Annotated in this window: 120 protein-coding genes, 1 tRNA gene and 1 other RNA gene (2 of these 122 only partly in view); 54 read left to right on the plus strand and 68 right to left on the minus strand. The window is 67.0% G+C overall.

Going from position 1 to position 107,216, the window contains the following annotated elements; genetic code table 11:
• Nucleotides 1-406: the 3' portion of a CBS domain-containing protein gene (locus H6G16_RS05960; RefSeq protein ID WP_190389738.1), read on the plus strand. The gene continues 32 nt to the left of window position 1, outside the view; 406 of the gene's 438 nt are visible here — the last part of the coding sequence; its start codon lies off the left edge, out of view; it ends in the stop codon at nt 404-406.
• A 16-nt stretch (nt 407-422) separates the two neighbouring features.
• On the opposite strand, the gene H6G16_RS05965 is transcribed toward H6G16_RS05960, so the two are convergent.
• The 4 genes from H6G16_RS05965 to H6G16_RS05980 form a co-directional block, all read right to left on the minus strand.
• A complete protein-coding gene (locus H6G16_RS05965; protein ID WP_242036261.1) occupies nt 423-1,802 on the minus strand; it encodes a hypothetical protein in 1,380 nt (459 codons plus the stop codon).
• 38 nt (nt 1,803-1,840) lie between these two features.
• Complete coding sequence (pdeM, locus tag H6G16_RS05970; protein ID WP_190389391.1) at nt 1,841-2,509, minus strand: ligase-associated DNA damage response endonuclease PdeM; 669 nt, start codon at nt 2,507-2,509, stop codon at nt 1,841-1,843.
• A complete protein-coding gene (locus tag H6G16_RS05975; protein WP_190389392.1) occupies nt 2,499-3,119 on the minus strand; it encodes a glutathione S-transferase family protein in 621 nt (206 codons plus the stop codon). The genes pdeM and H6G16_RS05975 overlap by 11 nt, the downstream gene beginning before the upstream one ends.
• Before the next feature lie 180 nt (nt 3,120-3,299).
• Nucleotides 3,300-3,491, minus strand: a complete 192-nt coding sequence (locus H6G16_RS05980) for a hypothetical protein (RefSeq protein WP_190389801.1) — start codon at nt 3,489-3,491, stop codon at nt 3,300-3,302.
• Between the two features lie 32 nt (nt 3,492-3,523).
• Here H6G16_RS05980 and H6G16_RS05985 point away from each other — a divergent pair, with 32 nt between their 5' ends.
• The gene (locus tag H6G16_RS05985; RefSeq protein ID WP_190389393.1) at nt 3,524-4,528 is read left to right on the plus strand and encodes a hypothetical protein; all 1,005 of its coding nucleotides are present in this window, start codon (nt 3,524-3,526) and stop codon (nt 4,526-4,528) included.
• Between the two features lie 22 nt (nt 4,529-4,550).
• Here the strand turns inward: H6G16_RS05985 and H6G16_RS05990 are convergent, their stop codons facing one another.
• From H6G16_RS05990 to H6G16_RS06045, 12 genes are all read right to left on the minus strand, one after another.
• Complete coding sequence (locus H6G16_RS05990) at nt 4,551-5,720, minus strand: adenylate/guanylate cyclase domain-containing protein (RefSeq protein WP_190389394.1); 1,170 nt, start codon at nt 5,718-5,720, stop codon at nt 4,551-4,553.
• Entirely contained in the window at nt 5,708-6,868 is a 1,161-nt protein-coding gene (locus tag H6G16_RS05995; protein ID WP_190389395.1) for an ATP-binding SpoIIE family protein phosphatase, read from the minus strand. Before H6G16_RS05995 ends, H6G16_RS05990 begins: the two co-directional genes overlap by 13 nt.
• Nucleotides 6,861-7,226: an STAS domain-containing protein gene (locus H6G16_RS06000; RefSeq protein ID WP_190389396.1), complete on the minus strand. Its 366-nt coding sequence runs from the start codon at nt 7,224-7,226 to the stop codon at nt 6,861-6,863. Before H6G16_RS06000 ends, H6G16_RS05995 begins: the two co-directional genes overlap by 8 nt.
• A gap of 11 nt (nt 7,227-7,237) precedes the next feature.
• Nucleotides 7,238-8,617 (minus strand): PAS domain S-box protein, encoded by a 1,380-nt coding sequence (locus H6G16_RS06005; protein ID WP_347238809.1) that lies wholly within the window; start codon nt 8,615-8,617, stop codon nt 7,238-7,240.
• Nucleotides 8,618-8,695: 78 nt separating this feature from the next.
• Complete coding sequence (locus H6G16_RS06010; protein WP_190389398.1) at nt 8,696-8,959, minus strand: hypothetical protein; 264 nt, start codon at nt 8,957-8,959, stop codon at nt 8,696-8,698.
• On the minus strand, nt 8,956-9,405 hold the full coding sequence (locus H6G16_RS06015; protein WP_190389399.1) for a gamma-glutamylcyclotransferase family protein: 450 nt from the start codon (nt 9,403-9,405) through the stop codon (nt 8,956-8,958). The genes H6G16_RS06010 and H6G16_RS06015 overlap by 4 nt, the downstream gene beginning before the upstream one ends.
• Complete coding sequence (locus H6G16_RS06020) at nt 9,398-11,944, minus strand: CHASE domain-containing protein (RefSeq protein WP_190389400.1); 2,547 nt, start codon at nt 11,942-11,944, stop codon at nt 9,398-9,400. Before H6G16_RS06020 ends, H6G16_RS06015 begins: the two co-directional genes overlap by 8 nt.
• Nucleotides 11,945-12,035: 91 nt before the next feature.
• Nucleotides 12,036-14,612: a ligase-associated DNA damage response DEXH box helicase gene (locus tag H6G16_RS06025; RefSeq protein ID WP_190389401.1), complete on the minus strand. Its 2,577-nt coding sequence runs from the start codon at nt 14,610-14,612 to the stop codon at nt 12,036-12,038.
• Entirely contained in the window at nt 14,609-15,493 is an 885-nt protein-coding gene (locus tag H6G16_RS06030) for a LysR substrate-binding domain-containing protein (protein WP_190389402.1), read from the minus strand. The genes H6G16_RS06025 and H6G16_RS06030 overlap by 4 nt, the downstream gene beginning before the upstream one ends.
• Complete coding sequence (locus tag H6G16_RS06035; protein ID WP_190389403.1) at nt 15,487-17,169, minus strand: ATP-dependent DNA ligase; 1,683 nt, start codon at nt 17,167-17,169, stop codon at nt 15,487-15,489. The genes H6G16_RS06030 and H6G16_RS06035 overlap by 7 nt, the downstream gene beginning before the upstream one ends.
• Nucleotides 17,170-17,174: 5 nt before the next feature.
• The gene (locus H6G16_RS06040) at nt 17,175-17,849 is read right to left on the minus strand and encodes a phytochelatin synthase family protein (RefSeq protein ID WP_347238810.1); all 675 of its coding nucleotides are present in this window, start codon (nt 17,847-17,849) and stop codon (nt 17,175-17,177) included.
• A 102-nt stretch (nt 17,850-17,951) separates the two neighbouring features.
• Nucleotides 17,952-18,950: a ligase-associated DNA damage response exonuclease gene (locus H6G16_RS06045; protein ID WP_190389405.1), complete on the minus strand. Its 999-nt coding sequence runs from the start codon at nt 18,948-18,950 to the stop codon at nt 17,952-17,954.
• A gap of 86 nt (nt 18,951-19,036) precedes the next feature.
• Here H6G16_RS06045 and H6G16_RS06050 point away from each other — a divergent pair, with 86 nt between their 5' ends.
• Nucleotides 19,037-20,119, plus strand: a complete 1,083-nt coding sequence (locus H6G16_RS06050) for a class I fructose-bisphosphate aldolase (protein WP_190389406.1) — start codon at nt 19,037-19,039, stop codon at nt 20,117-20,119.
• Nucleotides 20,120-20,133: 14 nt separating this feature from the next.
• On the opposite strand, the gene H6G16_RS06055 is transcribed toward H6G16_RS06050, so the two are convergent.
• On the minus strand, nt 20,134-20,661 hold the full coding sequence (locus H6G16_RS06055) for a hypothetical protein (protein ID WP_190389407.1): 528 nt from the start codon (nt 20,659-20,661) through the stop codon (nt 20,134-20,136).
• Entirely contained in the window at nt 20,565-21,479 is a 915-nt protein-coding gene (gene nadA / locus H6G16_RS06060; protein WP_242036265.1) for a quinolinate synthase NadA, read from the minus strand. Before nadA ends, H6G16_RS06055 begins: the two co-directional genes overlap by 97 nt.
• 86 nt (nt 21,480-21,565) lie before the next feature.
• On the opposite strand from nadA, the gene H6G16_RS06065 reads away from it, so the two are divergent.
• From H6G16_RS06065 to H6G16_RS06075, 3 genes are all read left to right on the plus strand, one after another.
• Nucleotides 21,566-22,456 carry a TIGR04168 family protein gene (locus H6G16_RS06065; protein WP_190389409.1) on the plus strand — a complete coding sequence of 297 codons (891 nt, stop codon included), beginning with the start codon at nt 21,566-21,568 and terminating at the stop codon, nt 22,454-22,456.
• Nucleotides 22,450-23,550 (plus strand): hypothetical protein, encoded by a 1,101-nt coding sequence (locus H6G16_RS06070; protein ID WP_190389410.1) that lies wholly within the window; start codon nt 22,450-22,452, stop codon nt 23,548-23,550. Before H6G16_RS06065 ends, H6G16_RS06070 begins: the two co-directional genes overlap by 7 nt.
• A gap of 220 nt (nt 23,551-23,770) precedes the next feature.
• On the plus strand, nt 23,771-24,526 hold the full coding sequence (locus tag H6G16_RS06075; protein ID WP_242036228.1) for a glycoside hydrolase family 104 protein: 756 nt from the start codon (nt 23,771-23,773) through the stop codon (nt 24,524-24,526).
• 18 nt (nt 24,527-24,544) lie between these two features.
• Here the strand turns inward: H6G16_RS06075 and H6G16_RS06080 are convergent, their stop codons facing one another.
• Complete coding sequence (locus H6G16_RS06080) at nt 24,545-25,366, minus strand: TPM domain-containing protein (protein WP_190389411.1); 822 nt, start codon at nt 25,364-25,366, stop codon at nt 24,545-24,547.
• 71 nt (nt 25,367-25,437) lie between these two features.
• On the opposite strand from H6G16_RS06080, the gene H6G16_RS06085 reads away from it, so the two are divergent.
• The gene (locus H6G16_RS06085) at nt 25,438-26,598 is read left to right on the plus strand and encodes an SAM-dependent methyltransferase (protein ID WP_347238811.1); all 1,161 of its coding nucleotides are present in this window, start codon (nt 25,438-25,440) and stop codon (nt 26,596-26,598) included.
• Here the strand turns inward: H6G16_RS06085 and H6G16_RS06090 are convergent.
• Nucleotides 26,564-27,256: an SDR family oxidoreductase gene (locus H6G16_RS06090; protein ID WP_190389741.1), complete on the minus strand. Its 693-nt coding sequence runs from the start codon at nt 27,254-27,256 to the stop codon at nt 26,564-26,566. The two genes, H6G16_RS06085 and H6G16_RS06090, sit on opposite strands and share 35 nt — an antisense overlap.
• 77 nt (nt 27,257-27,333) lie before the next feature.
• Between H6G16_RS06090 and H6G16_RS06095 the strand changes: the two genes are divergently transcribed.
• Together H6G16_RS06095 and H6G16_RS06100 are read left to right on the plus strand one after the other, a co-directional pair.
• Nucleotides 27,334-27,627, plus strand: a complete 294-nt coding sequence (locus H6G16_RS06095; RefSeq protein ID WP_190389412.1) for a DUF427 domain-containing protein — start codon at nt 27,334-27,336, stop codon at nt 27,625-27,627.
• A gap of 10 nt (nt 27,628-27,637) precedes the next feature.
• Entirely contained in the window at nt 27,638-28,618 is a 981-nt protein-coding gene (locus H6G16_RS06100; protein ID WP_347238812.1) for an ATP-binding cassette domain-containing protein, read from the plus strand.
• Between the two features lie 8 nt (nt 28,619-28,626).
• On the opposite strand, the gene H6G16_RS06105 is transcribed toward H6G16_RS06100, so the two are convergent.
• A complete protein-coding gene (locus H6G16_RS06105) occupies nt 28,627-29,262 on the minus strand; it encodes a hypothetical protein (protein WP_190389414.1) in 636 nt (211 codons plus the stop codon).
• A gap of 119 nt (nt 29,263-29,381) precedes the next feature.
• Between H6G16_RS06105 and H6G16_RS06110 the strand changes: the two genes are divergently transcribed.
• The 3 genes from H6G16_RS06110 to H6G16_RS06120 are packed head-to-tail and all read left to right on the plus strand — an operon-like array spanning nt 29,382 to nt 32,413.
• Nucleotides 29,382-30,179 (plus strand): ABC-2 family transporter protein, encoded by a 798-nt coding sequence (locus H6G16_RS06110; protein WP_242036229.1) that lies wholly within the window; start codon nt 29,382-29,384, stop codon nt 30,177-30,179.
• 27 nt (nt 30,180-30,206) lie between these two features.
• The gene (locus H6G16_RS06115; protein ID WP_190389744.1) at nt 30,207-31,010 is read left to right on the plus strand and encodes an ABC-2 family transporter protein; all 804 of its coding nucleotides are present in this window, start codon (nt 30,207-30,209) and stop codon (nt 31,008-31,010) included.
• Between the two features lie 47 nt (nt 31,011-31,057).
• Nucleotides 31,058-32,413 carry a Rieske 2Fe-2S domain-containing protein gene (locus H6G16_RS06120; protein WP_190389415.1) on the plus strand — a complete coding sequence of 452 codons (1,356 nt, stop codon included), beginning with the start codon at nt 31,058-31,060 and terminating at the stop codon, nt 32,411-32,413.
• Here the strand turns inward: H6G16_RS06120 and H6G16_RS06125 are convergent.
• Entirely contained in the window at nt 32,410-32,673 is a 264-nt protein-coding gene (locus H6G16_RS06125; protein ID WP_347238813.1) for a Nif11-like leader peptide family natural product precursor, read from the minus strand. The two genes, H6G16_RS06120 and H6G16_RS06125, sit on opposite strands and share 4 nt — an antisense overlap.
• A gap of 96 nt (nt 32,674-32,769) precedes the next feature.
• Between H6G16_RS06125 and H6G16_RS06130 the strand changes: the two genes are divergently transcribed.
• Complete coding sequence (locus tag H6G16_RS06130) at nt 32,770-33,114, plus strand: hypothetical protein (RefSeq protein ID WP_190389416.1); 345 nt, start codon at nt 32,770-32,772, stop codon at nt 33,112-33,114.
• On the opposite strand, the gene aroB is transcribed toward H6G16_RS06130, so the two are convergent.
• Nucleotides 33,099-34,211: a 3-dehydroquinate synthase gene (gene aroB / locus H6G16_RS06135; RefSeq protein WP_190389417.1), complete on the minus strand. Its 1,113-nt coding sequence runs from the start codon at nt 34,209-34,211 to the stop codon at nt 33,099-33,101. The genes H6G16_RS06130 and aroB overlap by 16 nt on opposite strands.
• 119 nt (nt 34,212-34,330) lie before the next feature.
• Here aroB and H6G16_RS06140 point away from each other — a divergent pair, with 119 nt between their 5' ends.
• The 4 genes from H6G16_RS06140 (at nt 34,331) to ssrS (ending at nt 38,079) form a co-directional block, all read left to right on the plus strand.
• The gene (locus H6G16_RS06140) at nt 34,331-35,215 is read left to right on the plus strand and encodes a sugar ABC transporter permease (protein WP_190389418.1); all 885 of its coding nucleotides are present in this window, start codon (nt 34,331-34,333) and stop codon (nt 35,213-35,215) included.
• A 125-nt stretch (nt 35,216-35,340) separates the two neighbouring features.
• Nucleotides 35,341-36,660 (plus strand): hypothetical protein, encoded by a 1,320-nt coding sequence (locus H6G16_RS06145; protein ID WP_190389419.1) that lies wholly within the window; start codon nt 35,341-35,343, stop codon nt 36,658-36,660.
• A 5-nt stretch (nt 36,661-36,665) separates the two neighbouring features.
• Nucleotides 36,666-37,889: a 5-(carboxyamino)imidazole ribonucleotide synthase gene (locus H6G16_RS06150; RefSeq protein ID WP_242036230.1), complete on the plus strand. Its 1,224-nt coding sequence runs from the start codon at nt 36,666-36,668 to the stop codon at nt 37,887-37,889.
• A 6-nt stretch (nt 37,890-37,895) separates the two neighbouring features.
• Nucleotides 37,896-38,079: non-coding RNA, 6S RNA (ssrS, locus tag H6G16_RS06155), on the plus strand.
• 283 nt (nt 38,080-38,362) lie between these two features.
• Here ssrS and H6G16_RS06160 read toward each other — a convergent pair.
• Nucleotides 38,363-39,010, minus strand: coding sequence for an NAD(P)H-dependent oxidoreductase (locus tag H6G16_RS06160; RefSeq protein WP_190389420.1), 648 nt, complete (start codon nt 39,008-39,010; stop codon nt 38,363-38,365).
• A gap of 80 nt (nt 39,011-39,090) precedes the next feature.
• Between H6G16_RS06160 and H6G16_RS06165 the strand changes: the two genes are divergently transcribed.
• Nucleotides 39,091-39,525 (plus strand): hypothetical protein, encoded by a 435-nt coding sequence (locus H6G16_RS06165; RefSeq protein WP_190389421.1) that lies wholly within the window; start codon nt 39,091-39,093, stop codon nt 39,523-39,525.
• Here the strand turns inward: H6G16_RS06165 and H6G16_RS06170 are convergent.
• Nucleotides 39,477-39,797, minus strand: coding sequence for a DUF2103 domain-containing protein (locus H6G16_RS06170; protein ID WP_190389422.1), 321 nt, complete (start codon nt 39,795-39,797; stop codon nt 39,477-39,479). The two genes, H6G16_RS06165 and H6G16_RS06170, sit on opposite strands and share 49 nt — an antisense overlap.
• A complete protein-coding gene (clpS, locus tag H6G16_RS06175) occupies nt 39,797-40,087 on the minus strand; it encodes an ATP-dependent Clp protease adapter ClpS (protein ID WP_190389747.1) in 291 nt (96 codons plus the stop codon). Before clpS ends, H6G16_RS06170 begins: the two co-directional genes overlap by 1 nt.
• A gap of 93 nt (nt 40,088-40,180) precedes the next feature.
• On the opposite strand from clpS, the gene petN reads away from it, so the two are divergent.
• The 3 genes from petN (at nt 40,181) to H6G16_RS06190 (ending at nt 43,060) form a co-directional block, all read left to right on the plus strand.
• Complete coding sequence (petN, locus tag H6G16_RS06180; RefSeq protein WP_190389423.1) at nt 40,181-40,282, plus strand: cytochrome b6-f complex subunit PetN; 102 nt, start codon at nt 40,181-40,183, stop codon at nt 40,280-40,282.
• A gap of 229 nt (nt 40,283-40,511) precedes the next feature.
• Nucleotides 40,512-41,726 carry a CofH family radical SAM protein gene (locus H6G16_RS06185; RefSeq protein ID WP_242036231.1) on the plus strand — a complete coding sequence of 405 codons (1,215 nt, stop codon included), beginning with the start codon at nt 40,512-40,514 and terminating at the stop codon, nt 41,724-41,726.
• The gene (locus H6G16_RS06190; RefSeq protein WP_190389424.1) at nt 41,717-43,060 is read left to right on the plus strand and encodes a hypothetical protein; all 1,344 of its coding nucleotides are present in this window, start codon (nt 41,717-41,719) and stop codon (nt 43,058-43,060) included. Before H6G16_RS06185 ends, H6G16_RS06190 begins: the two co-directional genes overlap by 10 nt.
• Here the strand turns inward: H6G16_RS06190 and psb29 are convergent.
• Nucleotides 43,008-43,727: a photosystem II biogenesis protein Psp29 gene (gene psb29, locus H6G16_RS06195; RefSeq protein WP_190389425.1), complete on the minus strand. Its 720-nt coding sequence runs from the start codon at nt 43,725-43,727 to the stop codon at nt 43,008-43,010. The two genes, H6G16_RS06190 and psb29, sit on opposite strands and share 53 nt — an antisense overlap.
• Before the next feature lie 76 nt (nt 43,728-43,803).
• Here psb29 and clpP point away from each other — a divergent pair, with 76 nt between their 5' ends.
• Together clpP and H6G16_RS06205 are read left to right on the plus strand one after the other, a co-directional pair.
• Entirely contained in the window at nt 43,804-44,394 is a 591-nt protein-coding gene (clpP, locus tag H6G16_RS06200; protein WP_190389426.1) for an ATP-dependent Clp endopeptidase proteolytic subunit ClpP, read from the plus strand.
• 104 nt (nt 44,395-44,498) lie between these two features.
• A complete protein-coding gene (locus tag H6G16_RS06205) occupies nt 44,499-44,804 on the plus strand; it encodes a hypothetical protein (RefSeq protein ID WP_190389427.1) in 306 nt (101 codons plus the stop codon).
• Here the strand turns inward: H6G16_RS06205 and ftsH are convergent, their stop codons facing one another.
• From ftsH to pyk, 4 genes are all read right to left on the minus strand, one after another.
• The gene (ftsH, locus tag H6G16_RS06210; RefSeq protein ID WP_190389428.1) at nt 44,805-46,730 is read right to left on the minus strand and encodes an ATP-dependent zinc metalloprotease FtsH; all 1,926 of its coding nucleotides are present in this window, start codon (nt 46,728-46,730) and stop codon (nt 44,805-44,807) included. It lies immediately after the preceding gene.
• 59 nt (nt 46,731-46,789) lie between these two features.
• Nucleotides 46,790-47,110 carry a DUF1830 domain-containing protein gene (locus H6G16_RS06215; RefSeq protein WP_190389429.1) on the minus strand — a complete coding sequence of 107 codons (321 nt, stop codon included), beginning with the start codon at nt 47,108-47,110 and terminating at the stop codon, nt 46,790-46,792.
• A gap of 113 nt (nt 47,111-47,223) precedes the next feature.
• Nucleotides 47,224-48,453: an ABC transporter permease gene (locus H6G16_RS06220; protein ID WP_190389430.1), complete on the minus strand. Its 1,230-nt coding sequence runs from the start codon at nt 48,451-48,453 to the stop codon at nt 47,224-47,226.
• A 20-nt stretch (nt 48,454-48,473) separates the two neighbouring features.
• Nucleotides 48,474-50,258: a pyruvate kinase gene (pyk, locus tag H6G16_RS06225; protein ID WP_190389431.1), complete on the minus strand. Its 1,785-nt coding sequence runs from the start codon at nt 50,256-50,258 to the stop codon at nt 48,474-48,476.
• A 57-nt stretch (nt 50,259-50,315) separates the two neighbouring features.
• Between pyk and H6G16_RS06230 the strand changes: the two genes are divergently transcribed.
• Nucleotides 50,316-50,645: a nucleoside triphosphate pyrophosphohydrolase family protein gene (locus tag H6G16_RS06230; RefSeq protein ID WP_190389432.1), complete on the plus strand. Its 330-nt coding sequence runs from the start codon at nt 50,316-50,318 to the stop codon at nt 50,643-50,645.
• A 2-nt stretch (nt 50,646-50,647) separates the two neighbouring features.
• Nucleotides 50,648-51,109: a hypothetical protein gene (locus tag H6G16_RS06235; protein ID WP_190389749.1), complete on the plus strand. Its 462-nt coding sequence runs from the start codon at nt 50,648-50,650 to the stop codon at nt 51,107-51,109.
• A 7-nt stretch (nt 51,110-51,116) separates the two neighbouring features.
• Here H6G16_RS06235 and H6G16_RS06240 read toward each other — a convergent pair whose 3' ends face one another.
• From H6G16_RS06240 to ilvA, 3 genes are read right to left on the minus strand one after another with little or no spacing between them, the layout of a single operon-like run.
• Nucleotides 51,117-51,404: a YggT family protein gene (locus H6G16_RS06240; protein ID WP_190389433.1), complete on the minus strand. Its 288-nt coding sequence runs from the start codon at nt 51,402-51,404 to the stop codon at nt 51,117-51,119.
• A gap of 38 nt (nt 51,405-51,442) precedes the next feature.
• Nucleotides 51,443-52,036, minus strand: coding sequence for an SMC-Scp complex subunit ScpB (gene scpB / locus H6G16_RS06245; RefSeq protein ID WP_190389434.1), 594 nt, complete (start codon nt 52,034-52,036; stop codon nt 51,443-51,445).
• A 28-nt stretch (nt 52,037-52,064) separates the two neighbouring features.
• Complete coding sequence (ilvA, locus tag H6G16_RS06250; protein ID WP_190389435.1) at nt 52,065-53,636, minus strand: threonine ammonia-lyase, biosynthetic; 1,572 nt, start codon at nt 53,634-53,636, stop codon at nt 52,065-52,067.
• Nucleotides 53,637-53,709: 73 nt separating this feature from the next.
• On the opposite strand from ilvA, the gene dxs reads away from it, so the two are divergent.
• Entirely contained in the window at nt 53,710-55,638 is a 1,929-nt protein-coding gene (gene dxs / locus H6G16_RS06255; protein WP_190389436.1) for a 1-deoxy-D-xylulose-5-phosphate synthase, read from the plus strand.
• Between the two features lie 17 nt (nt 55,639-55,655).
• On the plus strand, nt 55,656-56,834 hold the full coding sequence (locus H6G16_RS06260; protein WP_190389437.1) for an FAD-dependent monooxygenase: 1,179 nt from the start codon (nt 55,656-55,658) through the stop codon (nt 56,832-56,834).
• Between the two features lie 19 nt (nt 56,835-56,853).
• Here H6G16_RS06260 and psaK read toward each other — a convergent pair whose 3' ends face one another.
• Genes psaK through H6G16_RS06280 form a run of 4 tightly spaced genes read right to left on the minus strand, consistent with a single transcriptional unit; the run spans nt 56,854 to nt 58,898 of the window.
• The gene (gene psaK / locus H6G16_RS06265; RefSeq protein ID WP_190389438.1) at nt 56,854-57,111 is read right to left on the minus strand and encodes a photosystem I reaction center subunit PsaK; all 258 of its coding nucleotides are present in this window, start codon (nt 57,109-57,111) and stop codon (nt 56,854-56,856) included.
• 55 nt (nt 57,112-57,166) lie between these two features.
• The gene (locus tag H6G16_RS06270; RefSeq protein ID WP_190389439.1) at nt 57,167-58,267 is read right to left on the minus strand and encodes a transporter substrate-binding domain-containing protein; all 1,101 of its coding nucleotides are present in this window, start codon (nt 58,265-58,267) and stop codon (nt 57,167-57,169) included.
• On the minus strand, nt 58,267-58,596 hold the full coding sequence (locus H6G16_RS06275; RefSeq protein WP_190389440.1) for a DUF3593 domain-containing protein: 330 nt from the start codon (nt 58,594-58,596) through the stop codon (nt 58,267-58,269). The genes H6G16_RS06270 and H6G16_RS06275 overlap by 1 nt, the downstream gene beginning before the upstream one ends.
• A complete protein-coding gene (locus H6G16_RS06280; RefSeq protein WP_190389441.1) occupies nt 58,593-58,898 on the minus strand; it encodes a DUF2499 domain-containing protein in 306 nt (101 codons plus the stop codon). The genes H6G16_RS06275 and H6G16_RS06280 overlap by 4 nt, the downstream gene beginning before the upstream one ends.
• A gap of 50 nt (nt 58,899-58,948) precedes the next feature.
• On the opposite strand from H6G16_RS06280, the gene csaB reads away from it, so the two are divergent.
• Nucleotides 58,949-60,073 (plus strand): polysaccharide pyruvyl transferase CsaB, encoded by a 1,125-nt coding sequence (csaB, locus tag H6G16_RS06285; protein ID WP_190389442.1) that lies wholly within the window; start codon nt 58,949-58,951, stop codon nt 60,071-60,073.
• Between the two features lie 8 nt (nt 60,074-60,081).
• Nucleotides 60,082-60,657 (plus strand): hypothetical protein, encoded by a 576-nt coding sequence (locus H6G16_RS06290; RefSeq protein ID WP_190389443.1) that lies wholly within the window; start codon nt 60,082-60,084, stop codon nt 60,655-60,657.
• A 4-nt stretch (nt 60,658-60,661) separates the two neighbouring features.
• Here the strand turns inward: H6G16_RS06290 and H6G16_RS06295 are convergent, their stop codons facing one another.
• Both H6G16_RS06295 and rpmB read right to left on the minus strand, forming a co-directional pair.
• Entirely contained in the window at nt 60,662-61,243 is a 582-nt protein-coding gene (locus H6G16_RS06295) for a peroxiredoxin (protein WP_190389444.1), read from the minus strand.
• 7 nt (nt 61,244-61,250) lie between these two features.
• On the minus strand, nt 61,251-61,487 hold the full coding sequence (rpmB, locus tag H6G16_RS06300) for a 50S ribosomal protein L28 (protein ID WP_190389445.1): 237 nt from the start codon (nt 61,485-61,487) through the stop codon (nt 61,251-61,253).
• A gap of 205 nt (nt 61,488-61,692) precedes the next feature.
• Here rpmB and H6G16_RS06305 point away from each other — a divergent pair, with 205 nt between their 5' ends.
• Entirely contained in the window at nt 61,693-62,445 is a 753-nt protein-coding gene (locus tag H6G16_RS06305) for a cysteine peptidase family C39 domain-containing protein (protein ID WP_190389446.1), read from the plus strand.
• A gap of 9 nt (nt 62,446-62,454) precedes the next feature.
• On the opposite strand, the gene H6G16_RS06310 is transcribed toward H6G16_RS06305, so the two are convergent.
• On the minus strand, nt 62,455-64,386 hold the full coding sequence (locus tag H6G16_RS06310; RefSeq protein WP_190389447.1) for a PAS domain-containing protein: 1,932 nt from the start codon (nt 64,384-64,386) through the stop codon (nt 62,455-62,457).
• Nucleotides 64,383-64,979: a response regulator transcription factor gene (locus tag H6G16_RS06315; protein ID WP_190389448.1), complete on the minus strand. Its 597-nt coding sequence runs from the start codon at nt 64,977-64,979 to the stop codon at nt 64,383-64,385. The genes H6G16_RS06310 and H6G16_RS06315 overlap by 4 nt, the downstream gene beginning before the upstream one ends.
• Nucleotides 64,980-65,218: 239 nt before the next feature.
• Between H6G16_RS06315 and H6G16_RS06320 the strand changes: the two genes are divergently transcribed.
• From H6G16_RS06320 to H6G16_RS06330, 3 genes are all read left to right on the plus strand, one after another.
• Nucleotides 65,219-66,649 carry a cadherin repeat domain-containing protein gene (locus H6G16_RS06320; RefSeq protein WP_190389449.1) on the plus strand — a complete coding sequence of 477 codons (1,431 nt, stop codon included), beginning with the start codon at nt 65,219-65,221 and terminating at the stop codon, nt 66,647-66,649.
• Between the two features lie 151 nt (nt 66,650-66,800).
• Nucleotides 66,801-69,125 carry a tetratricopeptide repeat-containing sulfotransferase family protein gene (locus H6G16_RS06325; RefSeq protein WP_277874977.1) on the plus strand — a complete coding sequence of 775 codons (2,325 nt, stop codon included), beginning with the start codon at nt 66,801-66,803 and terminating at the stop codon, nt 69,123-69,125.
• The gene (locus H6G16_RS06330) at nt 69,122-69,841 is read left to right on the plus strand and encodes a peptidylprolyl isomerase (protein WP_190389451.1); all 720 of its coding nucleotides are present in this window, start codon (nt 69,122-69,124) and stop codon (nt 69,839-69,841) included. Before H6G16_RS06325 ends, H6G16_RS06330 begins: the two co-directional genes overlap by 4 nt.
• Nucleotides 69,842-69,930: 89 nt before the next feature.
• On the opposite strand, the gene H6G16_RS06335 is transcribed toward H6G16_RS06330, so the two are convergent.
• From H6G16_RS06335 to htpG, 5 genes are all read right to left on the minus strand, one after another.
• Entirely contained in the window at nt 69,931-70,251 is a 321-nt protein-coding gene (locus H6G16_RS06335; RefSeq protein ID WP_347238814.1) for a DUF5615 family PIN-like protein, read from the minus strand.
• Nucleotides 70,252-70,485 carry a DUF433 domain-containing protein gene (locus H6G16_RS06340; protein WP_190389452.1) on the minus strand — a complete coding sequence of 78 codons (234 nt, stop codon included), beginning with the start codon at nt 70,483-70,485 and terminating at the stop codon, nt 70,252-70,254.
• Nucleotides 70,486-70,569: 84 nt separating this feature from the next.
• Nucleotides 70,570-70,815 (minus strand): AbrB/MazE/SpoVT family DNA-binding domain-containing protein, encoded by a 246-nt coding sequence (locus tag H6G16_RS06345; RefSeq protein WP_190389453.1) that lies wholly within the window; start codon nt 70,813-70,815, stop codon nt 70,570-70,572.
• 285 nt (nt 70,816-71,100) lie between these two features.
• A complete protein-coding gene (locus H6G16_RS13205) occupies nt 71,101-71,274 on the minus strand; it encodes a type II toxin-antitoxin system PemK/MazF family toxin (RefSeq protein ID WP_347238832.1) in 174 nt (57 codons plus the stop codon).
• Between the two features lie 40 nt (nt 71,275-71,314).
• A complete protein-coding gene (htpG, locus tag H6G16_RS06355) occupies nt 71,315-73,222 on the minus strand; it encodes a molecular chaperone HtpG (RefSeq protein ID WP_190389750.1) in 1,908 nt (635 codons plus the stop codon).
• Between the two features lie 140 nt (nt 73,223-73,362).
• On the opposite strand from htpG, the gene H6G16_RS06360 reads away from it, so the two are divergent.
• Nucleotides 73,363-74,106 carry a DUF3598 family protein gene (locus tag H6G16_RS06360; protein ID WP_190389455.1) on the plus strand — a complete coding sequence of 248 codons (744 nt, stop codon included), beginning with the start codon at nt 73,363-73,365 and terminating at the stop codon, nt 74,104-74,106.
• A 9-nt stretch (nt 74,107-74,115) separates the two neighbouring features.
• Here H6G16_RS06360 and H6G16_RS06365 read toward each other — a convergent pair whose 3' ends face one another.
• The 4 genes from H6G16_RS06365 to H6G16_RS06380 are packed head-to-tail and all read right to left on the minus strand — an operon-like array spanning nt 74,116 to nt 76,859.
• Nucleotides 74,116-74,340 carry a ferredoxin family protein gene (locus tag H6G16_RS06365; protein WP_190389456.1) on the minus strand — a complete coding sequence of 75 codons (225 nt, stop codon included), beginning with the start codon at nt 74,338-74,340 and terminating at the stop codon, nt 74,116-74,118.
• A 25-nt stretch (nt 74,341-74,365) separates the two neighbouring features.
• Entirely contained in the window at nt 74,366-75,535 is a 1,170-nt protein-coding gene (locus H6G16_RS06370; protein ID WP_190389457.1) for an ATP phosphoribosyltransferase regulatory subunit, read from the minus strand.
• 35 nt (nt 75,536-75,570) lie between these two features.
• Entirely contained in the window at nt 75,571-76,479 is a 909-nt protein-coding gene (locus H6G16_RS06375) for an inositol monophosphatase family protein (RefSeq protein ID WP_190389458.1), read from the minus strand.
• Nucleotides 76,479-76,859 carry a 2Fe-2S iron-sulfur cluster-binding protein gene (locus tag H6G16_RS06380; RefSeq protein ID WP_190389459.1) on the minus strand — a complete coding sequence of 127 codons (381 nt, stop codon included), beginning with the start codon at nt 76,857-76,859 and terminating at the stop codon, nt 76,479-76,481. Before H6G16_RS06380 ends, H6G16_RS06375 begins: the two co-directional genes overlap by 1 nt.
• Nucleotides 76,860-76,897: 38 nt before the next feature.
• On the opposite strand from H6G16_RS06380, the gene H6G16_RS06385 reads away from it, so the two are divergent.
• Nucleotides 76,898-76,984, plus strand: a tRNA-Ser gene (locus H6G16_RS06385).
• Nucleotides 76,985-77,061: 77 nt separating this feature from the next.
• On the opposite strand, the gene pstB is transcribed toward H6G16_RS06385, so the two are convergent.
• The 3 genes from pstB to pstC are packed head-to-tail and all read right to left on the minus strand — an operon-like array spanning nt 77,062 to nt 79,815.
• A complete protein-coding gene (pstB, locus tag H6G16_RS06390) occupies nt 77,062-77,886 on the minus strand; it encodes a phosphate ABC transporter ATP-binding protein PstB (RefSeq protein ID WP_190389460.1) in 825 nt (274 codons plus the stop codon).
• A gap of 40 nt (nt 77,887-77,926) precedes the next feature.
• Nucleotides 77,927-78,841: a phosphate ABC transporter permease PstA gene (gene pstA, locus H6G16_RS06395; protein ID WP_190389461.1), complete on the minus strand. Its 915-nt coding sequence runs from the start codon at nt 78,839-78,841 to the stop codon at nt 77,927-77,929.
• Nucleotides 78,842-78,849: 8 nt separating this feature from the next.
• Nucleotides 78,850-79,815 (minus strand): phosphate ABC transporter permease subunit PstC, encoded by a 966-nt coding sequence (gene pstC, locus H6G16_RS06400; protein WP_190389462.1) that lies wholly within the window; start codon nt 79,813-79,815, stop codon nt 78,850-78,852.
• A gap of 200 nt (nt 79,816-80,015) precedes the next feature.
• Here pstC and dnaK point away from each other — a divergent pair, with 200 nt between their 5' ends.
• The 4 genes from dnaK to murQ are packed head-to-tail and all read left to right on the plus strand — an operon-like array spanning nt 80,016 to nt 84,512.
• The gene (gene dnaK / locus H6G16_RS06405; protein WP_190389463.1) at nt 80,016-82,121 is read left to right on the plus strand and encodes a molecular chaperone DnaK; all 2,106 of its coding nucleotides are present in this window, start codon (nt 80,016-80,018) and stop codon (nt 82,119-82,121) included.
• The gene (locus H6G16_RS06410; RefSeq protein ID WP_347238815.1) at nt 82,118-83,083 is read left to right on the plus strand and encodes a DnaJ domain-containing protein; all 966 of its coding nucleotides are present in this window, start codon (nt 82,118-82,120) and stop codon (nt 83,081-83,083) included. Before dnaK ends, H6G16_RS06410 begins: the two co-directional genes overlap by 4 nt.
• A gap of 56 nt (nt 83,084-83,139) precedes the next feature.
• On the plus strand, nt 83,140-83,556 hold the full coding sequence (locus H6G16_RS06415; RefSeq protein ID WP_190389464.1) for a DUF3110 domain-containing protein: 417 nt from the start codon (nt 83,140-83,142) through the stop codon (nt 83,554-83,556).
• Nucleotides 83,553-84,512: an N-acetylmuramic acid 6-phosphate etherase gene (gene murQ, locus H6G16_RS06420; protein WP_190389465.1), complete on the plus strand. Its 960-nt coding sequence runs from the start codon at nt 83,553-83,555 to the stop codon at nt 84,510-84,512. Before H6G16_RS06415 ends, murQ begins: the two co-directional genes overlap by 4 nt.
• Here the strand turns inward: murQ and mtnP are convergent.
• A complete protein-coding gene (gene mtnP / locus H6G16_RS06425; RefSeq protein WP_190389466.1) occupies nt 84,491-85,414 on the minus strand; it encodes an S-methyl-5'-thioadenosine phosphorylase in 924 nt (307 codons plus the stop codon). The genes murQ and mtnP overlap by 22 nt on opposite strands.
• 127 nt (nt 85,415-85,541) lie before the next feature.
• Here mtnP and H6G16_RS06430 point away from each other — a divergent pair, with 127 nt between their 5' ends.
• Nucleotides 85,542-85,982, plus strand: coding sequence for a peptidylprolyl isomerase (locus tag H6G16_RS06430; protein ID WP_190389467.1), 441 nt, complete (start codon nt 85,542-85,544; stop codon nt 85,980-85,982).
• Between the two features lie 31 nt (nt 85,983-86,013).
• Here the strand turns inward: H6G16_RS06430 and ribBA are convergent, their stop codons facing one another.
• The gene (gene ribBA / locus H6G16_RS06435) at nt 86,014-87,639 is read right to left on the minus strand and encodes a bifunctional 3,4-dihydroxy-2-butanone-4-phosphate synthase/GTP cyclohydrolase II (protein WP_347238833.1); all 1,626 of its coding nucleotides are present in this window, start codon (nt 87,637-87,639) and stop codon (nt 86,014-86,016) included.
• A gap of 124 nt (nt 87,640-87,763) precedes the next feature.
• Between ribBA and argC the strand changes: the two genes are divergently transcribed.
• Nucleotides 87,764-88,828, plus strand: coding sequence for an N-acetyl-gamma-glutamyl-phosphate reductase (argC, locus tag H6G16_RS06440; protein WP_190389469.1), 1,065 nt, complete (start codon nt 87,764-87,766; stop codon nt 88,826-88,828).
• A gap of 6 nt (nt 88,829-88,834) precedes the next feature.
• Here argC and purN read toward each other — a convergent pair whose 3' ends face one another.
• The gene (gene purN, locus H6G16_RS06445) at nt 88,835-89,398 is read right to left on the minus strand and encodes a phosphoribosylglycinamide formyltransferase (protein WP_347238816.1); all 564 of its coding nucleotides are present in this window, start codon (nt 89,396-89,398) and stop codon (nt 88,835-88,837) included.
• A 123-nt stretch (nt 89,399-89,521) separates the two neighbouring features.
• On the opposite strand from purN, the gene H6G16_RS06450 reads away from it, so the two are divergent.
• Genes H6G16_RS06450 through H6G16_RS06460 form a run of 3 tightly spaced genes read left to right on the plus strand, consistent with a single transcriptional unit; the run spans nt 89,522 to nt 92,512 of the window.
• Nucleotides 89,522-89,866 carry a DUF1257 domain-containing protein gene (locus H6G16_RS06450; protein ID WP_190389471.1) on the plus strand — a complete coding sequence of 115 codons (345 nt, stop codon included), beginning with the start codon at nt 89,522-89,524 and terminating at the stop codon, nt 89,864-89,866.
• Between the two features lie 25 nt (nt 89,867-89,891).
• Nucleotides 89,892-91,637, plus strand: a complete 1,746-nt coding sequence (locus tag H6G16_RS13285) for a M61 family metallopeptidase (protein ID WP_190389472.1) — start codon at nt 89,892-89,894, stop codon at nt 91,635-91,637.
• Nucleotides 91,634-92,512 (plus strand): peptidoglycan recognition family protein, encoded by an 879-nt coding sequence (locus tag H6G16_RS06460; RefSeq protein ID WP_190389473.1) that lies wholly within the window; start codon nt 91,634-91,636, stop codon nt 92,510-92,512. Before H6G16_RS13285 ends, H6G16_RS06460 begins: the two co-directional genes overlap by 4 nt.
• A gap of 6 nt (nt 92,513-92,518) precedes the next feature.
• Here the strand turns inward: H6G16_RS06460 and H6G16_RS06465 are convergent, their stop codons facing one another.
• The gene (locus H6G16_RS06465) at nt 92,519-93,214 is read right to left on the minus strand and encodes a helicase DnaB (RefSeq protein ID WP_242036272.1); all 696 of its coding nucleotides are present in this window, start codon (nt 93,212-93,214) and stop codon (nt 92,519-92,521) included.
• Between the two features lie 301 nt (nt 93,215-93,515).
• Here H6G16_RS06465 and H6G16_RS06470 point away from each other — a divergent pair, with 301 nt between their 5' ends.
• Nucleotides 93,516-95,111, plus strand: a complete 1,596-nt coding sequence (locus H6G16_RS06470; RefSeq protein WP_190389474.1) for a glucose-6-phosphate isomerase — start codon at nt 93,516-93,518, stop codon at nt 95,109-95,111.
• Nucleotides 95,108-96,976, plus strand: a complete 1,869-nt coding sequence (gene recQ, locus H6G16_RS06475; protein WP_190389753.1) for a DNA helicase RecQ — start codon at nt 95,108-95,110, stop codon at nt 96,974-96,976. The genes H6G16_RS06470 and recQ overlap by 4 nt, the downstream gene beginning before the upstream one ends.
• Here the strand turns inward: recQ and H6G16_RS06480 are convergent.
• Nucleotides 96,946-97,128, minus strand: coding sequence for a hypothetical protein (locus H6G16_RS06480; protein ID WP_190389475.1), 183 nt, complete (start codon nt 97,126-97,128; stop codon nt 96,946-96,948). The genes recQ and H6G16_RS06480 overlap by 31 nt on opposite strands.
• 170 nt (nt 97,129-97,298) lie before the next feature.
• Here H6G16_RS06480 and H6G16_RS06485 point away from each other — a divergent pair, with 170 nt between their 5' ends.
• The gene (locus H6G16_RS06485; protein WP_190389476.1) at nt 97,299-97,442 is read left to right on the plus strand and encodes a chlorophyll a/b-binding protein; all 144 of its coding nucleotides are present in this window, start codon (nt 97,299-97,301) and stop codon (nt 97,440-97,442) included.
• Nucleotides 97,443-97,451: 9 nt separating this feature from the next.
• Here the strand turns inward: H6G16_RS06485 and H6G16_RS06490 are convergent, their stop codons facing one another.
• Complete coding sequence (locus H6G16_RS06490) at nt 97,452-97,964, minus strand: TerB family tellurite resistance protein (RefSeq protein WP_190389477.1); 513 nt, start codon at nt 97,962-97,964, stop codon at nt 97,452-97,454.
• A gap of 172 nt (nt 97,965-98,136) precedes the next feature.
• Between H6G16_RS06490 and H6G16_RS06495 the strand changes: the two genes are divergently transcribed.
• Together H6G16_RS06495 and H6G16_RS06500 are read left to right on the plus strand one after the other, a co-directional pair.
• The gene (locus H6G16_RS06495; protein ID WP_190389478.1) at nt 98,137-98,340 is read left to right on the plus strand and encodes a hypothetical protein; all 204 of its coding nucleotides are present in this window, start codon (nt 98,137-98,139) and stop codon (nt 98,338-98,340) included.
• Nucleotides 98,322-98,537, plus strand: coding sequence for a Nif11-like leader peptide family natural product precursor (locus H6G16_RS06500; RefSeq protein ID WP_190389479.1), 216 nt, complete (start codon nt 98,322-98,324; stop codon nt 98,535-98,537). Before H6G16_RS06495 ends, H6G16_RS06500 begins: the two co-directional genes overlap by 19 nt.
• On the opposite strand, the gene H6G16_RS06505 is transcribed toward H6G16_RS06500, so the two are convergent.
• Entirely contained in the window at nt 98,534-98,755 is a 222-nt protein-coding gene (locus H6G16_RS06505; protein WP_190389480.1) for a DUF1830 domain-containing protein, read from the minus strand. The two genes, H6G16_RS06500 and H6G16_RS06505, sit on opposite strands and share 4 nt — an antisense overlap.
• A gap of 151 nt (nt 98,756-98,906) precedes the next feature.
• Between H6G16_RS06505 and H6G16_RS06510 the strand changes: the two genes are divergently transcribed.
• The 4 genes from H6G16_RS06510 (at nt 98,907) to H6G16_RS06525 (ending at nt 101,150) form a co-directional block, all read left to right on the plus strand.
• Complete coding sequence (locus tag H6G16_RS06510) at nt 98,907-99,146, plus strand: DUF3136 domain-containing protein (RefSeq protein WP_190389481.1); 240 nt, start codon at nt 98,907-98,909, stop codon at nt 99,144-99,146.
• 114 nt (nt 99,147-99,260) lie between these two features.
• Nucleotides 99,261-99,503, plus strand: a complete 243-nt coding sequence (locus H6G16_RS06515; protein ID WP_190389482.1) for a hypothetical protein — start codon at nt 99,261-99,263, stop codon at nt 99,501-99,503.
• 232 nt (nt 99,504-99,735) lie between these two features.
• A complete protein-coding gene (locus tag H6G16_RS13220) occupies nt 99,736-100,260 on the plus strand; it encodes a hypothetical protein (RefSeq protein WP_199289245.1) in 525 nt (174 codons plus the stop codon).
• Nucleotides 100,261-100,316: 56 nt separating this feature from the next.
• Nucleotides 100,317-101,150, plus strand: coding sequence for a GNAT family N-acetyltransferase (locus H6G16_RS06525; RefSeq protein WP_190389754.1), 834 nt, complete (start codon nt 100,317-100,319; stop codon nt 101,148-101,150).
• 47 nt (nt 101,151-101,197) lie between these two features.
• Here H6G16_RS06525 and H6G16_RS13290 read toward each other — a convergent pair whose 3' ends face one another.
• A complete protein-coding gene (locus H6G16_RS13290; RefSeq protein ID WP_199289246.1) occupies nt 101,198-102,328 on the minus strand; it encodes an HD-GYP domain-containing protein in 1,131 nt (376 codons plus the stop codon).
• Between the two features lie 54 nt (nt 102,329-102,382).
• On the opposite strand from H6G16_RS13290, the gene H6G16_RS06535 reads away from it, so the two are divergent.
• Complete coding sequence (locus H6G16_RS06535; RefSeq protein WP_190389484.1) at nt 102,383-102,829, plus strand: tryptophan-rich sensory protein; 447 nt, start codon at nt 102,383-102,385, stop codon at nt 102,827-102,829.
• On the opposite strand, the gene H6G16_RS06540 is transcribed toward H6G16_RS06535, so the two are convergent.
• The 6 genes in view from H6G16_RS06540 to H6G16_RS06565 are tightly spaced (at most 49 nt apart) and all read right to left on the minus strand, a layout consistent with a single transcriptional unit that may run on beyond the window.
• On the minus strand, nt 102,819-103,382 hold the full coding sequence (locus tag H6G16_RS06540; protein WP_190389756.1) for a rhomboid family intramembrane serine protease: 564 nt from the start codon (nt 103,380-103,382) through the stop codon (nt 102,819-102,821). The genes H6G16_RS06535 and H6G16_RS06540 overlap by 11 nt on opposite strands.
• A gap of 32 nt (nt 103,383-103,414) precedes the next feature.
• Nucleotides 103,415-103,981 carry a hypothetical protein gene (locus H6G16_RS06545; RefSeq protein ID WP_190389485.1) on the minus strand — a complete coding sequence of 189 codons (567 nt, stop codon included), beginning with the start codon at nt 103,979-103,981 and terminating at the stop codon, nt 103,415-103,417.
• Nucleotides 103,982-103,993: 12 nt separating this feature from the next.
• Nucleotides 103,994-104,572: a DUF296 domain-containing protein gene (locus H6G16_RS06550; protein ID WP_190389486.1), complete on the minus strand. Its 579-nt coding sequence runs from the start codon at nt 104,570-104,572 to the stop codon at nt 103,994-103,996.
• A gap of 45 nt (nt 104,573-104,617) precedes the next feature.
• Nucleotides 104,618-105,283, minus strand: a complete 666-nt coding sequence (locus H6G16_RS06555) for an SDR family oxidoreductase (protein ID WP_190389487.1) — start codon at nt 105,281-105,283, stop codon at nt 104,618-104,620.
• Nucleotides 105,284-105,332: 49 nt separating this feature from the next.
• Nucleotides 105,333-106,142, minus strand: a complete 810-nt coding sequence (locus tag H6G16_RS06560) for a prohibitin family protein (RefSeq protein WP_190389488.1) — start codon at nt 106,140-106,142, stop codon at nt 105,333-105,335.
• Between the two features lie 25 nt (nt 106,143-106,167).
• Nucleotides 106,168-107,216, minus strand: the 3' portion of a protein-coding gene (locus tag H6G16_RS06565; protein WP_190389489.1) for an alanine/ornithine racemase family PLP-dependent enzyme. It continues 34 nt past the right edge of the window; only the last 1,049 of its 1,083 coding nucleotides appear in the window; its start codon lies off the right edge, out of view; it ends in the stop codon at nt 106,168-106,170.

The raw sequence follows: 107,216 nt of genomic DNA on the forward strand, positions 1-107,216 counted from the left end.
CAGCCCCCTGCAGGAGGCCGTGAAGCTGATGAGCGACCACCACATCAGTGGCTTGCCGGTGCTGGATCAGGCGGGGGTGCTGGTGGGTGAACTCACCGAGCAGGACCTGATGGTGCGGGAGAGCGGTTTTCAGCCGGGCCCCTACGTGATGCTGCTCGATGCGGTGATCTACCTGCGCAACCCGCTCAACTGGGATAAGGAGGTGCATCAGGTGCTCGGCAGCACGGTGGCCGAGGTGATGAACACCAAGGTGCACACCTGCAGCGCCGGCCTGCCCCTGCCGGCGGCGGCTGGCCTGTTGCACGAGCGCAGCACCCAGCGTCTGTTCGTGCTGGATGACGCCAAGCGCCCCGTGGGGGTGCTCACCCGTGGCGATGTGGTGCGGGCCCTGGCGGCTGAGGGCTGAACCCCGGCATCGCTGATCAGGGCAGCGGCAGGGGCAGGGGCGGTGGCGCTCCGGGCAGGGGCAGGGGGCCCACCGCCGAATCCATCGCCTTATCCACCGGGGCTTCCGCCGGCTCGGCGGGCTCCAGTTCGGCGGCACCCGGGCCCATCGGATCGAAACCCGAGGGTTGCCGTGTCGCGGCGCCCTCCTCCGGCAGCATCTCCCCTTCCGGCAGCACCAGGGGCTGGGGTAGGTCGGATGGCAGGCCCAGGGTCTCCAGCTCCACGCCCGTGATTGCTGGGCTGGCGGCGGCCTGTTCCTGGCGAGTGCGCAGGGCCAGGGGGTCGGCACTGATCGGCGGCTCCCGTAGGGGGGCCTTGGCGCTGGCCCGCAGGGGATCCTTCGGCCCCCGCGGGGCCCAGATCAGCTGGGCGATCGGTTCCACGCCCTGCTCCATCAGCCGGTTGAAGCCGGCCAGGGCCCGATCCACCAGTTGGCCGCCCAGGGTCTGGCCACATTGGAAGGGGTTGCCGCAGCCCTCCGCCGCCGTGCGTCCCGCCAGGCCGGCCAGCAGCGAGCCCTGGAGGGGGGTGGGGCGCCGGCTCAGCCGCAGCAGGTAGGGCACGTGCACGAAGCTGGTGGCACCGCCGCTGATCCAATTGGCGTCGGCGGCGCTGAAGCCCTTTTCGCCGGGAATGATGAAGCGGCTCTTGGAGGCGTGGTCGGGCAGGTAGGCGGCCCGTAAGCCCCGCTGGCGTGCCAGGGAGCGAGTCTGCTCCAGGGTGAGGCCATCGCGGCTCATCAGCACCTCCAGCCGGCCGTCGGGGCGCAGGCCGATCACCATGCGAATCCGGGGCAGGAAGTAGCGGATCTGCTGGCCCATCGAGATGCTGTAGGCCCCCCGATAGGCGGCCGGGGGCCGTTCCAGGTCGTTGTAGACGCTGTGCAGCCCGCCGATGAAGCTGTCGTACTGGCGTGCCCGATCGGCCGTCAGCTCGCCGTAACCGAAGTCGACCCCACCGTCGCGGCGGATGCCCACAAAGGCCCGCTGGCGGGCGGCGGTGCGGTTGCGGCCGCGCCAGATCCGATCGCCAAGCTTGATGTCACCCAGGGGCACGGTGATTTCCCGTCCCCCCGCATCGACGTGGCGCTCATACATGGGCCCTGAAAAGAAGGCCAGGGCCTGGCGGTCGGCGTAGGCCTCCTGCTCCCGATCCCAGCCTTCGAACAGGTCGATCTGCACGGCTCGGGGATCGAAGTCGAGGGCATAGACCCTGTCGTCAGGGAGGTAGCGAAAGGGCTGGCCGTCGGCGCGGGTGAGCAGGGGCGCCCCTGCTCGGGGGCCAGAACCGGGCAGGGGCGGGGCAATGGCCACCAGGAAGGTGAGCACGCTCGCCGGCAGGGCCACCGTGAGCATCCGTTTGCGCCGCCAGAGCGGCCGTTTGGGTCGGGGGGTCAGGCGGCCCGGTCGCGGCTGGGTGGTGCTTGCGTCCAATCCACGACGGCGCCGTCCGCCACCAGCCAGATCCGATCACGTTGGGAGCAGGGATGGCCTCCCGTCAAGCGCCCGAAGGCCGGCAGGGCCAGCCGTTCGCTCCGTGCGCAGTAGCTGAAGCAGGGCAGCCGCAGGCGATCGGCACCCCCGCCCACCACCGCCACCGGATGGAGGTGGCCGCAGAGGTTCAGCAGGCCGTCCCGGGGGTCGGGCGCGTGGCTGAGCCACCAGGGCCCCACCGCCTGGGAGGGCTCCTGGGGCAGGCCCTCGATCCAGCTGCCCAGCTCGTGGTTGCCGCCGATCAGGCGCAGGGGGCAGCCCAGCAGCTCCGGTAGGGCCGCGAGTTTGGCGCGCAGCTCGCCGGTGAGCCCCAGCCGGCTGTGGATCAGGTCGCCCAGCACCAGCACCTGCTGGGGCCGCCAGCGGTGGGCCAGGGCCAGCAGGTCGTTGAGGGTGGCGCCATCGCCGTCGCTGGGCAGGGGAATGCCATGGGCCTGGAAGGTTTCGGCCTTGCCCAAGTGCAGATCGGCCACCAGCAGCAGGCGTCGCTGGGGATCCCATAGACCCTTGGCGCCGAGCAGCTCCAGCGGCTCGCCCCGCCAGTGGAAGCTGATCTGCTCAGCGGCCATCGAGCCCCATGCCGCGTCGGTAGGCCGGGCGGGTCTGGGTGGCAGCAATGGTGGCCTGCACGTTGGGCCAGGGGCTGAGGTCGATCTGGGGAAAGAAGATCGGCAGGTAGGCCAGATAGGCGTTCACTGCGCAGTCGGCCACCGTCCAGCTTGGGGTGCCCCAGGGGCCCGCCAGCAGGGAGCGCCCCCCTTCCAGCAGGCCATCGAGCACCCCCATCAGCCTGGGGAATTCCCGTTCCCGATTGGCTGGCACAAACAGGGCCACCGCCAGGGTGGCATTGGCAAACAGGATCCACTGGGTGGCCAGGGCCCGTTGGGCGGCCACCTCCGCTGGGGTGCCCTGGAAGTCGTGGCCGTGGTGATCGGCGAGATGCAGCAGGATCGCGCCGCTTTCAAACAGCTGCAGGGGCTCCCCGCCTGGCGCCCTCAGGCTGTCGTCCACCAGGGCGGGCACCTTGGCAAAGGGGTTGATCGCCGTGAAGGGGGGCTGCTGGTGCTCGCCAGCCTCCATGTCGAGCTGGATCCAGTCGTAGGCCAGCCCCTTCTCCTCCAGATACCAGCGGGGCATGGAGGCGCGGCTGCGGGCGCCGCCGTACAGCGTCAGGCCCATGGAGGTCTGTGGTGATGGGAGGTTTGTCAGTCTCGCTGGCCGCTGTGGGTTGGTCCAGTTACGGGTTTGCTGAACCGGCGTCACGTCGTCTGAACACACTTCTGATCCACCAGAGCTGAAGAGCGCCAACGACCAGGGCGACCAGACCCAAGTGGAGGTATCCAGAGTTCAGTTGCTCCATCACACCGCCTGCTGGTCCTTCTCCCAGATTCGCTCGAGCATCTGCCGCATCCGCTCCGTTCTGGAGGGGATCCCCAGGACGCGCTTGCGGAACAGGGAGGTCAGGCGCCAGAACTTGACCCCTGCCGCAAGGGCAAAGACCAGCCAGGGCACCAGCATCCAGAGGGGGTTGGGCATCACGCTGCTTTCCATGGGCTCCAGAGCAACGGCCCACTCCCCATCGTATGCAGAAACCGCATTGGCGTCTGCAATTCTTGATCTTAAGGCCGCTGAAATTCATTCTCCCGTTATGGTCAAAATTAATGGGACCCGTCTTTGCGATGGTTCACCCGGATACACTTGCCTTGTTTGACCACGTCCAGTGGTTGAGGACTGGCCAGCGCGCGTCTGAAAAATTGCAGCGACACCAGTCGACGATTAGTCGTGCTGCCACCAGATGTGAGCAGGTTTTTGATGTAAAATTGGTTAAGGAGTCGGCTGAGTGGATTGTGTCTGGTAACTCCGAACTGCTTGATGCAGAGCGCAGGGTGCACCAACGCTGGCGATGGCAAAAGGGTCACCCCCTACGGTTTGATTGCCAGCACTGGGTTCGCGATTTTTATTCCTCTCTGGTCCTTGGGGATTGGACCACGGGAAATATGAACTATCTAGAGTATGGGCGCCCGCGCTACCTGCTTCGATCCTCCATTATTGATGCCTGGCTGTGCTCCTTGCCTGATGCCCCTGATGATGCCGACCTGCATACTTTTGAATTGTGCTCAATGCCAACCCTGTTGGTGGCAAAGCAAAACCATCCCCTCTTTTTGCTCGGAGACTCGTTAACGATTGATGATGCAGTGCGGTTTCCGGTGCTTCCGTTGCCGGCTCAGGCATTTCCAGTGTTTCAGGATATTTTTTATGGCATGGGCTTTTCCCATAGCCGTGCATTACTCAGCCATGGGTTGTTGGGGGATGCCATGGACGCGGGGTTGCCCGTTGAGGATCTTTATTTGGGTGTTGCCTCACCGCTGACTCTTGGCACTTATGAGTCAGATTGGAAGCCGCTTCCTCTGGTGATTCCCATTGCCGTCGGCGATGCCTTGGTTGTGCGCTCTGACTATGCAACCCATCCCAGAACCAGGGATTTGGTCTCAAGACTCCTCTTCCACCTTGAGCTGAAGGCAGGCGGTGTCAAAGATGTTCGCATTGTCAGCATGCAGCCTTCGTTGTTCACGGCCCATGTTCCCTGATTTGTAGGTTCGATCTCCTTGTCTATGGTCCCATGGGCAAGCTGTGGCGGCGCTGCCAGCGGCGGCGTTCCAGCTGGGAGCTGGGTTGGTTGCCATCGGCTGAGCGGCCGCGTAGCAGAAAGGCTTCAATGGAACCGTGGCCTTTGAGGGCCACGTTGCCGCGGATGTCGCAGCGGAACCGCGGTGGTAGCAGTCGTCTGGTTTCCACCGAGATCTGAATTTCGCCAGGGATGCCGGTTGACTCCATCCGACTGGCCACGTTGACGCTGTCACCCCAGAGGTCGTAGGCGTATTTGCGATGGCCGATCACCCCGGCCACCACCGGTCCGGTATGGATGCCGATGCGGATGTCCATCGTCACGCCCTCCTCTTGCACCACCTTGTTGTGGGTGGCGAGCATGTCGAGGGCGAGGTCGGCAATCCGTTCGGCATGGTCTTCCGTGGCGAGGGGCACCCCGGCCGCCGCCATGTAGGAATCGCCAATGGTTTTGATTTTCTCGACGCCCCGCTGATCACAGAGTTCATCAAAGCAGCGGAAGATATGGTCGATCAGGGACACCACCCTGTGGGCATCCATGTGGCTGGCAATCTCCGTGAAGCCCACCATGTCGCTGAACAGGATGGTGGCGGAGGGGTGGTAGTCGTAAATCGTTCCCTCCTCACCTTTGATGCGCTCGACGATCACATCGGGCAGCATGTTGTGGAGCAGGGCTTCGGCCTTGGCCTTTTCATCCTTGAGGGCGTCAAACAGTTCATCGCGGCTGAGTTCGGTGAAGATCGCGCCGATCTGCTGCACCTGGTTGTCGGTGGGCGTCTGCCAGAGCTTGATGGGAATGATGTAGTCATGCCGATTGGCGCGGTTCTGACTGCTCACCCCGATGGAGTCGCGCACGATCACCTGCTGGAGATGGGGCGGCAGGGGGTAATCCACCCCATCGGCGATGAGGCGCACCAGCAGTTGGGCGGTTTGGGCTGCGGACGCTTCGGGGGCTTGCAGGTAGAGCTCGATCGCCGCCTCCGCCTGCCAGTGCAGAAACCAGCGCAGGGCATCGGAAATCAAGGCTAGGCAGGGAATGAGCTGGGTTTCCCGGGCCTCCAGCATCCCCAGGATGCGCAGCATCTTGTGGCGGGTCTCCTCCAGGGAGGCGTCCCGCTGCATGTCCACCCGACCAAGCGCAATTAGTGTTGACATCGCATCACCAGCACACTGGCGTCGTCACTGCGCGAGGCCTGGCTCATCAGCAGATCGGCGAGGGCCGCCAGCGGCAGGAGGGGGTCGGTGTGTTGTCGAAGCTGGCGCACCTGGGATTCCCGCAGGCCGTCGGAACATTGCACCACGGTGTCGGTGTCGTGCAGGGGAAAGTGCTGCACCATCGGCGTTGGGAATCGATCGCCCAGTTGGCCATCCCGGCTCACGCCGGTCCATCCCCGGGGCTTGAACTGCAGGATGCGCGTGTTGCCGATGCCGCTGAACCACAGGTCCCGCCGCTGCCCATCCACCAGGGAGAGTCCGATGGCCGCGCCGCGGCTGCCACAGGCCCGCTCGTGGGCGGTGCGCAACAGGTCGGTCAACCACTCCTCTGCCGGACACGCGGGTGCAAGGGGTGGGCCCGACCCAGATCCCGCAGCACTGGTCAGGGTCGTAAAGCGCTGCTGCAACGCTTCCACCACGGCACAGGCCACCGCATGGGCGTCGGGTCCATGGCCGCAGCCATCCACCACACCCAGCAACCACAGGTCCCCCTGCTGGAGGGCCAGCACCTGGTCGCCGCTGACACGCTCCGGATAGCAGGCCCGGATCCGTTGTTCGAGTTTCAGCTGGCAGGGCGCGTGGACCACCGAGGTTTCGGGGAGGGGCTCTGGATTGGGTTCGAGCCGGGGCCCAGCTGAGGGGAGAATCGTGGTGCGTCGGCTGCCTGTCTGGGGGGGCTCCTGCCGCACCCAGCGCAGGGCGCGCACCTCGGTGCCTTCGCCAGGGCCGGTGATGATGCCCAGCTCATCGGTCATCCGCTTCACCGCCGGCAGCCCGAGCCCGAGGGTGTTGCCGGTGGTGTAGTGCTCCTGCAGGGCCCGGTCCAGGTCGGGAATGCCGGGGCCCTGGTCGGCGGCCTCCACCAGGATGCCAACGCGATGGCCATCTTCCACCTGGCTGACCCGGATGCTGCCCTGCTGGCCGTACTTGAGGATGTTGGTGCCCAGTTCGGCGATCACCGTGCCCAGGGCGGTCCGGTCGAGGGCACTGAGGCCGGGGTAGTAATCCTCCCGCTGCAGCGACACTGCTGCGATCTGCACGTCGGAACGCCGCTGGATTCGGTACTGGCGGGTGTTGACGTTATCCATCGCATGCCTCCAGGGCGCTCGCCATGTCGACCCGGAAGATGAGGTCGTCGATGGTGATCGGCATCTGGCAGAGATAGGCGGCGATGCCCGGGCGGATCCCCATCAGCACCGTGGGCACACCGAGCACCTCATTGGTCTGCACCAGGTGGCGCAGCACCTGGAACTCGGCCAGGTCCAGCAGGGTGACGGTGCTGAGGTTGAGGATCACCCCCCGGATGCTGTCTTCCGTCACCCGCTGAGTTACATCGGCCACGATCCGGTTCAGCACCGCATCGGAGAGTTCGCCTGGCAGCGACACCACCAGCAGGCCATCCACCGCCGCCATGGAGGTTCGGATATCGATGGCGGGGCTGGCCATGATTGCCCCCTCTATCGATAGGTGCGTTGCCGGTGCAAGGTGGGTTGCTGGGAGCGGAAGGGCATCCGTCCCCGCTGGAGATCCAGCACGCCCATTTCGGCCAGGCAGGTGGAGAAGGCATCCTTCAAGGTGGCGGTCGTGCGCAGCTCGCTGATGTCCACGCCCAGTTCCACAATGGTGTGGGCAATGGAAGAGGACACCCCGGAGACCAGGGTTTCGCAGCCCATGATTCGGGTGGCCTTGGTGATCTTGATCAGTTGATTGGCCACGGCGGTGTCCACCGTGGGCACTCCGCTGATGTCGAGAATGAACATCTTGGAGCCGGTCTGACTGATGCGGTCGAGGGTCTTGCGCATCACGTCGTCGGTGCGGGTGGAATCCACGATTCCCACCAGCGGGAGGAGCAGGATTTCATCCCAGATCGGGGTCACTGGGGTTGACATCTCCTGCAGGGTGCGATCCAGCTCTAGGCGCACCCGCTCGGCTTCCCGGGACTCCTCCAGGGCCGATTCCAGTTGGGCCGATTTCGCTCCCATCAGTGCCGCGGCCTGGTTGAACTGGGCGGTGATGTCGTAGGCGAACTTCACCACCCGCACCAACGTGCCGCTGGCATCAACAATGGGGTTGTAGGACGCCTCCAACCACACTGGCTCACCGGATTTGGTGATCCGTTGGAATTGTCCCCGCTGGCTCTCGCCGCGGGAGAGGGCTGTCCAAAACTGTTTGTAGGCCGGGGAGGACGCCTCCTCCTTGGTGACGAACAGGCGATGGTGCTGGCCACTGATCTCCTCTTCGCCGTAACCCAACACCTGCAGCATGATGGGGTTGGCCCGCAGGATGGTGCCATCGGGAGCAAATTCGATCACCGCCATTGAGCGCTCAATGGCCGCAATGGTGCTGGCATCGATGGCACTTCTGTTCTTGGTTTCGGTGATGTCGGTGGCCAGCCCGATCACGCTCTCGGGCTTGCCGTTGCTGGTCAACACCGGGCTGAAGCTGGTCTGGAGCCACACCTCCTGGCCGTCCTTGTTGCGGTGCAGGAACTCGCCCCCTTGGGAGTTTCCCTTGGCGAGGCTGGCCCACAGCTGTTTCCATTTCGCAGAGCGCGTTTCCTCCGGATCGAGGACCAGGCTGTAGGGCTGGCCGATCACGTCGGCTTCGCTGGAGCCGATCAACGCCAGAAAGTTGGCGTTGGCACTTAACACCGTGCCCTGGAGATCAAATTCGGCCACGGCGTTGGAGCGATCGAGAGCTGTCCAGAGCGCCAGGGCCCGGCCGTTGTCGATCGTGGTCGGTGATTTGGGTGTTGGGGTTTTGGTTGTGGATGTCTTCGCTGTGGATGTCTTGCTTGTGGATGTCTTGGCTGTCGATCGCTTGCCTGTCGTTGTCACGCGCCCATCGTCCGGAATCTGACTGTGTTCTGGAACCGCAGGCGACGCTTCAGGCAAACCGCTTGGTTCTCTTAAGGCTCAGGGGGTGCGGCAGAGGCGGCGCAGATCGGCGCTGCGATACAGGCTGTGCGTATCACCGGGCTGGGCTTCGGCGAACCGTTGGTTTTTGGTGAGGCCATTGCCGGCACCCAGGCGGTTGGCGAGGGTGGCCTTCTCCGCCCCGTGGGCCCCTTGCCAGCGGGCGCAGAGCTCCAGGTTTCCCGGCGGAAGGGCTGCTCCGGGCCGGGCCAGGGCAAGTCCAAACCCCAGTGCAAGGAACGCCAGCTTGGCGGCGGGGCTCATCGCAGCGATTCCGAGCGCTGCCAGCGGGGGTGGCGCGGACCGCACCAGTGGCCATCGGCAATCCGGGGCGCGTGGCGCACCTGGGTTGGCCGTCCCAGGTAAACCCAGGCGTCCTGTCCGTCCCTCAGGCGCAGCCAGTGGCGCTCGAACAGGCGCGGGGTGCCTTCGAGGCGATCCAACTGGCTCAGGCTGGCCTGGGGGATCCGGTAGAGCTCCCCCTGCAGCGCCGGCCACCCCGGGGAGGAGGGTTCCCCGGCATGGCGAACGGCCATCGGGAAAGGCCCCAGGTCGAACAGCTGCACCCCCTCGAGTTGGCCCTCGCCCACCCTGGTGGCCCCCGCCAGCCAGTGGTGGTTGGGCTGGCCCCGCTTGAGGCTGCCGTAGACAAACACCGTGGTTGTGCCTTGGCCGGTGATAATCGTTGTTGATGCTTCCGTTTCAGCCATGACCATTGCCCTGCTCATCGCCCTGGCTGGCTCCCTGGTGCTGATGGCGGTGATCGTCAAGCGGCTCGAGCAGGCCTGAGGCAGGCTCCGGCATGGTTTGGTTGCCGTTGCAGAGCTGTACGGCGTTGCCTTTGTCGCGCTTTGCGGCATACATGGCGTTGTCGGCAGCGGTCAACAGCTCGGCGCTGCTGTTGCCATGCTCGGGGTACCGGGCGATGCCCACGCTGGCCGAGATGGCGATGGCTGGATCGAGCGTGTTGTAGGCAGCCCGGCTGGCCTCCACCAGTTTCCATCCCATCTTGAGCAGCTCGTCGGTGCTGCCCGCTTCCGGCACCAGCACCACGAATTCATCGCCGCCCTGGCGGCAGAGCAGGTCGCCGTCGCGGATCACCTGGCGAAACCGCTGCGCCACGATCTGCAGCACCTGATCCCCCACGTGGTGGCCGAAGCGGTCGTTGACGGGCTTGAAGCCATCGAGATCGAGGTAGATCAGGGCCACCCCATGGCCATGGCGTTTGGCCAGGGCCAGCTGGCGCTCCAGCTGCTCCATGAGCATGGCGCGGTTGGCCAGGCCCGTGAGGGTGTCGTGCTGGGCCATGAAGCGCACCGCCTCCTCGGCCTGATGGCGCTCAGTCACGTCCTGCAGCATGCCCACGTAGTAGCGGGGTTGGAGATTTTCATCCCGCACCGTGGTGATGCTGAGGTGATGGCGACGGACCTCACCACTGCGCAGCCGATTCCAGATGTCGCCTTCCCAGAAGCCCTTCTGCAGCAGTCCATCCCACATCGCCTTGTAGAAGGCAGCGTCGTGGCGGCCGGATTTGAGCAGGTTGGTGCGCTGCCCTTTGATTTCTGAAATCCGGTAGCCGGTGAGCTGGCTGAAGGAACTGTTGGCCTGCACGATGCGGCCCTCAGGATTGCTCACCACGATGGCCTGGCCGCTCTCTTCAAACACGGTCGAGGCCAGGGCCCGTTCCCGGCCTGCCTTTTCGCTGACGGCCAGGGCCTCCTTGGTGGCCAGATGGTTGCTGACCAGAATTCGGGTGACTAGGGCGGCGATGGCGCTGCCACTGACGCCGAGCAGGAGGTTGAGCCAGAACGCCGGACTGATTCCGTTTGGCCCCACAAGCTGGGGTGAGAGCTGTACCCCCACAAGCCAGGTGCGGCCGGCGATGTTGAGGCGCTCGTAGGACGGGTGCCGCACCTCATTCCGGCGCACGAGGTTCTTGTCATCGAAGAGGAGGTTTGGGGTGAGGGGCTGGTCGCCGTCGAACACCAGCACTCCGGTGCCATCCAGATCGGCGTTGTCCACCGTGTCCAAGGCACTCTTCACCAGATCCTTGAGGCGCAGGGGTGAATAGGTCCATCCCACCAGATGGCGCTTGTTGGCTTGCGTTGCCGCTCCCTTTTCGGCATACACCGGGAGATAGATCAAGGCTCCGCGCTGCAGGTCTTCGTCGGTTTCCTGAACCAGACGCACCTTGCCGCTCAGGGCAGCGCGGCCTGATTCCGCTGCCCGCTGCATCGCTTCACGACGGATCGGCTCGGAGTACATGTCGAATCCAAAAGCTCTCTGGTTGCGCCAATCAAAGGGCTCGAGAAACTCAATGGCGCCGTAACCCTGGCGTGGGCCTGGAGGGCGCACGGAAAAGGCTGGGAACCCTTCGGATCGAATTCTGCGTTCAAAGCGGGTCAGTTCCGTGGCTGGAATCCAGCGGGCAAAACCAATTCCCTGGACCCCTTTCAATTCCCGCGTGTTGAGAATGACGGTTTCGTAAAAGGTGTTGAACTCATCGCGGTTGACTTCATTGGAGGCATTGAACAGGCCTGCCAGGGCGCCGAGAACTGAAATATCGATCTCCAGCTTGTTCTGAATGGCGTCTGTTACAGCCTCGAGAAGATTGCTTTCGATGCGGAGGTGCTCTTGGGCGCCGAAGCGGCGTGTCTGTTCGCTAATGGCTGCCGTGATCAGCAGTCCGCCTACCAAAACGATCCAGGGCAGCGCTGTGATTTTGGCGATCTTTTTCCAAGTCTTTCTGCAGGCATTGAGCCAGGATCTTCGTCGGTTGACGAGGTGTCGACGATCGGAAAGAAATTCATTTGTTGTTTGCCAATTCTGTTCGGCCTGGTCGATTTTTTTCTGAAGTTCTTCCAGTGAGATGCGGGTGCTGATGTCGCGGAAGACAAACAGGAAAGGATTCGGCTCTTCGGTGGGGATCGGCCGCCACTCCACTTCGAGGGCGCGGATCGGATCCCGGCTCAGGATTGCGGTGATGCGTCCGGTTTTGGTGATCCCGCCGCGGGTTTGCTCGATGGTGAGGATCGGTGCCCCAACGATGTCCAGCGGAAGAAGACTGTGCAGATCGTGTCCAAGGCTGGCCAGTCTCGCTCTGCCCACCAGGGCATCGAAGGGGGCGTTGCACCACTGCACCTCCCCAGCCTCATTGACCAGGACGAGCCCTTCGTCGATCTCGCCGAGGGCCGTGTCCAGGCGACCCATGGTGCGGCGCAATTCCGCGACCAAGGTGCCCGTGTCCATCAGAGCCATGGTGAGGAGGGCTGGTGGGTCACCTTCGGGAGTGTTGGGGCCGCCGAGCCATACTGGCCTGATTCCAGTGAATTGGCTGTTGTTAGGCCCATTCCGCCTTGCGAGCTTCAGCGATCAGCCGCTGCAGGCGCTCCAGCAGGGATTCATTGCTCATGCGGTTGTTGAGGCGCTCTGCCAGCAGGGGAAAGGCCAGGGGGCCGGGCCGGGGGGTGGCCTCCAGCTGCAGGCTGCAGCGTTGGAGGCGCTCGAGGGCGCCGGTAATTCGGGGGAGGTCCAGTTGGTCGCCCAGCACCTCAGATCGGGCCTGGGCCAGTAAGAGATTGGTGGGCTCGTGGCGGCTGAACACATCAAAGAGGAGGGCGGCGCTGATCTGCAATTGCCCTCCCGACTTGGCCTGGCCGGGATAGCCATTGCGCACCAATCCACTGATCTGGGCAATGGCCCGGAAGCGGCGGCGGCAGAGCTCTGAGAGGTTCACCGCCTGCTGGAGATCGTCCTCCAGGTTGGCGCCGTCGAGCAGGGCGTCGCTGTGTTGGGCGAACAAGTCTTCGAAGGGGTAGCCCTTGGGGGCCAACAGCTCAAAGCCGTAGTCGTTCACCGACACGGTGATCGTGCTGGGCTGCTGGCGGGCCAGACGCCAGGCCCAGAGGAAGCCCAGGCCCTCATGCACGAAGCGGCCCTCAAAGGGATAGGCGTAGAGGTGGCTGCCCTCCCGGCTGCGGCACACCTCCACTAGAAACTCGTCGTTGCGGGGGAGCCGCGAGAGCTGGGCCTGGCGCTGCAGCAGGGGCTCCAGGGCCTGCAGTTCCGGGCTGTCGAGGCGCGTCTCCCCCGCCAGGGCCCGGGCGCAGCGGTCGACCTCGGCCCGCAGGTGCTGGCTGAGCAGATCGGAGAGGGCCATCTGGCCGCCGGCCCAGGCGGGCACGGTGGAGCTCTTTTTGGTGGTGGCCTTCACCTGGGCGGTCATCTCCCGTAGCCGCACAAACTCCAGTTGCCGGCCGGCAAAGAAGAACACATCCCCGGCTTTGAGCCGGCCGATGAAGGCCTCCTCCACGTGGCCGAGCACGGCGCCGCGCACAAAGCGCACGGTGACGGCGCGGTCGGCGGTGATGGTGCCGATGTGGAGCCGGTGCAGCCGGGCGATGGTCTTGTCCTTCACCCGGTAGCGAAAGGACTTGCTGGTGCCGGGGCTGATGGGCTCGCGCTCGAGCTTGCGGTAGCGGGGATAGGCACCGAGGCAGTCGCCGCCGTGTTCGAGAAAGCGCAGGCACCACTGCCAGTCGGCGTCGCTGAGCTGGCGGTAGCTCCAGGCCGTGCGCACCGCCGCCAGGGCCTGGGCCGGTTCGAATCCAGGGCCGCAGGCCAGGCTGGTGAGGTGCTGCAGCAGCACGTCGATGGGAGCGACCGGCGGCCGGCGCTGCTCCACCAAGCCCCCGGCCAGGCCCCGCCGCAGGGCACTCAGCTCCAGCAGCTCCAGGGCGTGGGTGGGCATGAACAGCACCTGGGAGGTGCCGCCGGGGCTGTGGGCGCTGCGGCCGGCCCGCTGCAGCAGCCGCGCCACGTTCTTGGCCGAGCCGATCTGCACCACCCGCTCCACCGGTTGAAAATCCACGCCCAGATCGAGGGAGCTGGTGGCCACCACCCAGCGCAAGGCCCCGCTCTTGACCCCAGCCTCGATCGCCTCCCGCTCCGCCCGGTCGATGGCGCTGTGGTGGAGGGCCAGGGCTCCCTCCATTTCGGGGCAGGCGTAGCGCAGGCACTGGTGCCAGCGCTCGGCCTGGTTGCGGGTGTTGGTGAACAGCAGGGTGCTCACCCCCGGCTCCAGCGCCGCCACCAGCTCCTCGTACATGCGCAGGCCCAGGTGGCCGGCCCAGGGGAAGCCATCGATGCTTTCGGGCAGCAGGCTGCGGATCGCCGTGGGGCGTTGGATATCGGCGGTGATAAGACGTGGTTCGCGGCTGACGGCCTCCCCCATGCCGACGCCCACCGCTGCCCGGGCCGCTTCCTCCAGGTTGCCGATCGTGGCGCTGATTGCCCAGGTACGCAGATTTGGCCGCAGCGACCGCAGCCAGCTGAGGCAGAGCTCGGCCTGCACGCCGCGCTTGCTGCCCATCAGCTCATGCCATTCATCCAGCACCACCGCCTGCAGGCCCCCGAACAGGTCGGGGGCCTTGGGATTAGCCAGCAGCAGGCTGAGGGATTCCGGCGTGGTGATCAGGATTTGGGGTGGGGTGCGCAGTTGGCGGGTGCGCTCGCTGCTGGGGGTGTCGCCGTTGCGGATCGCGACGCGCAGCGGCCAGCCCATCGCATCGATCGGCGCCTGGATGGCCAGGGCCAAGTCGCGGCTGAGGGCCCGCAGGGGCGTGAGGTAGAGCAGGCGCAGGCCGCTAACGGTGGCTCGTTGTTGCGAGCGTGTGGCGTTCTGTACAAGCTGTACAGAATCCAAGACACTGGCCCGGTCACCCCACTGGCCAGCGTCCTGGTGCAGCATCTCGGCGATTGGGCCCATCACCGCCGCATAGGTTTTGCCGGAGCCGGTGGGCACCTGGATCAGGCCGCTCTCCCCCGCCAGGTAGGCCTGCCAACACGCGCGCTGGAAGGGAAGCGGCGTCCAGCCCTGCTCAGAAAACCAGGCTTCGATCGGCGCCAGCAGAGTCATGGCGCTGGGGGCAGTGGCAACAGGGTGAGCTCGGGCGCCGCCGCGGCGAAGGCCTCCAGGCGCCGGTGCAGTTCAGCCGCCAGGGCCAGGGTGTGGGGGTGGGGGCCAAACTCCCGCCGCACCACCAGGGACTCGCCGCTGGTGAGCGGCAGATCGAGAGGCAGCCGTACCAGGCTGCCGGCCACCCGCTCACTGAGCACGGTGGCGTAGCCGATGGTGAGGTCGGCCTCGGTCTGGCCTTCCCAGCGCTCCCGCCGATAGCGCCGCATCCGCACCGGGGCGTTCCACAATCCCAAGTGCTTCAGGCAGGCCTCCACCTTGGGATAGGTGCCCGGCGGGAGGGCCAGGCTGGGGAAGGCGGCCACGTCGTCCCAGCTGATGGGCCCCTGGTTCAGCAGGGGATGGTTGGGGCCCACCACCAGGTGCACCGGATAGCGGCACAACGGCAGGGCCACCAGCTCGGGGTCGTCGGGGTCGGGCCAGTCGGGCCCAGCGGCGATCCAGCCGTCGATCACCCGCTGGCGCAGCAGGGCCATCGGGAGCCCCACCCCCACGATGTCGCAGGTCCCGAGCAGCCAGCCCGCGGGCGCTGGCGTGGCCAGCAGGGGCCCGGACCAATAGGTGGCCTCCAAACGCAACGGGGCCAGGTCTTGCCAGCGGGCCAGCTGGTGCACCCGCCGTTCCAGCTGGAGCAGGGCAGCATCACCCTGCAGGCTCCACTCCTGGTCCTGTTTGACCAGCTCCAGGCCGAACAGCTCGAGGGCCTGATTGCATTTGCGGCTCACGGACGACTGGTTGAGGCCCAGGCGCTGACCGGCGGCCTGCCCGGAGCGGAGCCATAGGGACAGATCCAGGCTGGCCAGGCACTCCAGTGTCAGCACGGGCCACGCTCGAGCAGCGCCAGGGCGGTGGCCAGGGTGTCGGCCTCCTGGGCCGGCTTGTCGTGGCGCCAGCGGCGAATGCGGGGAAAGCGCACGGCCAGGCCGCTTTTGTGGCGGGGCGATTGTTGCAGGCCCTCGAAGGCCAGCTCAAACACCTGCAGGGGCTCCACGGCCCGCACCGGACCAAAGCGCTCGGTGGTGTGCTGGCGGATCCAGCGGTCCAGGGCCGTGATCTCGCCGTCGTCCAGGCCGGAGTAGGCCTTGGCGAAGGTCACCAACCGGCCGTCACCATCCCAGAGGCCGAAGCTGTAGTCGGTGAAGAGGTTGGCGCGCCGTCCACTGCCCGCCTGGGCGTAGAGCAGCACCGCATCCAGGGTGTAGGGGTCGCGCTTGTGCTTCCACCAGGCCCCCCGCCGCCGGCCCGCCCGGTAGGGGGAGTCGAGGTCCTTGAGCATCAGCCCTTCGGCCGCCGCCGCCGCGGCCTGTTGGCGCAGGGGCTCCAGCTGGTCCCAGGCCGTTAGGGGCAGGCGGGGGGAGAGGCGCAGGAGCCCGGCTGCGGGGGTGGGTGTCGCCTGCTGGAGCTCCGAGATCAGCGACTCCAGGGCGGCCCGGCGTTGGCGCAGGGGCCGCTGGCGCCAGTCGTCGCCCTGCCACTCGAGCAGGTCGTAGGCCACGAACGCGGCTGGACAGGCCGCCAACAGGGCCCGGCCCGGGGCCTTGCGCCCCAGGCGCCGTTGCAGCTGGCCAAAGGGGGCCGGGCGGTCACTCCCCTGGGGCCACACGAGCACCTCGCCGTCCAGCACGGTGCCCTCCGGCAGGCAGGCCGCTGCCGCGATCAACTCGGGAAAGGCGCCGTTGATCAGCTCCTCGCCCCGGCTCCAGAGGAACGCCTGGCCGGCGCGGCGGATCAGCTGGCCGCGGATGCCATCGAACTTCCACTCCGCCAGCCAGTCCTCGGCAGCGCCGGGCGGCAGATCTTCGAGTGGGGAGGCCAGGAAGAACGGATAGGGGCGGCTCGGCACCGCCTCGGTTTGGTTGGCGGGGGCCAGCAGGTGCCGGTAGGCCTGGGGGCTGGGGCTGAAGCCGCCCATCAGCCGGTGCTGCAGCAGGGCCGTCTCCAGGCCGCTGAGCTGGGCCAGGGCCCGCAGCACCAGTCCCGGTCCAACGCCCACCCGCAGGCCGCCGGTGAGCAACTTGTTGGCCACCAGCAACTCGTTGGCGCTGAGCCCCAGCCAGAGCTCTCGCACCGCCTCAGCCTGGGCCTCGCCCTCGAGGGCGGCGGCGGCGGGCAGCAGCTCCTCCAGCCAGCGGTGGAGTGGTTCGGCGGCCAACGTCTCCTGCCGTTCGCCGTTGCCGTGACCATCGCGCCCTCCTGGTGCTGCCGGTGCCTCCGGTTGGAGCTGGCGCCAGAGCAGGGCGATGGTTTCGGCGGAATCGCCCACCTGGGCGTAGCAGTCGTCAAACAGCCACTCCGGCAGTGACGAGTCGGCCAGGCAGATCTCGCGCAGGCGCCGTCCGGTGATCAGGCGTTTGCCCTGTTTGCCCAGCAGCACGTGCAGGGCCCAGGCCGCATCGGCGGCATCGGTGTCGTCGAAATAGGCCGCCAGGGCGCCCACCTTGGCCGTGGTGCCGCTGGAGGCATCCAGCGCGCTGTACAGCGCGGCAAAACGGCGCATCGCAGTCAGGGGCGCTTCACCACCACCACCCCGCGGCTGCGGCCGGAGCTGCTGTCGGTCGTGCGGATGGCCCGCCAGAGATCGGCCAGGGGCACCCACACCGAGGGATAGCGATAGCGGGCCACATCGAGGATCAGCACCCGATCCGTGGCGGCGTGGTACGCGGCCACCGGTGAGATGTGACCGCCACCGGCCTGCCCCAGGGCCTGACGGTCGTAGTTCACCAGCAGTCGATCCGAAGGATCACTGAGGTTGCTGCGCAACAGCAGGCGGAACTGGGCCTGGCTGAGCTGGTCGCCGTGGACGGCCCTGGCCTGGACCCCATGGCTGGCCAGTAGCGCCCGCAATTGGTCCAGGGTCATGCCCTGGCGGGCCACCACCTCGGGGCCGAGCACCGCCCGGGTGCTGGCGGATTCGAACACGTTCTGCTGGGTCCAGAAGCGGTAGTTGCCGTAACCTGCCGCCGCCGGGGCCGGCACCGCCAGGCTGTTGAGCACCATCACCATGCTGGCGACGCCGCAGTAGGCCAGGTTGGCCTGGGTGAGGAACTGCTCGGCGAGGGGGCCGTAGTCGGCGCGATCCACGCTCTGCAGCAACAGGGTCTGACCCTCACGCTCCGGCAGGGGAATGGTTTTGCCTGGCTGGGCCAGGGCGACGGGGCCCGGGGCCAGCAGGGTCACCCAAGCCAAGCCAAGGGCGCCGCAGAGATGGAGAGTTCGCCCCCTGGTGGTTGGTGTTTCGGGTTGGGGCAGCACGGTTGGCGATTGGGCGCTCGCCCCAGATCATGGTCCCCCTTGCCCCGCCAACGGCGCGGCGCTGAGGCCTTCCACCTCCCGCAGGTAGCGGGCCAGCCCATCGCTGTTGCCGTGGGTCACGTACACCTGGCGGGCGCCGCTCTGCTTCACGCTCCGGATCAGGCCAGGCCAGTCGGCATGGTCGCTGAGCACAAAGCCCCGTTCATACCCCCGGCGGCGGCGGGCACCGCGCACGGCCATCCAGCCGCTCACGAAGGCCGTCTGGGGCTGCTTGAAGCGCTTCATCCACACCGACCGGTGGGCCGAAGGGGGCGCGATCACCAGGCGGCCCGCCAGGGACTCCCCCTTGGCGAGCGCGCTCACCGCTCTGGTGGGCGGCAGCACCACGCCGGCTTCCCGGTAGGCGGGCATCAGCGCCTCCACGGCGCCGTGCAGCAACACCTCCTCGGCGACGCCGATGGCGGCCAATTCGGCCAGTAACCGCTGGGCCTTGCCAAAGGCGTAGGCAAACAGCAGCGAGGGCCGCTCCGGCGCCGCTTGCCACCAGCTCAGGATCTCGCCGGCCACCGTGGCGCCGCTCTGCCAGCGGTAGATCGGTAGGCCGAAGGTGGCCTCAGTGATGAACACATCTGCCGTTACGGGGGCAAAGGGGGTGCAGCTGGGGTCGGCGCAGCGCTTGTAGTCGCCGCTCACCAACCAGCTCTCGCCGCCAGCCTCCAGCCGGATCTGGGCGCTGCCGAGCACGTGGCCGGCGCTGTGGAACGACACCCGGGCGTCACCGATGCGGTGCAGCGCTCCGTAGTCGACGGGGATCAGGTTGATCGTGGCGCCGAGCCGTTGGCGCAGGATCGTCTCACTGGCGCCGATCGCCCAGTACTCGCCGCAGCCCGGCCGGGCGTGGTCGGCGTGGGCATGGGTGATCAGGGCGCGGGGTACCGGCTGCTGGGGATCGATCCAGGCGCCCGCCGCCGGGCAGTAAAGCCCCTGGGGGGTGAGCTCGAGCAGGCTGCCGGCGGGAAGGGCCATCGGCCGATTGTGGCGAGGGAGGCACGCCACCGTTGACGGCGGCGCGGGGCCCACCTAGGCCGGGGGGGCACGGCAGGCCCCACCCCATGGCTCTGGACACCTTTCGCGACGAGCTGGCGGCCACGGCGGCGGCCCTGGCCGCTCCGGGCACGGGCCTGCTGGCCGCCGATGAATCCACCGGCACGATCGGCAAGCGCTTCGACGCCATCGGACTCGAGAACAGCGAAGCCAACCGCCGTGCCTACCGCACCCTGCTGGCCACCACCGATGGTCTGGGCGCGTCGATCTCCGGCGTGATCCTCTACGAGGAAACCCTGTTTCAGACCAGCGGTGCCGAGGCGGGGGGCGCCCCGATCGTGGACCTGTTCCAGCACCAGGGCATCGTGCCCGGCATCAAGGTGGATCTGGGGGTGGAACCCCTGCCGGGGGGACTGGAGGGGGAGTCGTGGTGCACCGGCCTGCGCGGCCTGGCCGAACGGGCTGCCCGCTACTACGCCCAGGGGGCCCGATTCGCCAAGTGGCGCGCCGTGTTGCGCATCTCCGCCGCAGGCTGCCCTTCGGAGCTGGCGGTGCGGGAGAACGCCTGGGGCCTGGCCCGCTACGCCCGCACCGTGCAGGAGCAGGGCCTGGTGCCGATCGTGGAGCCCGAGATCCTGATGGATGGTGACCATGACATCGCCACCACCGCCGCCGTGCAGGAGTGGGTGCTGCGCAGCGTCTACGAGGCGCTGGCGGTGCACGGGGTGTTTCTGGAAGGCAGTTTGCTCAAGCCCTCCATGACCACCGCTGGGGCCGACTGCCCGGAGCGTCCTTCGCCCGAGCAGGTGGGCGACTTCACCCTGCGCACCCTGAGCCGCACCGTGCCGGCGGCGGTGCCGGCCATCCTGTTTCTCAGTGGCGGCCTGAGTGAAGAAGACGCCAGCCTCTGCCTCAACGCCATCAATGCCGCCGCCGCCGACACGGGAGCGCCCTGGCACCTGGGGTTCTCCTTTGGCCGGGCCCTCCAACACAGCTGCCTCCAGCACTGGGGTGGCCAGGATCGGCCCGCCGGCCAGGCGGCCCTGCTGGCCCGGGCCCGGGCCAATGGCGCCGCCAGCCGCGGTCGCTATGTGGCGGGGTCCGAGCCCTCGGATGACGCCACCCTGTTTGTGGCCAACTACAGCTACTGACGGGATTCAGGGGATCAGGACCAGCGCAGCCGGCCGTAGACCTGGCGCTGGAACCCGCTGGGTCCGTTGCTGTATTTCACCAGCTCCTGGGCTTCCACCCGGTAAAAGATGCGGCACTGATAGGTGTAGGCCGTGGGCGGATCCCCCGGTTCGGGCCCGGCGCCCATCACCGTGCAGGGCCGGGCTTCGGTGATCCTGAGGTCGAGCTGGCGGTCCACCTGGCAGACCCCCTGCTCCAGCAGGATGCGGGTGGCGGTGGTCTGTTCGTTGGGCACCAGCCAGCGGGCCGTACGGCCGCTCCCCTCGGCGAACTGGGCGGCTTCCCAGAGGTCGAAGCAGTGGGGTGTGCCGGGTGGTTCCTCCTGGGCCTGAACCCCCGCGAGCGGCGGGGCCGCCAGGCCCAGGGCGGCGAGCAGGGTGATGCAGCGATGGCGACGCAGGCGGCTCAGCGGCTCATCTCCAGCATTTTCTGGATGGGAGCGAGGGCCCTCAGCCGGATGGTCTCGTCGAGTTCGATGGCCGGGGCCATCGTGTCGAGACAACGCCACACCTTCTCCAGGGTGTTGAGCCGCATGTAGGGACAGGCGTTGCAGCTGCAGCCATCCGAGCCAGGCACCGCATAGAAAGCTTTGTGGGGCACCGCCTTGCCCATCTGGTGCAGGATCCCCGGCTCGGTGAGCACGATGAAGCTTTCGGCCGGGCTGGCTTCGGCCCGGTGGAGGAGCTTGCTGGTGGAGCCGATGAAATCGGCCAGATCGAGCAGATGTTGCTGGCATTCCGGGTGGGCCAGCACCTCGGCGTCGGGGTGCTCCAGCTTGAGCTGCAGGAGGGCCTGCTCACTGAAGGTTTCGTGCACGATGCAGCTGCCGGGCCAGAGGGTGAGGGCGCGCCCGCTCTGGCGCTGCACCCAGCGGCCCAGGTTTTGATCGGGGGCGAACAGGATCGGCCGATCGGCGGGCAGTTGGTTCACCAGATCCACCGCATTGCTGCTGGTGCAGATCAGGTCGCTGAGGGCCTTCACCGCCGCCGAGCAATTGATGTAACTCACGGCGATGTGGTCGGGGTGCTCGGCGCGGAAGGCGGCGAAGGCCTCGGCGGGGCAGGCGTCAGCCAGGGAGCAGCCCGCCTCCAGATCGGGCAGTAACACCGTTTTCTGTGGGCTGAGGATCTTGGCGGTCTCCGCCATGAAGTGCACGCCGCAGAACACGATCACCTCGGCATCGGTGGCGGCGGCCTGGCGGGAGAGCTCGAGGGAATCGCCGATGAAGTCGGCGACGTCCTGGATCTCAGGCTCCTGGTAGTAGTGCGCCAGGATCACGGCCTTGCGCTGGTGCTTCAGCGCCGCAATAGCCCCGGGCAAATCGGCGGCTGGTGGGTTCTGGATGGCGGCGAAAACCAACCGGGGGCCTCAGCTGATGCAGGATGGCATGAGCCTAAGCATCAGAGATGGTGGTAACCAGCGGAGGGAAAACGCTCCGCATTGCCATCGCCGGAGACCTTCACGGGGCTTGGGACCACAGCGATCACGCGCTGCTGCAAACCGTGGCGCCCGATGCCCTGCTGGTGGTGGGGGACCTCAGCGATGGCCAGCAGCGCATCCCGGCCCTGCTGCGCCAGCTGCCCTTGCCCGTGGCCTGCATTCTCGGCAACCACGACGCGGGTAAGGATGCCTCGGGCCGCACCCTGCAGCGCCAGATCGACCTGCTGGGGGAGGTGCATTGCGGCTGGAAGTTGCGCGCCTTGAGCCCACCGGGGCTGGCGGTGGTGGGGGGACGGCCCGGAACCGCCGGCGGGGGCTTTCACCTCTCCCGAGCCGTGCAGGCGGCCTTCGGCCCGGTGACCCTGCAGGAATCGGCAGATCGCATTACGGCCGCCGCTGCTGCCGCCCCCGACGACTGGCCCCTGGTGCTGCTGGGCCACAGCGGTCCCTCCGGGCTCGGCAGTGACGCCGCCTCTCCCTGTGGCCGCGACTGGAAGCCCCCGGCCTGCGATTGGGGTGACCTCGACCTGGCCCTGGCCATTCAGCAGATCCGCCGCCGTCGCCCCGTACCGCTGGTGGTGTTCGGCCACATGCACCACGCCCTCAAACGGGGCCAGGGCCATCGTCAGAGCTTCTGCCGGGATCGGGCCGGCACGGGCTATCTCAATACGGCCTGCGTGCCCCGCCATGGCACCGACGGCGCCGGTCAGGCCCTGCGCCATCTGAGCTGGGTGGAGTTGGTGGGTCAGGAGCTGCGCAGTGCCAGCCATCGCTGGTATGGCCTCGGCGGGGAGCTGCTCTACGAAGAGCGGCTCTGGACGGCCCCCACCCCCTCGCCAGAGCTCGCGCCGTGCTGATCTACGCGTGTGTGAGTGCCCATGGCTTCGGCCATGGCTCCCGCACCGCCGCCGTGCTCACCGCCCTGCATGGGCTGCATCCCGATTGGCGCCTGGTGGTGTCCACGGCCCTGCCGGTCAGTTTTCTGCGCACGGCCCTGGGTCCGGTGCCCTTCGAACACTGCTCCTGCCGCTGGGATGTGGGGGTGGTGCAGGCCGATGCCCTCGGGGCCGACGCCGCGGCCACCCTGGAGGCCTTGACGGCCCTGGAGACCCAGCTGCCGCAGCAGTGGGAGCGGGAGCAGGCCTGGCTGGAGGCCCAGGGCCAGCCGCTGTTGGTGCTGGGGGATGTGCCACCGGCCGCCGCCGAGCTGGCCCGGCGTGTGGGGGCCCCGTTGGTCTGGCTGGCCAGCTTCGGCTGGGAGGCCATTTACGACCCGATGGGCCCAGCCTTCGCTGGCTGGGCTGGTCGCGCCCTGGCGGCCTACCGCGAGGGCGATCTGCTCCTGCACTGCCCGTTGGCGATGCCCATGGCCTGGGGAATCCCCGAGGTGGCGATCGGCCTCACCGTTGGTCAGCCCCGGCTCGATCCCGCCGATTTGGCCGAGCAGATGGGCCTGCCGCCCGAACGGCACCGCTGCGTGCTGATCAGTTTTGGCGGTCTGGGCCTCGGGCTGGCCCCGGAACTCCTGCAGCGCTGGCCCGAGCACGTGTTCATCACAGCGGATCCCCAGCTGGCTGCAGCTCCCAATGCCCGCCTGTTGCCTGCCGGGGTGCGCCCCCTGGAGGTGATGGGGCTCTGCGACCGTCTGCTCACCAAGCCCGGCTACAGCTCCTTCTGCGAGGCCCTGGTGGCCGGGGTGGGGGTGCATCTGGTGCACCGGGAGGGCTTTGCCGAGGCCCCCGTGCTGGAGGCGGCCCTGGTGCGCCATGGCTGGCACCGACTGCTCAGCCAGGAGCAAGCCCTCCAGGGGGACTGGCAACTCGATCAGCCCCTTTTGGCGCCCCTGGGCCCGGCTCTCGAGGCCGATGGCAGCACCCAGGCCGCCCTGGCCATCGACGCTTTGCTTGGCTCCCAGGCCGGCCTGGGACCATTGACTGATCGGAATTCGTGATCATTGCGCCCTAAGAGGTGCATTTTATGGCGCAGATTGGGCGCAGCACAGTGATCTGAACCATTAACGGTGATTGTTGATACTGGTGGACACCTGTGTGATTGGCACTATCACCATCGTGTTTCGGTGAATTGATAGGCAAATTGGCGCGATCGAATCTTTTCTTCCTTTTTCCAGATTCGGCCGCCTGCAGGCGGTCTGCCGTTTGATCCGCTCCGGTATGACCCCGCCCCGCATCCGTTTCCGATCCGGTTTGGCCCTCTCCTTGGGCGTTGCCGCTCTGGCTTGGCAGGCTCCGTCCGCCCAGGCCCAAGCCCTCGAGCTGGTGGGCTCGGGCGGCCATCCCCACACGGCGATGGCCCTGCCCCTGCCGCCGCCCCCCCCGCGGATCTTCGCCATCACCCCCGAGCGCCGGGCCCTGCTCAACACGATCCGCTACGCCGAGGGCACCTGGGCGGGCGGCGATGACATCGGTTACCGCATCATGTTTGGCGGTGGCCTGATGCCCTCCCTGGAGCGCCACCCCGACCGGGTGGTTCGCACGGCGCGCTATGCCAGCGCCGCCGCCGGGGCCTACCAGTTCATGCCCTTCACCTGGAATCTGGTAACGCGCTCCCTGGGGATTGCCGAGTTTGGCCCCCAGGTGCAAGACCAGGGCGCCATCTTCCTGATTCAGCGACGCGGGGCCCTCGCCCTGGCCGATCAGGGCAGCTTCACGCGCCAGCTCGCGGCCAAGCTCGCTCCCGAGTGGGCCAGCTTTCCCACCCTGGCGGGCCACAGCTACTACGGCCAGCCGGTGAAGCGCTTCCACGATCTCAAGCGCTTCTACGACGACAACCTGGCCCGCCTGCGCGGCCAGCTTCCGGTGGCCGCCGCTGAACCGGCGAAACCGGCCTGCACCCCGGCCACCTCCCTGCGCTGTCAGCTCGAGAACCTGGAGCGGCTGGGGCCGAAATCCCGCACCAGTTCCCTCTAGGGCGAGAGAGGCTTGCCCTCAGCCCGTGCCGTCCTGGTCCCGGAGTCGCGCTTTCCCCACGGTGGCTCCGGCCACCAGGTAGGCGGCCAGGGCTGCTCCCAGGAAGGCCAGGCTGTTGCGGACCACCGGCAGCAGGTCACTGGTGCGGGTCAGAACCGGCCCGAGACCCAGGGCCCCGAACAGGATCAGCCACAGGGGTGAGAGCAGCAGCACCCAGGCCCACTCCACCTTGCGCCCCTCCTTGCGGGGATAGGCGGCAAAGCCCACCACCAGCCCCCCCAGCACGGAGGTGGAGAGGGTGAGCAGCCACTGCTCCTGGGGCAGCCCGGGAACCACCTGGCAGCCGCCGATCACCAGGCAGCCCTTGGCGGCATGGAGGGCGTCGAGGATGGCCGCATCCTCCCCGTTGTCGCGCACGTAGTACTGGTTGCCGTAGCGGGTTTGCAGCTCCACCCAGTAGGTGCGCGGCATCAGGGCAAACAGGGCCTCACCCACGTTGAAGTTGAGCAGGTTGCCGCCCCGCTCATCGGCGATCAGCAGCAGCGAGCGCTCATCCAGGTTCCAGAAGTCCTTCACCGCCAGGCCGGGGGTGCGGTCGTACTGGGTGAGCACCCGCAGCTTCCAGCCGCTGGTGTGCTCAAACTCCTCCAGCTCGGCCTCCAGCGCTTGCCGCTGGCTGTCGGTGAGGGCCTTGGCCAGGTCGATCACCGGCGTGGGGTGGTCGGGCAGCAGGTCGGGGTTGTCGTAGGCCAGGGCAGGGGCCGCGCCTCCACCCAGCCAGCAGCCCAACACCAGGACCATGGCCGCCATGGCCATCACGGCCTTTTGCACGCGACCCATTCACCTGCCTCAGGGAAGATGCATTCTCCCTGAACAGCCATCCGAGCGTGAATCCGTGCCCCCGTGGCCCCGTGCCCGCCTGGCTGCTGCAGCGCCTTGAAGCCGCCGGCGGCACCGTGCCGTTCCGCACCTACATGGAGTGGGTGCTGCACGACCCCGACCAAGGCGCCTACGGGGCTGGCCGGCTGCGCATTGGCCCGGCGGGGGATTTCGCCACCGCTCCGTCCCTCGGACCCGAGTTCGCCGCCCTGCTGGCCCCCCAGATCGCCGACTGGCTGGCGCAGCTGGCGGGGGTTCCCCTGGCCCTGGTGGAGACGGGGCCGGGCGAGGGCCACCTGGCCCTGCAGCTGGCCCAGGCCCTGGCGGCCGGTTGGCCCGATCTTGCGGCCTGCACGGAGCTGGTGCTGGTGGAGCCCAACGCCGGCATGGCCGAGCGTCAGCAGGCGACCCTGCAGGGGTGTCCGATGCCCTGCCGCTGGGCCAGCTTCGCCGAGCTGGCGGCGGCGCCCGCGCGGGGCGTGGTGCTGGCCCATGAGGTGCTCGATGCCCTGGCGGTGGAGCGGATCGAATGGGACGGGGCGCTCTGGCGCCAGCAGGTGGTGGCGCTGCACGGGGATCCGGCCGCCGGGCCCTCGCTGCGGCTGGAACCCGGCGCGCCCCTAGAGCCTGGAGCGGCCGCCCAACTCGAAGCCCTGGGCCTCCTGCCCCCCACGCCCCAGCGCCCGCCCGGCTGGTGCACCGAACTCCATCCCGGCCTGGCCCCCTGGCTGGCGGGTGCTGCTGCGGCCCTGGAGGCGGGCCCCTTGCTGGTGATCGACTACGCCCTGGAGGCCTGGCGCTACTACGCGCCCCAGCGCTCCGCCGGCACCCTGATGGCCTACCGGAGCCAGGAGGCCAGCAGCGATCCGTTGCAGGAGCCGGGCCGCTGGGACCTCACGGCCCACCTCTGCCTTGAAAGCCTGTTGGAGGCGGGCCGGGCCAGCGGCTGGCAGCTGCTGGGCCAGGCCCGCCAGGGGGAGGCCCTGCTGGCCCTGGGCCTGGCGGAGCGCCTGCATGGGTTGCAGCGGGGCAGCACCGCCGATCTCGGTGCCCTGCTGGCCCGGCGTGAGGCCCTGCTGCGCTTGGTGGACCCCCACGCCCTTGGCGACTTCCGCTGGGTGGCCTTGGCCCGGGGGATGGCGGAGGAGGCGCCCCGCTTCAGCCGGGAGCCCCAGCCGTCAGCCACTGGCTGAGGGGTTGGGGCTCCTGCTCCGGGCTGCTGGTGATTTCGATGATCCGGCCGATGCTGGCTGGGCTGGCCAGGGCCTCCAGGCACACCTGGGCCACCAGACGCCGCGGAATGCTGTCCCGTTCCTGCTGATCGGGCCCGCTGAACACCACGCCCTCACGGTCCGTGCGGCTGTCGTCTTCGCTGAGGCCCCCGGGGCGGATCACGGTCCAGTCGAGGCCGCTCTGCTCCAGCAAGCGCTCGCCCAGGCGCTTCCACACCAGGATCAGACCGAAGAGGTTGAGCGGGTGCTGCCAGCGACCGGCACAGAGGGAGCTGACCAGCACCACCCGCCGCAGCCCCACGGCCTGGCAGGCCCGGATCTGATCCCGCACGCCGAAGGCGTCCACCTTGAGGGGCCCCGCCAGATCCACCGACGGGCGAGCCCCGGTGGCGATCACCAGCGCGTCACAGCCGCTCAAGGCCCCGTGCAGGGCCTCGGTCTGCCCCAGCTCCAGCCGCAGCACCGCCAGCCGCCCCTGCCGTTCGGCCTCGGCCAGGGCAGCCGGCAGCACCGAGCCGGGTCGCACGATCGCCCGCACCTCAAGGCCCTGCCGCAGGGCCCCATCCACCACCCGCCAACCCGTCTTGCCGGAGGCACCGGTCACGGCCACCACGGTCATGGTTCCCATCCACTCGCTGTCGCCCATGCTGGCCCGCAGCCGCTAGAACCGCGGCCTGCACCTTGTCTGGAGTTGCCATGACCACCGAAGCCCGTTGGAACGGCACAACGATCGCCAGCAGCGACGCCATCGTGACCGTGGAGGGCAACGCCTACTTCCCGCCGGAGGCCCTGGTGGAGGGTTGCTTCCGCCCCTCCAGCCACCGCACGGTGTGCGGCTGGAAAGGGGAAGCCCACTACTACGACGTGGTGGTGGACGGCCAGGTGAATGCCAATGCCGCCTGGTTCTATCCAGAGCCCAAAGAGGCCGCCGCCGAGATCAAGGGGCGGGTGGCCTTCTGGAAAGGGGTGCAGGTGTCGAGCGCCGCCTGAGGGGCGCCCCGTGAGCACCATCCGCGCCCGGGATCTGGCCAAGACCTACCGCATCAGTGAGAAGCAGCCCGGCCTGGCCGGCACCCTGCGCCACCTGGTGAACCGCCGCCATCGCGACGTGGTGGCGGTGGACCGGATCAGCTTCTCCATCGAGGCGGGCGAGATCGTGGGGTTCCTGGGGCCCAACGGGGCCGGCAAGACCACCACCCTCAAGATGCTCACGGGCCTGATCCATCCCAGCGCCGGCGAGCTGGAGGTGGCGGGTCACCAGCCCTGGCGGCGTCAGGCGGCGTTCCTGCGCCAGATCACCCTGGTGATGGGCAACCGCCAGCAGCTGATCTGGGACCTGCCGGCCCTCGATTCCCTGCGGGTCAATGCCGCCGTCTACGGCATCGACGAGCGCGAAGCCCAGCGGCGGATCGGCGAGCTGGCCGAGATGCTGGAGCTGGGCCCGGAGCTGCAGCGTCCCCTGCGCAAGCTCTCGCTGGGCCAGCGCATGAAGGCCGAGCTGCTGGCCGCCCTGCTGCACCGGCCGGCGGTTCTGTTTCTCGATGAGCCCACCCTGGGGCTGGATGTGAATGCCCAGGCGCGGGTGCGCGATTTCCTGGCCGACTACAACCGCCGCACCGGCGCCACCGTGCTGCTCACCAGCCACGACATGGGCGACATCACCGCCCTGTGCCCGCGGGTGATGCTGATCCACCAGGGGCAGCTCTTCCACGACGGCTCCCTGGCCCAGCTCACCCAGCGGCTGGCCCCCTGCCGCCAGGTGCGGCTGGAGCTGGCCCACCTCCATCCCCCGGAGGCCTTTGCCGGCTACGGCGCGATCGAATCCCACCAGGGTCACCAGGTGCGCCTGCTGGTGCCCCGCGCCCTGCTCACTGAACGGGTGGCGGCCCTGCTGGAGCAGTTCGCTGTGGTGGATCTGGAGGTGAGTGACCCGCCGATCGAGGAGCTGATCGGGGGCCTGTTTCGGCAGGGGGGCCTATGAGCGCAGCGTCAGCGCCCCGTGGCGCAGCGTTGGGAGTCCATGGTCGCCTGAGAGAGCAGGGTGACCTGGGGAGCGCCTCCCGCCTCGGGGTAGCGCAGCAGCCAGAGGCTGTCGAAATCAGCGTCGTCGATGCGCCCCATCCCCTCCCAGCCCAGGCCCCGCGCCAGTTCCGGCAGATGGCGATGCTCCCAGGCGATCACCAGCAGGGCACCACCGTTGGCAGGATCAGCCAGCAGCTGACGCCCATCGGCTTCGGAGCCAGACTCCGCATCGCTGTACACCCGGATGGTGGCTCCGGTGGCCACGGCCAGCGGCACCAGGGTCTGGTAGCTGCGGGCGTTCTTGCCGGTTACCGGATCGAACCGGTAACTGGCCAGGCGCAGCCGCCTGCCTCGTACAAAGCAGGCAGGAATGATCTCCGCCAGGTGCTGCGCCTGCAGCCAGCCCCTGGCGGAGAGATTGGTGTTGAGCGTCATGCCGTTGGCCCGCTCAGCGGGTTTGTGGCCATGGCGCAGCAGCAGCACCTCCGCCGGCCGGGCCTGGGCCGCTCCGAGCTGCAGCAACGAAACCAGCAGACCCGCCAGAGCGCAGTTGTCAAGGCGGATGCGGCGGCGGGAGTCGCCCTGGCGAAACAATGCAGCCATCGACCGGCAGCGAACCTCTGTGATTGTCTCCACGGGGAAACCCCTTTGTCAGGTCGGTGCATCGGTCGCCTGCAGCCGGAGGACGCCGGAGCACGGACTGCTGTCGCCACGATGACGGTATGAGCAGTCGACGTCGGGGAGCACGCATCGCCTGGGCCCTGCTGGGCAGCCAGTACGCGCTGATGCTCGAATACCGGGCCGAGATCGCCCTGTGGGCCCTGTCTGGGGTGCTGCCCCTGATCATGCTGGGCGTGTGGAGTGGCTCGGGCGCCGGCGCGGCGGCCGGTCTGACGCCCCAGCAGCTCAGCCACTACTTCCTGGCGGCCTTTGTGGTGCGCCAGTTCACGGTGGTGTGGCTGATCCACGTGTTTGAGGAGGACGCCCTCCAGGGCCGGCTGTCGCCCCTCCTGCTCCAGCCCCTCTCGCCCCTGTGGCGCTACCTGGCGGCCCACTTCAGTGAGCAGGCCACCCGGGTGCCCTTCGTGCTGCTGATGCTGGTGGTGGTGGGGCTGGCGGCACCGGGGGTGCTGTGGTGGCCCTCGCCGGGAGCCCTGCTGCTCGGAGCTCTGGCGATCCTGGCGGCCTTCCTGCTGCGCTTTCTGCTGCAGGTGATCGTCACCACCCTGTGCTTCTGGAGTGAGCGGGCGGCGGCCCTCGACCGCCTGCTCTTGATCCCCTACCTCTTCCTCTCCGGTCTGGTGGCCCCCCTGGACACCTTCCCGCCCGCGGTGCGGCGGCTGGCCCTGGCCACTCCCTTCCCCTGGATGGTGGATTTTCCGGCCCGGCTGCTGGCCGGTGAACCCGTGAATGCGGCCCTGGGATTTGGGGCCATCGCGGCCTGGTGCCTGCTGTTGTGGCCGATCGCGCACCTGCTGTGGCGGGCCGGCCTGCGCCGCTACTCGGCGATGGGGGCCTGACCCATGCGCCTGCCCCTGATCCGCGACATCCGCCGCTATGCCCGCAGCCTGCGCTGGTTCTGGGGCACCTCCCTTGCGGCCGAGCTGGAGTACCCGCTCAACGCGGCCATCGAGCTGGTGTCGGTGCTGGGCAATCTGGCCGGCAGCCTGTTCGTGCTGCGGTTGCTGTTTGCCGGTGGGCTGAGCCTGGGGGGCTGGAGCTGGAGTGGGGCCCTGGTGGTGCTCGGGCTCTACACCCTGCTGGATGGCTTCACCACCTGCCTGCTGCAGCCCAACCTCAGCCGCATCGTCAACCACGTCCAAACCGGCACCCTCGACTACGTGCTGCTCAAGCCGATCGACAGCCAGTTCTGGCTCTCGGCCCGCACCGTGTCGCCTTGGGGACTGCCGGCGATGGCGGCGGGCCTGGGGCTGATCGGCTGGGCCCTGGCCCAGGCCGGCCCGGGGGCTGGCCCAGGCCTGCTCGCGCCGGGGGCCGTGCTGCTGCCCCTGGCGCTGCTGCTCGCCGCCCTGGTGATTCTCTACAGCCTCTGGTTTGTGCTGGCGGCCCTGAGCATCTGGTTTGTGAAGGTGTGGAATGCCACCGAGGTGTTGCGCTACACCCTGGTGGCTGGGCGCTATCCCATCAGTGCCTACCCGCCGGCACTGCGTCTGCTGTTCACCTTCGTGTTACCGGTGGCGTTCCTCACCACCGTGCCGGCCGAGGCCCTGCTGGGGCGGGGGTCTGCCCTGTGGGCCGTCGGGTCGCTACTGGTGGCAGTGCTGTGCCTGGCGGGCAGCCGCCTGCTGTGGCGCTTTGCCCAGCGGTTTTACACCTCGGCGTCCAGCTGAGCCGCGCCATCATCCAGCCATCCTTCCTGCCCACCGGCGGTCCGTCCATGGTTGCTTCCCCCTCCGCCGATGCCGCGAGCCTGCAGCGCTGGCAGGAGCACTGGCAGCAGCGCTGGTATCCGGTGGCCTACCTCCAGGACCTCGACCGCCTCAGGCCCACACCCTTCACCCTGCTGGGTGAGGACCTGGTGCTCTGGTGGGATGCCGCGGCCTGTCAGTGGCGCGCCTTTGCCGATGTCTGCCCCCACCGGCTCGTGCCCCTCAGCGAAGGCCGGCTGAACGATCGGGGCGAGCTGGAGTGCCCTTACCACGGCTGGAGTTTCAACGGCGAGGGTCGCTGCACGGCCATTCCCCAGGCGGAGCCGGAGGAGGCCGCCACCGCCTGCGCCAGCTTCCGCAGCGCCTGCCGCGCCTATCCCACGGCCACCGGCCAGGGGCTGCTGTTCGTGTTCGCCGCCGGGGCGGAGCCAGCTGGGGAGAGGCCCCTGCCCCTGGTGCCCGTGCTCGATGAGCCCGGCTGGCTGGTGCAGGACACCTTCCGCGACCTGCCGATGGATGCCCTCACCCTGCTGGAAAACGTGCTCGACGTGAGCCACGTGCCCTTCACCCACCACCGCACCGTGGGCCGTCGCGAGAACGCCGCACCGGTGGCGGCCTCGCTCACCGGGTCTGGGCCGGAGGGGTTCACCCTCGCCTGGCCTGAGGGACCGCGGCGGGGAAAGCTCGGCAGCCAGTTCACCACCTTCGTGGCCCCCGGTCTGATGTGGCATGACCTCACGGCCGAGGGCTTTGCCCGCTTCCTCACCGTGGTGTACGCCACGCCGATCCGCCCCGGGGAATGCCGCCTGTTCGCCCGCTTCCCCTTCCAGTTCCGCTCCGCCCTGCCGCGGCTGCTGCTGCGGGCTAGGCCCCAATGGTTGCAGCATCTCGGCAACCACATCGTGCTCGAGGACGACCAGGTGTTCCTGCATGGGCAGGAGCGGGTCCTGGCCGCCCGCGGGGGCAGCGGGGCCTTTCCCCAGGCCTGCTTCCTGCCCACCAGCGCCGATGTCTACGTGCAAGCGCTGCATGCCTGGGTCACCGGCGTGGCCGGGGGTCCGTTCCCCACCGGCTCCCTGCCGCCGCGGCTGGGATTGGCTCCGCTGATGGATCGCTACGAGAGCCACACCCGCCATTGCCGGGCCTGCTCCGGGGCCCTGCGCGGTGTGCGGCGCTGGCGGCCCTGGCTGTTGGCGGCCCTGGGGCTGGAATTGGTGCTGGCGGCCTGGGCCCCCGGGGTCGCGGCCCGCACGGCCCTGGTGCTCCTGCTGGGCCTCACGGCCCTGGTGCTGCGCCAGCTCAGCCGCTGGGAGCGCCAGTTGCTGCGAGGCGAGGGCCATCCGCCCCGCAATGCCCGGTCCTAGCCCCGTTGCTGTAGGGGTTCCTGACGGCAGTGCAGCAGCCAGGCGCGCTGCAGGTCCACCCGGGTGATCCGGTAGCCCAGCCGCCTGCCGGCCAGCACCAGCTCCTGTTGGGAGCGGCAGTGCCGCAGGGCCCGCCTCAGGCTGCCTTCGCCTTCCGCGTCGTCCACCAACCGTTCCAGTTCGCTCCAGCTCATGGCCTCGCCATCCGGGTCTCTCACCATGGCCAGCGGTCGGGGTTGGTGCAAGGTTCGGGCGGGCACGAACCGCCGAAGGATCAGGGCTGCTGATCGTCGGGCCCGAAGCATGGGCAAGTGGCGCTGGCGGCCCTAGCAGGGAGGGGGAACAGGGGCGGGCGGATGGTGGATCAACCCGGGGATCAACCCCTCGATTCAGGGGCGGATCAGCCAGCGCCGATCACGCCCCACGCCACGCCGGTGCTCGATGGCCAGGGCCAACTCACCTATGTCGGCGACGATGGCCGCCGCTATGTGGTGGGCCTGCCGCCGGAGGCCGATGAGCAGAGCGTCGAGCGGGTGATGGCCACCCTCCAGGCTGGTGGAGACCTGTTTCAGCAGATTGAGGGGCTCTGCCACCGCTGGATCGCGGCCGTGAGCGGGCCGGATCTCGATGCCCGTGCCGCCCTGGTGCTGCTGATCACCACCCTGGAAACGGCCCTCGAGGACACCTACGGCGAGAGCTGACGGATCGAGGCCTCGGTGACATCGCTGCGGATCTCCACGGCGCCGATCGCGGTGGGCAACACAAACCTCACCCGCCCCTGCTTCACTTTTTTGTCGCCCTGCAGGCAGGTCAGCACGGCCTCGGGGTCGAGGCGCGGCCAGTCCAGCGGCAGGCCGGCAGCGGCGATCACCGCCCGCTGGCGGCTTTGATCCGTGGCGCTCCAGAGCCCCATGGCCTGGGCGATCTCGCCGGCCGCCACCATTCCCATCGCCACGGCCTCGCCGTGCAACCAGGTGCCGTAGCCGCAGAGGGTTTCCACCACGTGGCCGAGGGTGTGGCCGTAGTTGAGGATCGCCCGCAGGCCCCCTTCGTGTTCATCGGCCGCCACCACGGCCGCCTTGGCGGCGGCGGAGCGCTCCAGCAGGGTTTGCAGCAGGGCTGGCCCCACCGCGCCCATGCTGGAGAGATCCCCGGCGGCCTCCAGGGCCTCGAACAGGTCCCGATCCCTGATCACGCCGTACTTGATCACTTCGGCCATGCCCGCCCGGAACTCCCTCTCCGGCAGGGTGGCCAGGGCGGTCGGATCGACTAGCACCAGCCGCGGCTGGTGGAAGGCGCCGATCAGGTTCTTGCCGCCGGGATGGTTGACGCCGGTTTTGCCGCCGATGGCCGCATCCACCATGGCCAGCAGGGTGGTGGGCACCTGCACCACGGCGATGCCCCGCAGCCAGGTGGCTGCCGCGAATCCGGCCATGTCGCCCACCACGCCGCCGCCGAGGGCCACGATCAGCGACCCCCGCTCGAGTTTGCGGGCGAAGGCGGCGTCGTGGATCAGGGCCACGGTGGCCGGGGTCTTTTGGTCTTCGCCCGCCTCGATCACCAGGGTGCTGGCCTCGAAGCCGGCGGCCTGCAGGCTGGCCAAGGCGTCCGCGCCGTAATGGGCTTCCACCACGGGATTGGTGACGATCAGCACCTTGGTGCCCGACGGGAAGCCGCGCTGGCGGATCTGCTCACCCAGCCCGCCCAGGGCTCCGGCGCCGATCACCACCGGATAGGGATTGGCCTGCAGGGCCACCGTGATGGAGCACAGCGGGCGGGCGGCTGGGGTCGCAGTCATCGGCAGCTGTGGGTTTGTCCGAGGCTAAAGGTGCCCCCCGGCTTGGGCTGGAGGCCGGAGCCGGGGGGTGGCTGTCCGTTAGACCCGGGTTCCACAATGCCCCCACCAAGAGAGTCGTGATGTCCAGCTCCGCCCCCCGCACCGCCACGGCCTGGGGGTTCCTGCTTCCGGCCCTGGTGCTGGTGGGGTTGTCGGTGTTGATTCCGGCGGCGATGGCCCTGGTGATGAGTGTCAGCCAGGCGGGCCTCGATGTGAGTGAGCCGTTGCGGTTTGTGGGCCTGGCCAACGTGCGGCGCCTGCTGGCCGATCCGATGTTCTTCCGGGTCACGGGCACCACGTTTTTGTATCTGGTGGGGGTGGTGCCGCCCATCGTGCTGGGCGCCCTGGCCCTCGCCGTGCTGGTCAACCGCCAGCTGCCCGGCATTCACTGGTTTCGCGGCGCCTTCTACACCCCGGTGCTGGTGTCGATCGTGGTGGCGGCGATCGCCTTCCGCTGGATCTATGCCGAAAACGGCCTGGTGAATGGCTGGCTCAGCGCCCTGTTACCCGGCTCCTTTCAGCCCATTGCCTTTCTCACCTCCCCCCTGCTGGCCCTGCCCTCGGTGATGCTGGTGACCCTCTGGAAGGGCCTGGGCTACTACATGGTGATCTTCCTCGCGGGGCTCCAGGGCATCTCCCCGGATCTCTACGAGGCGGCTGCCCTGGATGGCAGTGAAGGCCTGCGCAAGCACTTCGACATCACCCTGCCCCTGCTGCGGCCCTACATCACCCTGGTGGCCGTCATTTCGGCGATTGCCGCCACCAAGGTGTTCGAGGAGGTGTATCTGATGACCCAGGGCGGACCCGCCGACTCCACCCGCACCCTGGTGTACTACGTCTACGACCAGGCCTTTTCCGAGCTGGAGATCAGCTATGCCTGCACCATCGGCCTGGCCCTGTTCCTGATCGTGTTGCTGCTGAGTCTGGTGCGCTACCTGTTCGCTGGCGACCGTGCCCTCACCTGAAACCCTCACCGGCCGCCCCATGACCCTGGACCAACCCGCTTGGGGCGCCTAGGGTTCGCCCGCCTGAAATCCCGGCTATGGCGCCTTCCGGTGGCAGACCCAGCTCCAGATTGAGCGAGCGGCAGATGGTCGGCCTGTTCAGCCTGGGGCTGGGAGTGGTCCTGTTTCTGCTGATCCTGGTGCGGGGCCAGCAGGCGGCCCGGGAGGGCAATCAGGAAATTCGCAACGACACCTACTGGGTGCTGGTGTCCCCCCTGGTGTTTTCCGCCTTTGGGGTCGCCCTGCTTCGGGCGCCGAAGGGGGGGACACCAGCGCGGCCAGGCCGCCGTGGCGGGGCGCCCGTGGTCATGCGTCCCCAGGTGAGTCGGGCTCTGGAGCAGTCCTCCAGCACCGCCCGCACCGCCGAGGCGTCGCTGGCCCGGGTGGAGGCGGACAGCCGGCAGCAGCTTGCCCGTGCCCGGGAGGAAGCGGCGGCGGCTCTCGCGTCGCTGCGCAGTCTGGAGGCGGAGCGGGATCGGGCTGCGGCCCAGGCTGCCGAGCGGATTCGCGAGCTCGAACGGGAACTGGCCCAGGTTCGCCAGGCCCGGATTGCCCTCGATGCTGATTTGCGGCGTTCGCTTGTCAGCCAGTCCTCGGATGCCAGTGGCGCCCTGGCCGCCGTGCAGCTGGTGGAGGGTCAGGTGGATCAGCTGGCCGTAGGCCTCAACGATCAGATGGCCAGCGCCCGCGACCAACTCGACCAACTGATCCGCCGCCAGGAGGAGCAGCTCAACCGGCTGCGGGGCGAGGCCACGGAGGCTCGCACGGCCCTCGACCGTCTGCGTGCCGACCAGGATGCCCAGCTGGCCCAGGTGCGGGCCGATGCCTCCGCGGCCATCCAGGCCTCCCAGCTGGCCCAGGTGCGCTCGCAGGAGGTGGCCGAGAGCGTCACTGGCCAGATGGCCACCATGGATCAACGGATCCAGCAGGCCCAGCAGAGCTGCACCCGGGCCGAAGCGACCCTCAGCGCGGCGGTCGCCAGCACCGGCAAGGTGCAGGCCGATGCCCGGATCGGCGCCGAGCAGGCCCAGCGGCGGGTGGAGGAGTTGGCCGGTAGCCTCTCGGCCCAGATGGACCAGGCCCGCCAGCAGCTGGCCGCGGCCCTCCAGGCCAGCCAGGAGGCCCAGGCCCTGGTGGATCGCCTGGAACAGGGCGCCTTCGCGGCCCCAGCAGCCCAGGAGGGCTGGTCGACCGTCGCCGGCGATCCTTTCCTGAGCTGCTATCGGGAGGCCTGCGAGGAGCTGGGCGTGTTGCCCGGCAGTGGCTGGCAGGAGGTGCGGGCCACCTGGCGCCGTAACCTGATGCACTGGCATCCAGACCAGGGGGGTGACCCCAGGCTGTGGTCGCGCCGCAGCGCCGCCTATCAATTGCTGGTGGCCTGGTACGAGTTCAACGGGGCGTCCTGATCTAGATGGTGCAGATCCAGATGGGACAACAGGGGACTCCCCCGGACGCCCCATCCATCGGGGTTGTGGGAGGGGGGCAACTCGCCTGGATGTTGGCATCGGCGGCCCGCAACCTGAACGTGCCCCTGCATGTGCAGACCCCCGGAACCCACGACCCGGCCACGACCCTGGCCACCAGCGTGGTGCAGGCGGAACTCGACGACGTGACGGCCACCCGGGAGCTGGCCCGTCGCAGCAGCGCCATCACCTTTGAGAACGAGTGGGTCGACCTGCCGGCGCTGGCCCCCCTCAGTTTCGATGGGGTGGCCTTTCTGCCCAGCCTGGAGGCGCTTTCCCCCCTGGTGTGCAAACGCAGCCAGCGTCAACTGCTGCAGACCCTCGGCCTGCCCTGCCCCCGCTGGAGCGAGCTGCCCAGTGACGGCGCCTTGCCCGAGGGCTTTGCCTACCCCGTGATGGCCAAGGCCACCACGGGCGGCTACGACGGCAAGGGCACGGCCGTGTTGCGATGCGCGGAGGATCTCGAGGCCCTGTTGGCACGCGTCAGCGCCAGCGATTGGATCCTGGAGGAGTTGGTGCTGTTTGAGCAGGAGCTCTCCCAGCTCGCCTGCCGCGACCGTGATGGCAATGTGCAGTGCTATCCCCTGGTGCAGACCCACCAGCACCAGCAGATCTGCGATTGGGTGTTGGCACCGGCGGCGGTGCCCCATGCGGTGCAGGCCTACGCCCGCAACATTGCGGCCTCCCTGCTCACGGCGATCAACTACGTCGGCGTGCTGTCGATTGAACTGTTCTATGGGCCCGGTGGCCTGCAGGTGAACGAAATCGCTCCCCGCACCCACAATTCCGGTCACTACACGATCGAAGCAGCCCGCACCAGCCAGTTTGAGCAGCAGGTGCGGATCGTGGCGGGCCTGCCCATGGGGGCGGTGGACCTGCAGGTGCCCGGCGCCCTGATGGTGAATTTGCTCGGTTTTGAAAGCTCCGAGGCGGATTACCTGGTCCAGCGCGACGCCCTGGCGGCCCTGCCCGGTGCCAGCGTGCACTGGTACGGCAAGCAGGGCTCCAGTCCCGGGCGCAAGTTGGGCCACATCACCCTGCTGTTGCAGGGCACCACACCCCAGGAGCGCGGCCCCCAGGCTGAGCAGCTGCTGGAGCAGGTGCGTCGGATCTGGCCCCTGCCCCCCCTGTTGCCCACGCCGCCGGCTCCAGTTCTGGTCAAAGGGGCGTAAAGTTCCGGCGGACTGCCTTGTTGGTGACTGCCTTTTACAGTTTTCTGATCTGACTCCCTTTTCGACATGGGGGGTCTGCAGCGGAAGCAACGTAAGCCGGCCTTGCAGCCGGAAACGGCGCCCCGTCCTTGATCCCCCTTCTGGTTCCACCAGGTCGAACACTGGGGCAAAACGGCACGGCGGTCCACCCTTTTCTCGGACGATTCAGAAACTGTCCTCCAAGACTTGCTGGCTTGGCTGACGTTCAGGGGTTGCGTCTTCACGCTGGAGAGGTAATTAACCAGCTGCTTTCGTGACTCCCTCAGTTTTGGGTTCTGAGCGCGCCCACGCCGTGATGGCTCACAAGTTGGCCGGTCTGCTGCGGGCTGCCGAGGCCGACCAAGGCCGTCAGCCAGCAGACGCCTGGCGTCGCAAACTCCAGCCCCTGGTGGCGGCGTTGCAGGCAGCCCGTTGACGAGTCTGGGCCTCGGCAATCACCGCACTTCGATGAGTTCGCTGGCCGCGTAACGCACCTTGGCCAGGTTGGCGTAGGCGTCGCTGGCAGAGCGATAGCCAGCGGCGCACACCACGCAGCTGCGGTAAGGCGAATCCTCCAGTCCCAGGATCCTGTCGTAGGCCTCGGGGGAGAAGCCCTCGATGGCGCAGGTGTCCACTTCCAGCAGGGCCGCCGCCGCCATGAAGGTGCCCAGGGCGATGTACACCTGGTTGCTCACCCAGCGCTCGATCTGCTGACTGCGGGGGCCCCGGATCAGATCGACGTCGATCATCTCGCGGTAGGTGGCCAGCTGGTCTGGGGCCAGTCCCCGGATGCGCGCCATCGTCTCAATCAGGCGGTCGGCCTCGGGGGCGCCGATGCGCCGTTGGGCCAGGAACACCACCAAATGGGAGGCATCGGTGATCTGGCTCTGGTTCCACGATTCGGGACGCAGCTGCTGGCGCAGGTCCGGGTCGCGGATCACCAGAAATTTCCACGGTTGCAGGCCATAACTCGATGGGCTTTGCACCAGGGCATTTTCCAGGGCTCCCCAGGTGCGGGCATCGATTGGGCGGCTGGGGTCAAACACCTTGGTGGCGTAACGCCAGGCCAGGGCCCCTTCGAGCTGGGCTGGGGTGAGCGGCATGGGGGCGACGACAGCAGGCGGGATCAGGCGGCATTCTGGATGGGGTGGTGACCCGAAGAGGGTTTGGCTCGTCTGTGCTGATGAACCCGTTCCAGCAGGCCTTTGAATCCCTGCTCTCCGTGGCGCCGGGCCCCGTGTTTCCCCGGGCCCGCGAGCTCTACCTGCGCAAATATCCGCTCGAGGGTCGACTGGCAGAGGCTGGTTCCGCTGCCGAATCCGCTGTGGGCTCGGCGCGGTTTCGCACTTTCCTTCTGGAGGAGGAGATCCAGGAGGCCCCGGGAGGGATCGTGCGGGTGCGGGCCGTGGCCTTTGCCGTGGTGCACTGGCAGGCCCCCCAAACCAATCTGGAGGACTACTCCAGCTACCTCCAGGCGCGCTGGGACCTCCATCCCGATGGTCTGACTCTGGAGGAGGAGAGCTGGTTCCGGGAGGGCGGGGCCTATGCCCGCTTCGGGGCGGCGGCGGTTTATGAACGCGCCCCGTCCGGCGAGCTGCTGTTGGGTGGGGGGGCCTGACCCAGCAGCTGATCGAGCTGCCCTTGCAGCTGCTCGCGGTTCCAGTCGGTGACCACGAACACCTCCTGGACGCTGCTGCCCCGCCGGGCCACCAGCTTGTGCCCGCCGGTGATCGGTGCCGACACCCGCAGCCGCAGCTGGGCGCTGCGGCCCCGCACCCGGCTGATCACCGCGGGCGTGACGGTGTCGATCCCGGGGCAGTGGGCCAACCGCTTCAACAGGGGGATCAACCCCTCGATGTAGGTGCTGTGGGTGATCACCACCCGTCCCATCAGGCGGGCTCCAGGGGGGCCATCGTCAGGCCCTCTGCCCCCAGTTGCTGGTGGTAGAGCTCGGCCTGCTCCTGGGGGCCGCACCACACCACGGCCGAGCCTTCGCTGTCGATGCGGTGGGCCAGATCCCAGGCCTGGTCGGGCTGCATGCCGGGAATGATCCGCACCAGGCACTCCACCACGTGCTGGAAGGTGTTCACGTCGTCGTCCAGCACCACCACCTTGAAGTGGGGGTACGGCTGGCGCAGCCGTTGCCGCTCCTGCACAGGGCTGGGGGAGGAACTGGCCATCACCCCACGGAGACCGAGGTCCAGAACCACAACTGCAGATGCCAGGCAGGCTCCACCCTAGGTAAAGTGCCGCCAACGACTGATGGCTGCGCCATGTTGAACACCGTGGGTTGGGCTTCTCTGGCAGCCCTGTTCAGCTTCTCGATCGCCATGGTGGTCTGGGGTCGTCATGGCGACAACAGCATCAAGTTCTGAGCGCGGCGTGGCCAATTTCAGTGCCTGAGCTGCCCATTTCTGCCTCCCAGGTGCTGTCTGGTGTGGCAGCCCTGTTGTTGGTTTTTGTCAGCGGAGGCGTCCTCTACCTCTCCACGATTGAGTGGCGGGATCGCCGGCGCCGTAAGGCCCTTGAAGCCAAACGCCGCCCGTGAGGGCTGGCACTCCTGCGGGATTGGCCGACTGGGCCTGGCAGCTTGCAGACCAGCTGTTGGTTCCGCCCCCTGCCCTGCCCCCCACGCCCCACCCTGGGTGCGGCGATGACCCCATCCCCCTCGCCAGCCTGCTGAGCGCCATTGCCGCAGCCCACGGCGTTGCAGCTGAAGAGCCCGCCTGCCCTGCTGCCCTGGGGCCCTTGGCCCTGGCCCTGCTGAGTCGGGTTCCCTCGGCCAACGAGGACGAGCAGCTGCGTCAGGCGGCTGATGCCCTGCGCCAGGAGCTGGCGGGTGACGCCGTGACCTACGTGGTCAATCGCAACCTCAACGTCTCCAACCACTGCATCAAGCACTGCAGTTTCTGCGCCTTCCGCCGGGACGCCGGCGAACCCGGGGCCTATTGGCTCACGGAAGCGGAGCTGGAGCAGCGGGCCGCCGAGGCCCAGGCTGCCGGTGCTACGGAACTGTGCATCCAGGGGGGGCTGAACCCAGCCGCCACCGTGGATGGCAGCCAGCTGGCCTACGCCGAGGGGCTGTTGCGCTTGCTGCAGGGGGCGGCTCCGGGGATCCACCTGCATGCCTTTTCCCCCCAGGAGCTCCTCTACATGGCCCAGCACGATGGGCTGCCCCTCGATCGGGTGTTGGAGCGGTTGCGGGCGGTGGGGATGGCGTCCGTGCCGGGTACGGCCGCGGAGGTGCTCAGTGAGCGGGTGCGTCGGGTGCTCTGCCCTGAGAAACTCTCGGCCCGCGAGTGGGTGGCCGTGATCCTCCAGGTGCAGGCCCAGGGGTTGCCGGCCACCAGCACCTTGATGGCCGGCCACATCGAGGCACCGGCCGATCTGGCAGCCCACCTGCTGACCCTGGTGGCACTGCAGCGCCACGCCTGCCAGCATCACCGCCAGGGATTCACCGAGTTTGTGCTGCTGCCGTTTGTGGGTGCTTCGGCGCCTGCTGCCCTGCGGGCCCGGGTGTGCCGGGACCAGCCCGACCGCAGGGCCATGCTGCGGCTGACGGCCCAGGCCAGGATTCTGCTGGGGCCCTGGTTTCCCAACCATCAGCCCAGCTGGGTGAAACTCACCCTCGCCGGGGCCACCGAAGCTCTGCGCTGGGGCTGCAACGATCTGGGGGGCACCCTGATGGAGGAACACATCACCACGATGGCGGGCGCCAGCGGTGGCACCCGTCAGTCGCCCCAGGCCCTGGAGGGGGCCGCCCGTCACCTGGGGCGTTCGGTGCGGCGGCGCACCACCCTCTACGGGGCATGCCCATGAACACCCTGGCGGCGACCCGCTCCCTCCCCCTGCGGTGGAGCGCTGCCCTCACGGCCCTGCTGCTGCTGGTGCCCGCCGGGGTCTTGCTGCGCTGGCCCCGGCCCCGGGCCGAGGGGCTGGAGCGGCTGTTGTCCCAGTCCGCCCTGCTGCAGAGTTTTCCCGCGGCGCCCCAGCGTCCGGTGCCCGCCCTCTGGACCCAGCGCCTTGGCGAGCCCCTGGCCCGCCGGGTCTGGCGTCGCCAAAGCCGGGTGTGGTGGCAGTTCTGGGGCCGCGATGGCGATGGGGGCGCCTTTCTGGCTTTCCCCGCCCAGGATCTGCCAACGGCCCCACCAGCCCATGCCCTGCGGGTGGATGACCTGATCGTGGTGGCCCCCGACCCCCTGTCCCAGCGGCTTCTGCAGGATCAGCTCAAGTTGGCCCAGCGCCAGCGCCGGGGGCTCGAACAGCGCTGCCTGCAGCGGCTCCAGCAGGAGCAGGCCGTGTTCTGGGCACCCTTGGGCCTGGGGGTGATGGCCGGGCCCATGGCGCCGCTGCTGCAGCGCTTTCAGGAGGGCTGCCTGAGCCTCCGCCTGAAGGGAACCAGCCTCCAGTTGTCGGGGGAAGCCAGTGCGGCCGGTGGCTTCCTGGCCGATCCGGGGCCCAGCGCTGCGGCCTCCTTGCCTGAGCCCCTGGCCCATGATCTGCTGCTGGAGTGGCGCGGCCCGGCCCTGGAGGGAGTGCTGCAGGGGCTGCTCAGCCGTCAGCTGATCCGTGACCCCCTGGCCGCCCGCTATGGCATCGGCGAAGGCCAGTTGGCCCTGGTGCGCCGGGTGCCCTTTGTGTTGCAGTTGCGTTCCCTTGCCCAGGGCCCGTTTCAGGCGGGTCTGGCCCTGCAGTTGGAGGTGACGGGGGACCGCCGGCCCTGGAATCGGCTGCTGGAGGGGCTGAAGGCCCCGCTGGAGGCCCAGGGGCTTGAGGCCACCAGTGGCGGCTCGACGTCCCTGCCCGCCCTGCGCTGGCGGCGGGAGGATGGGCAGGTGGTGGGTGGCTGGCGCTGGGTGTTGCCCCGATCTGCCCCCCCCGCGCTTCTGCTGTACCTCGGCCCCGAACCCAGCAGTTCCCCAGCCGCCATCCCCCCGCTGCAGGGCGGTGGCCGCGAGTCCCAGTTGCGGGCCAGGCCAGCGACGCTGGCGGCAGCCGGGCTGCTGCCACCGGAGTTTCCCCTGCTGGTGCGCCAGGCCAGCCAGCTCAGCCTGGTGGCCTCCAGTTCAGCGCCGGGCAAACGGGTGTTGCTGTCCCCGCTCAGCCAACTGACGGGGTCGATTCAGTTGCAGCCTCGCTCTCCGGCCCGCTAGTCAGCCCCTGCTGCTGGCGTTCCCGTTTGCGCCGTTCGGCAGCCACGGTTTCCTCCATCAGCTCCACCGCCTGGGCCATCTTTTCCAGGTTGCCGGCATAGAGGTTGAGGTCTTTGTCGAGCCGCTCCCGCAGCAGGCCCATGGCGCCGCCGAGGTCGTGGGCGTAATTGCGCAGGGCAATGGGATCCATGGCATCGGCGCCCTGGGCTTGCTCGAGCAGGCTCAGCAATCCCACCGCCATCAGCCTTGAGTAGTGAAAATCGCTGCGCCGGATGCTGGCCAGGGCCGCCGCCACCGGCTCCGGGGCGCCGTTGCCCTCCTGCTCAATCCAATGCTTCACCTGCTCGACGCTGTGGCTGCCCATGGCGGCCATGGCGGCGTCGCGCTGTTGGCGCAGGGCCGTGGCATCGAAGCCCGAGGCGGCGCAGAGGGCGCTCAACAGCGGAGCCCGTTGGGCCTCAGGTTTGTACCCCTTGGCAAAGCTGTCGAACACCTGGATCAGTCCACAGGCGAACAGGGGATCGCTGCGGAACCCCTTTTGGCGACTGAGCAGGTGAAGCTCCACCAGCAGCTCATCCACCATGCGCCGGTAGAGGGGCGCAATGACGTGGGGGAAGGCGGCGTGGAAGGCTCGCTTGCTGTCGGCAACAGTGAGAGCTGCACTCACGCGGGATCAGGCCAAGGTGGGCCGACCCTAGCCGCCCAGGCTCAGTAAGATCGGGTTCAACCGCCCCAGCAGCTCCATGATCCCGATCGTCATTGAAGAGTCGGGCCGGGGTGAGCGCGCGTTTGACATCTATTCCCGCCTGCTGCGGGAGCGCATCATCTTTTTGGGCGAGCCGGTGACGTCCGAGTCCGCCAACCGGGTGGTGGCCCAGTTGCTGTTCCTGGAGGCGGAGGATCCGGAGAAGGACATCTTCCTCTATATCAATTCCCCAGGTGGTTCGGTGTACGACGGCCTGGGCATTTTCGACACCATGCAGCACATCAAGCCCGATGTGCAGACGGTGTGCGTCGGTCTGGCGGCGTCGATGGGTGCCTTCCTGCTCTGTGCCGGCACCAAGGGCAAGCGCAGCAGCCTCACCCACTCCCGGATCATGATCCACCAGCCCCTGGGTGGTGCCCGCGGTCAGGCCAGTGACATCCGCATCCAGGCGGACGAAATTCTCTACCTCAAGAAGAAGCTCAATACGGAGCTGGCCGACCGCACCGGCCAGCCCCTGCCCCGCATTGAGGAGGACACCGACCGCGACTTCTTCATGTCGCCGGCGGAAGCCGTCAGCTACGGCCTGATCGACAAAGTGATCGAGAAGCGGCCCGTTCGTCCGGTCTGAGCCAAATCACGGCCCTTGTGGGTGGCGGTGGCTGCTTGACGGTGGCTGCTTGACGGTGGAAGGCGGGCTCACCAGATTTGGTGGGCACTCCGCCAGTCCTGTTGATGTACGCCACCCTGCGGGAGTACGAGGGAATCCAGGATCCAGCGGAGGCCACCCAGCCCCTGCTCGATGGGTTGTTGGCTGAAATGCAGGCCCTGCCGGGCTTTGTGTCCTATTACTTCGTGGATGTGGGTGATGCTGGAGACCGCATGATCTCCCTCAGCGTGTTTGAAACCAGCGAGGCCGCGGAGGAATCGAACCGGGTTGCCGCCAAGTGGGTTCAGCGCTGGATGGCCGAGCATCCCAGCACCGCACCCACGGCCAGCCGGGTGGACGCTGGCCCGGTGATGGCCAGCGCCGTCGCCTGATCAGCCAGCCAGCAGCGGGGAGAAGCGTTCCTTCTCCGGAATGGGGGCGAATTCCGCCACGATGGCGCGGAATTCGTCGCCATTGAGGCTCTCCTTCTCGATCAGGAGTTCCACCACCCGATCCATGCAGTCCCGGTGGGCGGCCACCAGCTTCACCGTGTCGGCGTAGCAGCTCTGCACGATCTCCCGCACGGCATCGTCGATCTTGCTGGCCAACCGGTCCGAGCCGTCGCTGCGGGTCATGAGGTCGCGGCCCAGGAACACCTCCTGGTTGCCGGCTTCAAAGGACACCTGGCCGAGATCGCTCATGCCGAAACGGGTGACCATCTGGCGGGCGATCGAAGCCACCTGCTGGATGTCACCACCGGCGCCGGTGGTGACCTCGGAATAGCCAAACACCACGTCCTCAGCGGCCCTGCCGCCGAGGGCTCCCATGATGCGGGCCCGCAGCTGGGCCCGGCTCACGAGCATCTGCTCCTCATCGGGGGAGAACCAGGTGAGGCCCTGGGCCTGGCCCCGGGGGATCAGGGTGACCTTCTGGACGGGGTCGTGGGCCTTCACCAGGGTGCCCACCAGGGCATGGCCCACTTCGTGGTAGGCGATCAGGCGCTTGCTGCGGCCATCGGTGAGGGGTTTGCCCTCCATGCCGGCAATCACCCGATCCACCGCGTCGTCGATCTCAGCCAGGGTGGTGGCTTCCTTGCGACGCCGGGCCGTCAGGATGGCCGCCTCGTTCAGCAGGTTGGCCAGATCGGCGCCGGAGAAGCCCGGCGTGCGGCGGGCAATGGCCTCGAGGCTCACGTCCTCGGCCAGCTTCTTGTTGCGGCTGTGCACGTTGAGGATCGAGAGGCGCCCCTTGATGTCGGGCACGTCCACCTGCACCTGGCGGTCAAAGCGACCCGGGCGCAGCAGGGCTGAATCGAGCACATCGGCTCGGTTGGTAGCGGCAATGATGATGATGCCGCTGTTGCCCTCGAAGCCGTCCATCTCGGTGAGCAGCTGGTTCAGGGTCTGCTCCCGTTCGTCGTTGCCGCCGCCCACGCCGGCGCCCCGCTGACGACCAACCGCATCGATTTCGTCGATGAAGATCAGGCAGGGGCTGTTTTCCTTGGCGCGCTTGAACAGGTCGCGCACGCGGCTGGCGCCCACGCCCACGAACATCTCGACGAACTCCGAACCGGAGAGTGAGAAGAAAGGCACACCCGCCTCGCCGGCGATCGCCTTGGCCAGCAACGTCTTGCCCGTGCCGGGAGGGCCCACCAACAGGACACCTTTGGGGATCTTGGCGCCCACCGAGGTGAAGCGTTCGGGGGTTTTGAGGAACGTCACCACCTCCTGGAGGTCCTGCTTGGCCTCCTCCACCCCGGCCACATCGTCAAACTTGACCCCGGTTTCAGCCTCCATGGCGAAACGGGCCTTGGTCTTGCCGAACTGCATGGCCTGGCCTGGGCCACCGGGCATGCCGTTGCCGCGGCGGGCCAGGAAGATCAGGGAGCCGATCAGCAACAGGGGGAACAGCAGGTTGCCCAGCAGTCCGAGGGCCGGTGGCGCACTCTTGGGGGGATGGATGTCGAAGCTGATGCCCTGGTCCTTGAGCTTGTTCACCAGCTCAGGTGCGACGCCGGGCAGATCCACCCGCAGGCGCTGCACCCGGTTATCGAGATCGGGGTCCACCGCCTCGATCACCGCGCTGCGTCCACCGTCGAAGATGTCGACGGCCGTCACCCGGCCCGCATCCACGTAGTCGAGGAAGCGGCCGTAGCTCATGCGCGCCACCGCGGCATTGCGGGGGGCCACGGTGGGGCTGGAGGCGCTATTGGGGTTGAACCGTGCCGTGCCTCCGTTGCTCAGCAGCTGCCATCCCAGGAAGGCCACCACTGCCAGGGGCAGTAGCCAGAGGGCAATCAGACGCCAGCGCTGGTTCATAGCTGAGACACATTCTTAACAAGTGTAACGGCGCCGCGGACGCCCCAGGAGCGTTGCGATTAACCCGCGATGGCCCAGAGCCCCAGATCGTCTTCGGGGTCGGCATCGGCCTGGTGCTGGCCGCTGCCGGGCAGGGCTTCCAGGGGTCCGGTGCTGGCCGCCGGTTCGATCAGGAGTTCCTCCGTCTGGATGGTCTCCACCAGTTCCGGTCCCCCCAGACCGTGGGTCCAGATCTTCACCTCACTCTGGGGCGGGCATTGGAAGCTCAAGAGCTCAAAGGGAAACACCACCCGCTCGAGAAAGAACTCCTCGGGTCCCACGCAACGCAGGATCACCATCCGATCACTGGAGTTGCGGTAGCCGCACGCCAACAGAGCCACGCCGTTCCAAACCAATCCAATCCATCCATCAAGCCATTGGCCTGCGTTGGGGTTTGGTGACGAAGGCCACGGTTTTTGCTTTTTAACAGTTTCTTCGGTTTCTCGGCGGAGGTCTAAAGGCTGCGCAGCGCCACGATCGGATCGAGGCGGGCCGCCCGCCGGGCGGGCACCACGCCGAAAAACAGGCCGATCGAGCCGGAGAGCACCACCGTGCCCAGCACGGTGGCACCCCCAATGGCAGCCGGCAGGGGCGTGATGGCGGCCACCAAGGTGACCGTGCCGATCCCCACCGCACTGCCGATCACCCCTCCCAGGCTGGCCAGCACCAGCGATTCCACCAGGAACTGGAGCAGCACATCGCCGCTGCGGGCGCCGAGGGCCTTGCGCAGGCCGATCTCCTCGGTGCGCTCACTCACCGACACCAACATGATGTTCATGATGCCGATGCCGCCCACCAGCAGGGACACGGCACCAATGGCACCCAGCATCAGGGTGAGCCCGCCGGTGATGGTGCTGACGATCGTGAGGGCATCCTTCTGGGAGCGCACGGCGAAGTCGTCCTCCCGCAGGATCCGGTGCCGCTGGCGCAGCAGGTTGGTGATCTGGAAGGCGGCGGCGCCGGTGCTCTGCTCGTCGCGGGCCTCGACGCTGATGAAGTTGAGGTTGACGCCGTAGGTGGGGTCCCGGCCGGAGAGTTTGCTCACCATGGTGGTGAGGGGGACATAGGCATTCTCGTCCTGGTTTTGGCCGAACACGGCCCCCTTGGGTTCCAGCACGCCGATCACCTCGAACAGCTGGTTGCGGATGCGCAGCTGGCGGCCAACCGGAGCCTTGCCCGGGAACATCTTGACGCCCAGATCCGGGCCCACCACCGTGACATTGCGGGCGCTGTTCAGGTCGCTGGCGGAGAAGAAGCGGCCCTGGGCCACTTCAAACTGGCGCACGGGCAGGAATTCCGGCGTCACCCCCGACACCGAAGCGGTGCTGCTGATCCCACCGGCCTGGATCACCTCACTCAGGGTGATCTGGGGCGCCACCCGTTTAACGCTGGGCACCTGCTCAGCGATGGCTTCGGCGTCCTCCAGCACCAGGGTTCTGGGGAAGTCGATCCCCTGGCGGCGGGTGTCGTTGTTGCCTGGCACCACGAAGAGCACGTTGGCCCCCAGATTGCTGAGCTGGCCTTCCGCCAGGTTCTGGGCGCCCCGACCAACCCCCACCAGGGTGATCACCGAGGCGTTGCCGATCACGATGCCGAGCATGGTGAGCAGGCTGCGCAGCCGGTTGGCGCGCAGGGTGGAGAGGGCCATCCCCACCGTTTCCCGCATGGGGAGCTTGGATGCCATGGCTGTGCGGCGGGTGGGCCCTAGACGATGGAGCCGTTGGGGTCAGCGTGGTGGCTTCGGGCCCCGCGATGCACTTCACCGCGGATCAGATCCAGGGTGACGATCTCCCCCTGGCGCAGGCTGGCAAAGGCGTTGTCCACCCCCACGATGGCGGCAATGCCGGTGCGCTGGGCAATCACGGCCGCGTGGCTCTCCACACCGTCTGCTTCAGCGATCACGGCCTTGGCCTTGCGGATCGCCTCCACGTAGGCGGCCGTGCTGTCGCGCACCACCAGGATTTCGCCGGGCTGAATCGCCGCGGCCGCTTCCGCAGTGTCCGCCAGGCGCACCCGGCCGCTCACCGAGCCGCTGCCGATGCCGGTGCCCTTCGACAGCACGGCCGAAACGATGCCCACCTTGATGAAATCGGTGGAGCCACTGATGCCAGCGAGGGTGCCGGCGGTCTGCACGACCAGATCGCCATCCTGGAGAAAGCCCAGTTCGCGGGCCTTGCCCATGGCGAGGCTGAAGGTGCTGGTTGAGGAGCTCTGTTCTTCCACCAGCAGGGGATTGACCCCCCAGCAGAGCTGCAGCTGGCGGGCCACGCTCACCTCACTGGTGATCGCCAGGATCGGGGTGCTGGGACGGAACTTGCTGACGTTGCGGGCCGTGGATCCCCCCTTGGTGAGCGGCAAGATCGCGGCGGCGTTGAGTTGGCGGGCGATGCTGCTCACCGCCTGACAGATGGCATTGGGGATGGTGGTGGCCATGTGGCTGTCCAGCACCCGTTGGGGATAGTCGCGCTCGATGCGCCTGGCGATGGTGGCCATGGTGGCCACGGCTTCCACGGGGAAATCCCCTACGGCGCTCTCGTTGGAGAGCATCACGGCGTCCGTGCCGTCAAGGATGGCGTTGGCCACGTCGCTCACCTCGGCCCGGGTGGGCCGGGGACAGCTCACCATGGAATCCAGCATCTGGGTGGCGGTGATCACCGGGATGCCGAGGCTGTTGGCCTTGCGGATCAGCTCCTTCTGCAGCAGGGGCACTTCCTCAGCGGGCATCTCCACGCCGAGGTCACCGCGGGCCACCATCACCCCGTCACAGAGGGGCAGGATGTCGTCGATCTGATCGATGGCCTCGAATTTCTCGATCTTGGCCACCACGGGGGTCTGGTGGCCGTGGCTGCGGATCAGCTCCCGGATCTCGCGCATGTCGGACGGGTTGCGCACAAAGCTGAGCGCCACCCAGTCCACCCCCTGCTTGAGCCCGAAGGCCAGGTCGATGCGATCCTTCTCGGTGAGGGCCCGGATTGAGAGCTGCACATCCGGGAAGTTGACCCCCTTGTTGTTGGAGAGCACCCCCCCAACGGTGACGCTGCAATACAGGGTCTGCTCAGGTTGGTCGACCCGATCGACCACCATTTCCACCCGGCCGTCATCCAACAGAATGCGGCTGCCTGGCACCACCTCGTCGGCCAGCTTGTCGTAGGTGACCGTGGCAATCGTCTGATTGCAGGCCACATCCCTTGAGGTGAGGGTGAAGGGATCGCCCTTGGCCAGGGTGATGGGCCCATCGGCGAAGCGGCCCAGGCGAATCTTGGGCCCCTGCAGGTCTTGCAGGATGCCTATCTCAATGCCGAGCTCGGTGGCCACCTGACGGATCGTGGCGATGCGAGCCGCGTGCTCGCTGTGGTCGCCGTGGGAGAAATTGAGGCGGAAGGTGGTGGCACCGGCGGCGATCAGCTCGCGCAGCCGTTCGTGGGATTCCGTGGCGGGCCCGATCGTGGCCACGATCTTGGTGCGACGCATGAGATCGGGCTGGGGCATCAACACGCCATCAGACAGCTGGAAACTACCATCCAGGCCTGCAATGGGCTGCCCCAGTTGGATTTCCAGGCCTACCAGGAGCGCTCCCGCGCCACCGCCCGCTACCCCGAGGCGGGTGCCAACCCCATCTACCCCACCCTGGGTCTGTGCGGTGAGGCCGGCGAGGTGGCCGACAAGGTCAAAAAGGTGCTGCGCGACCAGAACGGCTCCTTCAGCCCGGAGGTGATCGCCGCCCTGGAACTGGAACTGGGCGATGTGCTCTGGTACGTGGCCCAGCTGGCCACCGAGCTGGGTTTGGAGCTCGATCAGATCGCCCAGGCCAACCTGGACAAACTCGCCAGCCGTGCCGCCCGTAACGTGATCGCAGGCAGCGGGGATACGCGGTGATCATGCTTGTGCTGGCTCCCCTTCTGGCGGCCCTGTTGCTGCTGGCCCCCCCCTCCGCCTGGGCCGCTGACCTCCAGGTGTCGGAGGTGACCCTGGAGCCCTGCCCCGCGGAGGATGTGGGCGCCCAGCCCGAGTTGCGGCGCCCCTCAGGGGCCAGCTGCTACGCCCTGCGGGGCACGGTGCTGAATCCGGGCCGCAAGCCGGTGGTGGACACCGACGTGTTTGCCCTGATCGTGGATTCCAGTGGCGAACCGGTGCTGCAAAACCGCACCCGGGTGGGCTCCATCGGCGATGTGCCCCCCGGGAGCTCAGCCTTTGCCCTGCGTCTCTCCGTGCCGGCCGGCACCCCGGGTCCGCTGAGCTTCCGCAACGTCAAGGCCCGCGGCTTCAGTGCCCCGGTGCGCACCCGGGCTGGAGACGACGACGAACTGCTGCCGCTGGAACAGGCTTTGGCCGCTCAATAAGTCCAGCTCAATAACCCGAGCTGAGCAGCGACACACTGGCCCCCTCCAGCAGGCTCTGGGCCAGCTGCAACACGATGAAGGCCAGGATGGCGGAGAGGTCGAGGCCTCCCAGGGGGGGGATTAGCCCGCGGAAGGCATTCAGGTAGGGGTCGGTGATCGAACTCACCGTGGAGAGCACGGGGTTGCCCCAGTCGAGGTTGGGGAACCAGCTGAGCAGCACCCGCACCAGCAGCACCAGGGTGTAGATGCTCAGGGTCTGGGCCAGCACCTGCAGCAGAAAACTCAGCGCGTCCATGGATGGTGCTCGTCGGCGGAAGGCTCGGTGGGGGAACTCTAGGCAGCCTCTTCCCAGGCTTCAGGCTCGCTTGATGCTGGTGCCGGCTGGGGTTCGGACCCTTCGGGCTTGACCGGTCTGGCGCGGGGCTGCAGGTCGGCGGCCTTAACGGCGAAGGTGCGGTGGAATTTCTCGCTCAGGGTGAGCCAGTAGGAGCGGCCATCACTCTGACGCTTGCGTTCGATGAAGTCCTGGGCCAGCAGTTCCTTGATGTGGTCGTAGGCGCCGGAGCCCCGCAGCTCCACCAGATCCGATTGGAGGATGCGCTTCTTGAGGGCAATGGTGGCGAGGGTGCGCAGGGCGGCGGTGGAGAGGTCCACCGGCAGCAGGTTCTGCACCAGGTCGCCCAGGCCGTCGCGCAGCTGCAGGCTGTAGCGGTTTCCCTCCTGGCGCACCTCCAGGGCGGTGTCCCGGTGGGCGTAATCGGTGATCAGGGTGATCAGCCCCAGTTCCGCTTCTTCCCGGCTGACGGCGGCGATCTCGGCCAGCTCGGCCAGGCTCACGGGCCGGCCCTTTAGATAGAGGATGGCCTCCATCCGCGCCGGCAGCGAGAGACCCTGGATCGCCTCTGTGGCCGCTGAGCCTGTGTGCATGGCCGCACGGTACCGCAGCTGTTCGGGCTCAGGCCAGGGCTGGTAAAGAGGCGGTGCTGGGGCCGAGAAACAGCCGGTAGGCCGGGTTGTCGGTTTCATCCCAGTGCTGGTAGTCGAGTCCGTTGAGGAACGCCTGCCAAGCAGCCCTCTCCCCTTGGGGCACCTGCACCCCCACCACGATGCGCCCCACGTCGGCCCCGTGGTTGCGGTAGTGAAAGATGCTGATGTTCCAGCTGGCGTGCAGGGCGTTCACGAACGCCATCAGGGCTCCGGGTTTTTCGGGAAACTCGAAGCGGTAGAGGAGTTCCTCCCCCTGCTCGAGGGCGGCGGCGGCACTGGCGGGCAGCCGCCCGCCCACCATGTGGCGCAGGTGCAGCTTGGCCAGTTCGTCCTTGGAGAGGTCGAGGCAGGGGAAGCCCGCGCGGCGCACGTCGTCGATCAGGGCCTGTTCATCGGCAGTGCCGCTGGTCTGCACCCCCACGAAGATGTGAGCCACCCGCGGATCGGCCAACCGGTAGCTGAATTCGGTGAGGCTGCGTTGGCCCAGCACGCCGCAGAAGCGCCGCAGGCTGCCGGTTTGCTCGGGGATTTCCACCGCCAGCATGGCCTCGCGGTCTTCGCCGATTTCGGTGCGTTCAGCCACGAACCGCAGCCGATCAAAATTCATGTTGGCGCCGCAGGCCACCGCCACCAGGGTGAGGCCATGGAGCCCCTGCTGGGCCACATCCCGTTTCATGCCAGCCACTGCCAGGGCTCCCGCGGGTTCGAGGATCGAGCGGGTGTCTTCGAACACGTCCTTGATGGCCGCGCAGATGGCATCGGTGTCCACCGTGACCATCCGATCCACCGTTTGCTGGGCCAAAGCAAAGGTGTGCTCGCCCACCTGGCGCACGGCCACCCCGTCGGCAAACAGGCCCACCTGCTCCAGCTGCACCCGTGCTCCGGCGGCCAGGGAACGGGTCATGGCATCGGCATCCACCGGCTCCACCCCCACGATCTGCACCTGGGGCCAGAGGGTTTTCACGTAGGCGCCGATCCCCGCAATCAGGCCGCCTCCGCCCACGGCCACGTAGATCACATCCGGAGGGGAGGAGCACTGGCGCAGGATCTCCAGGCCGATCGTGCCCTGGCCGGCGATCACATCTGGATCGTCGAAGGGGTGGATGAAGGTGAGCCCCCGTTCCGCCCCCAGGCGGGTGGCCTCGGTGCAGGCGGCGTCGTAGTTGTCGCCGTGCAACACCACCTCGGCGCCGCGGGCGGCCACGGCCTTCACCTTCATCTCCGGCGTGGTGACCGGCATCACGATCACGGCGCGGCAGCCCAGTTTCTGGGCCCCGAGGGCCACCCCCTGGGCATGGTTGCCAGCGCTGGCGGCGATCACGCCGCGCTCCAGTTCGGCGGCGCTCAGGCCAGCCATTTTGTTGTAGGCGCCGCGCAGCTTGAAGCTGAACACCGGCTGCAGATCCTCCCGCTTCAGCAGCACCCGGTTGTGCAGACGCGCCGACAGATTCGGGGCTGGATCGAGGGGCGATTCGATCGCCACGTCGTACACCCGCGCCCGCAGGATGCGCTGCAAATAGCTCTGGGGGGCCTCGCTCATGGCACCAGTGTCGCAATCGGCACCTTTGGGAGGGTGCAAAGGCCTAGATTGCACCCCACCTCCAGGGTTGTGCATGCATCTCAGTGAGCTGAATCATCCGAATCAGCTGCACGGCCTGAGCACGCCGGAGCTCGAAGCCATTGCCCGCCAGATCCGGGAGCGCCACCTCGAGGTGGTGAGCACCAGCGGCGGTCACCTCGGCCCGGGCCTGGGGGTGGTGGAACTCACCCTGGCCCTCTACCAAACCCTCGACCTCGACCACGACAAGGTGGTGTGGGACGTGGGGCACCAGGCCTATCCCCACAAGTTGGTGACGGGCCGCTACAAAAGTTTCGACAGCCTGCGCCAGAAGGACGGTGTGGCGGGCTATCTCAAGCGCTGCGAGAGCCGCTTTGACCACTTCGGCGCCGGCCACGCCAGCACCTCGATTTCGGCGGCCCTGGGCATGGCCCTGGCCCGGGATCGCCGCGGTGAAGATTTCAAATGCGTGGCGGTGATCGGCGATGGCGCCCTCACCGGCGGCATGGCCCTCGAGGCCATCAACCACGCCGGCCACCTGCCCACCACCAAGCTGCTGGTGGTGCTGAACGACAACGACATGTCGATCAGTCCTCCGGTGGGGGCCCTTTCCACCTATCTCAATCGCATGCGGTTGAGCCCGCCGCTCCAGTTTCTGCAGGGCAATGCCGAGGAGGCGATCAAGCACCTGCCCTTCCTCCACGGCGAGCTGCCCACCGAGCTCAAAACCCTCAAAGAGAGCATGAAGCGCCTGGCGGTGCCCAAGGTGGGCGCCGTGTTCGAGGAGCTGGGCTTCACCTACATCGGTCCGATCGATGGGCACGACATCGCCGGCATGGTGCGCACCTTCGAGCAGGCCCACCGCACCGAGGGTCCGGTGTTGGTGCATGTGGCCACCACCAAGGGCAAGGGCTACGCCTACGCCGAGGCCGACCAGGTGGGCTACCACGCCCAGAGTGCCTTTGACCTGGCCACCGGCAAGGCCTATCCCTCCAGCAAGCCGAAACCCCCCAGCTACAGCAAGGTGTTCGGCCAGACGCTGGTGAAGCTCTGCGAACAGGACCCCACCGTGGTGGGCATCACCGCCGCCATGGCCACCGGCACCGGCCTGGATCTGCTCGAGAAGGCCCTGCCGGATCAGTATTTCGATGTGGGCATCGCCGAGCAGCACGCCGTCACCATGGCGGCGGGCATGGCCTGCGAGGGCCTCAAGCCCGTGGTGGCGATCTACAGCACCTTCCTGCAGCGCGCCTTCGACCAGCTCATCCACGACGTGGGCATCCAGAACCTGCCGGTCACCTTTGTGCTGGACCGGGCGGGCCTGGTGGGGGCGGATGGCCCCACCCACCAGGGCCAATACGACATCAGCTACTTCCGCGCCATCCCCAACTTCACGGTGATGGCGCCCAAGGACGAGGCCGAGCTGCAGCGCATGCTGGTGACCTCCATCCACCACAGCGGTCCCTGTGCCCTGCGCATTCCCCGGGGAGAAGGGGAGGGGGTGCCCCTGGCGGAGGAGGGCTTCGAACCCCTGCAGATTGGCCGCGGAGAGCTGCTCACCGATGGCGACGACCTGCTGATCGTGGCCTACGGCGCCATGGTGGCGCCGGCGATGGCCACCGCCGGCCTGCTGCAGGAGCAGGGCGTGCGGGCCGCCGTGATCAATGCCCGCTTCCTGCGGCCCCTTGATGAGGCCCTGATCCTGCCGATGGCCCAGCGCATCGGCAAGGTGGTGACGATGGAGGAAGGGGCCCTGGCCGGAGGCTTTGGGGCCGCGGTGGTGGAAATCCTCGTCGACCACGACGTGCTGGTGCCCGTGTTGCGGATCGGCATTCCCGACGTGCTCGTGGACCATGCCAGCCCTGATCAGAGCAAGCAGAGCCTGGGCCTCACCCCGCCCCAGATGGCCGATCGCATCCTGGAGCGCTTCGCCGCCGTGCTGCCGTCCCAGCGCACCGGTGCTGCCCAGCCTGTGGCCGTCTGACCCTGCCGTGCTGTGAGGTGCTGGTGGTTGGGGCCGGTCCGGCCGGTGCCGAGCTGGCCCGGCTCCTGGCGCTCGCCGGTGTGGATGTGCTGCTGGTGGATCGCCTCAGCGACCTGCGTCAGGCCGCCTTCAGCAGTGCGGCCCTGCCCCTGGATGCCGTGGAGCGCTACGGACTGCCGCCCCAGGTGGTGGCCGCCCGCTGGAGCGGCTGGCAGCTGGTGGGGCCGGGGGATCAGCGGCGTCACTGGAGTGCGGCCCAGCCCCTGGGGGCCGTGCTGGATTTCGGCGCCCTGCGCCAGTGGTTGGCCGATCAGGCCCTCGGCTGGGGCGCGCGGCTGCAACTGGGGGTCACGGCCCTGGGCTGGCAGATGGAGCCTTCAGGCACCTGCCTCACCCAGGTGCGGGATGCCTCAGGTGTCCGTCACCAGATCCGCAGCCGCTGGGTGGTGGATGCCAGCGGCGAAGGCCGGGCCCTGATTGGGGAGCCCCCTTGCCAGAACGATCCCTTGGTGGCGGGTGTGGGGGTGGAGTGGTTGCTGCAGGTGAGCCCCGAGGTCTCCGCCGCCTGGGCGGATCGGCTCAGCTTTTTCCTCGGCAGCCACTGGGTGCAGCAGGGCTACGGCTGGGTGTTCCCGATGGCACCGGGGCGGCTCAAGGTGGGGGTGTGCCGCCTCCACGATCCAAGACGTGATCAATCTGCGCTGGGGCAGGAGCTCGGGGCCTTGCTGCAGCGCAGCGGCCTGGAGGGAGCATTGGTGCTTGACCGCCACGGCGGACGCATCCGCAGCACGGTGCGGCGTCGGGAGCGGCATCGCCAGGGCCCGTTGATCGGCCTAGGGGATGCGGTGAGCACCGCCAACCTGCTGGGCGGCGAGGGGATTCGCCATGCCCTGGCCAGTGCCCGGGTGTTGGCGCCCCTGCTGCTGCAGGCTCTGGCCCACCCGCAGGACACAGCCCAGCTGGACCGCTACCCAGCCCTGCTGCGACGAGAGCTGGGCTGGCGCTGGAGCCTGAGCGGTCGATTGGCCCGACGCACCTGGCTCGGCCTGGCCAGCGAGCGGGGGGATCGTCGCCTGGAGCGGTTGCTGCAGGGATTGCACACCAGAAAGGCGGAGGATCTCTCCGCCCTGTTGTTTCACTACCGCTTTGAGCGCTATGGGCTCAAAGCGTTGCCCTATCTGTTGGGCTGGCGGTGAAGGCGATCGTGCCTCTCGCTTAGACGACGCCGCGGGAGGCCAGGCCGAGGATGGCGCCCATGCCGAGGATGTGGCCCAGGCTCAGGGTGCCGAGCATGGCGCCATGGCCGAAGCCGCCGAACAGGCTGGGGCTGGGCAGTTGCAGGCCCACGTTGGGGTGCTTGATCGTGGCCTTGCCGATGGCAATGGCGATCACGTTGCAGACGATCATCACCAGCGCCACCTTGGGAGACCAGGTGATGGAGGCGGGGGCCAGAGCCAGAAGCGGAGCGATCATGGAACGGATGCCGACGCCCCATCTTCCGGGTCCGATCGCTGCGGGCGCCTGCTGCTTAAGACTTGTTCATTGCCTGCTGCCGCAGCCGCGTCACCACTCCATCGCGTTTGAGGCGGCCGAGGGCCACGTTGATGCGGTTGACCTGGTTGTCGCTGAGCGCCGGTGACAGGGCAAAGGCCTGGGACTGGGGGTTGAGCTGGCGCAGCGCCAGTCCGTAGCGTTTGTGGGGCAGCTGGTGCAGCAGGTAGTCGAGCTGAATGTCATCGGCCATCACCGCATCCACCGCCCCACTGCCGAGCAGGGCGTCGGCCTGGGTGATGCGATCCAGCTTGCGCAGCTGGATGGCTGGCTCCAGGCCGGTGGCATTCAGCCGCCGCAGCAGCTCGTCGCTGACGGTGCCGGGCCGAACCGCCACCCGCTGACCCGCCAGGTCCTGGAGGTTGCGCAGGTTGCGGTTGCTGAGCTCCTGGTTGCCCCGCACCACATTCAGGGTGACGTAGCTCACCAGCAGGGAGGCGGTGACGATGCGCACCAGATAGGCGAGGAACACCAGGGTGTGACCCCTGGAGCTCACCACCACCGTGTTGGTGCCGGGGCCGGTGGCCAGCACCTGAAAGATCAGGGCGAAGGCGCGCCGCCGACCCACCTCCCACCGGGCGGGATTGCTGCCGTTGCGCTCCACCCGCCACACGCCGAGGCTTAGCAGGCTGATCAACACCACGTAGGCCAGCAGCAGCCGGATCAGGTCGGGAGCCACCAGGGCCCGCAGCAGGGAAGCGCCCAGCTCCAGCTGGTTGCGTCGGGTCATCACCCCGAGCCCGGATTCCTGGAACGGCAGGGAAAAGCGCGTGGTGCTGAGCCGTTCCGGCGACACCGTGATGCAGCCGATGGCCACGTCCAGATCGCCCCGGCGGGTGGCTTCCAGCAGGCTGGCGGCACTGTTGCCGGGCACCAGCACGTAGGGCAGCCGTTCCTGGTCGGCGACGCGTTGCCAGAGTTCCACGGCCAGGCCGCTCCAGCTGCCCCGCTCCCGGTAGGAGCAGGGCTGGGCCCCATCGGCCACCCCCACCCGCAGCACGGCACTGGGGGGTGGGGGAGTCGTGGCCAGTACCGGTGCGGCTCCCAGGCTGAAGGCGAGGGCCAGGGCTCCCAGCATCACGGCTCAGGGCGGCGGGAGGTGACCGCTGCCCCCACGCCGCTGAATCCCAGCACCACCAGCAGGTTGGAGAGGGTGAGCAGGGATTCGGCCCCGCCGTGCAGGGGATCCACATTGGCCAGCAGGGCCCCGTAGCGCAGCTGGGCCACCACGGCGGCGGCGATCGTGACGGCCACGAACACCAGGGTCATCTGGAACCCCCGCAGGGCAAGCCGCGGGAACCCGTCGATCCGCCCGGCCCACCAGAGGAAGGCCAGGTAGGGCAGCAGCGACAGCACGAACAGGGGGGTGGGATCGATGCCGGCCAGCCAGCTGAGCAGCCCTGTCATGGGGTGGTTCGGCGCTGTTGCCGCAGCAGATTCCAGGCGGCCAGGGCGAGGGTGCCATTGCCGAGGGTGGTGAGTCCGGCCTGCAGCACCACCAGTCCCTGCAGGTCGGGACTGTTGTCGAACAGGTGCCAGGTGCAGGCGGCCATGGCGCTCACCAGGGCGGGCAGCATGGCCAGGCTCAACCAGCGCCAACCGCCTTCCTGCCGGCGGACTCCCAGCTGTTGAATGGCCAGCATCGCCGCCATCCACTCCAGCACCGAGGTGATGTGGATCCACCACGTGGGCAGGGAGAGGGCGTGCATGGGCCGATCCTGGCAGGGTGCGAAGCTGTGGTTGTGATCGTGGACAGCCCGTGCGCGAGTTTCGTGACGAGGGCGGGCATTTCAAAGGTGACGCGGCGCGGCCCCGCGTACTGCTGTGCGGCTATTACGGCGAGCACAACCTCGGCGACGACGCCTTGCTCGAGGTGTTGCTGAGCCAGTTGCCCGCCGCTTGCCAGGCGGTGGTGACCGCCCATGACACCACCCTGGTGCACGAGCGCTTTGGCGTGGAGACGGTGCCCCGTCGGCGCTTGGCCCTGGTGCTCAAGGCCCTGGGTCGCTGTGATGCCCTGGTGCTGGGCGGAGGCAGCCTGCTGCAGGACTCCACCAGCTTCCGCAGCCTCCTTTATTACGCCGCCCTGATCGCCGCGGCCCGGCTGGAGGGCAAGCCCGTGCTGCTCTGGGGCCAGGGCCTGGGCCCACTGCGCCGCCGGCGCAGCCGGTTGCTGGTGGGACGCCTGTTGCGCCTGGTCACCGCGGTGAGCTGGCGGGATGCGGAGTCGGCGGCCCTGGCCAAACGCCTGGGGCGCGAGGGGCCGGTAGGCAGTGATCCGGTGTGGGCCCTACCGCCCCAACCCTGGCGGGGCACCGGTGGGCCCCTCGTGCTCTGTTTCCGCCCCACCCAGCAGCTGCAGGGCGAAGCCTGGCGCCCCTACCTGGCGGCCGTCGATCAGGTGGCCGCCACCCAGGATCGGGAGGTGATCTGGCTGCCCTTCCACGCCGGCCAGGACCGGGGCTTACTGGCTGAACTTCGCCAGACGGGGGTACTGCCGGCTGGCCTGGCGGCCCGCAGCCGGGAGGTGGATGCGGAGCGGCCCAGCGAGGCGATGGCGGTGTTCAGTGGTGCGGGGCTGGTGGTGGCCATGCGCCTGCACGGGCTGATCCTGGCGGCCCTCGCCGGAGCCCCCTGCGCTGCCCTCAGTTACGACCCCAAGGTGGCCGCCGCCGCCGCTGCCCTGGGTTGCCCCTGCCAGGGCCTGGATCAGGCGCCGGCTTCTGACGTTCAGTCCTCAGAGCTGCAGGCCCTTTTGCTGGCTTCCTGGAGCGCTGCGCTCGACACCCCGCCGCCAGCAGCTCGCTTGGCGGAGCTGCGCCGCCAGACGGCTGTTCACCGCCAGGTGCTCCAGACCCTGGACGCCTCGGGCGGTGCTTGCTAGCAGGGGGTATGGGCTCCACCACCACCGGGGCGCTCGGCACCGTGCTGCCGGTGCGCCAGTACTACGTGCAAACCGACAGCGCCCTGCCAGGCCAGGCCTATCGGATGTGCTTCTCCAGCACCTGTGCGATGGCGGTGAAGTATCTGAGGCCTGGGGCGTTGCTGGGCGCGAATGCCGACGACACCTATCTGCGCACCGTGCAGCGCTTCGGCGACACCACCTCCCCTTCAGCCCAGATCGCTGCCTGCGCCCACTACGGGGTCGCGGCGCGCTTCGGCACCCACGGCACCAGCAGCCTGCTGCAGCGGGAGATCGATGGGGGCTTTCCGGTGGGGACGGGCTTTCTGCACCATGGCCCCAGCCAAGCGCCCCGCGGTGGCGGCCACTGGATCCTGGCGATTGGCTATGCCCCGGCCGCTGGGGTGTTCAACGACCCCTATGGCGAGCTCAACAACCCCGCCGGTGGCTACGTGCAGGTGGGCCGGGGCGGTCGAGCGGTGCACTACAGCTGGCGCCACTGGTTGCCCCGCTGGGAGGTGGAGGGCACCGGCACTGGCTGGTTCATGACCTACCGGCTGGCCTGACGGCCTAGGGATTGGCCTGAAGCTCGAGTAGGGCGCTGAGCACTTCCCTGCTGTGGCCGCTGGGTCGCACCGCCACCCAGCTGGCCCTCAGCACACCGCTGGGGTCGATCAGAAAGGTGTGGCGCTGGGAGAAGGGTGGGATCCAACTGCCGTAGGCCCGGCTCACCGTGCCGGCCGGGTCGGAGAGCAGGGGAAAGGCCAGGCCTTCGCTGGTGCAGAAGTCGGCGTGGGAGTCGGCGTCATCGGCGCTCACCCCCACCACGGCCGCATCGGCGGCTTGGAAGGCGGCCAGATCCGTCTGGAAGCCCCGGGCTTCCAGGGTGCAGCCGCCGGTGAAATCGCGTGGGTAGAAGTAGAGCACCAGCCAGCGCCCACGGAAATCCGCCAGGGTCAGCCGGGTTTCCAGCGCCTGGCCATCGGCGGCGGGCGCGATGCCGGGCAGGTCGAAGTCCGGAGCCGGGGCGTTGAGGCTGGGCAGGGTGCCCCCCAATGCGAAAGCCCGCCGGCCGAAGGCCAGCAGGCTTGAGGTGCCGGCCGCTACCGGCAACACACCAACCAGGCGATGCAGAAAAGCCCGGCGTTGCATCAGGGGCTCAGATCTTGGCGAGGTCGACGCCGAGTTCCTTGGCGTAGGCGCCTAGGCCCTTCTTTTGGATGGTTTTGAGGGCGCGGGTGGAGACGCGCAGCTTGACGAAGCGGTTGCCCTCGGCCCACCACAGACGGCGCTCCTGGAGGTTCACCTGCTGGAGCTTCTTGGTGCGCACGTGGGAGTGCGACACGGCCATGCCGTTGTTGGCGCGCTTGCCGGTGAGCTGGCAGACCCGGGACATGACCGATTTCCGAAACGACTTGCAGGCACTAGGCCTAAGCATTAACCCTACCAAAGTGCGGACCCCCCGCTCCCAACCGACGGGGCTGAGAGCGGAGATACCCAATATCTGCGAGGCCTGCGGCCTCAGTGATTTTTAGGGTCTTTGCGAGGTCAGATCACCTGGCTTCCAGGGGATCCACCCCCTGTCGCAGCCTCCCAGCCCGATGAGCCGCTACGCCTGCGTTCAGCAGCATGCCCAGGAGGATTGCGGGGCGGCATGCGTGGCCACGGTGGCCCGGCAGTACGGCAAGCGCCTGCCGATGGCACTGGTACGCGAATGGGTGGGTACGGGGTCCACCGGCACCAGCCTGCTGGGCCTGAGTCGCGGCGCTGAAGGCATCGGCTTCCATGCCCGCTCGGTGCGAGCCAGACCCGAGCTGCTCAATCAGCTGGAGGCCGTGCCGTTGCCGGCGATCTGCCATTGGCGCGGCAACCACTGGGTGGTGCTGCATGGCCGCGCCGGTCAGCGCTTTGTGATCGCCGACCCCGCCGTGGGCCTGCGCTGGTTGAGCCGCGAGGAACTGGAGGCCGGATGGAGCAACCGGGTGATGTTGCTGCTGGAGCCCAACCATGCCCGGCTTGATGCCCTGGAGGAGGGGGAGGCGCGGCCCTGGCTGCAGCTGCTGCGCCAGGTGTTGCCCTACCGCGGTTTGCTGCTGCAGGCCTTGCTGATCAACGCGGCAGTGGGCCTGCTGGCCCTGGCGATGCCGCTGCTGATGCAGCTGCTCACCGACGACGTTCTGGTGCGGCGCGACAGCCAGTTGCTGCTCAGCCTGGGCCTGGGGATGTTGCTGCTCTTCGGCTTCCGCAACCTGCTGGGGCTGATCCAGGGCCATCTGGTGGGGTACTTCGTCCAGCGCCTGCAATTGGCGATGGAGCTGGATTACTGCCAGCGGCTGTTCCAGCTGCCGATGTAACGATGGTGTTTAGGTAGAGGCGTTGAGGGGTAGTTCCAGCGCCACCTCGGCTCCGCCCAGCTCGGCGCTGCGACCGATGCGCAGCTGCCCTCGGTGGTTGGTGGCGGCTGTTTGAGCCACAAACAAGCCGATTCCCATGCCGGTGATCTTGGTGCTCTTAAGTAGCTCCCAGCTACGGCTGTAGTCAAACTCGTCGGGAAACCCCGGGCCGCTGTCACCCACGCGCACCTCCACAGCGTTCGATGACTTGATCAACTGCACCAGTAAGTGGCGGTTGGCCAGGGGAAGGTGGTCCGTCGCCTGAACCGCATTGCGGATCAGGTTTACCACCGCCATCTGCAACTGGGCCCCATCCCCATGGATCCAGCATGGCTGATCAAGGCCCGCCACTCGCAGGTTCAACTGGTCTGGCTTCAGCTCATTCTTGAGATACACCAGAGCACTATCAAGGTTGATACTCAGATTAATTTGGTTCTGATCACTTTCCACGTTGCGCAGCAGCATCCGCATGCGTTCAACGGTGGTCACAACCCGTTCACCTTCCAGGGTGAGCCTCCTCAGGCTGTCCTGAAGTAAAGCGGGCAACTGATTGGGGGATAGTTCCTGCAGGCTCTCCATCGCCATTTGGCAGTTGAGCAGGATTGCGCTCAGGGGCTGCTGGATTTCGTGGGCCGCTGCCGCTGCGGTGAGGCTGGTTTTTAGCTTCTGATTGAGCTGGAGGGAGCGCTCTGCTTCAACCTCCCGTTCCTGTGCCCAGGCCTTGGCCAGCTCCGCTTCGGCCTGGCGTTGTTCGGTGATGTCGAGAAAACTGCCATACAGCATCCCCTCAACGACCAAACAATTGATCAGTACATCGCGCACCTGTCCGTTTTTGCAGGTGACGCGATATTCCAACGGCCGTGGCATTCGATTCTCCTGCACCGACGCAGTCACTTCCGCATCAAATTCATCAAACACGGCTTTGCGGTAGGCCTCATCCGGATACGCACAGCGAGCCCAATCCGCCATGGTGGGACAATCGAGCTGTGTGTAGCCAAAGGTTTGGGTGAAGGCCAAGTTTACGAAGATCACCTCACGCTCCGGTGTGGTCAGCGTTGTGGCCACCGGAATGGGTAGATGGTTAATCATGTTGTGGAAGCGCTCCTTGGCCTCGATCAACTGCTGCTCGGCCTGTTTGCGGGTCGTGAAGTCAATGAAGACCCCCTCCCATGCCACTTCGCCTGTCGGCAGACGGCGTGGCACGGATTCAATGGAGATCCACTTCACGTTGCCATTTTGTAGCCAACGACCTTCCCAAGTGTAGGGCTCGAGGGCAGCGGCACCGGCGATGTTGTGGGCGATTGCTGCTTCCCGGTCATCGGGATGCACTATCGAAAAATAGTGGGCAAAATCTTGTTTCAGCTTGTCGGGATCAAGGCCAGTCATCTCCAGAAAGCGCCTACTCAGGAAGGAGTAGCGCTGTGGTCCTTCCCGAGGGCTGAGCAGCACGTAGGTGCCTACCGGAATACTTTCAGTGAGCTGCAGAGCCTTATTCGCTTCCTCCAGGGAAGTGCGTTGCTCGGTGATATCGATCACTGCGCCATCCCACACCGTCTGACCATCGGGCAGTTGCCGCGAGCAGGAATCCAACCGATACCATCGTGTTTGGCCGCGAATGATGTAGCGGCTTTCGTTAATGAAATTAGTCTGATTGCGTACAGCTTCGTCTGAGGCCTTAAAGAACGCGTCAATATCGTCCGGATGCATGCTGCGGTAAGCATTCATCGGATTGGCATCCAGCTCCTCTCTGGTGAGATCCAGCATCTCCAAGAGTCGGTTGCTGAAGAAGCTGAAGCTGGGCTGCTGGGTGACCGGGTCTCGGTAGAAAACATAAGCGCCCACAGGAAAGTTTTCCGTGAGCTGCAGGGCCTGGAACGAAGCGGGGATGGCCGGTGGGGTCATGCGAGCTTCCGACTCAGCAGAGTGGCTTTGTGGACCAGCGCTGCACCGCTGAGGCCAAATTTCTGGCAGATGCTGCGGCGATGGGTTTCCACAGTGCGCACAGACACGCACAGCTTTTCGGCGATGGTTTTGGAGGAGTGGCCGGCACCGATCTCCTGCAACACCTCCAGCTCCCGCTGGGTGAGCTGCTCAGTATTAAACGATGGTTCTGGCAGAGGATCCAACCCGATCGGCAGCAGAGGCTCAATTTCATGGAGCAGGTCTTGAAACGCTCGATTTTTATCGAGAATGGCAACAATCGCAGTGCTCAATTCGGGCGGCCGCTCCACGGTGCTGGCAAAACTCGACAGGACGATCACGCGGGCTGACGGCCGCAGCACATGCAAGGCCTGGGCCACCTGCAGCCCATCGCCATCGGGCAGGGCCATGTCGAGGATCACCAGGTCGGGCAGCAGGGTTGCACAGGCCGTAATGCCCTCGGCCGCGCTGCCCACGCTTCCCACGACCTCCAGGGCCGGATGGCGTTCCAGCATGCCAACCAGCAACTGCTGCAGCATCAGCTGATCTTCAACAATGAGAACGCGAAGAGCCATAGGAGGCAACGCAGGCCAGGACCTCGGCAGACCGGTCAACCGAATGTACGCCTATTAAGGATTGGAGGGACCAACGCCAAAAGCTTTTACGCACTGCGACCGCCAACTCTCAGTATTAATACGCAGAATAAGGCGCTGCCTGCGTGTTAATGCTGACATGGGTCCCATTATTCAGTGTTAGTGGCCATGCCGGAACTTGGTGCTGGCACCCAAGGTGAATGGAATCTGCTCTCTATGCAATGGCGACCACCTGGACATTTGGTAGCGAAGGCTCGGCCCTTTGGTTCACCATCTCGATCAATGATTCAGGTCTGGCCACGGTTGAGATGCTTGCGGGATCGATGGATCTCAATGCCCTCTGGTTCTCCGATGGAGATGCCACGCCGGATGGCAGCACGTCTCTGACCAAGACTCAGACCTCTCTGAACATGAATGGCTCAGGTTCCCTTGATGCCGAGGGCAATCTGATCACCTGGGACGAGGTGACCGTGCTCAGCACATCGGGGCTGGGCAAGTTGGGTACGACTAAAACGACCTATCTCACCGCTGGTGAAGAGCAAACGTTTACCCTTGATGCAGGAACACTTGCATTCCTGGATTCGTTCAAAGAAGAGAGTGAGGGCAGCGAAGGTGGTACTTATGATTTCTCATCCCTCACATTGGGTGTGCGTGCCACATCAGTGAATGGGGGTGACAGTGTCAAACTTAATGCCGTTGCTGACGTGGATGACACGGCACCAGTGGTGGGTGGCGACCAGAGCTTTGACTACGCTGAGAATCAAAGCGCTGGCGCAGAGGTTGGCCAGGTGCAGGCCACAGACGATGTGGCTGTGACACAGTATCGCTTTGCTGATTCTGAGGGCACCACCTCTGCGGATGGCTACTACCAAATCGACAGTACCGGTAAAATCACGATCACGGCTGCGGGTGTTGCTGCTGGAGTTGCAAACAACGATTACGAAACGACTCCCAACCAATTCACATACGGCATCCAAGCCGGTGATGCGACTGATAACTGGTCTGAGTCTGTGGATGTCACGTTAAACGTGACTGATTTGGACGATGGCGGTGGCGGGGGGAGCGAAGTCTTTGTGTCGTACAGGCGCTTTACTGATGGCGAAGGTTCATTTGATCGTGCTTGGTTAGACACCGACAAGGATGGTGTATTCGACGGAGGAGAGCAAAATCTGCTGCTCTCCTCCTCATCTAACTGGACCTTTGGAACAGGTTCTGGCCCTGACTCAACTAAAAGCACCAAGAAGCTTGACGCAACTCAGGTTGATTTTGCTAGCGATGCCGTTACCATCAAGTATTGGAATATCAATGTCACCGGTCTTGACTTAACGGGGTTTACCGATGACGATAAAATTGCCATCGATTTTGAGGGCATGACTGACGCCTTGGTTGGTGACTTCTCAAATCGCACTTTCTCCTCTGTCAAGTCGATTGCTACAGTGACGACAGTGGGGCCACATTTTGCCCTGTGGAGTAATTTAGGGCACATGACATTTGTTCTTGATGGTGTCGTTGATGGTGGGCAAGGATTTTATATGCAAAGAGATCCAAATGGCGCCATCCCGGAACGCTATCTCCTTGGCGTATTTGCTTTCGATACCAGTGCTGATCTTGGACGTCTGGACCAATTTGATGTGACCTTCCCAACTCCGTGAGGCTTGCGCTTGAAGCTCAGCCGTTTCTTTCTGCGGCCGCTTCTTCGCGAACGCTCTCGTATTGCGACCCCGAGAATTGAGTCCTGACTCCCCGGCTGCTGCGTATCGCCTGATGCTGGCTGGGCAGCGTGATGATGCTCGTGCTGCCTTGATGGCCTTGCCTGACCCAGAAGAGTTGCTCGATAACGAGCAGCGTGTCTGGGCAGGCGCAACCTGGCTTCGACTTGGCGACCCACAGAAAGCTTTCCGCTATTTGCAGGGAGATTGGTTGGGGGTTCCTGCCCATGTGGCCGGTATTGCCGGTGCGAGCTTGCTCGCTTTGGGTTGTCTGGATGCTGCTCTACCTGCCCTCGAATGGGCCGTAGCGGGCGAGACTTCGGATCCCGGCGCTCATAGGCTCAACCTAGGCCGCACACTCACCTTGCTGGGCCGGGCGGATGAGGCGCTCGAGCCGCTGCGTGAGGCCCTGCGGCTTGTTACCCACGATCAATCCCTGGCCCGGCGCTCGCTTGCCGAGGCGCTGCTGGCCTTGGGCCAGATCGAAGAGGCGCTGGATCTGCTGCCGGAGGCCAGTGACGACGTCACCACCCTCATGGCCCGTGCTTTCACGCTCGCCTCGGCGGCCCGCCATGACGATGCCGCTGCCCTACTGCGAGACGCCAGCACCCGCCTGCCCCATGAGCCCCAATTGCTGCGCACGGCGGCTGAGCTGGCCCAGCTGCGTGGTCGTTTTGCTGAAGCAGAGCTGTTGCTGCGCCAGGCCTTAGAGGCGGATCCCACCAATGTGGCGCTCTGGGCTTCCTTGGCGCAGCTGGGCCAGGGCGCCCTGAACCCCGCCACTGCCCGCGAGGCAGCTGATCGGGCCCTCGAGCTCGCTGTAGGTAAAGACTCCTACTCCTGGGCTCTGGCCCTCTCCGCCCACGCCCATGTGCTGGCTGACGGCGGAAACGGGGCTGCGGCGGAGGCTGCCTGGCGTGAATCCCTGGCGGTATCCCCCTCCCTTGCGCCGGCCCTGGCCGGGTTGGGGCATGGCTTGCTGCAACAGGGCCGCCTGGAGGAGGCCCTCGATTGTTTCCGACAGCTTCGAGCCACTGCGCCCCTGCAGGGCTGGAGCCAGCTGATTCATGCCCGCGAGGTGCCTGACGATCCCGCCGTGTTGGAACAGATGGAATGCAGGGCCCGGCAGCCCAGCCTTGAAGGGAGAGTGCGCAGTGGCCTGTTGTTCACTCTGGCGGCCGCCTGGGACCGCAAAAAAGAGTATGGGAGGGCCTTCGCCCTGGCTCAGGAGGCCAACGAGGCCAGCAAGCTCCATCTCCACTACTCCCCGCCCGCCCACCGCGAACGCGTGGAGGAGGTCATGGCCGTGTTTTCGGAGTCGTTGCTCGCCTCCCGATCGGATTGGGGCCATCCCTCCCGCCGACCCGTGTTTGTGTTGGGCATGCCCCGCTCAGGCACCACCTTGGTGGAGCAGATCCTGGGTAGCCACAGCCAGGTGCATGGGGCCGGTGAACTCTCCCAGGTGGGCGAGTTGATCCAGCGAATGATTGCCTGGGAGCTTCATCTGGGGAGTGGTCTCAGTTATCCAGCCTGTGTGGCCGATCTCACCGCCGCCGATCTGCAGCGACATGGCCAACACCTGCTCGATGGCCTTTCAGCTTTGGCCCCGGGCCCAGAACGCCATGTGATCGACAAGTTGCCCCACAACTTTGAGCACATCGGCCTGATCAAGCTCGTGTTTCCCAATGCCGCAATCCTGCACGTGCGGCGGGATCCGCGCGACATCGCCATCTCCAACTACATCACCGATTACGCCGCGAAATTCGGCGGCATGGGCTTCGCCTACGACCTCGGCTGGATCGGCGAACAGCTGGTAGACCACGACCGCTTGATGACCCATTGGCACCGCCTGTTTCCCGGGCAGATCCTTGAGGTGCCCTACGAAGACCTCGTGGACGACACCGAGGCCTGGGCTCGGCGAATGCTGGAGCATCTGGGCCTGGCCTGGGATCCAGCCGTGCTCGAGTTTCAAAGCCTGGAGCGCTCAGTTAAAACCGCGAGTGTTTGGCAGGTGCGGCAGCCGGTTTACACCAGCTCCAAAGCCCGCTGGCGCCGCTACGCCGACCACCTCGCTGCCCTCGACGCGGTGCTGGCTGCATCCCCCCCGGCAGATCCGGATCCGCTTCCGCCACCCGAGCTTCCGCCGGGGCAATTCGCAGCCGGGATGGAGGCCTTGCAGGCGGGCCGAGCCGATCTGGCGCGCCAGCAGTTCGCCTGTGTGTTGGTGGCCAACCCCCGCCATGCCGCTGCCCACCATTTTCTGGGTGCGGCTCTAGCGCAGCTGGGGAATCTGCCTGCTGCCCGCGAAGCCATGCAGCGCTCGGTGCAGCTCCATCCGCGCCAACCGAGCTGGCAGGGCAACCTGGCGGCGATCCAGGCGGCGCTCGATCGCGCAGGCTCGGGGAACAGGCAGCCATGAGCCTCGCCTGGTTGCAGGACAACCGAGCCTCCATGGCGCGCTGCGGCTTGTTGCGCCAGGCGCTGCGGGTTGAGCTGATCGAGCTGGCCCTTGCGGAGGCCCAGGTTCCGCTGCCCCCCCCTGACCAATTGCAGATTGCGCTTCAGGCGTTCTGGAAGCAGCGGCAACTGCCGCCGCCGAAGCGGGCGGCCTGGCTCGCCGAGCGCGATCTCACGGAGCAGGATCTGGCGCTGATGGTGAGCCGCTCCGGCCGCTGGCAGCAGTGGTGCGGGCAGCAGTGGCACCAGAAGCACGAGGCCCTCTTTCTCAAGCACAAAAACCAGCTGGATCAGGCCACCGCCTCGGTGTTGCGGCTGGAGGAGGAGGGCCTGGCACGGGAGCTGTATTTGCAGCTCGCCGAGGGTGAAAGCAGCTTTGCCGAGATTGGTCGCCACTTTTGCGGTGAGCACCCCAACCGCCAGAGCGGCCAGTGGGGACCCAAACCCCTCAGTGAGCTGCCGCCAGCCCTGGCTGAGCTGATCCGCACCACGCCCGTGGGCCAACTGCGCGAACCCCACCGCCTGGGCCCGGGCGACTGGGTTGTGCTGCGGGTGGAAGCGTTCACGGGTAGCCGGGTGGATGACCCTGAGGTGCAGCAGCGGGTGCTGCGCTTGGAGGGGGAGGCCTGGCTGGATCAGCGGATTGAGGCGTGGCTGAAGGGCTCTTTGCCTGGATGAGTGCCGAAGCCAAGCCGTTAGCCCCGCACGAGCCCCTCAGCCTCACCCGGCTGATTGAATTGAGGATGGCTGCCCGCGGGAGACGAATCTCAGGGAATGGGCAGTTCTGCGTAGGCGCCGTTGCGAATGTTGTTGATCGCACCTTGGATTTCGGCAACAACCGCGCGAATGCGTGGCCAGCTGGTCGTCGTCAGCACCAGGATCGCCATGGTCCGACCATTGAGATTCTGCTGGTAGCGCAAGTTGGTGTCCGTGGTGATCAGGAGCTCAAAGCCTTCTTGTTCCGCCAGGCGAATCAAGTCCCCATTTGTGACGGTGGACCAACCCAGCTCATAGGCAGTTTTCACGACGTGGCCGTTGAGGGAGCGGCGCAACGGCACCGGCGTTCCCTGGTCAAACAGGATGCGCACTCAGGCCAAGGCCGCAGCGCTGCTGCGGGCTGCGTGCTCCAGCACCTGCCGGGCTTGCTCCAGCTCCACACCTGGGAAGAGTGCCAGGAATTCCGTCATCGAGATGCCGTCTTCCAGGTTTTCAAACAGGGCGGCAACAGGGACCCTGGTGCCGCGGAACACCCAGGCACCGCTAACCCGCTGGGGATCGCGCTCAACCGCAGTGCAGCCAGCCCAGCCGAGATCGCTCTGCATCCTCAGACCTCCCGTCCGTGGGTGATCGCTCTCAGGGTAGACAGGCTGTTGGCATCGAGGAAGGGGTGAACCACCACTTCGGTGTCAGGGGCGCTGGCGAGCCACAGCTGCTGCGATGGCGCGCTCCATGTCGTCGAGGCTCAGCACGCGTTTCACCTGTGGGTGATTGCGGAAGAGCTCTTCCGGCTCGTGGTGTGCGGGCACCAGCATGAGCCGGCCCTGGGCATCCACGCTCACCTGCAGGCGAGATCCTGCTGTCAAGCCGAGCTGATCCAGCAAGTTGCGCGGGATCGTCAGCTGATCCTTGGAGCTCAGGCTGACAGTGGTCATGAGAAAAGTGTAAGGCGCACGGCCTTACATGGCCTTGGAGCCTTGGGCCTCAAATCCTCAAAGCCGCCTTGTTCCGCTAGGCGAATCAGCTCTCCATTCGTAACAGTGGACCAATGCAGCTCGTACGCCGTATTCATGCATTTCCTGGTCAATCAGGGCTGCGGGCCGCGTGCTCCAAAACCTGCCGGGCTTGCACCCCCAGCCGAGTTCGCCCTGCATCCGCAAGCCTCCAATCCTTGGATGATGTCTTTCAACGTAGACAGGTTGCTGGCATGGAGGATGGCCTCACGCAAGCCCTAAAAATACAACCGCGGCCTGATGGAGTCTCTGCAGGTCATTGCGACCCAGCTTGCCGATGCAGGCTCCGAGACGTCGCCGCGACACGGTTGTGATCTTGTCGACCATTAACTGGCCTGTGGCCGCGAGCCCGTTGCCACTGGTGAAGGCACAGATCGTGATTGAATCCGTTGGTGATGCGAGGCCAGATCCAGGAGTCTCTTCAGAGCCCCCGCTGCATCAACTGGCCCATCAGCGTCGCGCTGCGTTGCTGGAAGCCCGCCAATTCATTGGGTTCCAGGCCGCCCACTGCCAGGCGGGCGAGCTCGTAGATGTGGCGGCTGAGGTCGTCGGCCAGTTGTTGGCTTGGCGAGCTGCCGCCGGCGCCCGTGATCACGGAACCGGCCGAGAGCTTGAGCAGGCCCTCCACCAGCGGGTGCTTGCGGTTCACCAGCAGCACGTGGTGATCGGGCAGGCCCGGCAGGCGCTGCTCCATCAGGGCACCCATGTCGTTGATGCGGCGCATCTGCTCCGGCAGCAGGATCAGGGCGGCGGGGGCGTTGTCGCCCTTGAGGGCCTGCACCTGGATGGTCACCTTGTCGTTGGCCAGGGCGCCCTTGAACAGCTCCCGCACCTTCTCGCTGGAATCCTTGCCCTCGGCGTCACTCAGTTCGCTCTCCTTCTCCTGCAGCGAGTCGTCGAGCTCGCTGTCCACCCGTTGGAACTTCAGCTCCTCGTGGCGGTACTCCAGCCAGGGAATGAACTGGGTGTCGATGAAGGTGTCGGCCAGCAGCACTTCGGCCCCCTGGCTCTTCCACAGGGCCAGGGCCCCAGCCTGGCCGGCCTCATCGGTGCAATACAGGATTCGCTTGTCGTTGTCGGCCGCCAGGCGCGTGCGGTAGCCCGCCAGGGTCGTGTAGGCCTTGCCACCCTCAGCGGGGATGGGGTCGAGGCTGTCGCCTTCGCCCGCCGCCGCAGTTGTCCCGAAGAGCACCAGATCGGCCACCTGCTCGGCGAACTTGTCGTCCTCCATGGCGCCGATCTTGATGAACGGGGCCAGCGATTCCCAGATCTCCGCGTAGCGCTTGGGATCGTCCCTGTGGAGCTCCTTGAGCCGGTCGCCCACCTTCTTGGCCACAAAGCCACCGATCGAGCGCACCCTCCGGTCGGTCTGCAGGGCTGACCGGCTCACGTTCAGCGGGATGTCCGGCGAATCGATCACCCCGCGCAGGGGCAGCAGGTAGCGGGGCACCACCTCCTTGATCGAGTCGCTCACAAACACGTTGTTGCAGTAGAGCTTGATCTCGTCCTTCTCCCAATCGGCCCGGCCGCTGGATTTGGGGAAGTAGAGGATGCCCTGCAGGTTGTAGGGGTAGTCGGTGTTGAGGTGCACCCACAGCAGCGGGTCGCCCTGGAAGGGGTAGAGGTAGCGGTAGAGCTCGATGTAGTCGTTGTCGCTGAGATCCCTCGGGCTCTTGCGCCAAGGCGATTCACGCTTGTTGACCGTTTCGCCCTCCAGCTGCACCGCCACTGGCAGGAAGTCGCAGTAGGTGGTGATCAGGGTGCGGATGCGGGCCGGCTCGATGTACTCCAGCTCCTCCTCCATCAGATGCAGGATCACATCGGTGCCCGGCTCGCTGCGCTCGGCTGCCTCCAGGCTGAAGTTGGGCGAGCCATCGCAGCTCCAGCGCACCGCCTCGCTGCCGTCGCGGGCGGAGAGGGTCACCAGCTCCACCTGCTTGGCCACCATGAAGCTGGAGTAGAAGCCCAGGCCGAAGTGGCCGATGATCGCGTCGCTCTCGCTTTTGTATTTCTCCAGGAAGTCTTCGGCGCTGGAGAAGGCCACCTGGTTGATGTAGCGCTTCACCTCTTCGGCATCCATGCCGATGCCGTTGTCAGAGATGGTGAGGGTGTTGGCCTCGCGGTCGATGCGAATCGAAATCTTGCCCTCGGGCCCTTCGCTGCAGTCGCCCGCCATGGCGGCCATGCGCCGCTTGCTGATGGCATCGACGCCATTGCTCACCAGCTCCCTTAGGAACACCTCATGGCCGCTGTAGACGGCCTTTTTGATGATCGGGAAGATGTTCTCGGTGTGGATCTGGATCTGGCCCTGTTCCGCCTGCAGCACCACAGCTTTTGAAATCACGATGCCCCCACATTCCCCTGGGGTGGGCCTGGCCGCCAAGGGGGTGCCATGGGCAGGAAACCGACCAAGCCCGCGGGCGGAGTGGGCTCCATAGGATCAGCCCCTCCCCCTCTCTGCCTCCGCACATGGCCAGCCAGTGGCAGAACTTCTTGCTCAACCTGGGCGCCTGGCAGGGCTCCTTCACCGGCATCAGCCCCACCGGCACGCTGCTCAAGGACACTCCCTCTCTGCTGACGCTCGAAGCCGGCGAGCAGAACGGCGACGGAGCGGTCACCATGGTGCGCTTCAGCTTGCAGCGTTTTGAGGGGGGCGACCGCAGCGCTGCCCCCAGCAGCGACCTGAGCCAGGAATACCGCAGCCTGGGCCGCCAGGTGGTGTTTTTTGACACGGGCACGTTCTGCAAGGGGTCCCTGCAGCTGGCTCCGGGCACGGTGTTTGGCGGGGAGTTCGGGTTTGTGCATGGCGACCGGCGCCACCGGTTGGTGTTGCTCTATGGCGAGTGCGGCAGTGCCGACCAGCTGGTGCTGATCCGGGAATTCCGGGTTGGTTCCGACGCCCAGGAGTGCCCGCCGCTGACGGCCGAGCAGGTGCAGGGCCCCTGGCAGGGCACGGCTGCCACCATTGCGGCCGACTGGCCCGAACCCGACCACGCCGAGGCCCAGGTGAGCTTCTCGGCCGGCGAACTGGCTGGGTTCCAGTGGCTCGCCGATGGGGGGTATTGCCGCTGGCCCCAGCAGGTGAGCCACCGGCAGGCCTTCAGCGTGGAGGCCGGCTGGCTCACGGCGCCCGATCGGCTCGAGCGCCTGATCCGCCGCTACGACGGCAGCGGCGCCTGGATCTCCGCCACCCACGAGGTGTTGCTGCGCTAGGCAGGCGTCTCAGCCCGCCTGCTGCAGCTCGGGTTTCTCCTCGGGCAGGATCGCCCCCGCCACCGGGCACACCTGCAGGCAGATGCCGCAGTCGATGCAGGTGTCGAAGTCGATCCAATAAAACGCCGTGCCCTTGCTGTTGGCGCCCTGGCCCGGATGGATGCAGGCCACCGGACAGGCATCCACGCAATCGGCCACCCCTTCACAGATGTTGGTGACGATCGTGTGGGCCATGAACGGGGCGGATGCTGGCCGGATCCTAGGGAGCGATCCAGAGGGTGCGGCTGCAGCCCCGTTCCTGGCCGATGGCTTCGGCGGCGGCCTGGCTGGCGGTGGCACCGCTGAGCAGCTCGGCGGCACTGCCAGCCTGGTGCAGGGCCTCCAGATGGTCGAGGGCCGTGGCCAGTTGATCGGGGCGGCCGTAGGCCACCAGCACGGGTGCGGCGCTGTCCAGGGTGGGCGCCACGAGTTCGCGAACCGCCTCGATGTCGAAGCCGAACCCCACGCCGGCGGCCTGGCTGGGCTCCGGGCAGAACCGCCCCACCAGGGCGTCGTAGCGGCCGCCGCTGGCGATCTCCACCGGGGCCTCGGCTCCCTGGCAGACCAACTTCAACACCAGCCCGTCATAGAGGGCGAAGTGGGGCTGGAAGCTGGGATCGAGTTGGAGCTGCACGCCGAGACGTTGGGCGGCCGGGGCCACCGCCGCCAGGGTGTCCGCCAGGGCGCTGAGCAGGGGGATTGGTCCGAGCCACTGCTCCAGTTGATAGAGCACCCGCACCGGTTCCCCCCGCAGGCGCATCAGTGCCGCCAGTCGCTGGCGATCTCCCTCCGCCAGGGGCAGCTGGGCCAGGGCCAGCGGGTCGAAGCTGGTGAGGGCATGGCGGGCGGCACTGCGATGCTCCGCCGGCAGCTGGGCCAGCAGGGCGCTCAGCAGGCCGTGGTGTCCCACCAGCAGGCGCGGCTGGTGGCGGCCTTCCAGTCCCAGCTGGCCGGCGGCGGCCAGTAGCAGGCGCATCAGTTCCACATCGGCGGCGGCCGATTCCACCCCGAGCAGTTCCACGCCGCTCTGGAGCTGTTCCAGGATGCGCTGGCCGCCCCCATCCCCAACCGCGCTGCGGAAGGTGCTGCCCATGGCCCAAAGCCTCAGGGGTCGGGGCCGCTCCGCCATGCGGGTGCTGGCGGCCCGGGCGATCGAGGCGGTGAGCTCCGGACGCAGCCCGAGGGGTTCATCGGTCGCTAACCGCACCAGTTCCCGGCCGTCGATGCCGCCGCCCGCTTCCAGGGTGTCAAGCCGCTCAAAACTCGGCGGTGCCACCTCCTGGTAGCCCCAGAGCCGATACACCGCCGCCAATTGCTCGGCGATGCGCCGGTTGCCTTCCACCTCGCGGGGGTTGCGATCCCGGGCGCCGGCGGCGGGTTGGAGGGCCATTGCGGCGAGGGGCTGGAGAACGGGGTGGCCTGATCCTATGGATCGAGCCTGGGCGGATCGAGTTCGGGGACGCCGTAGCTGGCGCCGGCCAGGGGCCGGCACTGGGACAACCCCTCGATCAGCGGCCGCTGCAGGCTGGGGCCGCAGGCGAGGATCCGGCCGGATTGGATGTCCAGGGGGCTGCCGTCGTAGGCGCTCACCACGCCACCGGCTTCCTCCACCAGCACCACACCCGCGGCCAGATCCCAGGGGGAGAGCCCCCGCTCCCACAGACCATCGAGCTTGCCAGCAGCCACAAAGGCCAAATCCAGGGCCACCGAACCGCCCCTCCGGACCCCCTGGGTGCGATGGGTGAACCAGGCGAATTCGGCGTAGTTGTTGTCGAGCCTGGTGCGGCGGTCGTAGGCGAACCCCGTCACCAGCAGGGCCTGATCCAGGCTGGGGCAGTCGCTGACCTGCAGGCGGCTGCCATTGCACCAGGCTCCCAGCCCGGGAGCGGCCCAGTAGAGCTGCTCGAGCCCCGGGGCCGCCAGAGCTCCCAGGAGGGGTTGGCCGCGCCAGCACAGCCCCACCGAGGTGCCAAAGAAGGGATAGCTGTGGGCGTAGTTGGTGGTGCCGTCCAGGGGGTCGACGCACCATTCCAGATCGCCGGGTCTGGCCTGACGGCCGCTCTCCTCGGCCAGCACGCCGATGGCTGGGGTTTCCGCCGCCAGCACGGCCAGCACCGCCGCTTCGGCGGCGTGGTCCGCCTCGGTCACCAGGTCGCCCGAGCGCCCCTTTTCCCGCACCTGCTCCAGCTTGCCGAAGTACTGGCGCAGCTGATCTCCCCCCGCTTCGGCGGCCCGGCGGCCCACCTCCAACAGCCGCTCCAGTTCGGCCAAGCCGAGCCCGGAACGCTCGAAGGCGTCACTGGACTGGCGGATGCCGGTGCCGGTCTGGGCCATCACTCCTCGTCCAGCGGCAGCCCGGGGCGCACCCGGCCCCGTCCGAAGTGGCGTCCGAACTGGAGCTCGTAAACCTCATCTTCGTCCTGGGTTTCCACCTCCAGGGGGCCGGTGGCACGGGCCACGCACAGCAGGCCATAGCCCTTGGCCCGCAGCTCCCGGGACAGGCCGAGGGCTTCGCGGTGGTCGATCTCACCGGCCAGCACCCGCACCGCACAGGCGGTGCAGCAGCCGTTGCGGCAGCTGAAGGGCAGGGGGTCGCCCTGCTGTTCAAAGCTGCGCAGGATGTACTCCCCTTCAGGCACGTCGTGCTGGATCACCTGGCCGGTCTGGCGCCAGTGGATCGTCACCGGGTGGGTGCGCGGGGCGGAGCTACTCATGCTGCTACATTGCCATCCGGTTGCCCCATTTTGCCCCTGGAGAGGTGGCCGAGTGGTCGAAGGCGCAGCACTGGAAATGCTGTATAGGGGCAACTCTATCGAGGGTTCGAATCCCTCCCTCTCCGTTCCAAAAGCCGGCTTTGCAGCCGGCTTTTTCATGGCCTGATCGCAGGACTAGCTGCTCTCCGAGCACGACGGATTCTCAACCGAAACGGCCGCTCACGTAATCCTGGGTGGCCTGTTGTCCCGGGGCATTGAAGATGCGTTCGGTGTCATTGAATTCCACCAGATAGCCCACCTTGCCGGTGCCACCTTCGACGGCTTCAGCGTTGAAGAATGCGGTTTGATCGGCGACACGGACCGCCTGCTGCATGTTGTGGGTCACGATGATGATCGTGTAACTCCGCTTGAGCTCATGCATCGTTTCTTCGATCTTGAGCGTGGAGATCGGATCGAGGGCGGAGCAGGGCTCGTCCATCAGAATCACCTCCGGTTCGGTGGCGATGGCCCGGGCAATGCAGAGGCGTTGCTGCTGGCCACCCGAGAGGGCAAAGCCGCTCTCACGCAACTTGTCCTTGCACTCATCCCACACGGCGGCCTTGCGCAGCGAACGCTCCACCAGTTCGTCCATGTCCCCTTTGAAGCCATTGATGCGAGCCCCAAAGGCGATGTTCTCGTAGATCGATTTGGGGAAGGGATTCGGTTTTTGGAACACCATGCCAATGCGGCGCCGCACTTCCACCGGATCCACCCGGGGGTCGTAGAGGTCGTGCCCGTCAAACACCACCCGACCCTTGAGCTTGCAACCTGGGATCAGGTCGTTCATCCGGTTCAGGGCCCGCAGGACGGTGGATTTGCCGCAGCCTGATGGGCCGATGAAGGCCGTCACCCGCCCCCTTGGAATGTCCATGAAGACATTTTTGACGGCTTCAAATTTGCCGTAGGAAATGGTGACGTTCTGCAGCGACATGCAGGCATCAACCGTGGCGGTGTTGGCGGCGGAGCTTTGGTAGAGGCTGCTGGTCATGGCTCTGGAAGGGAAGGGGGAAGGCGGAGCGAAATGGGATTCAGACTTTGGCCATCCGGCTGATCCAGCGCGCCAGCAGATTGGCCCCGAGGATCATCATGACCAGCACAAAAGAGGCGGCCCAGGCCAGGGCGTTCTGGACCTCATAGGGCATGATCGCGAAGTTGAAAATCAGCACCGACATGGTGGCGATCGGGCTGAACACCCCCTCCGGCCAGAAGGGGGAGAACAGGGCGGTGAAAATCAGCGGCGCGGTCTCCCCGGCTGCCCTGGCGATGGCCAGCACCACGCCGGTGGCGATGGGGGTGAAGGCGGAGGGGAGGGTGATGCGCGTGACGGTCACAAACTTGGATGCGCCCACCCCGTAGGCCCCCCAGCGCAGCTCCTGGGGCACCAGCTTCAGGCCCTCATCGGTGGTTTTGATCACCGTGGGCAGCATCAGCACGGCCAGGGCGATGCCACCGGCCATGGCGCTGTAGCTCTGGTCGAAAAAGATGCGGGTCGTCACCACGACGCCGTAGACAAACACGCCAGCGATGATCGAGGGCACACCGGCCAGTACGTCATTGCCGAAGCCCACAAACTGGGCAAACCAGCCGCGACTGGAGTACTCGCTGAGATAGACGCCGCCGCCCACCCCCACGGGGATCGCAATCAGGGAGGCGATCAGGGTCACCAGGATCGTGCCGAGGATGGCATTGCCAATCCCGCCGCCATCGAGGCCCGGGGGAGGGGGCAGCTGGCTCAGCATGCCGAAGCTGATCAGCCGTCCCCCCTGCACGAGCACGTGCACCAGCACCAGCACCAGGGGCAGCACGGCGATGGCCGCAAACACCCCGGCAATGGTGGTGAACAGCAGGTTGAAGCGATTGCGCCGCAGGCTCGGGTCGAAGTGCAGCGGTCGCCTGTCGAACAGGGCGCTGGTGGCGTAGGTGATCGGTGCCGGATTCGCCATGGGGAGGGTCAGTAACGCAGGCTCAGGCGGCGCACGATCCATTGGGCGGCCACGTTCACGGAGAAGGTGAGCACCATCAGGATCAGGGCTGCATACATCAGGGCCGACACCTGGATGCCATCGGCCTCCCCGAATTGGTTGGCCAGCATCGAGGCAATGGTGTTGCCCGGTGCCAGCAGGGACAGGTCAAAGTTGAGGGCGTTGCCAATGATCATGGTCACCGCCATGGTTTCGCCCATGGCCCGCCCGAGAGCCAGCATCACGCCGCCGGTGATGGCCGAAATGGCTGCCGGCAGGATCACGCTGAAGATCGCGCCCCAGCGGGTGGTTCCCACCCCGTAGGCGCCCTGGCGGAGCTCGATCGGCACCTGGTTGAGGGCATCGCGGGAAATGGCCGTGATGATCGGCAGCACCATCACCACCAGGATCAAGATGGCGGGCGCCATGCCGGGACCCTGGGGCACGGTGTTGAAGAAGGGACTCCAGCCCAGCAGAGAGTGGAGCAGGTTGAGGGCAGGCCGGATGGCTGGCTCCATCACGAAGATGGCCCACAGGCCCAGCACCACCGAAGGGATGGCCGCCAGCAGTTCGACCATCAGGCCGATGGCATCGCGGAGGGCCGTGGGGATCAGATCTTCGGTGATGAAGATGGCCGTGCCCACCCCCAGGGGAACGGCGATCAGCAGGGCCAACAGGGAGCTCACCAGGGTGCCGTAAATGGCGATGAACGCCCCGTACTGCTCGTTGACCGGGTCCCAGTTGGAGGTGGTGAGGAAGTTCAGACCGAAGGTGGCGATCGCTTCACGGGCTCCCTGGAACACCGTCAAAAAAATGCCCAACAACACGATCGCCACCGTGGAGGCCAGCAGCAGGGTGAGCTGCCGGAAGCCGAGATCCACCACTTTTTCCGCCGGAGGTCGGCGACGCAGGGTGAACGCGTCGGCGTTCAGGGCGGGGTTGGGATCCGTCGGCATGGGGGTGCGAGGCTTTGCATCGGTCAGCACGGAGTTGGCCGATCCCTGCGAAATCTACGAACTGCCCCTCACCGGGGCGTTTAAGTGGTGATTAACGTCTGGAGGCCCGGTAGTTTTGGGGCTCCACAGCGCGGGGCTACGCCAGCCGGTTTCATGGGTCGACGGGTTTCCTGGCTGCTGATGTCATTGGGCGGAGACGGATGTCCCGCATAGTTGGCATCGACCTGGGCACCACCAATTCGGTGGTGGCCGTGCTGGAGGGTGGCCGTCCCCAGGTGATCGCCAGCGCCGAGGGCGGCCGCACGACGCCGTCGGTGGTGGGCTTCAGCCGCGATCAGGAGTTGCTGGTGGGCCAGTTGGCCCGTCGCCAGCTGGTGTTGAACCCCCGCAACACCTTCGCCAACCTCAAGCGTTTCGTGGGGCGCCAGTGGGATGAGCTGGAGGAGGGCAGCCTCTCGGTGCCTTACACCGTGCGCGCCAACGACCAGGGCAACGTGCGGGTGGTCTGCCCGGCCACCGAGCGGGAGTACGCCCCGGAAGAGCTGGTGGCCAGCATCCTGCGCAAGCTCGTCGATGACGCCTCCACCTACCTCGGCGAGGCGGTGGAGGCGGCGGTGATCACCGTGCCCGCCTATTTCAACGACGCCCAGCGCCAGGCCACCCGCGACGCCGGCCGGCTGGCGGGCATCAGTGTGGAGCGCATCCTCAACGAGCCCACGGCGGCGGCCCTGGCCTATGGCTTCGATCGCAGCACCGTCAAGCGCGTGTTGGTGTTCGACCTGGGCGGCGGCACCTTTGATGTGTCCGTGCTGCGCATTGCCCAGGGCGTTTTTGACGTCAAGGCCACCAGCGGCGACACCCAGCTCGGCGGCAACGATTGGGACCGCCGCATTGTCGACTGGCTGGCCGAGGGCTTCCAGCAGGAGCATGGCCTCGACCTGCGCCGCGACCGCCAGGCCCTGCAGCGCCTCACCGAGGCGGCGGAGAAGGCCAAGATCGAGCTGAGCGGCGTGCCGAGCACCCCCATCTCCCTGCCCTTCATCGCCACCGGTCCGGACGGCCCCCTCCACATTGAAACCACCCTGGAGCGCCGGGTGTTCGAGGGGCTCTGCCCCGATCTGTTGGATCGGTTGCTGCGCCCAGTGCAGCGGGCCCTGCGGGATTCGGGCCTGGCGGCCGACGACATCGATGACGTGGTGCTGGTGGGGGGCTCCACCCGCATGCCGATGGTGCAGGAGATGGTGCGCACCCTGATTCCCCTGGAACCCTGCCAATCGGTGAATCCCGATGAGGTGGTGGCGATCGGGGCGGCGGTGCAGGCCGGCATCCTCACCGGCGAGTTGCGGGATCTGATGCTCAACGACGTCACGCCCCTCTCGCTGGGTCTGGAGACGATCGGCGGCGTGATGAAGGTGCTGATTCCGCGCAACACCCCCATCCCGGTGCGCAAGAGCGACCTGTTCAGCACCTCCGAAGCCAACCAGAGCTCGGTGGAGATCCATGTGCTCCAGGGGGAGCGCCAGATGGCGGCTGATAACAAGAGCTTGGGGCGTTTTCGCCTGTCTGGAATTCCCCCGGCTCCCAGGGGCGTGCCCCAGGTGCAGGTGTCCTTCGACATCGATGCCAATGGCTTGCTGCAGGTGTCGGCCACCGACCGCACCACTGGGCGGCAGCAGAGCGTCAGCATTCAGGGGGGCTCCAACCTCAGCGAGGAGGAGATCGCCAAGCTGATCGAGGAGGCGGAGCAGAAGGCCAGCGAAGACCGCCGCAAGCGATCCGAGATTGACCGCCGCAACCGGGCCCAGACCCTGGTGGCCCAGGCCGAGCGCCGGCTGCGCGATGCGGCCCTGGAGCTGGGGCCCTACGGCGCCGAGCGCCAGCAGCGCGCCGTGGAGATGGCCCTCCGGGATGTGCAGGATCTCCTGGCCGCCGACGACCTGGTGGAACTCGAGTTGGCCGTGAGCCAGCTGCAGGAGGCCCTGTTCGGCCTCAACCGGCGGCTGTTGAGTGAGCGCAAGGCGGAGCAGGGCCCGCTGCAGGGCCTGAAGAACACCCTGGGCTCCCTCAAGGATGAGCTGTTTGCGGACGACGACTGGGATGACTGGAACCGCCCCGGCAGCGACCCCTGGGCCTCGCCACCCCCGCGCTACGACCGGGAACCCCCTTACCGCGAGCCCAGCTATCGGGAACCCAGCTACCGCGAACCCGCCTATCGCGAGCCCAGCTACCGCGATCCCGAACCGGCCCTGCCCCAGCGCCGGCCCCGTGTGGATGACGATCCCTGGGGGGATGGGGCCTACCGGTGACGCGTAGCCCTGCTGCCCCACCCGACTACTGGTCGGTGCTGGGCCTCGAGCCCGGGGCCGATGCCGGCAGCCTCAAGCGGGCCTTCCGCGCCCAGGCCCGGCGCTGGCATCCCGACCTCAACGGCAATGACCCCCTGGCCGAGGAGCGGTTCAAGCTGGTGAACGAGGCCTATGCCGTGCTGTCGGATCCACGGCGGCGCCAGGCCTGGGAGGCGGGTGGAGCCGGATCAGGGAGCGCAGCTTCCGAGCCCCAGGATCCCTTTGCCACGGGCTTCCCAGACTTCGAGGACTACCTCGACGCTCTCCTGGGGGATCGCCGCCGCCCGCGCCGCGCCGTCGATGCCGATGCCGATGCCGGGTTCGATTCTGAGCGCGATCCTGAGCCTGCCGACGAGCCCCAACCACCACGGCAGGGTTCGGGTTCGGTGACCGCTTCGCCGCCGCCACCCCCGCCGGTGCAGGCTTCGAGCGACCAGGAGAGCCTGGTGGAGCTCACCCCCGAGCAAGCGCTGCAGGGGGAGCGGGTGGAGTTGGAGTTGGCCGATGGCACGGCGGTGGAGGTGTGGACCCCGCCCCTGGCCGGCGACGGTTGGCGCCTGCGGCTCGCCGGAGTGACCCCGGGAGGCGGCGACCATTTCCTCCAGCTGCGCGTGCGGACGGAGGAGGGGCTGCGCATTGATGGCCTGCGGGTGCTCTATCCGCTCGAACTCACCCCCGCCGAGGCGGCCCTGGGTTGCCAGGTCGTGGTGCCGACCCTGCGGGGCGAGGTGAAGCTGCGGGTGCCGCCGGGCTCCTCCAGTGGCCGGCTGCTCCGGCTGCGGGGTCGGGGCCAGGAGTGGGGCGAGTTGCGGGGGGACCAGCTGGTGGAGGTGCGGATCGTGGTGCCCGAGCAGCTCGACGAGGCTGAAGCCGCCCTCTATCGCCGCCTGCAGGAGCTGGCCACTGATCCCGACCGCCCGTAACCCCTGAGGGCCTGCACCGGTGACACACTGAGGGGCCCTGCCCTTTGCCGCGATCCATGCCGGTGCATGTGCTGCTCTTCGATGCCGGAAGCGACCAGGAAGGCATCCATTCGCTCGAGCTCAATGGCCGCACTGTGGTGTTGCTGTTTGAGGATCGGGACGATGCGGAGCGCTATGCCGGCCTGCTCGAGGCCCAGGACTTCCCCGTGCCAACCGTCGAACCCCTCGACCGGGAGGAGATGGAACTGTTCTGCAGTCAGGCGGGTTATGAGGCCCGCTTCGTGCCCGCCGGCTTCCTGCCCCAGAGCGCCGAAGACCGGCTGTTGATTGCCCCGCCTGAGCGCAACATGGACGTGGCCAACTGGCAGGAGCAGCAGGCGTCCGAGGCCGCAGCGGCGGGCCAGGCCGACCCGATCAGCTCCGGGGATCCCAGCCTGGAGGCCTTTCGTCGCCAGTTGGAGGGCCTGCTGTGAGTGGATCCCTGTCCGGCGTCGACCGCGGCCACCTGCTCACCGAACAGGCCAATCCCCTCAGTGAGCGGCTCGACGAGCTGCCCACCGACCAGCTGGTGGCCCTGTTCTGTGCCAATGACTTGGAGCCCCAGCGGGCACTGGAGCGGGCGGCACCAGCCCTGGCCGCCGCCGTGGATGCCATTGCGGCACGCCTTGCCAGCGGTGGCCGCCTTTTTTATCTCGGGGCCGGCACCTCCGGGCGGCTCGGGGTGCTGGATGCGGCGGAATGTCCGCCCACCTTCTGCACGCCACCGGAGTTGGTGCAGGGCGTGCTGGCGGGCGGTGCCCCTGCCCTGCTGCGCAGTTCCGAGGGCCTGGAGGATCTGGCCGATGCGGGCCAACGCGATCTGGAGGAGCGTGGCTTCGGTCCCGGGGATTGCCTGGTGGGCATCGCCGCCGGAGGCACCACCCCCTATGTGCTGGGAGGCCTGCAGCATGCCCGCTCGATTGGCGCCCTGGCCATTGCCCTGGCCTGCGTGTCCGCCGACCAGGTGCCGATGCCCTGTGACATCGACATCCGCCTGCTCACGGGTCCCGAGCTGGTGGCCGGCTCCACCCGGCTCAAGGCCGGCACGGCCACCAAGATGGCCCTCAACCTGCTCTCCACCGGCGTGATGGTGCGCCTGGGCAAGGTGCACGGCAACCGCATGGTGGATGTGGCCGTCACCAACAGCAAGCTCGAAGATCGGGCCCTGCGGATCCTGCGCGACCTGGCTGGTGTGAGCCGTGAGCAGGGCCGTGCGCTGCTGCAGCAGAGTGGTGGTTCGGTGAAGTTGGCCCTGCTGATGGCCGCCTCAGGCCTGGAGCTGGCCCCGGCCCGCGCCCATCTCGCCCGCCATGGCCCCCGGCTGCGGGACGCCCTGGACGTCTGTGGTGCCCAGCTCAGCGGGTCGCCTCAGCCGCAGGGGCCCCAGTAGGGCGCCGTGAACAGGTCGACCTTGCGACGGGTGGCCGCGGGAACCTGATCCTTGGGGGTCATCAGGGCATGGCGCAGGGCGTGGTGGGCGCTGCTGGTGGGGCGTTGAGCGGCCACCCGCTCCGCTGCCACCCGCACGATCTGCTTGGCCAGGTCGGCGTTGGCGTGGAGGTTGGCGATCACCATCTCCACCGTCACCGAGGCGTGTTCCTGGTGCCAGCAGTCGTAGTCGGTCACCATCGCCAGGGTGGCGTAGGCGATTTCCGCTTCCCGGGCCAGCCGGGCTTCGGTGTGGTTGGTCATGCCGATCACGCTGCAGCCCCAGGAGCGGTAGAGCTCCGACTCGGCCCGCGTCGAGAAGGCCGGCCCCTCCATGCAGAGGTAGGTGCCACCGCGATGCAGCTGGCGCCCTGCGGGCATCAGGCTTTCCCCCACGTCGGCCAACAGGCGGCTCAGGGCGGGACAGAACGGATCACCGAAGGTCACATGGGCCACCAACCCCTCGCCAAACAGCGTCAGGGGCCGTTGGTGGGTGCGGTCGATGAACTGATCGGGCACCACCATGTCGAGGGGCCGGCACTGCTCCTGCAGGGAGCCCACCGCCGAAAGGGAGAGGATCCAGCGCACCCCCAGGGAGCGAAGGGCCCAGAGGTTGGCCCGGTAGGGCACCTCCGTGGGGGTGTGGCTGTGATGGCGGCCGTGGCGGGCCAGGAACACCACCTCCAGGTCGCCGATTCGGCCCAGCCGCAGGCTGTCGGACGGGGCCCCATAGGGCGTGTCAATGGTCAGCTCCTGTACGTCCTCCAGGCCTTCCATGGCGTAGAGGCCGCTGCCCCCCAGAATCCCCAGCCGGGCCTGGCTCAGATCGATGCCGGGGTTGGAGTCGGGGGTGGAGCTGCTCATCGGCGAGGGGGGCTGGCGACGGGGCGTTGAAAGACGGGATCCGGTTGGATCGGCCCCATTCTCAACATGCGACTTCAGCCCCAGTCCCCCGCCCACCCCATACAGTCGCCTTTTACCCCCTGTGCCCGTGACCAAAGCCCTGATGGAGACCGATGCCGGCACCATCGAACTCGAGTTGTTCGAGGCCGATGCTCCCAACACCGTGGCCAACTTCACCAAGCTCGCCAAGGAGGGCTTTTATGACGGCCTGGCCTTCCATCGCGTGATCCCGGGCTTCATGGCCCAGGGCGGCTGCCCCAACAGCCGTGAAGGCTCCCGCGGCATGGCCGGCACCGGCGGCCCGGGCTACCAGATCGACTGCGAAATCAACCGCCAGAAGCACCAGGCGGGCACCCTGGCGATGGCCCACGCCGGCAAGAACACGGGGGGCTCGCAGTTCTACATCTGCCACGAAGCCCAGCCCCACCTCGATGGGGTCCACACCGTGTTCGGCCACACCGGCAACATGGACGTGGTGCAAGCCCTCAAGAACGGCAGCCGCATCACCAAAGTCACGATCCTCGACTGAGTCAGCACCGTCTGACGCAGCACTGACTGAGTCAGCGCCAGACGAGGAAGGCCCCGGGTTGCACGGTCAGCAGGCTGGACAACCCGGCCTTCTGCCCCGCCCTCAGCTCGGCCAGGGGCCGCTGTTCCGGCTCGAGGTTGGCACTGGGGTGGCTGCTGCGCTGGGTATCTGGCGCCAACAGCAAGCTCAAGCGGCTTGTCTGGGGCCAGTCAGCCATCAGGGCGAGCGCCGCACCCACGGCCCCCACGCCTCCGCTGGCCTGATCCAGCCCCCCCAGCACCACGGCGAGTTGGGGTTGGTTGAGCAGGGCCAGCAGGCGGGGATGGTCCTCCCGTTCCACCTGCAGGCCCTGGCCGGTGGCCCAGCTGGCGAGGTGATCCAGCTCAGCTCCAGCTGGTGTGCCATGCCAGGCCAGAACCGCCGTCGGTCCGCCGATCGGGCAGGACGGCCCATCCCCCATCAGGTGGCCGAGCTTGATGCGCTTGGTCTGCAGGTAGGCGGCGTTGTGGCTGCCGGCATCCATCACCAGCGGCACCCGATCCACCACCTGCAGGCCGTAGCCCCCCAGGCCCGCAATCTTGCGGGGATTGTTGGTGATCAGCCGCAGCCGTTGCACGCCCAGGTCGCTCAGGATCTGGGCTCCCACGCCGTAGTTGCGCAGGTCCGCGGCGAAGCCCAGGCGCTCATTGGCCTCCACCGTGTCGAGGCCGGTGTCCTGGAGGGAATAGGCCTTGAGCTTGTTGATCAGGCCGATGCCCCGGCCCTCCTGGCGCAGATACACCACCACCCCTTCGCCAGCCGCTTCGATCATGTGCAGGGCCGCCTCCAGCTGGGGGCGGCAGTCGCAGCGCAGGGAGCCAAAGGCATCGCCGGTGAGGCATTCACTGTGCACCCGCACCAGCAGCGGCGTGCTGGCTTGCTTGGGATCGCCCTTGACGATGGCGACGTGCTCACTGCCGTCGAGCTCGTTGCGATAGCCGATGGCGCGGAAGTCGCCGAAGGCGCTGGGCAGGCTGGCCTCCGCCTGGCGACGCACGAAGCGCTCCGTGTCGAGGCGATAGCGGATCAGGTCGGCGATGTTGATCAGCCGCAATCCGTGCCGCTGGGCGTAGGCCGCGAGCTGGGGCAGCCGGGCCATCGACCCATCGCTGTTCTGGATCTCACAGATCACGCCGGCGGGATAGAGGCCAGCCAGGCGGGCCAGGTCGACGGCTGCCTCCGTGTGCCCGGCCCGCTTCAGCACCCCGCCCTGACGGGCCCGCAGCGGGAAAATGTGGCCGGGACGGCGCAGATCGGCCGGGCGGGTGGCTGGGTGGATGGCCACCTGGATGGTGCGGGCCCGGTCCTCGGCAGAGATGCCGGTGCTCACGCCGTTTTCGGCACCCGCATCCACGCTCACCGTGAAGGCGGTCTGGTTGCTGTCGGTGTTGCGATCCACCATCAGCGGCAGATCCAGGGCGTCGAGCCGTTCGCCCTCCATGGCCAGGCAGATCAGGCCGCGGGCCTCGATGGCCATGAAGTTGATCTGTTCGGGTGTGGCGAACTGGGCCGCGCAGATCAGATCGCCCTCGTTTTCGCGGTTTTCGTCGTCGACCACCACGATCGACTCGCCGTTGCGAATCGCCGCCAGGGCGTCGGCAATCGAATCAAACCGGATGCCGGGCTCCTGGGAAGGGAGGGGCTGGTCGCGCAGGAGGGTCAACGGTGGGCGGGTGGGGCGTGGAGCCCGGGCGCAATCATCCTTTATAAAGCCCGAGTCGATCGGCTTTCGGACCCCTGCCATGGCCAACAAGCGCGTTGCGGTGATCGGGGCCAGTGGCTACGGCGGGCTGCAGACCCTGCGGCTGCTGCATCAGCACCCGGCCCTGGAGATCTCCTTCCTCGGTGGGGAGCGCAGCAGCGGCAAGCGCTGGAGTGAGCTGGTGCCGTTTCTGCCGCTGGCGGGTGACCCGGTGGTGCAGACCCCGGACCCCGATGCGATTGCCGAGCAGGCCGAGTTCGCGGTGCTGAGCCTGCCCAACGGCCTGGCGGCCCAGCTGGTGCCAGCGCTGCTGGAGCGGGGGGTGCGGGTGGTGGACCTCTCCGCCGATTACCGCTACAGCTCCCTGCACCAGTGGCAGGAGGTGTATGCCGCTGAAGCCCGCCAGGTGCCCCGCGACGACGGCGACCTCTGCGCCGAGGCCGTGTATGGCCTGCCGGAATGGGAGGCGGAGGCGATTCGCCGGGCGCGCCTGGTGGCCGCCCCTGGGTGTTTCCCCACGGCCTCCCTGTTGGGCCTGTTGCCGTTCCTCAAGCAGGGCCTGATCGACACCAGCGGCATCGTGATCGACGCCAAGACCGGCACCTCCGGCGGGGGGCGGGCCGCCAAGGAGCACCTGCTGCTGGCCGAATGTTCCGAGGCGGTGGCGCCCTATGGCGTGGTGGGCCATCGCCACACCAGTGAGATCGAGCAGGTGGCCGGCCGGGTGGCCGGTCGTGACATCCAGCTGCAATTCACCCCCCACCTGATCCCGATGGTGCGGGGCCTGCTCGCCACGGTGTACTGCCGCCTGCGGGACCCGGGCCTCACGGCGGAGGACTGCGCCACCTTGTTGGCGTCGGCCTACCGCCAGGCCCCCTGCGTGGAGGTGCTGCCCGTGGGCACCTATCCCTCCACCAAATGGGTGCGCCAGACCAACCGGGCCCTGCTTTCGGTGCAGGTTGATGCTCGCACCGGTCAGTTGATCGTCATGGGCGCCATCGACAACCTGGTCAAGGGTCAGGCAGGCCAGGGTGTGCAGTGCCTCAACCTGATGGCGGGGCTGGAGCCCACGGCGGGCCTGCCCTTGCTTCCCTTCTACCCCTGAGGCCCCTCAGCCCGGCTCGCCCAATTGCTGGGCGGTGAGGGCCACCGCCAGCGGCAGGATGCGGTGCTCCTGCCGCTGGATGCGGGCACTGAGGCTGGCGTGGTCGTCGTCGGACAGCACGGGCACCGCCGCCTGCACCAGGATCCGCCCCGCATCCACCTCCTCGCACACCAGGTGGGCGGTACAGCCGGTCAGGGTGACCCCCGCCGCCAGGGCCTGGCCCACAGCATCCAGGCCCCGAAAGCTGGGCAGCAGGGAGGGGTGAATGTTCACCAGCCGCTCCGCAAAGGCGCCGATCAGGGTGGGGGTGACGACCCGCATCCAGCCGGCCATCACCACCACGTCCACGGCGGCGCCCCGGAAGGCCTTCACCAGGGCCTGATCGAGCTGCTCCCGGCTGGGCTGGGTCCGGTGGTCGTGCAGCTGCCAGGGCACGCCGAGCCGTTCCGCCCGTGCCTGGGCCCCGCAGCCGGGATTGTTCACCACCAGCAGGGCCACCTCCGCGTGGAGGTGGCCGCCTCGGCAGGCCTGCACCAGCGCCTCAAAATTGCTGCCCGAGCCGGAGGCCATCACCCCCAGCCGCAGCGGGGGGTGGCTGGCTTGGCGTTCCGCTAGCCCAGTCCGATCCGGTGGCAATGGCCACTGGACGGAGGGCTCCTGATCGCTAGGGTCTGAAAAAGCGGGCATTACGCCGTGTCCCACCTCTCCATCCTGCCAACGGTTCTGCGTGATGCCGAGGGGCTCGCGGCCAGCCTCAACGCCCTCGGCCATCCCCCCACTTGGGGAGGCCAGCTCGACGGTTTCGCCGGCGAATCCCAACCGGTGGTGCTCCAGGTGGCCCTGGCGGGAGGACAACGACTGGGCTGGATGCGCCATGCCGATGGTTCCCTGGCACTGGTGGGAGATCTGCAGCGGCTCAGCCGCTCCCAGACCCTGCAGCGGTTGTTGGGGCGGATCACCAAGCGCTATGCGGCCGAGATGGCCCTGCGCCAGGCAACCAGCCTGGGTCCAGGGGCCCAGGTGAGCGTGGTGGTCTGACACCTCTCCGTGCCGGAATCAGCCCGTGCCAGCGTTTCACCTTGACCTCACGGCCTGCCACCAGCACCTGGTGCGGGTGCGCCTCAGCCACACCCCATCGCGCCCCAGCCTGGGCTTCGCCCTGCCGGGCTGGACGCCGGGCTCCTATCTGATCCGCGATTACGTTCGGCAGCTCGAGGGGCTCACGGTGGTGCAGGCGGGCCAGGCCCTGGAGCCCCGTCGTCTCACCCCGAGCCGCTGGCAGCTTGAGCTCCCCAACCTCGAGCCGCTGGAGATCCGCTACACGCTGCACGCGGCCGACCTCACGGTGCGCACCTGCCATCTCAACGGCGACCATGGCTTCCTGGCCCTGGCGGCCGTGGTGCTGGAGCTCGATGGGGAGCGCTGGTCTCCCCACGGGCTCCAGCTCAGCCTGCCCCCTGACTGGCAGGCCTTTGTGCCCCTGCCGACCCCCGATGGCACCATTCCCCCGGAGGGCTCGGCTGGCTGGCTGGCGGCCAACTTCGACCAGCTGGTCGACACGCCGATCGAGGTCGGCCCCCATCGCGCTCATGCGTTCCAGGTGGCTGGCGTACCCCACCGTTGGGTGACTTGGGGCTCCGATTTGGGTGGTGGCGATCCGCTGGACCGTGATCCGCTGTGGCTGACCGACCTGGAACAGGTGTGCCTGGCCTGTTGCCGGTTGATGGGGGTGGAGCAGCCTGCGGCCCCCCACTACCTGTTTGTGCTGCACCTCACCGACAGCGGTTATGGGGGCCTGGAGCACGACCTCAGCACCGTGCTCCAGTTCGGTCGCCGGGCCCTGGTCCGGCCCGGGGGCCGCCGCAAATTGCTGCAGCTGGCGGCCCATGAATACCTTCACCAATGGAATGTCCGCCGGCTGCGGCCTGCGGAACTCACTCCCTACCGCTACGACCGCGCCGTGGTGGTGCCCACCCTGTGGTTTGCCGAGGGAATCACCAGCTATGTCGACCAGCTCCTGCCCCATAGCGCTGGCTGCTGCACGGAGGCGGAGGTACTGGAGGACCTTGGCGCCGACCTGAGCCGGTATCTGCTCAGCCCCGGCCGGCAGGTGCAGAGCCTGCGGGCCAGCAGTGAGGAGGCCTGGGTGAAGCTCTACCAAACCGATGCCTACTCCCCCAACAGCCAGATCAGCTACTACCTCAAAGGAGCCGTGCTGGCGCTGGTTCTGGATCTCCATCTCCGCCGGGCCGGCAGCGGCCTGCCCCAGGTGTTGCGGGAGCTCTGGGCCAGCCATGGCGCCGTGGGTCGGGGGTACCGGGAGGTCGACCTGATCGAGGCGTTCGCCCGCCAAGCCCCGGATCTGGCCGAGCGGTTGCCCCGCTGGCTGGCCTCCTGTGAGGACCCGCCTCTGCAGGCCTGTCTGGCCGATGTGGGCCTTCGGCTGCAGCCCACGTTGGGCCCCAGTCAGGACCTGGGCTGCCGCCTGGAGGCCGGCGCGACTGGGCTGACGCTGGCGCGGGTGGCCCGGGAGGGGCCTGCCGTGCGGGCGGGCCTGGCAGTGGGCGATGAATGGATTGCCCTCAACGGCGTGCGGCTGCGCAGTGTGGACGATTGCATGGAGCTGTTTCGGCCGGAGGCCCCCCTGACTGCCCACCAGCTGCTGTTCTGCCGGGATGGACTGGTGCGTACCACCACCCTCCTGCCCGAGCCGCCGTCGGTGGAGGGGTGGCGGCTGGAGATCGTGCCCGAAACCGCCGAGGCCACCGCCCCCCAGCGCCGCCGCTGGCTCACGCTGGAGACCCCATGAGCACTGCCCCCCAGCCCTGGTGGATCGCCTGTGCTGCCGGCGGGATGCTGGCCCTCGGGGCGGTGGGATGGCTGGCGCGGGACCTTTCGGCCGAACCGTCTGATGGTCACAAGCGCCCCTCTCTGTTTGAGCTGCTCGAGGAGGTGCGCCAGCCACCGGCCGCCCCGGAACCCGGCCGCCGCGCGGCGCCGGGTCCCCCCGCCCAGCGTCGTTGGCAATCCCCCCTGCGGGCCAGTTGCACCATCACCGATCCAGGCCAACGCCAGAGGCTGCAGCGCCTGGTCAGCCAGGTGCAGACCTCCTCCGCCCGGGTGCAGATCCACCCCACCAACTTTGGTGAGCGATTGACCCGCGATGCCTATGGCAATCCGATCGACACCACACCCCAGCTGGTGGTGCTTCACGAGACGGTGTACGGCATCGGTTCCGCCATCAACACCTTCCTCACCCCCCATCCCCGGGATGACGATCAGGTGAGCTACCACAGCCTGATCGGTGGGGATGGCTCCGTCGTGCAGGTGCTCGATCCCGCCAAGCGGGCCTTCGGTGCGGGCAATTCCGCTTTTAACGGCCGCTGGGTGGTAACCAACGCCAAGGTGGGTGGCTCGGTGAACAATTTTGCGCTGCATGTCAGCCTTGAGACCCCCCTCGACGGGGAAGACGATGGTCCGGCCCACAGCGGCTATTCCCCAGCCCAATACGACGCCTTGGCGGCCCTGATCGCCGGATGGATGGAGCGCTATTCCATTCCCGCTGAGCACATCACCACCCACCGGGCGGTGGATTTGGGAGGCGAGCGGGCCGACCCGCGCAGCTTTGAGTGGTCGGCCCTGCAGCAGCGCCTCCAAAATCTTGGCCTGCTCTGCCGGCGCTAAGCCCGGTCAGATCAGGGGGCTGGGGGCCTGCTTGCGCTTGGAGTAGAGCAACGCATGGAGCTCGGGATCCTGCATGGTGCGCAGGATCCGGCGCGGGTAATCCAATTTGCCGTTGTGGAGATAGGCCAGGGTGGCGAGAGCCTTGGCGTCCCGTTGACTGACGCTGGCCTGGAGCGGCCGGGTTGGCAGGTTGAGGGCGCGACTCAGACGGGCGAATTTGCCGACCAACAGCACCACGTTGCGCTCGGGATCCAGCAGCTGCTCCCGGGCCTGGGTGATCTCCTGATCGGAGGCATTGGGCTTGAGCAAGCCTTGATGCACCATCTCGCCAAGGCCCAGCTGGGCGGGGCCATGGGTGCTGAACAGGCCGGAGTGGGCCGCCAGGGGGAGGTCTTCGCCGGGTTTGGCGTGGCGCATCTCATCGAAGAGCACGGCGGCCACCAGCAGAGGATTCACCCCCTGGCGACGGCTTTCGGTCAGGATCACGGGCCGAAGATCTGAGATGCGGCCCAGGGTGTGGCTCCGCAGGGGCTCCAGCTGGTCAATCCCGTGGGTGAACAGCTGGGCCAGCCGGGGTTGGGGGCCGTGGACGCCGAAGCGACGTTGCAGTTCCTGAAGCTCCGAAGCGGAAAACTGGAGGGGGTCATCTGAGGCCCGCTCGCTGGCCGGAGCCGTGATGCTGCCGCTCAGACCCGGATCCAGGAGCAGCAGAGGGTCGCTGCTGACATCCGTCACCCGTGCGGTGGAGAAGGGGACGCTGGCGAGGACAACCAGGGCCAGGGTGCTGAAACGCCTCTGCCCAACCGCGCGCTTGCCGGTGGCAAGCCAGCGCCGATAGCTGGAACGGAGGGTCACAAAACCTTCATGAATGATCGTCAACCTTAAAGAAAATTCCTGGTTTGTCGGTGCATCACAGAACGGTCCGCCGGCCGGCCCAAGGGCTGGTGTTGCTTTCGTGTCAGGCCTAAGTTCTGGGGGCGTGAGTGGCCAGAGCCGCGAGCCCATGCTTGCCAATTTCGATGGCTCCAGTGCCGAAACCCAGTGGCAGCGCTTCTGCGAGCTGCTCTGGTACCAGGACGATCTGGGCATCTGGCTGGATGTGAGCCGCATGGCGATCGGCCAGGCCGATCTGGAGGCCCTTGCTCCCCGCTTCGACCAGGCCTTTGCAGCCATGGCAGCCCTGGAAGCCGGAGCCATCGCTAACCCTGATGAGCAGCGCCAGGTTGGCCACTACTGGCTGCGGACGCCAGCCCTGGCTCCGGATTCCACCATTACTGCCCACATCACCGAGGAGGTGGACCGGATCGAGGCCTTTGGGCGGTCCGTGCTTGATGGCAGCCTCCGCGCTCCCAACGGGGAGGCGTTCACCGATGTGCTTTGGATCGGCATCGGCGGTTCCGGGCTGGGCCCCCTGCTGATGGTGCGGGCCCTCCAGGACGCAGGGGTGGGTCTGCCCTTCCACTTTTTCGACAACGTCGATCCCAACGGCATGAGCCGGACCCTGGCGGCCCTGGACCGCCGCCTCAGTACCACCCTGGTGGTGGTGGTGAGCAAGTCGGGTGGGACGCCCGAGCCCCACATCGGCATGGAGCAGGCCCAGGCCAGGCTCGAGGCGCGGGGTGGCCAGTGGGCTGGCCAGGCGGTCGCCGTCACCATGCTCGGCAGCCAATTGGATCAGCTGGCGGTTGAGGGCAACTGGCTCCGCCGCTTCGACATGTTCGATTGGGTGGGCGGGCGCACCAGCATCACCAGTGCTGTGGGACTGCTGCCTGGTGCCCTGATCGGTGCCGACATCCGCGGCTTTCTCGCCGGTGCCTCCCAGATGGATGGGGTGACCCGGGTGGCAGATCTGCGCCAGAACCCAGCTGCCCTGATGGCGGCGTCCTGGTATGTGGCCGGCCACGGCAAAGGCCAGCGGGACATGGTCGTGCTCCCCTACCGCGATCGGCTGGAGGTGTTCAGCCGCTATCTCCAGCAACTGGTGATGGAAAGCCTCGGCAAGAAGCATGACCGCACCGGCGGTGTGGTGCACCAGGGCATCGCCGTGTACGGCAACAAGGGATCCACCGACCAGCACGCCTACGTCCAGCAGCTGCGCGATGGCGTTGACAACTTCTTCGTCACCTTTGTGGAGGCCCTGGAGGAGCCCAGTGACATCCCCCCCATCGGCGATGAGATTCCCGGCGATTTTCTTGACGGTTTTCTGCAGGGCACCCGTTCGGCCCTGATGGAGGGGGGACGCCAGAGCCTCTCGATCACCCTGCGTCGCTTCGATGCCACGGCCCTCGGAGCCCTGATCGCCCTGTTCGAGCGAGCCGTCGGCCTCTACGCCGAACTCGTCAACGTCAACGCCTACGACCAACCCGGGGTGGAAGCCGGCAAGAAAGCCGCGGCCCAGATCCTGGCCCTGCAGGAGCAGTTGGAAAGTTTGCTCAGCGATGGCCAGTCCCGCAGCCTGCAGGACCTGCAGCAGGCCCTCGGCACCACCAGTCCCGAGCCCCTGTTTTGGATCCTGCGCCATCTCTGCGCCAACCCCCGCGGCTACCAGGCCAGTGGCGATTGGGGCCAGCCGGCGGCGATGCGGTTCGTCAAGGTCTGAGTTCTCCGTTCCCGGTCCCCACCCTCCCGGCCCCCGAGCAGGTCCTGCGGGAGGTGTTTGGCTACGGGCAGTTTCGGGGACCGCAGCAGGAGATCGTCGCCCACGTGGTGGCGGGTGGCTCAGCCCTGGTGTTGATGCCAACCGGGGGGGGCAAGTCGCTCTGTTATCAGGTCCCGGCCCTCTGCCGGCCCGGCACCGGGGTGGTGATCTCGCCCCTGATCGCCCTCATGCAGGACCAGGTGGAAGCGCTGTGTCAGGCGGGAGTGAGGGCCTCGGGCCTCCACTCCGGCTGTTCCGCCGAGGAGACGGCGGCCACCTGGCGGGATCTGGAGACGGGTCAGCTGGATCTGCTCTATCTCTCCCCGGAGCGGCTGCTGTCACCAGGCACCTTGGATCGCCTCGCGCAGGCAGCACCGATCGCCCTCTTCGCCATTGATGAGGCGCACTGCGTCTCGCAATGGGGCCATGATTTCCGTCCGGAGTATCTGCAGCTGTCGGTGTTGGCGGAACGCTTTACCGCGGTTCCTCGCCTGGCCCTCACCGCCACCGCCGATCCGCGCACCCGGGAGGAGATCCGGGTGCGTCTGCAGTTGGAGCAGGACCCACTCTTCCTGGCCAGCTTCGATCGGCCCAACATTCGCTATGTGCTGCGTGACAAGGACGACCTGCGCCTCCAGCTTCTGGCGCTATTGGCCGAGCACCGTGGGGACGCCGGCATTGTCTACGCCCGTTCCCGCAACCGGGTGGACCGCCTGTGCAGCGAGCTGCAGGCTGCTGGCTACGACGCGGTGGCCTATCACGCCGGTCTGGACGGCGCCGTGCGCCGCGCGGCGCTGGAACGCTTCCGCCGCGAGAGCGGCGTGATTGTGGTGGCCACCATTGCCTTCGGCATGGGGATCGACAAGCCGGATGTGCGTTTTGTGGCCCATGTGGATCTACCCAAGAGCCTGGAGGCCTACTACCAGGAAACGGGCCGGGCCGGTCGCGATGGCCTGCCGGCCGTGGCCTGGATGGCCCATGGGGCCGGTGATCTGCCCCAGCTGCGCCGGTTCATCGATGACTCCAACGCCCCGCCCAGCCAGAAACGGATCGAACACGGCAAGCTCGATGCCCTGATCGCCCTGACGGAAGCCCCGGTCTGTCGCCGCCAGGTGTTGCTCAGCCATTTCGGCGAATCCCTGCCCTCCCCCTGCGGCAACTGTGACCTCTGCCTGGAACCCTCCACGGCCCAGGACGTGACCGAGGCTGCCCGCAAGGCGCTCTCTGCGGTTTTTCGCTGCGACAGCCGTTTCGGAGCCACCCATCTCACCGATGTGTTGCTCGGCGCCGACACCGCCCGGATCCGGGAGCTGGGCCACAACAGGCTCAGTGTGTATGGCATTGGCCAAGAGCTGGACCGGAGCCAGTGGCGCAGCCTGTTTCGTCAGTTGCTGGCCCGCAATCTGCTGCGGGCCGATCCGGAGCGTTTTGGGGCCCTGGCCTTCGGTGATGACGATCGGCTCAAGCCCCTGTTGCGGGGCGAGGAACGGCTGGAACTGCGCCTCCCGCCACCCCGCCGGGAGCGCCGACGGGAGGGTGTCGCCGCTCGGGGGGCCTCAGTGGCGCTGGATCCCGCCGATTCGCCCCTGTTGCAGCACCTCAAGGCCTGGCGGCTTGAGCAAGCTCGCCTCCAAGGCGTGCCGCCCTATGTGGTGTTCCACGACCGCACCCTGGTGGAGGTGGTGGCGCGCCGACCCCGTTGCCTCGAGGAGCTTGGCCAGATCAGCGGCGTGGGCCAGGCCAAGCTTGAGCGCTATGGCCCCGGACTGCTCGAAAGCCTGCGGGCGTTCCAGGCTCAGGCTTTGGGCAGTCGGCAACCGAGCTGAATCACCCCTTGGTCGAGCAGCCGACCCAGGCGCAGGGCCGTGGCCTCTTCGACGCGGTTGAAGTCTCCCTGATGGCGGGTGAGCCAGCTCAACTCGGCCGGGGCAATCACGCCCGTGCTCAGGGCTTCGAGAAACACGGTTCCAACGGACATGGTGGAGCGGTGCGGCTTGGCAGAAGTTTGCTGCGCCAATCCGCCAGTGACCGGAGCTCAGTGTTTCGTAACAGCACGAACGTGCGGCGATCAGCCCAAAGGCATCAGGGGATACACCCTCTCCATGGGGTGCCACTAAGATGAAGTTTCGTTAAGTCCTTGTGAACCCCATGGCTGATTCTTCTGCACGCTTTGGCTTTGTGGCCTTCGCCGAAACCTGGAATGGCCGGTTGGCCATGCTCGGCTTCGTGATCGGGCTCGGCACCGAACTGCTCACCGGCCAGGGCATCCTCGGCCAGATCGGTCTCGGCTGATTTCCGGGCTCAGAGCCACTGCATGCCCGGTGTCTCGAGCATTTCTGTGGTGGGCCAGGCCCCCAGCCCCGAAAGGGCTGCACCAAGCATGGCCCACACCCCCTTGCCACTGGCCAAGTCCTGCTCCGCTGCCCACTCGGCCTCTTGCACCTGGGTCTCGCTGAGGCCCAAGCCCTCCACCAGTCGCCGGTACACAGCCTTCTCTTGGGCATTGATCGGGGATGTGTCCTCCGGACGCTGTCCAACCCGCGCCATCATGTTGGCCAGTTTCAAGGCCAGGAGTCGCTCCTCTTCGCTCTCGAGGCTGCGGATGGCGTCCTCAAACACGGTGTCGTCCAGACTCCAGGCAGCCAATTGACGGGCGGCCTCCTCGCTCGGGTTCGAGCCTTCACTCCCCGGGAAGTACTGGGCTACAAGTTTCTCGAGCAGTCGTTTTTCATCCGCCGACACGTCCCCATCGGCCCAGGCCACGCAGCAGACGATCCGGAGTAGGTCGAGCTGACGATCGCGTTCAAGGGCCATGGACGATGGGGTTGGTGATGGGCTCCATTGTGGAGGCCTTGAAGCGCACGGGTGTCCTTGGGCCGCTACCCCTGCGCCATCGAATCACCCCCGGATGGGGGCAGACAGGGGCAGCAGCCCCACCGATGATGGAAGAAAGGGAGAAGGGAGAGACACCATGACCAGGCCCCACATGACCAGCACCACCATCACCGGCTCCAGCCCACGGGCGAGTGTGAGCTGCCTGGGACGGACCTGTCTCAAGTGGCAGGCTGACGGTGAGTTGACGCCGCTCGATCTGCGCTTGGTGCTCGAGCGCCTGGCGCAGGTCGATCAGGATGCAACGGTTCTGTTGGATCGAACCGTCGACGACCTGCCATGTCCATCGATCAGTTGAAGGCCTTTTTGGGGCGTGTCCAGGATGACGCTTCGCTGCGGCAGGCCGTTCAGGCAGCAGCCACGGCCGACGACGTGGCCCAGATCGGCGCCACCCTGGGGTTTGAATTTTCTGGCGATGAACTGTTGCGTTTGTCGGGCCAGCGGGTTGGGCGGGTCACGGTGACCAAGCAGGACATCCCCGGCGAGTACAACTAAGTTCCCAGGGCTTGCACCAGGCTTCCAGCGTCAAAGCGTTCGAGCAATTCAGCTCCGCCAAGACCATGGGTCCACAGTTCCACGTCGGCGTCGATCGGGGCCTGAAAGCACCAGTCTTCGAAGGGAAAAATCACCTTTTCCAGGAAGTAGGCCTCGGCACCGATGCAGCGCAGAATCACCAGCCGCTCACTGCTGTTGCGGTAGTGGCAGGTTTCCATCGCGCCGAACTTCAGGAGTCCAGATGACCCTGTGCCATGGTCTGCCCAGCTTCTGTGCCGGTGCACACCGTTTACAGGATTGTCCCCAGCAGGGGGCAGCGTGCTGCCGCACTCCCAGCCGAAGCTAGGCATCGCCAACGGATCGGCTGCCATGTCATCCACCACCTTCACCACCCAGCTTTCCATCGGAGAACTGGAGGCCAATTACTCCCTGTACTGCCAGGCCCTGCGCATCTTGGCCCGGGAGGGAGCGACGGTGACCAAGGTGAAGCGCACCGTGTGCTGGAGCCGTCTGGAGACCCTCCATCAGTGCTTGCCTCGCCAGTACAAGGACCCTGAGATTCTGTATTTCCGTCTCTGCCGGGATCTGCAGACCGCCACCCCCGCCTGAGCGGACGTTGGCCTCATCGGCGACCGGGCCGCCAATGAGATTTTCTACGGATTGAGTCTTGTTTGGGGATGGATTCAGGATCAAGCTTCCCCAACCTGGCTTGCGGAGGTCCCCATGCAGAGACAGATCCAAGACCAGTCGCCGCAACATCGGCGTTTCGGCACGAACGGTATGGGCAGTGCGGTGTCGGACCCCTCCAGCTGCATGGTGGGATCGACCGGCAACTGCTGCATCAGCCGAGATGGCCTAGGCCGCTACCTGGTGCAGCGTTGTGACCAGCCCACGGACCAGTGGGTGGCGGCCAACCTCCCTTCGGCCCATGCTCTCTGCCAGCAGATCGCCAACGCGTCGGACTGAGCAGGGATCGGCCAAGGCTGCCGACTTTGGCTAAAGAAGGCTCAGTGACCCTGGGCCCATGACCTTGAACGCGCCAGCCATGGTTTGCACCGCAGCTCTGCTCGGGCTGGTGGGTGCGACCCCCCTTTTGGAGGCTGCCCAGGCCCGACCGCGGGCGGGTGGTGGTGTCGGCGGACCGGCCTCCGGGGCTGGCGTTCGTCCAGGTGCCGGTTGGGGTGCTCCGGGTGCGGGGATGACCCGGGGACCTGGGGTGGGAGCACCGGGTGCTGGTGCCCCCGGAGCCGGAGTGCGCCCCGGCGTGGGCTGGGGAGCCCCTGGCGCCGGCCTAACCCGGGCTCCTGGGGTGTCCGCCTGGAATCCGGGCTGGGCCAGGCGTGGCTACTGGCCCTCGCGCACCTGGGCTACCGGTTGGTATCGCCCCTACCCTGCTGCCTGGCCCTGGTGGCGCACCAGTTCCGTGGCCTGGGGTGTGACTGGCCTGGCCACCGCTGCCGCCATCACCAGCGCCGTGGATGCTGCCGCTGACCAGCAGTCGACGGTGATCGTGGTTCCCCAGACCAGCGTCCAGCTCGATTACGGCTCGATTCAGGCCCTTCCTCCCAATGGTGTGCAATTCGCCTATGGCGTGGCCGGCTTGCCTTACACATCGGCCACCAGTGACTGCAAGCAGGGGTTGCTCAACGGCCAGCCGCCCACCACGGCCGACCAGGCCCAAGTGCTCAACGCCAGCTGTCAGATCGCCTACGGCTCCGTCTGACGGTGACCCTTCCCTCGCTGCTCCGCATCCGGACGTTGGAGAAGGCCGACCTGCCGATGGTGATCGGCTGGGCTCGGGCTGAACGATTCGCCCCGGGCATCGGGGATGTGGCCATCTATCGCCATACCGATCGCCAGGGCCTCTGGATGGGTTGCCTCGGCGGTCGTCCGATCGGTTGTATCGCCGGCGTGCGCTACAACGCCGCCTATGGATTCATCGGACTGTTCCTGGTGGAGCCGGACCAGCGGGGCAAGGGCTATGGCCGCCAGCTCTGGGCCCATGCCCTTGATTACCTCAGCGATCTCTCCTGCATCGGCATCGAGGCCGCCCCGGATCGGATTGCCGACTACGCGGGGTGGGGGTTTGAGGCCGCCTCGCCCACACGGCGCTGGCAGAGGGTTGGAGACTCTGGGACGGACTCCAGCGTGGAGGGGGTAATCGAGGGGTTGTCCTTGATCGAGGGGGCCGCCATTCCGCAACAGGCCGTGCAGGCCTATGACGCCATGCGGGAGCCCAGTCCCCGCCCCCACTTTCTGGCCGATTGGCTCGGCCATCCCGCCGGCACGGTGCTGGCCCTGCTCGATGCGAACGGGGCTTGCCATGGTTTTGGTCGGATCCGCCCCTGTCTGTTGCAGCCTGGGGAGGGTTGGCGCATCGGGCCCCTGCTGGCGGATAGCCCGGTTCTGGCCCAGCTCCTGATCACCGCTCTGCTGCAGCGCCATCCTGGTGTTGTGCTGATGGATGCCCCCGGGGCCAATCCCGAGGCCGACCCTCTCCTGCAGAGCCTTGGATTTGGGGTGGTGGGGGAGACCCTGCGGATGTATCGAGGGGTCGCGCCCACCGTGTCCCTTCGGGACGTGTATGGATTGGCCTGTCTGGAGCTGGGTTGAACGGATGGACTTGTGGGGCTGGCCTGTCCTGCGGAGCTCCAGGTGGATCAGGAATCGGGATAGCGGGTCCGGATGGCGCCAACGTCGTCGGGATGGCGTTTCAGGGCCGCCACACAATCGGCATCAATCTTGCCGATCTGCACCAGCCGCTCCAGCTCGGCAATCGCTGCCTCCAGGCTCCAGGGTTGTTTATAGGGTCGATGGGTGGTGAGGGCATCGAAGATATCGGCCACGGTAATAATTCTGGCCTCGAGGGGGATCTGATCCCGCATCAACCCTTTGGGGTAGCCAGACCCATCCAGGCATTCATGGTGGCTGGCAACCACATTCACCATCATGGCTGAGTCTGGTAAGTCCTGCAGCCCAAACTCGCCGATGAGCCGATTCAACACATCGATTCCCTTTTGAACGTGGGTCTCCATAATCTGGCGCTCCTCGGGATCGAGCCGTCCTGGCTTCAGCAAAACACTGTCCGGGATGCCAATTTTGCCGATATCATGCAGGGGAGCGAACAGGAAAAGGTGCTCAATGAATTCATCGCTCAAGTGGTGACTGGTGGCCAGGTCCTTGGCAATCAGGCGGGCGTAATGGGCCATCCGTTCCAGGTGGCTGCCGGTTTCAAAATCCCGAAGATTGGCGAATTCCCGGGCTACCTGGGCTGAGGCCGTGATCGATCGAACCACATTCAGTTCGCTCGAAATGGTCATGTTGATGAGTTTTGAATACAGAGAAAGATTTCGCTGAACCTCCGGAGTAAAAGCTCCGGGCTCCCGGGAGTCGTAGAAGATGAAGCCGATGAATTGGTGGTGGTCAAACAGGGGGACGGTGAGGGAGGAGCGGTAGCCCTCCTTCAGCAGCCAAACCGAATGGAGAGACTGGCCATGCACAGCGGCAGGAATGTCATCCAGCACGCGTATCGTTCCCTGTTCGGCGAGCTTGCTCAGCGATGCGCTGTCCGACAATCGAAATTCGTATCCGCTGATTGAAACCCCTTCCCGGGTGCTGTTGACGAAGGTTTTGAGCAGGTCTTCCTGCTGCTCATACAGCACACAGGCGATCCGATCGACAACTGGAAAGCTCTCGAGCAATTGGTTGTGCAGTTGTCGGAGACGTCCATTCAGTTGATCTCCGACCTCGCCAACGGTGAGTGCTTCCGTGTTGGGCTGATCAGGAGTCACAGTGATGTTTAGGCTGCTTTCACCCTAGGTGGGATCTCCCACGCCCGATGTGCCGTGCTGGCCGCCCTGGTGATTCTGTTGGTGATGGCAGTGGTGGTTGGAGGCCTGAATCCCGGTCGGGATGATCTGACCTGGTTCATGCGGCTGCGGCGACCCCGTTGGTTGGTCTTCGAAGGTTGGATTCCGGTGATCTGGCTGGTGATCTACGGCTGCTTCTTCGTGTCGGCCTGGCTCACCTGGCAGTCCTCCTGGAGTGGGCTTCTGATGGGGGGGTACCTGGCTCAGCTGCTGCTGGTGCAGAGCTACACCCTGCTGATTTGCCGCAGTCGCAGCCTGGGCAACGGCACCGCGATCGGATTTGGGGGCTGGGTGTGGGGAATCGCCCTCACCATGGCGGTGGTGAGGCAAAGCCCCGCCGCTGCGGCCCTGCTGGTGCCTTACCTGGTGTGGAGCCCGGTCGGCACCTGGGTTACCTGGCAAATGCGTCAGCTCAACCGCTGAGCTTCGAGCCTCGCTCGGGATCTCGGGCCACGGCCAACGCCGCCAGCACCCCCCCGCCAAAGCCACTGACATGGCCGATCCAACTGATGCCCGGCGGGGAGAAGATCGGCAGCAGGCTGGGCAGCACGCCGGCGTAGGTCACCAGGGCCAGCACCGAGAGCAGCATTGACAGGGGGCGTTTCTCCAGCCAGCCAATCAGCAGCAGGTAGCCCAGCAGGCCGTACACCACCCCGGAGAGCCCATGGCTGCCCGTGGGCCAGAGCAGCCATACCGGGATGGCTGTGGCGTACACGCCCAGCCACACCGCCAGGTAGTCGCGTCGGCCGCGCAGCAGCACCAGCCAGGAGAGGGGCAGGAAGGTGAGGGAGTTGGCCAGCAGGTGGCCGAAGCCTCCGTGGCTGAAGGGAGCAGTCAGCACGCCCAGGAAGGATCCACCCGGGGTCATGGCCAGGTTCCAGCGGCCGCCGAACAGAAGCTGATCCACCAGTTCCTGCAGCCAAGGCAGCACGAGGATCAGGGGCGGGATCAACAGGGTGCGGCCGGCTCGGGCCATCCAGCGATCCAGGCGTTGGGGCAGGGATCTGGTCACGCGATGGGGGTCATGCTGCAGCGCAGCATGGCAAGGGCCTCATCGGGAAGCCCCAGAAAGCGATCCAGCCACAGGTCGCCGCTGGGGGGCACCACCGCCACCCCAACCAACAGGGCCCCGCCGGCGTCTCCAAGGGTCTGGCCGACGGCACTGTGGCGCCGACCCCGGACCAGGCCCGTGCCCAGCTGGGTGTCAATCAGCAGATCGGGGGCCTGGTACAGGCCAGCGAGACGGAAGCGAAAGCGGGCCTGGAAGCGCAAGGCCACCTCGCCGGTGGCGGCATTGAGCGTGCCTGCGAGCTGGCTGGCGGCGATCGTGATCGAGAGGCCAGGGGGCAGGGGCAGCCCCAAAATTCGGGTGGTCCGCCCGGTGAGGGGCGGGATGGACAGGCCTTCGGCCGGAAACCGCACCAGCTGGTGGGTGGCGCCTTCCTGGCCATCCAGCTCACCGAGGCCACCGCCGCCGCGGGCGTCGTAGCGGAACTGGGGATAGCGACCAATGGCCAGGGCGCAGTCGGCGCCGGTCTGGAGCTGGACCCTGGAGGGGACGGGACCGCTGTTCACGGGGAACGCCAATCAGTGGCCGCGCAGTTGGTCGAGCTCGCCACGGCTGTGGAGTTCAGCGAGGGCGTCGTAGCCGCCGATGGGAACCCCATCAATGAACAGTTGGGGCACGGACTCCCCGCCACTGGGTTCGATTTCAACGAAGGGAATGCCCAGGGTCCGCAGCATGCGCAAGGCCCGCCGGGTGTAGGGACAACCCGGGAGTCCGGCAATCTCCACCCGGGGCAGGCCACGCTGGGTGGTCTGGGCGGGGGTGGGCGCGGCTTCCGTGAGCAGGCCAACGAGCAGATCGGCACCCCGCAGCACCAGGGTGCCGTATTCGAGATGGCCGCCCCACACCTGGCATTGGCCATCGGAGAAGCTCAGGTGCAGGTGCACCCCTGCCGGAGCCAGGGTGCCCTGCAGGGTGATGATTTCCAGTTCTCCGCTCAGCACCATTGGTTCGGCTTGGCCCGGGCAGGCGAAGGCCGCCTGGGATAGGTTCCCCACCACGCTCAGTACAAAGCCGCCGGCGTTCTGGGCCACTGCCAGCTGCTCGAGGCTGTGGCGCACATCGCTGCCGGCATCGAGGTGGAGCGGCAGAGCGCGCATGGCGGTTAGGGATGCTGGCGGGCAGGTTACGCCGGCCAGGGGTGGTCACCAGGGCAGCACGTCGCCATTGGCGTGCCAGAAGGTTCCCGAGGTTTCCAGCGTCAGTGCATCGATGCGCTGGAGCAGTCCTCGGACCGCCTGCTCCGGGCTGATCCCCTGGGAATTGAAGTTCACCATGCGGGTGCGCACAAGCCCGGGGTGCAGGATCGCTACGGCGATGCCCCTGGGCCGCAGGTCAATCGCCAGCGATCGGCCCGCCATGTTGAGGGCCACCTTCGACATCCGGTAGCCGTAGGAGCCGCCCGAACTGTTGTCGTCAATGGATCCCATCCGGCTGGTCATCAAAATCACCTTGGATCCGGCCTGCAGCTGGCCCAGGAGAGCCTGGGTGAGCCGCAGGGGGCCCAGGGCATTCACCTCAAACTGACGGCGGATGCTGGCAAGATCCAAGTTGCCGAGGCTGGTGGATTCCAGGATTCCGGCGTTGTGGATCAGCCCGTCGATGGGTCTGCCGTCGAGCCCCGCCACCAGGTTGGTGATCGACTCGCCAGCGGTGATGTCCACCCCGGTTTCCAGATGAACGCCCAAGGCCTCCAGCTCCGGTGATGGCTGCCGGCAAACGGCAATCACCTGGTCCCCCCGGGCCTGCAGTTGGCGGCAGTACTCCAGGCCGATGCCCCGGTTAGAGCCCGTCACGAGGAAGGTCTTCAAGGCAGCACGCTTGTCAGGAAGGCGACTCCATGTTCCCTGCTATGGCGCCTCAGCGACGGCCGTTGACGATCACCGACTGGCCGCTGCCTGCCCCGGAACCCGGCAGGGCTGGGACCACGGAGGTCTGCCCATCCCACTTGTCCAGGAACAGCTTGTAGAGCACCTGGTCGTCGAGGCTGGTGTTCAGCGTCTCGTAGCGCTTGGCTTCCTGTTCGGCGATCAGAACCTCGGTTTGGGCCCGCAGCAGCTGTTGCTCGGCGATCTGTTTTTGCTCAATGGCGGCGCGGTATTCCTCGGCAATTTGCAGGCCGGTGAGGTCGAGGCCCTGCACGGTCACATAGTCGAATTTGCGCAGTTCTTCGGCCACCTTCTCCTGCACGAGTTCGGAAATGGAGTTCCACTCCGTGGCAATGGTGACCAGCTCATATTGGGAAAACACGGATTTGAGAGCCTTCAGCAGGGAGGGCTGAATCACCCGGGGATAGATCTGCTGGTCGTCGGTGGCGATCGTTTCGTAGATCCGGCCCGCCTCGGCCGGTTTCATCGCGTACTTCACCGTTGCTGTGGCCTGGATCACCTGCAGATCCTTGGTCAGGGTGGAGAACTGCTCTGGTCGCACCTGGGTGCGCACGTCAAACAGGGAGGTGTTCTGCACGAGTGGGGCCTTGATGTTGGCGCCCGGATTGCGGGGAACACCGGTGACCTTGCCGAGGGTGGTGACCACGGCCACATTGCCGGCTGGAACGATGAAGACGGTCTGGCTGAGCAAGATCGCCAGCCCCACCACCACGGCCACGATCAGGCTGAAGGCAGCTCCCGGCCCCTCTGGACTGGCGGCGGAGCGAAGGGGAGACTGCATCGGGGAACCGTTCCAATCGTCAACCCTAGGAACGGTCGTGGATCAAACAACGGCTCACAAAGGGTGACGTCATGGCACGCAGCAGGGCGCTGTAGCTCAGGGAAAAGCGCAGTTCATCGCCCACCTGGAGCGGCATGCCGCCGCATCCGATCACCAGATGGTCACTGGAGGCGCCCCGGATTGTCATCCCCTCAGGGGAGCCCAGGCCTGCCGGATCCACATCCTGTTCGCCGATGGCCACCAGGGCTCTCCGTTCGCCAGCATGCGCCCTGGGCACCTGGTCAAGGGGCGTCGCGGTAGGAAAGCTCGTTCGGCAGCGCTGCCCCCAGGGTTGGCTGGGTTTGGTCTTGGCCTCGATCACCTCTGCCACGAGGGTGATGGCATCGGTGTGCAGCCCGGGGATGGCCGTCCCCCCGAGGGGTTCACGGCCCAGCAGCAAGGCCTCCCCCAAACGCAGATGGTTGATCCGGCCGGGGTCGCCGCCACCGGCCAACCAGGGGAGGTTGGCGGAGTTTCCCCCGGAGCACCAGGGCAGGTGCAGCGAGAAGCGCCGCTCCAGGGCTGTTGCCAGGCGGGAGAGTTCGGCCATGTTGCGCGCATCGGGGGCTACGCCGTGCTGGCAGCCCAGGTTGGTGCCGATGCCCATCAGCTCCAGGTTGGGAAGCGCCAGGGTCAACTGGGCCACGGCCTCCAGTTCCGTAGCCAGGATTCCTTCCCGCAGATCGCCAAGCTCCACCATCAACAGAACCCCATGGCGCACCCCCTGGCGGGCAGCCGTTCGGGCCAGGGCCTCCAACACCACCGGTTCGCTGTTGCAGCTGATCGCCGCATGGGCCACCACCCGCTCCACCTGGCTGAGCAGGGGCGCCCGGATCAGCAGCATGGGCACCGCCACGCCACTGGCGGCCAGGGCTTCGATGGTCTCGATGCGGGATTCCCCGATTGAGCCGATCCCCGCCGCCACCCAAGTGCGCACGATGTCGGCGTCCCCCAGGGTTGCCTTGCTGACTCCCGTTACGGCGATCCCCTGCTGGCCAAAACGCTCCACCAGGATTCGGGCGTTGTGCTGAAGCC

Origin of the sequence: Cyanobium sp. FACHB-13342, assembly GCF_014697415.1 — a bacterium.
Classification (GTDB): Bacteria; Cyanobacteriota; Cyanobacteriia; order PCC-6307; family Cyanobiaceae; genus Cyanobium_A.

Bases quoted from the DNA above. Each gene is read 5' to 3' on its own strand.
- H6G16_RS05965 (WP_242036261.1), bottom strand. From the start codon at position 1,802: ATGCTCACGGTGGCCCTGCCGGCGAGCGTGCTCACCTTCCTGGTGGCC.
- pdeM (WP_190389391.1), bottom strand. From the start codon at position 2,509: ATGGCCGCTGAGCAGATCAGCTTCCACTGGCGGGGCGAGCCGCTGGAG.
- H6G16_RS05975 (WP_190389392.1), bottom strand. From the start codon at position 3,119: ATGGGCCTGACGCTGTACGGCGGCGCCCGCAGCCGCGCCTCCATGCCC.
- H6G16_RS05980 (WP_190389801.1), bottom strand. From the start codon at position 3,491: ATGGAAAGCAGCGTGATGCCCAACCCCCTCTGGATGCTGGTGCCCTGG.
- H6G16_RS05985 (WP_190389393.1), top strand. From the start codon at position 3,524: ATGCAGAAACCGCATTGGCGTCTGCAATTCTTGATCTTAAGGCCGCTG.
- H6G16_RS05990 (WP_190389394.1), bottom strand. From the start codon at position 5,720: ATGTCAACACTAATTGCGCTTGGTCGGGTGGACATGCAGCGGGACGCC.
- H6G16_RS05995 (WP_190389395.1), bottom strand. From the start codon at position 6,868: ATGGATAACGTCAACACCCGCCAGTACCGAATCCAGCGGCGTTCCGAC.
- H6G16_RS06000 (WP_190389396.1), bottom strand. From the start codon at position 7,226: ATGGCCAGCCCCGCCATCGATATCCGAACCTCCATGGCGGCGGTGGAT.
- H6G16_RS06010 (WP_190389398.1), bottom strand. From the start codon at position 8,959: ATGAGCCCCGCCGCCAAGCTGGCGTTCCTTGCACTGGGGTTTGGACTT.
- H6G16_RS06015 (WP_190389399.1), bottom strand. From the start codon at position 9,405: ATGGCTGAAACGGAAGCATCAACAACGATTATCACCGGCCAAGGCACA.
- H6G16_RS06020 (WP_190389400.1), bottom strand. From the start codon at position 11,944: ATGGACACGGGCACCTTGGTCGCGGAATTGCGCCGCACCATGGGTCGC.
- H6G16_RS06025 (WP_190389401.1), bottom strand. From the start codon at position 14,612: ATGACTCTGCTGGCGCCGATCGAAGCCTGGTTTTCTGAGCAGGGCTGG.
- H6G16_RS06035 (WP_190389403.1), bottom strand. From the start codon at position 17,169: ATGCGCCGTTTTGCCGCGCTGTACAGCGCGCTGGATGCCTCCAGCGGC.
- H6G16_RS06045 (WP_190389405.1), bottom strand. From the start codon at position 18,950: ATGGCCCTTCCCGCCGGCAGCCTGCTCGAGCTCACCCCCCAGGGGCTT.
- H6G16_RS06050 (WP_190389406.1), top strand. From the start codon at position 19,037: ATGGCTCTGGACACCTTTCGCGACGAGCTGGCGGCCACGGCGGCGGCC.
- H6G16_RS06065 (WP_190389409.1), top strand. From the start codon at position 21,566: ATGGTGGTAACCAGCGGAGGGAAAACGCTCCGCATTGCCATCGCCGGA.
- H6G16_RS06075 (WP_242036228.1), top strand. From the start codon at position 23,771: ATGACCCCGCCCCGCATCCGTTTCCGATCCGGTTTGGCCCTCTCCTTG.
- H6G16_RS06080 (WP_190389411.1), bottom strand. From the start codon at position 25,366: ATGGGTCGCGTGCAAAAGGCCGTGATGGCCATGGCGGCCATGGTCCTG.
- H6G16_RS06090 (WP_190389741.1), bottom strand. From the start codon at position 27,256: ATGACCGTGGTGGCCGTGACCGGTGCCTCCGGCAAGACGGGTTGGCGG.
- H6G16_RS06095 (WP_190389412.1), top strand. From the start codon at position 27,334: ATGACCACCGAAGCCCGTTGGAACGGCACAACGATCGCCAGCAGCGAC.
- H6G16_RS06105 (WP_190389414.1), bottom strand. From the start codon at position 29,262: ATGGCTGCATTGTTTCGCCAGGGCGACTCCCGCCGCCGCATCCGCCTT.
- H6G16_RS06110 (WP_242036229.1), top strand. From the start codon at position 29,382: ATGAGCAGTCGACGTCGGGGAGCACGCATCGCCTGGGCCCTGCTGGGC.
- H6G16_RS06120 (WP_190389415.1), top strand. From the start codon at position 31,058: ATGGTTGCTTCCCCCTCCGCCGATGCCGCGAGCCTGCAGCGCTGGCAG.
- H6G16_RS06130 (WP_190389416.1), top strand. From the start codon at position 32,770: ATGGTGGATCAACCCGGGGATCAACCCCTCGATTCAGGGGCGGATCAG.
- aroB (WP_190389417.1), bottom strand. From the start codon at position 34,211: ATGACTGCGACCCCAGCCGCCCGCCCGCTGTGCTCCATCACGGTGGCC.
- H6G16_RS06140 (WP_190389418.1), top strand. From the start codon at position 34,331: ATGTCCAGCTCCGCCCCCCGCACCGCCACGGCCTGGGGGTTCCTGCTT.
- H6G16_RS06145 (WP_190389419.1), top strand. From the start codon at position 35,341: ATGGTCGGCCTGTTCAGCCTGGGGCTGGGAGTGGTCCTGTTTCTGCTG.
- H6G16_RS06150 (WP_242036230.1), top strand. From the start codon at position 36,666: ATGGTGCAGATCCAGATGGGACAACAGGGGACTCCCCCGGACGCCCCA.
- H6G16_RS06160 (WP_190389420.1), bottom strand. From the start codon at position 39,010: ATGCCGCTCACCCCAGCCCAGCTCGAAGGGGCCCTGGCCTGGCGTTAC.
- H6G16_RS06165 (WP_190389421.1), top strand. From the start codon at position 39,091: ATGAACCCGTTCCAGCAGGCCTTTGAATCCCTGCTCTCCGTGGCGCCG.
- H6G16_RS06170 (WP_190389422.1), bottom strand. From the start codon at position 39,797: ATGGGACGGGTGGTGATCACCCACAGCACCTACATCGAGGGGTTGATC.
- clpS (WP_190389747.1), bottom strand. From the start codon at position 40,087: ATGGCCAGTTCCTCCCCCAGCCCTGTGCAGGAGCGGCAACGGCTGCGC.
- petN (WP_190389423.1), top strand. From the start codon at position 40,181: ATGTTGAACACCGTGGGTTGGGCTTCTCTGGCAGCCCTGTTCAGCTTC.
- H6G16_RS06190 (WP_190389424.1), top strand. From the start codon at position 41,717: ATGCCCATGAACACCCTGGCGGCGACCCGCTCCCTCCCCCTGCGGTGG.
- clpP (WP_190389426.1), top strand. From the start codon at position 43,804: ATGATCCCGATCGTCATTGAAGAGTCGGGCCGGGGTGAGCGCGCGTTT.
- H6G16_RS06205 (WP_190389427.1), top strand. From the start codon at position 44,499: ATGTACGCCACCCTGCGGGAGTACGAGGGAATCCAGGATCCAGCGGAG.
- ftsH (WP_190389428.1), bottom strand. From the start codon at position 46,730: ATGAACCAGCGCTGGCGTCTGATTGCCCTCTGGCTACTGCCCCTGGCA.
- H6G16_RS06220 (WP_190389430.1), bottom strand. From the start codon at position 48,453: ATGGCATCCAAGCTCCCCATGCGGGAAACGGTGGGGATGGCCCTCTCC.
- pyk (WP_190389431.1), bottom strand. From the start codon at position 50,258: ATGCCCCAGCCCGATCTCATGCGTCGCACCAAGATCGTGGCCACGATC.
- H6G16_RS06235 (WP_190389749.1), top strand. From the start codon at position 50,648: ATGCTTGTGCTGGCTCCCCTTCTGGCGGCCCTGTTGCTGCTGGCCCCC.
- H6G16_RS06240 (WP_190389433.1), bottom strand. From the start codon at position 51,404: ATGGACGCGCTGAGTTTTCTGCTGCAGGTGCTGGCCCAGACCCTGAGC.
- scpB (WP_190389434.1), bottom strand. From the start codon at position 52,036: ATGCACACAGGCTCAGCGGCCACAGAGGCGATCCAGGGTCTCTCGCTG.
- ilvA (WP_190389435.1), bottom strand. From the start codon at position 53,636: ATGAGCGAGGCCCCCCAGAGCTATTTGCAGCGCATCCTGCGGGCGCGG.
- dxs (WP_190389436.1), top strand. From the start codon at position 53,710: ATGCATCTCAGTGAGCTGAATCATCCGAATCAGCTGCACGGCCTGAGC.
- psaK (WP_190389438.1), bottom strand. From the start codon at position 57,111: ATGATCGCTCCGCTTCTGGCTCTGGCCCCCGCCTCCATCACCTGGTCT.
- H6G16_RS06270 (WP_190389439.1), bottom strand. From the start codon at position 58,267: ATGCTGGGAGCCCTGGCCCTCGCCTTCAGCCTGGGAGCCGCACCGGTA.
- H6G16_RS06275 (WP_190389440.1), bottom strand. From the start codon at position 58,596: ATGACAGGGCTGCTCAGCTGGCTGGCCGGCATCGATCCCACCCCCCTG.
- H6G16_RS06280 (WP_190389441.1), bottom strand. From the start codon at position 58,898: ATGCACGCCCTCTCCCTGCCCACGTGGTGGATCCACATCACCTCGGTG.
- H6G16_RS06290 (WP_190389443.1), top strand. From the start codon at position 60,082: ATGGGCTCCACCACCACCGGGGCGCTCGGCACCGTGCTGCCGGTGCGC.
- H6G16_RS06295 (WP_190389444.1), bottom strand. From the start codon at position 61,243: ATGCAACGCCGGGCTTTTCTGCATCGCCTGGTTGGTGTGTTGCCGGTA.
- rpmB (WP_190389445.1), bottom strand. From the start codon at position 61,487: ATGTCCCGGGTCTGCCAGCTCACCGGCAAGCGCGCCAACAACGGCATG.
- H6G16_RS06305 (WP_190389446.1), top strand. From the start codon at position 61,693: ATGAGCCGCTACGCCTGCGTTCAGCAGCATGCCCAGGAGGATTGCGGG.
- H6G16_RS06310 (WP_190389447.1), bottom strand. From the start codon at position 64,386: ATGACCCCACCGGCCATCCCCGCTTCGTTCCAGGCCCTGCAGCTCACG.
- H6G16_RS06315 (WP_190389448.1), bottom strand. From the start codon at position 64,979: ATGGCTCTTCGCGTTCTCATTGTTGAAGATCAGCTGATGCTGCAGCAG.
- H6G16_RS06320 (WP_190389449.1), top strand. From the start codon at position 65,219: ATGGCGACCACCTGGACATTTGGTAGCGAAGGCTCGGCCCTTTGGTTC.
- H6G16_RS06325 (WP_277874977.1), top strand. From the start codon at position 66,801: ATGGCCTTGCCTGACCCAGAAGAGTTGCTCGATAACGAGCAGCGTGTC.
- H6G16_RS06330 (WP_190389451.1), top strand. From the start codon at position 69,122: ATGAGCCTCGCCTGGTTGCAGGACAACCGAGCCTCCATGGCGCGCTGC.
- H6G16_RS06340 (WP_190389452.1), bottom strand. From the start codon at position 70,485: ATGCAGAGCGATCTCGGCTGGGCTGGCTGCACTGCGGTTGAGCGCGAT.
- H6G16_RS06345 (WP_190389453.1), bottom strand. From the start codon at position 70,815: ATGACCACTGTCAGCCTGAGCTCCAAGGATCAGCTGACGATCCCGCGC.
- H6G16_RS06360 (WP_190389455.1), top strand. From the start codon at position 73,363: ATGGCCAGCCAGTGGCAGAACTTCTTGCTCAACCTGGGCGCCTGGCAG.
- H6G16_RS06365 (WP_190389456.1), bottom strand. From the start codon at position 74,340: ATGGCCCACACGATCGTCACCAACATCTGTGAAGGGGTGGCCGATTGC.
- H6G16_RS06370 (WP_190389457.1), bottom strand. From the start codon at position 75,535: ATGGCCCTCCAACCCGCCGCCGGCGCCCGGGATCGCAACCCCCGCGAG.
- H6G16_RS06375 (WP_190389458.1), bottom strand. From the start codon at position 76,479: ATGGCCCAGACCGGCACCGGCATCCGCCAGTCCAGTGACGCCTTCGAG.
- H6G16_RS06380 (WP_190389459.1), bottom strand. From the start codon at position 76,859: ATGAGTAGCTCCGCCCCGCGCACCCACCCGGTGACGATCCACTGGCGC.
- pstB (WP_190389460.1), bottom strand. From the start codon at position 77,886: ATGACCAGCAGCCTCTACCAAAGCTCCGCCGCCAACACCGCCACGGTT.
- pstA (WP_190389461.1), bottom strand. From the start codon at position 78,841: ATGGCGAATCCGGCACCGATCACCTACGCCACCAGCGCCCTGTTCGAC.
- pstC (WP_190389462.1), bottom strand. From the start codon at position 79,815: ATGCCGACGGATCCCAACCCCGCCCTGAACGCCGACGCGTTCACCCTG.
- dnaK (WP_190389463.1), top strand. From the start codon at position 80,016: ATGTCCCGCATAGTTGGCATCGACCTGGGCACCACCAATTCGGTGGTG.
- H6G16_RS06415 (WP_190389464.1), top strand. From the start codon at position 83,140: ATGCCGGTGCATGTGCTGCTCTTCGATGCCGGAAGCGACCAGGAAGGC.
- mtnP (WP_190389466.1), bottom strand. From the start codon at position 85,414: ATGAGCAGCTCCACCCCCGACTCCAACCCCGGCATCGATCTGAGCCAG.
- argC (WP_190389469.1), top strand. From the start codon at position 87,764: ATGGCCAACAAGCGCGTTGCGGTGATCGGGGCCAGTGGCTACGGCGGG.
- purN (WP_347238816.1), bottom strand. From the start codon at position 89,398: ATGGCCTCCGGCTCGGGCAGCAATTTTGAGGCGCTGGTGCAGGCCTGC.
- H6G16_RS06460 (WP_190389473.1), top strand. From the start codon at position 91,634: ATGAGCACTGCCCCCCAGCCCTGGTGGATCGCCTGTGCTGCCGGCGGG.
- H6G16_RS06470 (WP_190389474.1), top strand. From the start codon at position 93,516: ATGCTTGCCAATTTCGATGGCTCCAGTGCCGAAACCCAGTGGCAGCGC.
- H6G16_RS06480 (WP_190389475.1), bottom strand. From the start codon at position 97,128: ATGTCCGTTGGAACCGTGTTTCTCGAAGCCCTGAGCACGGGCGTGATT.
- H6G16_RS06485 (WP_190389476.1), top strand. From the start codon at position 97,299: ATGGCTGATTCTTCTGCACGCTTTGGCTTTGTGGCCTTCGCCGAAACC.
- H6G16_RS06490 (WP_190389477.1), bottom strand. From the start codon at position 97,964: ATGGCCCTTGAACGCGATCGTCAGCTCGACCTACTCCGGATCGTCTGC.
- H6G16_RS06495 (WP_190389478.1), top strand. From the start codon at position 98,137: ATGACCAGCACCACCATCACCGGCTCCAGCCCACGGGCGAGTGTGAGC.
- H6G16_RS06500 (WP_190389479.1), top strand. From the start codon at position 98,322: ATGTCCATCGATCAGTTGAAGGCCTTTTTGGGGCGTGTCCAGGATGAC.
- H6G16_RS06505 (WP_190389480.1), bottom strand. From the start codon at position 98,755: ATGGAAACCTGCCACTACCGCAACAGCAGTGAGCGGCTGGTGATTCTG.
- H6G16_RS06510 (WP_190389481.1), top strand. From the start codon at position 98,907: ATGTCATCCACCACCTTCACCACCCAGCTTTCCATCGGAGAACTGGAG.
- H6G16_RS06515 (WP_190389482.1), top strand. From the start codon at position 99,261: ATGCAGAGACAGATCCAAGACCAGTCGCCGCAACATCGGCGTTTCGGC.
- H6G16_RS13220 (WP_199289245.1), top strand. From the start codon at position 99,736: ATGACCCGGGGACCTGGGGTGGGAGCACCGGGTGCTGGTGCCCCCGGA.
- H6G16_RS06525 (WP_190389754.1), top strand. From the start codon at position 100,317: ATGGTGATCGGCTGGGCTCGGGCTGAACGATTCGCCCCGGGCATCGGG.
- H6G16_RS06540 (WP_190389756.1), bottom strand. From the start codon at position 103,382: ATGGCCCGAGCCGGCCGCACCCTGTTGATCCCGCCCCTGATCCTCGTG.
- H6G16_RS06550 (WP_190389486.1), bottom strand. From the start codon at position 104,572: ATGCGCGCTCTGCCGCTCCACCTCGATGCCGGCAGCGATGTGCGCCAC.
- H6G16_RS06560 (WP_190389488.1), bottom strand. From the start codon at position 106,142: ATGCAGTCTCCCCTTCGCTCCGCCGCCAGTCCAGAGGGGCCGGGAGCT.